This is a genomic window from Acidisoma sp. 7E03, from assembly GCF_054665075.1.
This window is the reverse complement of record NZ_BAAFHE010000003.1, coordinates 56,436-168,585: the sequence shown is the minus strand read 5'-3', so window position 1 is coordinate 168,585 and position 112,150 is coordinate 56,436. Positions and strand designations below refer to the sequence as shown.

Sequence of the window (112,150 nt, the reverse complement as noted above, 5' to 3'; positions counted from 1 at the left end):
AGGGCTTCCTGATGGTCTCGGCGACGCCGCTCACTCGCAGCTCCTACCACGCGGATGCCGACTTCGCGCAGCTCCGCGCGGCGCGCGAAGCGCAACTCGGCCAACTGGCAGCCACCGCCTGATGCCCCGCTACGCCGAACAGAAGCGGGTGCCCTATCAGCCCGGCCAGATGTTCGATCTGGTGGCGGATGTCGGCAAATATCCGCAGTTTCTGCCGTGGTGCGTCGGCGCGCGCATCCGCAGCCGGACGGAGACGGAGATGGTGGCGGATCTCACCATTGGCTTCGGACCCTTTCGCGAAAGCTTCACCAGCCGGGTGAAACTGCAGGCGCCGGACACGATCATCGTCCATTACGAGAACGGTCCGTTCAAATATCTCAACAATCGGTGGATCTTCAAACCCGATCCTCAAGGGTGCCTGATCGACTTTTTCGTCGATTTCGAGTTCCGCAGCCGGGTCCTGCAGATGGCCATCGGCACCGTCTTTGCGGAAGCGGTGCGCCGGATGGTCTATGCCTTCCTCAAGCGCGCGCGGGACGTCTATGGCGCGCCGGCGGCCCCCATGGCCGCCCAGCCCGCCGTTGCCAAGGGCTGAGGCCCGTCACTCCTTCGGGACGCCGCTTTCCCAGTCCGGCCAATGGGTCACGATCGCCTTCACCAGCGGGTTGCCAGTGCGGTAGAGGTTTTCCAGCGCGATCATGAAGCCGCCCTGCTCGCCATAGTCGAGCAGGTTCTGCGCGTCGGACTTGCCGGGGGCCGGCCGGTCGAAATCGGAGCCCGCGCGCAGGTCGGCCACCCGGCTGTCATCGGCCAGCCCCGCCGCTGTCGCCCGCGTCAGCACCTCATAGGTCGCATTGTCCTCCTGCTGCGTCGTGCAGTAGCGCCCCTGACCGTTGGTCAGGATCCTGGTCCAGGCCTCGGCCCGCTCACCAAGCAGCGTGCCGCTCCACCAGGTGTCGCCGGTCAGTGTATCGCAGGTGAGCACGCGGGGTGGCGCATTGGCGGGGGCGGGGTAGGCGGCGCGGGCCTTCGCGGCCTCCGGTGCGTCAACCAAGGTCACGTCCTTTGACAGGGCGTAGGCGCGCGCCTGGAGGGCAGGGTTGAGCGCGAAAATCTCCGTCTTGTAGTCGAGCGGCGGCTTCTGATCGGGACCCTTGGTGTTGATGCCGGTGTAGCCGGTGGGCCAGGATTTTGGCGCCTCCCGGTCATCCAACTCCCATTGCAGGCCCCAATCCACGAGGTAGTGCGCCCAGGCCGCCGAGCCGAGGGTGCCTTCATGCGGGTTGATGCCGGCGATGCCCGCGATCAGCCAATAGGTCTTCCGCAGGTCGAACTGGTGCGAATAGACGAGGGCGGAGATGGAGGCCGCGGCATTGGCTTCCCCCATCCCGGTGGTGACGAGACAAGTACCGTCGGCCGCGCAATGCACGGCCGGATAGTCGGGGCTCAGCCCGGGCACCGTAATCGCCTGTGTCAGCGGCAGATGTTTGAGCCAGACGCCCCCTTCCGGCCCGAACATCGAGACGATCATGACCTTGACGGGAACCGGGGCCGATGCGGGCGCGGCCTGTGCCGCGCTCATCGCCAGACTGCCAACGGCGATCCCTGCCAGCCATGTCCGCAACCGCATCCTCAACCCCCGAGCAATGAAAGAGCGGCCAGTCTGCCGGCTCTTGCAGTGTCGGGGCAAGGGTTGTCAGCTCAGCCGGGGATATACGCCTGATAGGCGGGGTCCCAGATCGTCGCATCCACCCGCGCCGTAATCTCGGCCTCGTCCAGCGCCGGGATCAGCCCATCCTTGACGGCCGCGAGCCCGACGCGGATGGCGATCTGGCGTGAGACCTGGCGGACCTCGGAGAGCGGCGGGAGAAGGCGGGGCACCGTGTCTCCAGCTTGGGCGGGGGCGGCATCGGCCAGGGCGCGGGACGAGGCCATCAGCATGCCATCCGAGACCCGCGGGATGCCGAGCGCCAGCACGCCGAGGCCGAGACCGGGGAAGATATAGACGTTGTTGGTCTGGGCGATGGGGAAGGTCTTGTCGCCAAAGGGCTGGGGCGGGAAGGGGCTGCCGGTGCCGATGATGGCGCGGCCCTCCGTCCAGGCCAGCAGGTCCCCCGGCTGGGCTTCGGCCCGCGACGTGGGGTTGGAGAGGGGGAAGATGATCGGCCGCTCGGCATGCTGGGCCATCGTGCGGATGATCTCTTCACTGAAGAGGCCGGGTTGCCCGGTCACCCCGATGAGGATGGTGGGTTTTACCGCGCGCACGGTCTCCAGGAAGGAGACCTGTGGGGGGTCGCTGTGTGGAATCTGGTCGAGTTCCGCTTGGGGGCGCGCCAGCTTCTTTTGGAAGGGATAGAGGCCCTGCATGCCGTCATGCATCAGGCCGAACCGATCGACGATGTAGACCTTAGCGCGTGCCGCGGCTGGATCGGCGCCTTCCTCGATCGCCGCTGCGATCAGCTGCTCCGCGATGCCGCAGCCGGCCGAGCCACCACCGAGCACGACGATCGTCTGCTCCGGCAACGGCTTGCCGGAGGTGCGCACGGCGGAGAGTGCGGTTCCGACGACGACCGCGGCCGTTCCCTGCACGTCGTCGTTGAACATGCAAAGCTGATCGCGGTAGCGCTCGAGGAAGAGTGTCGCGTGGTCAATCGCGAAATCCTCGAACTGCAGCAGGACGTGGGGCCATTTCCGCTTCACGGCCTGGACGAAGGCATCGACGAAGTCTTCGTACTCCTGGCCCGCGATGCGCTTGTTGCGCCAGCCGATATAGAGCGGATCGGCCAGCCGTTCTTCGTTGTTGGTGCCGACGTCGAGCGTGATGGGCAGCGTATATTCCGGCGCGATGCCGCCGCAGGCGGTATAGAGGGAGAGCTTGCCGATGGGGATGCCCATGCCGCCGGCACCCTGGTCGCCGAGGCCGAGGATACGACCGCCATCGGTCACCACGATGGCGCGCACGTCTTGATCGCCAACGGAGGCGAGCATCTCGTCCATACGGTCGCGCAGCGGATAGCTGATGAAGAGGCCCCGAGGGCGGCGATAGATTTCACTGAACTTCTGGCAGGCCTCGCCCACCACCGGCGTGTAGACCATCGGCAGCATTTCGACGACGTGGTCCACCATTAGGCGGTAGAAGAGTGTTTCGTTGCGGTCCTGCAGGGAGCGCAGATAGATGTGCCGCTCGATGTCCGTGTCTTTGTTCTTGTAAGCGGCATAGGTGCGCGCGACTTGGGTCTCCATCGTGGTGACCGCCGGCGGCAGCAGGCCGTGAAGACCGAAGGCGGATCGTTCGTCTTCCGTGAAGGCACTGCCCTTGTTCCAACGCGGCGTGTCGATCAGGTCGAAGCCGCGAAGGGAAATGGTACGATCCGCTGCAGTCATCGCTTTGCGCTCCCACCCGAGCGGGCATCAAAGGAAGGTTCGGTTCGGTCCGTCAACTGTAAAACGACGTTTAGGTCTCTCGCATCACCGAATGATCTGATAATGCATCGTCGCAGTGACGGTTACGCTATCGGATTTCGAATCAGGTCCGAGCGGAGGCAGGTCGGCGCCTCGGAATAGCCCGAGCCAACTTTGGTCGAGCAATGCATAGCCGGTCGGGGTAATCATCGTCAGACCGGAGACATGGCCGGCCTTGTCGACGGTGAAGCGGATGGTCACCGAGCCTTCCTGCCCCTGTTCGCCCGCCATTTCAGGGTAGCTTGCCCGGTCATTGACCCATTGCTGCAACTCCGAAAACCAATTCTTCCCCGGAGTTCCCTGGACGGTGAGATCGCTACCGGTGTCCACCTGCATCGAGCGCGGCAATTGCATGTTCATGCCCTGCGCCGAGCCGCCACTGCCGCCCCCGTTGAAGGACATGCCGTTCATCATCAGGCCCTGCGAGAAGACGCTGCTGCGGCCCTGGCCAGATCTGCGCGCCGGCGCCGCCTTTTGCGGCGGTGGCGGGGCGGGCGGGAGAGGTGGCGGCGGCTTCGGCAGCGGGATCGGCGTGAACTCCGGCAAGGGCGGCAGATTGAGATTCACCTCTGCCGGCGTGTTGTCGGTGAGGACGGAGGGGAGGGGCACGGGGGCCGGGAGCGGCGCGGGCGTTTTCGGCGCGGCGGGCGCGGGGGGTGGTGGCGGCGGCAGATTGACCTTCGGCAATGCCGGCGGCGGCTTTGGCGCTGCGGGCACAGGCTTGGGTGGTTGCGGTTTGGGTGGCGGTGCCATCGGCTTGGGCGGGGTCAGCGGATGCGGCGGCTCCGGCGTCTTGATCTCGGGGCGTGGCAGCGGTGCAGGTGGGGGCGCCGCCTGCACCGTATGCACGGTTGGCGGGCTCGGCTTTCCCCGCGGCGCGGACGCCTGGGTGTGATTGTCCTGGCCTGCACTCTTCGGGGACGTCGGCGTCTTCGCGCCGGGTTCGAAGACCACCTGCACCCCCGTGGGCTCGGGCGGCTCCTCCGGCGTCTTGTTCGGAAAGGTGACGATCAGCGCTGCAAGCACCGCGAGATGCAGGGCGGCGGAGACGCCACCCGCAACCGCCATCCGGTTGCGCGGCGCTTCCGCCCGCCGCCGCGGCACCATGGGCGTCCGGCCCGGGCGCGGCAGGTCCCCGACGGATGAGAGTTTCGGCGTCCGCCGTGGGGTCACCATGCTGGGAGTCGGGGGCCTTTGGAATTCCGGGGACTCCGCATAGCATGCCCCGCGCCGGGCGGTAACGGCCGGGATGACGCTTTCTGTGGCGTCTGACCCGCGCCGGCGGCGCGATTCCTGCTTGGGCTTCGTCGGGTTTTCCGGCAGATCGCCGGTATCGGATCGTGAAAGGAGGGTGAGGCATGTATGCGCAGTCCGTTGGGGGCACCCGCTATGTCTTCGCCGATCTGAAGACGCTGCTGGCCCGGGCGACGCCGCACCGTTCGGGGGACGTGCTGGCCGGGGTGGCCGCCGCCTCGATGGCTGAGCGCGTCGCCGCCCAATCCGCGCTCGCCGATCTGCCGCTCAAGACCTTTCTGACGGACGTCATCGTTCCCTATGAGACGGACGAGGTAACGCGCCTCATCATCGATGGGCATGACGCCGCGGCCTTCGCACCCGTCGCTCATCTGACGGTCGGCGGCTTGCGGGACTGGTTGCTGTCGGATGCCGCGGATACGAGCACGCTCGCGGCGCTCGCGCCCGGTCTGACGCCGGAGATGGCCGCGGCCGTCGCCAAGATCTGCCGCGCGCAGGATCTCATCCTCATCGCCGCCAAATGCCGCGTGACCACCCGTTTCCGGAACACCATCGGCCTGCCCGGGCGCCTCGCCTCCCGGCTGCAGCCCAACCACCCGACGGATGACCCGAAGGGCATCCTCGCAAGCATCGTTGATGGCCTGCTGCTCGGCAGCGGCGATGCCGTAATCGGCATCAACCCCGCCTCGGACAGCCCGCAGCGGGTGCACGATCTGCTGTCCATGCTGGACGATCTGCGCCAGCGGCTGGAGGTGCCGACACAGAGCTGTGTGCTGACGCATGTGACGACGGCGATCGATCTGATGGCCCGCGGCACGCCGGTCGATCTCGTCTTCCAGTCCATCGGTGGCACCGAGGCCACCAATACGAGCTTCGGCTTCAGCCTCGCCACCCTGCGCGAAGCGCATGAGGCGGCGCTCTCTCTCAAGCGCGGCACCGTCGGCACCGACGTGATGTATTTCGAGACGGGACAGGGCAGTGCCCTCTCGGCGGATGCCCATCATGGCTGCGATCAGCAGACTGTGGAGGCGCGGGCCTATGCCGTGGCGCGTGCCTTCTCTCCCCTGCTCGTCAACACGGTCGTGGGCTTCATCGGGCCAGAATACCTCTATGACGGCAAGCAGATCATCCGCGCCGGGCTCGAAGACCATTTCTGCGCCAAGCTGCTCAGCGTCCCGATGGGCTGCGACGTCTGCTACACCAACCATGCCGAGGCCGATCAGGACGACATGGACCTGCTGATGACCGGCCTCGCCACAGCCGGCCTCACCTTCATCATGGGCATCCCCGGTGCGGACGACGTGATGCTCGGCTATCAAAGCACCTCCTTTCATGACGTTCTGGCCCTGCGCCAGATGCTGAACCTGAAGCCCGCGCCGGAGTTCGAGGCCTGGCTGGAACGGGTCGGCCTGACCGACGATGCCGGCCGCATCCGCCCGCTCGACATGCCCGAGCGCTTCCAGCACCTGCTGGCTGCCGCCTGAGGTGCCATGATGGATCGCTTCGAATCCTTACGGCGCTTCACCGCCGCGCGCATCGGCCTCCGTCGCGCGGGGCCCGGCATTGCGACGCCCGATCATCTCGCCTTTCGCGCGGCCCATGCCCTGGCACGGGATGCGGTGCATACGCCGCTCGATCTCGACGCGCTGGAAGCGAAGCTCACGCCGCTCGGCCTGCCCGTGCTGCAGGTGGAAAGCCGTGCGCCTGACCAGCAGACCTATCTGACGCGGCCGGATCTCGGCCGCCGCCTCTCCGCCTCTTCCGTCGCGGCTCTGGGCGGGCAGCAGCAGGGGCCGGACATCGCAGTGCTGGTGGCGGGCGGCCTTTCCGCCTTCGCAACGGCGAGCCATGCGGCGGATCTTCTCGCGCTGCTGGTCTCGGCCTGGCAGCGCGCCGGTCGACGCTTGGGAACCATCGCCATCGCGCCGCGCGGCCGTGTGGCGCTTGGGGACGAGGTGGGCGCGCTGCTCGACGCGCGTCTGGTTCTGGTGCTGATCGGGGAGCGGCCGGGACTGACCTCGCCCGACAGCCTCGGCGCCTACGTCACCCTCGGGCCCCGGCTGGGGCGGACGGATGCGGACCGCAACTGCATCTCCAACATCCGGCCCGAGGGCATGGCGCTGCCGGAAGCGGCACGCCGAATCCTGTGGCTGACAGACCAGGCGCTCACCCGCGGCATCAGTGGCGTTTCGCTCAAGGATGACAGCGAAGGGGCGGTGCTCGCGGGAGAGGCCCGCCCGCTGGTCGAGGGCGCCTGACGCTCAGTTGCCGCGTGCGAGCGGGCAGAGGCGAAGGGAGTTTCCGTCGATGTTGGAGAGCACGGGCAGGCAGGCGCCGCTTCGGTGCAGGTGGTAGTAGGAGAGGGTGGCGTCGTCCATGCCCTGTGCCGGGGGGTATTCCAGCCCCCAAAGCGGTCCTCCTGCGTCGCGGATGGCTACTTCGACCTGGTGATTGAGCCCGCTGTCCTGGCCTGGCTGCACGAGATTGTTGTTGGCGCCGACGAAGCGCACGGAGGGCGGCTCGAAGGCGGCGACATAGGCCATGGGCGCGCCGTCGAGCAGGATGACGAGAGCGTTCGGAGGAAGTTGTGGCGCACCCACGGTGATGGCACGCGGACTATCGGCCGGGGCACGCCCCCAATCCGGATAGACCGTGGTGCCGCACAGAAAGCCGAGACAGGCGGTACCGAACCAGACGAGCCAGGGGCGCCGCCCGGCACTATCGATTGTCCGCCAGGCGGCGACGACGGCGGCGGCCGAAATCGCTTCGAGAGGCGCCAAATAGCGAATGATCGAGAACTGTTTCTCCCAGGCGATGTAGGAAACGACAAAGAAAACCGCGAAGACCTTTGACTGCGCCGGAATTCCTCCGCGCTTCGCAAGCCAAATAGTCGCAACCATCGCCAGCATGACATAGGCGGCCGCGAAGCGCGGGTCGCGCATGGGCAGTTCCGATACGCGCGGCGTTTGACTGACCGCCCAGAAGAAGGGGTAGAAGAGGGTCTGCAGTAGACCCTGCGGCTTGAAACGGTCGTCGCTCATCGCCAGCGGCAGATAGGCGGGGGCATGAAAAATCTGGTTCAGGAAGGGAAAGAGCGGGCTGTGGAACCTCGTCCATAGCAGGAGGCACCAAGGCCCTGCTATGAGGGCGGTGCCCGCGATCCCGGCGACCGCAAAGAGGGCCATGGCTTTGAGCTTTGCGACGCCTGAGCCCAGGGGAAGTACCAGAAGTGCCGCGCAGCCTCCCACGCAATAGGAGAGGCTGGTGAGCTTGAAGCCGGCACCGATGCCGAGAGCCAGTCCGGCGAGACCGATCAAGCGCAAGGGCCGGGACGCGCCAATGGCGCGAAGCAACAGCAGGAGCCCACCTAGAACGAAGAGCCCGGGGATAGCCTCGCTGCTGGTCGTCGCAAGGGTCGGGAGGCCCGCAGCCCCGGTGCAGCCGATGGTCGCGATCAGGGCAGCGAGCGGCAGTCGGCCGTGCAAAGTGAGCGGCAAAAGGCGAGCGGTGATCAGAAAGGCGAGGAAGGCGAGGCCCGCGGTCGGCAGGCTCATCACGGCGTTGAACAGGGCAGGGTGGCCATTCAGGACATGCCGCACGCCAAAGCTGAGAAGATCGAGTTGCGGGGCCAGAAAGGTCTGGATTTGCGCGGGCACGAGATCGTAGCCGAACTTGCCGTGGGTGAGCGCAAAGGGATTGTAGAGGTGATAGTTGCGCAGATCCCAATTTGCATCGGGTCCGAGCGTTGTTGCGTAAAGCGTGAAACCGAGCAGGAAGATGACGAAGACGAAGAAAGCGGCGCGGCGTGAAACGGAGGCGTCGGTCACGTCAGGCTGATCCTGTTCAGGAGTGGGGAGCGAGATCCGGCAACGCCCATCGTGCTTTGGCACGTTTACATGCAGAGGCTCATATCCCGGCGACCATAGGCGATCAACAACGGACGCTCGGCCGATTTCCGGCCTTTCGATCGGGGCGGTAACGGGCTATCGGAAAGCTCTGCGACCAACAGACATCGCAACGAGCATGCCATCTCACATCGCTGTCCTGATCCCCTGCTACAATGAAGAGACGACCATCGCCCGGGTGGTGGCCGATTTCCGGGCTGCCCTGCCGGAGGCGGAAATCTTCGTCTATGACAACAACTCGACGGACCGTACGGCGGAGATTGCGCGCGGGGCCGGCGCGACCGTCCGCCTCGAAACCCTGCAGGGCAAAGGCCATGTCGTTCGTCGCATGTTCGCCGACATCGAGGCGGACATCTATGTGTTGGTCGACGGGGACGATACCTATGATGCGGCAGTCGCGCCGATCATGATTCGGCAGCTTGTTGACAACATGCACGACATGGTCACGGGAACGCGCATCTCCGACATCAAGGAGGCGTATCGGTTCGGGCATCGGTTTGGCAATAGGCTGCTCACGGGGCTGGTAAGGGCGATTTTCGGAGACCGGATCAAAGACATGCTCTCCGGCTATCGGGTTTTCAGCCGGCGATTCGTCAAATCCTTTCCGGCATTGGCAGCTGGTTTCGAAACTGAAACGGAATTCACAGTGCATGCCTTGGAACTCGACATGCCGGTGAGCGAGGTCGAAACGCGCTACAAGGAGCGGCCGCCCGAATCCTTCTCCAAGCTCAGCACGGTCTCCGACGGTTTCCGCATTCTCGGCATGATCCTGCGCCTCGTGAAGGAGGAGAAGCCGCTCGCCTTTTTTGGGGCGGGCGCTCTCGTCCTCGCCCTGCTCGGCATCGGCCTCGCGGTGCCGGTCTTGGTCGACTATCTGCGCACGGGCCTCGTCCCCCGCCTGCCGACGGCCGTGCTCTCGGCCAGCCTGGTGCTGGCCGCGCTTCTCTCCCTCGTCTGTGGCCTCGTGCTCGATTCTGTCGCCCGTGCGCGCAAGGAAGCGAAACGGCTGGCCTATCTGTCGGTTCGCCCCCTGTCCCACTGAGGCAGAGCGCCGCTCAGGCGCCCGGCGCCAGAATCGCCCGCACGCGCGCGGCAAACGCCTCCGGCCCATAGTCGCGACCCACGCGCGCCAGGGCCGCGTCGCGCATGGCTGTCCAGGCGACCTGCTGCTGATGCAGCGCGACACAGGCCGCGGCGAACTCTTCCGCGGTGTCGGCGACCCCGATTTCGACATCCGCTTGCCACTGCAACTGCGTGCCCATCAGCCGCGTGCCCACCACGGGCAGTCCGGCGGCGCCTGCTTCGATCACCTTTAGCGGCACGCCGGCCGCGAAATGCACCGGCGCCACGAAGACCCGCGCCGCGTCGTAGAGCGGCTGCAGGTCGGCTACGGCGCCGAGCAGACGTACACCCGGCGCTTCGAGCGCCGCATGATCTGGGTGAAGGCGGCCCACCACCGTCAACGTCGCCTGAGGCAGAAGCTTCCGGATGCGCGGCCAGACGTCGCGGATGAACCAGGCAAGACCCACCCAGTTCGGTGCATCCCGCTCCATCAGCCGGCCGATGAAGAGGAAGCCGATCCGGCTCTCCCAGGGCGGCGGGGCGGCGGCGGGGGCAATGGCGTGGCTCAAGACGTGAACCGGTGCGCCACAGCGCGCAAAGCTCTGCGCCTCCGCTTCATTGACGCAGAGGACCGCGTCCACACCCCGCGCCAGGGCCAGTTCCTCGGTGATCAGCGCTTCCGCTTCCGCCTCGCTATAGGGCTTCCCATCGTGCCGCGCTCTGGCGATGGTGCGCGTGGCGGCAAGAGCCTCGGAATCATAGATCACCCGCGCGCCCGTGAAGAGGTCCGGGTGGTCGGCCAGGTAGCCGCGGATCAGCACCATGTTTTCCGGCCGGCTGACCAGGACCACGTCATAAAAGCCGTGGCGGGCTCTCATGAAACCGATCAGCTCCTGCGGCGTCTCGGGGCTGACGATCTCGATCTCACGCGGGAGTTCGTTATAGGCGGCTTCCCAGTCCACTTCACCCAAGGCGTGCAAGGCAAAGAGCGTCACCGCCCAGCCCTGGCGCACCGCGGCGCCGAGCAGTTCGCGGGCGCGGGGATAGCCTGCGCCCGCCGTGCCGAGGGGTACGGCATTGTCGATCATCAGCAACCGCGGGCGCGGAAAGGCGGCGGCCGAGCGGGCCTGGAGGACGTTCTCCTCCGCAGGCGGTAGATGCGCGCGCCGCAGTACCTCCGCATGGCGCGACAGAAAGAGCGACTGGTTCCGCTGCATCGCAGCGGTGCTGTCCCCTTTCTTGTCTTCGCTTCCGAATTCGAAATGGTCCACGACGGCCGCTGGCTCGTAGACGACGCGATACCCCGCTTCCTGAAGGCGCAGGCAGTAGTCGGTCTCCTCGTAATAGGCAGGGGCGAAGGCCTCATCCAGGCCGCCGAGCGTCTCCCAGAGCGTGCGCGGGGTCAGCAGGAAGGCGCCCGAGCAGTAGTCGACGTCGCGGCGGAACATGGCCTCGGAGGCATCGGGTGCCGCCTCTCGCGCATAGCCCAGCGCGGTCCCGTCCGACCAGACGATGCTGCCGGCTTCCTGCAATTGGCCTGATGGCAGCAGCAGCCGGGCGCCCACCGCACCGATATCGAGCGCACCGTCGAGGGTCGCGAGCGCCGTCGCCAGCGCATCCGGGCGCGGGAACGCATCACTGTTGAGCAGCAGGATGCTGCGCCCCCTGGCCTCGGCGGCGCCTCGGTTGCAGCCGAGGAGAAAGCCCAGATTTTCTGGCGAACGGAGGATGCGCGCACCCTCAACCCGCTCGAGCAGCGCCGCCGTCTGGTCCGTCGAGCGATTGTCGACGAGGATGATCTCCAGGCTCGGCCCTTGCGCTGCCTGCAGTGCCCGCAGGCAGCGCAGCGTGAAATGGGCCGCGTTCCACAGCACGATGACGACGGAAACGTCGGGATCTTCCACCACGGGGAAGTTGATGCGCGCGTCTGAGGCGAGGAAGGCGGACAGGTCCGCACGCGCATCCGCCGTGAAGCGCTGCTTCGGGCTGGGGGGAGAAAGCGCCGCTTGGACGGCCTCCCGCGCTGCCCGCCGCGCTTTCAGGCGCCGCGGCAACTGCAGGCTAAGCGTCCACCAGAGCAGTTTGGCACCCCCCATCAGGGCGCGGCGCAAGCCTGGCCGCGCGGCCAGGCACCGGCGCCAAGGATCGGTGCGGCGCCAGAAGGTCGAGGTGAGGATGGCGTCCAGCTGCTGCCTGAGCTGGTCGCGCTCCTGCCGGAGCCCGCGCACCAGCACGGCCTCGGCATCAAGCGCTAGGAGTCTGGAGTCGCGCTGGCGTAGGGTCGCTTGCAGCGTGACGACGTGCCCTGCAATCGCATCCCGCACGGCGGCAGTACGGGCCGCGTCACGTTCATGCTCCGCCACCGCCGCGGCGAGGCGCGCATGCTGGGCTTCGGCGTTCGCGATCTCCCTCTGCGCGGCCTCTGCCGCCTCTCGGATGGCGGAGAGGTCTGCTTCCTTCCGTGCGAGTTCCCCCTCGAGATGGCGTACATGGTTCCCGAGGTCATGCACCGATTGCTGCGCATAGCCGGTCTCCACACGCGCGGCTTCCGCTTCCAATTGCAGCGAAATGGCCCGGCCCAATCGGGCGTAACTATGCCGGATCGCCGCCGCGGTGTCCTCGTTGGCAAAAAGCAATGGTTTTAGTGCTTCGGGCACTTCGGAGCCGAGGGCCAGCACACCCAGGCCGTGACCATGGTCGAACTCGAAGGCAGGGTGGCGGTCCTTCAGCTCATGCCACAGCCGCCAGACGCCGAAGCCTCGCTCGCGTACATTCACGTCATGGAAGAGCACGACGCCGCGCTCCGACAGCTTGGGGCGCCAGTTCTCGAAATCTTCCAGCACATCCTCATAGCCGTGTCGCCCGTCGATATGCAGCAGGTCGATGCTGGCATCGGGGAAATAGGGCAGGGCCTCGGAGAAGAAACCACGCATGAGCGTGGAAAAGCCGCGGTATTTGGCCTCGTTGACACGCCGAACGCTGGCGAAGACCTCCTCGCCGTAGAAGCCGGCATGGTCGTCGCCTTCCCAGCTGTCCACCGCATAGCAGGCGGTGCCGAGGTCGAGCCGCTGCACCGCTTGGCAGACGCAAAAGTAGGAAAAGCCGTTATGCGTCCCGAGTTCGACGTAGCGCCGGGGCCGCAGCGCGTCGATCAGCCAGAAGGCGAAGGGGCCATGCTCCAACCAGGCGGATTGCACCACGTCATCGGGGGCCCAAAAAGAGGCGGGGCTAAGCCAAGTCTGGGCATGGTCGTCGGAGCGGAAGAGCATGGGGCGTCGGTCGGGCACTGTTGTGCCGGTACCTCTAGCGACCGAGGGCCTCTGATGGAAGCGCAGAGACGCCGTAGGAGATTACCGCGTCGAAGCTTCGGCGCGGCAATCCCAGAGGAAGCTAGTTGTTGGAATCAGGCAAAAGCTTGATAGAAACGTTTTGGATATAATCGAGCCGCACGCGGTCCCCGCGTTTCAACTTCGCTGCAAAATGGCGCAGCGCCGGGTCACGGATCTCCATCGTCTTCTGCTCGCCCGCGCCATTGGTGAAGGTCACGCTATGCGTCGCGCGGTCGACCGTGTCGATCGTGACCTCGACCGAGACGGCAACGAAGCCGGAAGCGTGTGGCATCTGCCCGGGCGCCGCGAGCCGGGCGCCGGCCACGCCGCGCGGCGCTGGCAGGGGTTTGTCCGCAGGTGTCAGAGCCACCGCCACCGCCTCGCGGAAGGTCAGCTCCAGCCGGTCACCGGATTTGATTTCTTTGAAATTCACCATCTCCGGGCCGGCGGTGATCGTCAGCAGCCCGCCACGCGGACCGCTCAGCAAGATCTGCCGCGTCGTGCGGTCGACCGACTCGACCACGGCCACGGCCCGAACGGTCACGCCGACGGCGGTGGGTTCGGGGGCTGCGGCATGGGCGATCGGGCTGGTCAGGCCAAGCACCAGGCTGCCGGCCGCGGCCAGAAGAGTGAGACGGAGGGACATGGCGACACTCGCTTCTGCTGTGTCGTTACACACTGCAGAAACGCAACGTTCTCCGGAAGAGCGCTTCTTGCTCAGGCGGCCTGCGCCACCGTCGCGGGTGCCGTGACATGACAGGCAGCGGCGTGACCGGGGGCCGTTTCGGCAAGCGGCGGCGTCTCCACCGCGCAGCGCGCGATGGCGAGCGGGCAGCGCGTTCGGAAGCGGCAGCCGTCTCCCGGGTTCACCACGCGGGGCGGCTCGCCCGTATCAGCGGCGGAGAGGGTGATGGGCGCACGGGGATCGGGCACGGCGGAGAGCAGCAGGCGCGTGTAGGGATGCATCGGCTGGTGCAGCACCGCCTCCGCCGGTCCGGTCTCCACCGCGCGGCCGGCATACATCACCAGGATGCGGTGGGCGACATAGCGAGCGCTTGCGATATCGTGCGTGATGTACAGAAAGGAGATGCCCTGCTCTGCGCAGAGGCGCGCCATGAGGTTGAGCACGCCGATGCGAATGGAGACGTCCAGCATCGAGACCGGCTCGTCGGCCAGCACCAGGCGGGGTCGATAGGACAGGGCCTGGGCGAAGCCGATGCGTTGCCGCTGCCCGCCGCTCATCTCATGGGGATATTTCGCCAGAACCTGTCGGGCGGGCGACAGGCCGACGATCTCCAACACCCGGACAGCTTCCGCCTCCCGTTCCGCCGCAGTGAGGTCCGGCCGGTGGAGGACGAGGCCGCGCTCCAGCAGGTAGCCGATGGTATGCACCGGGTTGAGCGAGGCGAAGGGGTCCTGCAGTACCATCGGCACGGCCCCGCGATAGGCGAGCAGATCGGCGCGGCTGCGGATGGTGCTCAGCGGCTTGCCGCGGAAGCGGATCTCGCCGCCCGTCGGCTCGTAAACCTTGGCGAGAAGGCGGGCGATGGTGCTCTTGCCGCTGCCGCTCTCGCCCACCACCGCAAGGATCTCGCGCGGATGCAGGGTGAGGTCGAGGTCGTCGACCGCGTGGAGCTTGGCCTGGCTGAACAGGCCGCCGATGCGGAAATGCCGGGTCAGACCTCGCGTTTCCAGCAGCGGGGCGTCATCCGTCGCGCTCATGCGGCGCTCCCTTCGAACAGCAGGCAGCGGGATCGGGTTTCTCCGCTCGGGTAGAGTGCCGGCTCGATCTCCGCGCAGCGCGGCATCACCTGGCTGCAGCGGGGGCGAAAGCGGCAGCCACTTGGCAGGGCCGTGAGGTCGGGGGGTGCGCCGGGAATGCCGACGAGCGGCACCTTGGGCCCGTAGACCGAGGGGAAACTGTCCAAAAGGCCGCGGGTATAGGGATGCTGCGGGGCGGCGAAGAGTGGGCGCGTCGGCCCGATCTCCACGATCTTGCCGGCATACATCACCGCCAGTCGGTCCGAGAAATGGCCGACGAGCGACATGTCATGCGTCACGAAGATGACCGCGAAGCCAAGCTTCTTCTGCAACTCCTTGATCTGCACCATCAGCGACCGCTGGGCGACGACGTCGAGCGCCGAGGTCGGCTCGTCCATGACGATGAGGTCGGGCGAGAGCAGCAAAGCCATCGCGATCATCACGCGCTGGCGCATGCCGCCCGAAAGCTGGTGCGGAAAGCTCTTGAGATGCACGGCGTCAATGCCGACGAGGGCAAGCACCTCGCGGCCACGGGCCTGGATGGCGGCGCGATCGCGCTTGCCATGCGCGCGCATCGCATCTTCGAATTGGGCAGCGACGGTTTTCACCGGGTTGAGCGCGTTCATGGCGCTCTGCATCACCACGGAATAATCCCGCCAGCGCAGCGCGCGCAGTGCCGTGCCACGCAGCTCCACCATGTCGCGGCCCTTGAAGCGTACGGCGCCGGAGATAAGGCGCGCCGGCGGGCTCAGCAGCTGCGCGATGGCAAACAGCATGGTGGACTTGCCGCAGCCGGACTCGCCGACGATGCCGAGGAACTCGCCCCGCCCGAGCGTAAAGCTCACATGGTCCACGGCGCGCGCGGCCAGGTCGCCGGTCTCGTAATCGACGACGAGATCCGAGGCCTCGAGGATGGTCTCGCTCATCGTGCCGCATCCCCTGCGGTGCGGCGGGGGCGACGGCGTTTGCGTGTAGGCTTGAGCACGGGGTTGCTGATCTCGTCGAAGGCATAGTTGAGCAGGGCGAAGGCGCCGCCGAGCATGGCGATGCCGAGACCAGGCACGATGGCCCAGAGCGGGCTTCCGGCCTGCAGCGCTTCGTTGTTCTGCGCCCAGTAGAGCATGGTGCCCCAGCTGTTCGTATTAACGTTGCCGAGGCCGACGAACTGCAGCCCGGCGGCGGTGAGGATGGCGTAGACGGAGGCGCCGAGAAAATTGGCGACCAGAAGGGAGACCATGTTGGGCAGGATCTCATGCGTGATGATTCGCCAATTGCGCTCGCCGCGCAGCTTCGCCGCCGTCAGGAACTCCCGATGCCGCAGCGACAGAACCTGCGCGCGCAACTGCCGCGCGCCGTAGGACCAGCCGGTGAGCACGAGGACGGCGATGACCATCAGGTTGCCTCCGCCCTTCGAATAGGCTGCGAGCACGATGACGAGCGGAAAGGCCGGGATGACGAGGAAGACGTCGGTCAGCATGGAGAGCAGCCCATCCGCCATGCCGCCCAGGAAACCGGCCGAGACGCCGATGATGGCGGAGAGCAGCGTCGACAGCAGGCCGGCGACGACTGCGATGACGAGGGATTGCCGCGCACCCCAGACGAACTGCGCGAAGATGTCCTGCCCGTAGGAGGTGGTACCGAGCCAGTTCTGCGCGGACGGTCCCTGGCCCGGCATGAAGACCTCGGCATTCGGGTCCCCCGGCGCGATGAGGTTCGGGATCGCCGCCATGACGATGCAGATCGCGAGCAGCACGGCGCCGACCATCGCCTTTCGGTTGCCGAGAATGGCGCGGCCGAGGCGACGCAGCGCGCCGAGGCCGGGCAGGGGGTGCTTCCGCACCGCGTCCGCCGACGCGTTCATGACCGCCCCCGCGTGCGCGGATCGAGCAGCAGCGTCACCCCGTCGACGACGAGGATCGCCAGCAGCACGGCCAGAGTGATGAAGAGAAAGAGCGTCTGCATGAGGGGGAAGTCCTCGTTCAGCACCGCTTGCAGCATCAGATAGCCGACGCCGGGATAGGAGAAGACGTATTCGACCAGGATGGCGCCGCTGACGACGAAGCCGAGCGACATGCCGAAGCCGGAGAGATTGGGGAGGATCGCGTTCCGCCCTGCATAGTCGAACATGATCCGCGCGGAGGAGAGGCCCTTGGCGCGGGCCATGCGCACGTAATCCTCGTTCAGCGTCATGATCATGTTGTTGCGCATGGTGAGGATCCAGCCGCCGATCGAGGTGAGCACGATGGTGGCGGCGGGCAGCACGGCGTGGCGGATGACATCCCAGATGAAAGCGGCAGACAGGGTGATGGGCGCGCCATTCGTATAGCCGAAGCCGAGGGGAAACCAGTTCAGGGTGATGGCGAAAATCAGAATCGCGAGCAGGCCGATCCAGAAATAGGGGAAGGCGGAGAGGATGATGAAGAGCGGCGGCAGGATGCTGTCGAAGAGACCACCGCGCTTCCAGGCACCGATCATGCCGATCACCGTGCCGAGGATGAAGGCGATGATGGTGGTGACGCCGACGAGACCAAGCGTCCAGGGCAGTGCCGTGAAGACGACATGCGAGACGCTCTGCGGAAAGAAGGTGAGTGAGCGCCCGAAATTGCCGGTGAAGCTGTTGCCCAGGTAGCTCACATACTGGCCGAGCAGGCTTTCACCCGAATTCACGCCGAAGGCGACCTCCATGGCATGAAGCGACTGGCCGGCGAGACGGCCATGGAAGCGCGCCATCATGGCCATGGCGGGATTGCCCGGCATCAGCCGCGGCAGGAAGAAATTCACCGTCATCGCCGCCCAGAGGGTGACGAGGAAGAAGCCCAGTCGTCGCAGGATATAGCGCATCTACGCGAATCTCATCTGGCCTGGCGGAATTGATGTCGGGTCAACGCGCTGGGCTACGGCAGGACAGGGAGGTGGGCGACCCCAGGCCGTCCACCTCCCAGCCCCTATCACTTCTTATGCAGGCGCAGGATCACCATTTCCCAATCGGGGAAAGAGTATCCGGCGAAAGGCTGGGCATAGGGGTCTTCCGGCGTCGGCCAGCCCACGAAATCCTTCGTCGAATACTGATCCCAATCGACCTGTTCGACGACGGGGATCAGCGGCACCTCATCCAGCAGCACCTTCTGCAGCTTTGAGATGATGACCTGCTGCTCCTTCGGATCGGTGGAGGCGGCATATTGGTCGAGCAGCGCATCCGTATCCTTGTTGGAGTAGCGCTCCCAGTTCGTCGTTGCGGCCTTGCCGATGGGGGCAGACCCCGCGCTGTAGAGCCACTGGCGGAACTCGTAATAAGGCGTCGGGCCGCCGGCTTCGTAGGCATAGGCCAGGTCGTAGTCACCATTGAACAGCTTCGCGAAATAGTCGTTGCCGGCCAGGTTGGAGATCGTCAGCTTGATGCCCACCGCCTTGTAGAGCTGGGACACCACCTGCAGCGACGCCACCCAGTCGGTATAGGCGCTCTGGTTGATGATGGTGAAGGCAAGCGGCTTGCCGTCCGGCGAGACAAAATAGCCATCGGAGCCACGCTTGTAGCCGGCCTGCTCGAGCGTCGCGATCGCCTTCTTCGGATCGTAGGTGTAGCCGGCGTCATCCAGCTGCTTCTGATCGAGCCAGGAGGAGAAGGTCGGCGTCACGATGCCGGCCTGGTTGGCGGGCGGCTCATAGCCGTATTCGCCGATCATGGAGACACGCTTCTTGTCCAGCGCATAGACCATGGCCTTGCGGACCGCGAGATCCTTCAGCAGCGGATTGGCCTGGTTGATGAACATCGCGACGTTGACGACCGGGGGGAACCAGACATGGTTGTCCGGGCTCTTCGACAGATACTGCGCCTTGATGTTCGGAATGAACTGGCCGCCCCACTGCGCCTGGCCGGTGGACAGCGCTTCGTTCGCCGGCGGGTTGGTGGTGAAGGCAGGGTATTCGATGCGCGAGAGCTTCGGCAGGCCCGGCTGCCAGTAATGGTCGTTGCGCACGTAGCTGATGTTCTGCGGCGTGCAATGGCCGATGGTGAAGGGGCCGGTGCCAACGGGCGCGGCATCCTGATAGGTCATCGGGTCCTTCACCTTGGACCAGACGTGTTCGGGCACGATGCCGACCTGATCGGCGATGTAGTAGAAATAGGGAACGGAGGGGGCCTTGAAGGTGAAGACGACCTTGTCGTCCCCCTGCTTGGCGACGCTCGTGAGCGCCGACCAGATCGCGTTGAGGTCGAGCCCCGGATACTTCTTCAGCATCTCGAAGGTGAAGACCACGTCATCCGCGGTGAAATCGGTGCCGTCGGTCCACTTCACGCCCTTGCGGACGGTGAAGGTCAGAACCGTGTTGTTGTTGCTCCAGGCATAGTTGGTGGCGAGCCAGGGCGTCACCTTGCCGTTCTGCATCGTGTTGACGAAAGCAAGCGTCTCGTAGACCGGCCCCACGGCCAGGAAGTTGGAGGAAGAGTTGTAGGGGCTGAAGCCGCAGGTCCAGAGGAACTGTGCGTCCGAAATGGTCAGCGTGCCGCCGTCATCCGCGGCCCGCGCCGCCTGGGGCAGGGCGCCCATGCCCGCAGCCAGGCCGATGCCGGCCACCAAGCCCATAAGCCAATGTCGCTTCGCCATTCTATCCTCCAGAGTGAAACACTGCAGCAAGAACAAGACGCGACGCACTCCTGCGCCGCGGGCCCGCACGTTGTTAAGTCATATAGACGCCACCCGTGACGTTCACGGCCTGACCGGTCATGAACCGGGCCGCATCGGACAACAGGAAAGCGACGACGCCCGCGACGTCCTCGGGCTCTTCGATGCGGCCGAGCGGCGTGAGCGAGACGTATTCGTCAAAAACTTGTTGCGGCGTCATGCCGCGTAGCTCGGCTTCCCAGACGATCTCGCGGGATTGCATGCCGGTGCGGACGAAGCCTGGGCAGACGGCGTTGACGCGAATGCCATGCTTCGCCATTTCGCGCGCCAGCGCCTGTGTCCATCCGACGACCGCGAACTTGCTGGCGGAGTAATGGGCGAGCAGCGGCGCGCCGACTTTCGCGGCAAGCGACGCGGTGTTGCAGATGGCGCCCTTGATGCCGGCATCCAGGAAATGCCGGCAGGCGGCCTGGTTGGTGAGGAAGACGCCGCGGCTATTGACGTTGAAGTTGAAGTCCCAGTCTGCATCCGTCAGATCGAGCGCCGGCTTCATGTTGGAAACGCCGGCATTGGCGACGACGCGGTCGATCCGCCCGAGAAGGGCGGCCGCTTCGGCGAAACCCGCATCGACGCTCTCCCGCCTCGTGACGTCCATCTGAACGGCCACGGCATTCATCGCGATCTCGCGCGCTGTCGCACGGGCCGCATCGAGATCGATGTCAGCGATCGCAATCCGCATGCCATTTGCAGTAAGCGCCGCCGCGATCGCCCGGCCGATGCCGGTGGCCCCGCCTGTCACGAGTGCTGTCTTGCCGGCAAGGTCGCTGCCGATGTGATTCATCGTTTCCACTCATCTCTCAGGCGCGTGATGTCACTGGACCTTAACAGCCCCGCACCGACAGTCAAACAAATTCGGACAAAAAATTTGATCGAAAGTGTTCGTTTGTGTTGTGCGGCGCGCGCCGGCTGGCTAGGATCACGCTTATGACAAGACGGACCAGCCTCGGCGCGGCCCTTCCGGCGCCTGCCGACACCTCCATTCCGGCCGCCCCTGCGGGCGCGCGCCGCGCGGCGCTTCATCGCCTCATCCTCGACCAGGGATTTGTCTCGGTGACTGACGTGGCGCGTGAGATCGGCATTTCCGAGATGACGGTGCGGCGCGATCTGGAAGCGATGGAGCGGGAAGGGCTGGTGGAGCGCTCGCATGGCGGTGCGGTGCCGGCTCCTATCGGCACCTTGGCCGCGGTCGAACCCACCTATGCGACTCGTCGTGAGCTCAACAGGGAGGCGAAGCAACGCATTGCCGTCTGTGCTGCGAGTCTCGTGACAGAGGAACAAGCAATCGGCCTGGATACCGGCTCGACCGTCTCCTATCTCGCGGCCGAACTCGCCGGGCGCGAGCCGCTGCGGATCGTGACCAACAGCTTGCAGACCGTGTTGGCCATGCCGCAGCCGATCTTGCCGGAGATTTTCCTGCTGGGCGGCAAACTGCGCCCGCGTGAAGGGTCGCTGTGCGGCGGGATCGCCCAGGCGCAACTCGCTGCCCATTGGCTCGATCGCTTCTTTCTCGGCGTTTGCGGCATCGACGAGGATGGGCTCTATGACTACTCACCCGAGGATAGCGAGGTGAAGTCGGTCTTCATCCAGCAGTCCAAGGCTGTCACCGCCCTCTGCGACAGCAGCAAGTTCAACCGCCGTTCCTTCGTCCGCATCTGCGGGTTCGAACGGCTCGACAGCATCGTCACCGATACGCCTCTGCCGCCCGCAATCGCCAAGATCGCGTCAGCCGCGGGCGTTCGTCTCATCGTCGCCGATCCGGCGTCTTCATCCTGAACGGGCCTTTCGCGCCCGCTCCATCACACCTTTCGAGGAGACATATCCATGTTCGATTTCTTTGACGGCAAGAAGAAGGTCGTCATCGGCATGGTTCACATCGGCGCCCTGCCGGGCACTCCGCTCTATGACGAGCGCGGCGGCATGGCCAAGCTGATCGAGGGCGCGGCCGCCGATCTCGAACATCTTCAGGCGGGCGGCGTCGATGCCGTCATGTTCGGCAACGAGAACGATCGTCCCTACTCCCTGAAGGCGCCCACATCCTCCGTCGCCGCGATGAGCGCCGTCATCGCCACGCTGAAGCACAAGATTCGCGTGCCCTTCGGCGTCAACTATCTCTGGGACCCGGCGGCGAGCGTGGCGCTCGCGGCCGCGACGGGTGCCAAATTCGTGCGCGAGATCTTCACCGGCGTCTATGCCTCCGACATGGGTCTCTGGGTTCCGGCCTGTGACGATGCGCTGAAGGCCCGCCGCAATCTCGACGTCCGCGACCTCAAGCTGCTCTTCAACATCAATGCGGAATTCGCCGCCTCCCTCGACACCCGGCCGCTGCCGCTGCGCGCCAAGAGTGCGGTCTTCTCGGCGCTCGCCGATGCCATTCTCGTCTCCGGTCCGATCACCGGCCAGGCCACGGACCAGTCCGAACTCGCGGCCGTTGCCGAAGCCATCAACGATGTCCCGGTCCTCGCCAATACCGGCGTCAACATCAACAACGTGACGGACGTGCTGAGCGTGGCCGATGGCTGTGTCGTCGGCACCCATTTCAAGGTGGATGGCCATACCTGGAACGCGGTCGACCCGGCCCGGGTGCGCGCCTTCATGGCGAAGGTCGAGACACTGCGCTGAGGAGCGGCGACCCATGCCCGCCGTCATCGGCATCGACATCGGCACCACCTCCACGATCGGCATCCTGATCGACCTGCCGGACCGGATCGTCGCGGTCGTCTCGCGGCCGGCCGATCTCGTCTCACTGCATCCGGGCTGGGCGGAGGAGGAACCCGAGCAGTGGTGGCGCAATACCTGCGCCATAACCCGCGAACTCCTGGCACGGGAGCCGGCGCTGGCCGCCTCTCTGGTCGCGGTCGGCGTCGCGGGCATGGTGCCGGCGGTCGTGCTGCTGGATCGTGAGGGGCAGGTGCTTCGCCGCAGCATCCAGCAGAGCGACGGACGCGCCACCGAAGAGGTGGCGGAGATGGAACGCGCGACGGACGGTGCCGCCTTCCTGCGCCGCACGGGCAACGGCATCACCCAGCAGATCGTGGCGACCAAGCTACGCTGGCTCGCGCGGCACGAGCCGGCGGTCTTCGGCCGCATCGCGACCGTCTTCGGCTCCTATGACTTCATCAACTGGAAGCTCACCGGCGAGAAGCGCCTTGAACATAACTGGGCGCTGGAAGCAGGCTTCGTCGATCTGGCGGATGGCGGCATCGCGGCCGATCTCGTGGCCCTCGCCGGCATCGCCCCCGGCGCTCTGCCGCCCATTGCCGAGAGCCAGACGGTGATCGGTCATGTCACCCCGGCCGCGGCAGCGGAGAGCGGGCTGCCGGTGGGCCTGCCGGTGGTCGCGGGGGCGGCGGATCACGTCGCATCGGCCTATGCCGCGGGTGTCGTTCAGGAAGGCGACGTGCTGCTGAAATTCGGTGGCGCGGGGGACATTCTGATCGCCGTCGAGACCGCGGTCCCCGATCGACGCATCTTCCTCGATCGTCACGTCATCCCTGGCCGCTTCATGCCGAATGGCTGCATGGCGGCGACGGGGGCGATGCTCAATTGGCTGGTCACCGGCTTCGCGTCCGGCCTCGTCGCCGGGCAGGCCAAGCCTCATGCCACACTCGATACCCTGGCGTCGGCGGTGCCCGCGGGCAGCGAGGGCGTCGTCGTTCTGCCCTATCTGCTCGGCGAGAAGAGCCCGATCCAGGATCCGGCGGCGCGGGGCACCATCACCGGTCTCAGCCTCAATCACGGGCCGGCCCATCTCTGGCGCGCAGCGCTGGAAGGTGTGGGCTATGCCTTCCGCCACCACATCGAAGTATTTCGTGAACTTGGCTATCCCGTCCGCAGGCTCCTGGTCTCCGACGGTGGATCGCAGAGCGACATCTGGATGCAGATCGTGGCCGATATCCTGCAGATGCCACTGCAACGTCTGGAAGGGCATCCCGGCTCCTGTCTGGGCGCGGCCTGGGTCGCGGCCATGGGCGCCGGGGCCAGCACCGACTGGGGCGGTGCCGCCGCCCTGCTGCGCCAGGGTGCGGTCGTCACGCCCAATCCGGCGCATGCGGCCGTCTATGAGGCTGGGTATCGCCGGTTCCGCGGCCTTTATGAGCGCCTTGCGCCCTGGTTCGCGGAGGCCGCGGAGGGTTGATCTCTCTTTGAACCGCGTGCCACCGTCACGCGGCAGAAACGGAGAGGGCGATGGCGCAACGGATTGAGGAGGCCGAGGTTCTGGTGCTCGGCGCCGGCATCGTCGGCGTCTCCATCGCCCTGCATCTGCAAATGCGCGGCCGCGCCACGCTGCTGCTCGACCGTCAGGGGCCGGGGGAGGGCACCTCCTTCGGCAATGCCGGGCTCATCCAGCGAGAGGCAGTGTTTCCGCATCTCTTTCCCCGTCATCCGGGGGACCTGCTGCGGTATGCCTTCAATCTCAAGACCGAAGCGCATTATCAGGCGCGGATGCTGCCGCAGCTCGCGCGGCCCTTCGCCCGCTACTGGTACCATTCCGAGCCGCGCCGCTACCTGGCCCTGTCCCGCCATTACGAGCGGCTCATCGCCCATTGCGTGAGCGATCATCAGGCGCTGGCGGAGGCTGCCGGCGCGATGGATCTCCTCCGCCCCGGCGGCTGGACCATGGTGCACCGGACGGCACGCAGCTTTGCCCACACGCTGAAGGAAGCGGAGCTCGCGAAGCGAGAATTCGGCGTGGACTATGCCGTTTGGGATGCGGCTGAACTCGCCCGGCAGGAGCCGCATCTGGCCCAAGGTCTCGCCGGCGGCCTGCATTGGACGCAGCCGGTGGCGGTGCTCGATCCCCATGCCCTGACCCTCGCCTATACGGCGCTGTTCGAGCGCCTGGGCGGGCGGGTGATGCGCGCCGACGCCCGGCACCTCGAGCGGCCGGGCGGCGCCTGGGAGGTGGCGGCGCCTGGGGTGGTGGTGCGCGCGCCTGCGGCGGTCGTGGCACTCGGCGCCTGGTCCCCAGAGGTGACGAAGCCGCTCGGCTACGATCCGCCGCTCTTCATCAAGCGCGGCTATCACATGCACTATCAGCCCGCCGGTAATGCGGGCTTGGCGCATCCGGTCTTCGATGTGTCGGCCGGCTACATGCTGGCGCCCATGCGCCGTGGCATCCGCCTCACCACCGGCGCGCAATTCGTCGACCGCGATGCACCGCCCAATCCCGTCCAGCTCGACCGGGTGGAGCCTCTGGCGCGCCATCTGCTGCCTGGCCTAGGCAACCGATTGGACGACGCACCCTGGTTCGGTGCGCGGCCCTGCACGCCCGACATGCTGCCCATCATCGGCCCGGCACCCAGGCAGCCGGGCCTCTGGTTCGGCTTCGGCCACGGGCATCAGGGCCTCACGCTCGGCCCCACCACGGGCCGCATGCTGGCCGCCATGATGGCGGGAGACGCGCCCTTCACAGACCCTGCGCCCTTCCGCCCTGAGCGATTTTGATCGCTCTCCCCTTTGGGTTGGCCCGTCTCCTGCAAGGCATGGCGGCATCGTCCAGCTTTTCCGGGAGAAAACAGATGGTCCATGCAGAGCTTGCCTATCTTGAACTCACCGAGGTCTCGAAACGTATCCAGTCCGGGGCAATCACCGCCCGCGCGGTGACGGAGGCGATGCTGGCGCGCATTGCCGCCCTCGATGGCGCTCTCGCGAGCTACGCGCTGGTGACGGCGGAGATCGCCCTGGCACAGGCGGATCAGGCGGATGCCGAGATTGCAGCAGGCCGCATCCGTGGCCCGCTGCATGGTGCGCCCATCGCAGTCAAGGATCTCTGCTGGATGAAGGGGGTGCCGACGGCCGCGGGCATGACGATCTATGCCAATTTCCGGCCGGATGAGGACGCGACCGTCGTTGCGCGCTTGCAGGAGGCCGGCGCCGTCATCCTCGGCAAGCTGCAGCTGACCGAAAGCGCCTATGCGGACCATCATCCGAAGATCGCACCGCCGAAAAATCCCTGGAACGCCGCCTACTGGCCCGGCGCCTCCTCCTCGGGCTCCGGCGTCGCAACCGCGGCCGGCCTCTGCTATGGCTCGCTTGGTTCCGATACCGGCGGCTCCATCCGCTTCCCCTCGGCCGCGCAAGGGCTGACTGGGCTCAAACCGACATGGGGCCGCGTCAGCCGCTACGGTGTCTTCGAGTTGGCGGCGACACTGGATCACGTCGGGCCGATGACGCGTAGCGCGAAGGACGCCGCCGCCATGCTGGCCGCGATCGCCGGGCCCGACCCGCACGACCCCACGGCGCTGCAGACGCCGGTGCCGGATTACATGGCCATGCTGGAGGGCGGCGTCACCGGGCTACGAATCGGCTACCCCGCCGCATGGGTGGAGGCTTCGGCCGACGGCGAGACGCGCGCCGTGCTGCGGTCGGCCATCGAGGTTCTCTCCGCACTCGGTGCGGAGGTCGTCGAGGTCGATTTCCCCGACGTGCGCCAGGCGATCCGCGACTGGTTCCCGCTGTGTGGCGTGGAGACGGCGGTGGCCCACGATCGCACTTATCCCGCGCTCAAATCCGAATATGGCCCTGCGCTCACCGGGCTCATCGAACTTGGCCGCAGCGTCTCGGGTATGGAGTATCAGCGCATCGTGCTGAACCGGGAGGATCTGCGCGGCCGGGTGAACGCGCTGATGACGGAGATCGATCTGCTTCTCGTGCCGCCGCAGGGTTTTGCGGCCCCGAGCCTCGCGACCATGGGCGCGCTCGGCACGGACGAGCGGCTGATGAACAGCCTGCTGGCCTTTACCTGCCCCTTCGACATGACGGGTCATCCCACCATCACCCTGCCGGGCGGTTTCACGCCGGAGGGGCTGCCCGTCGGCTTCCAATTCGTGGCCGCGCATGGGGCGGAGGGGTTGCTCTGCCAAGCTGGGCATGCCTTCCAACAGAAGACGGAGTGGCATAAGCGCCACCCCGACTTGGGTTGATGGAAGGGGGCGCTCCGCCGAAAGGCGTAGCGTCCCGCGCGAAGGCGTCGCTGGGTATCAGCCTTTCGGCGGTGTATGCAGCCGTTGATCTGATCCCCGCCGCAGTTCGGCCGAGGCGACAGTCGTATTAGCGTGGATTTAGCATCACTTGAAGATCCTCACGGGCTGGCGACGCCGGCCCGGGCATCTATTCAGGCGAGGCAAGTTTGCGCGACACACTCATTCTCGGCGCTGGGCCTTATGGTCTTTCCCTTGGTGCGCATCTGCACGCGCGGCGTGCGGATTTCCGCATCGCGGGCACGGTCATGGGCGCGTGGATCCACAACATGCCCGAGGGCATGTATCTGAAGTCTGAAGGCTTCGCGCTGGATCTTTTCGAACCTGGCGGGCGCTTGACCCTCGGGGATTATTGCCGGGAGCACGGCATTCCTTACGCCCATACCGGCGTCCCGATCAGCAAGGACACGTTCATCGCCTATGGGCGTGCCTTTCAGCAGGCCTTTGTCCCCCAGGTGGAAGAGCGGCGTGCCGCGTCCGTCGCGCGCACGCGCGAGGGATTTCTCACGGTGTTCGACGATGGAATGGAGATTGCCTCTCGCCGTGTCGTCGTCGCCGCCGGCATCGGCAGCTATCCGCGTCTGCCGCAACCGCTGCAGGCCCTGCCGGAGCATTTTTGCACCCATAGTTCCCGCCATGCGGATTTTGCAGCCTTCGCCGGCAAGTCGGTCGCGGTCGTGGGGGGAGGGTCATCGGCGATGGACAGCGCGGCCGCGCTGCGCCGACGCGGTGCCCGGGTCACGGTCGTCGCCCGACGCGAAGCGGTGCGCTTCCAGACGCCGCTCGGGCGGCGAACCGTCCTGGATCGCGTGAAGGCGCCCATGACCACGCTCGGACCGGGCTGGAAATCCGTGCTCTGCACCGAAGCGCCGCTCCTCTTCCATCGCATGCCGGATCGCTTTCGCACCGTCGTCGTCAGTCGCTACCTGGGCCCCGCGCCAGGTTGGGTTGTCAAAGACGAGGTGGAGGGGCTCGTCCCCATCGTCAGCGGCACCACGGTCTCCGCCGCACGGGTGGAGGATGGGCGCGTCCATCTCACGCTGCGTCACGGCGATGGCACGGCCACGCCGCTCGTGGTCGATCACGTCATTGCCGCTACCGGATTCAAGATCGACGTGGCCAAGACCTCGTTTATCGAACAGGGGCTCGCCCGTCAGATCGCGCAGGTCGACGGGGCGCCGCGGCTGAACAGCCATTTCGAAAGTTCGGTGCCAGGTCTCTATTTCGCGGGGCCGGTCGCCGCCAATGCCTTCGGCCCGATGCTGCGCTTCGCCTGCGGCGCCCGCTTCGCGGCTCGCCGTGTGTCGCGCCACATCTTGGCGTCCACGCGGGGGCTCCGCCACCGGGCAGGCGCTGCCTACGGCACCTCCATGCCCGTGGACGTCTGAATAGTGGCCCGGCGGAGACTGCCGGCCGTCGGCGCGAGGTCCGTGCAAGAGCCGCGCGTCCTCTTCGTCGCTCTCGTGGATTATCTCGGCATGGAACGCGTGCCCGCGGCGATGGGTGCACTCGGTGCTGCCTGCGCCATACTGGCACCGCCGCGCTTCGGCTGTCTGCACAGCCAAGCGGTGCAGCAATGGTATCCTTTGCCCGCGCATCGCGGCTTTTGGTTGGGTCTCGCCGTTCTGCGCAGCCGGCTCGAAGAGGCAGCGGATGGCTGGCAGCCCGGCCTCATCGTGCCGCTGGATGATATCGCCGCGCAGTATCTGCGCGTGCTGGTCTCGTCGCCTCGCATCTCGGCGGGGCTGCGCAGTCTGCTGCTGCAATCCTTCGGTGATCCGGCAGGCTATGCCGCGGTGTGCAGCCGGCTCGCGACCATGCAGGCGGCGCAGGCGGCCGGTGTCGCCGTGCCGCGCTTCGTCGCCGCCGCCGATCCCGCGCAGATTGTGGGCCACGCGGTGGGCTTCGGCTTTCCCGTAGTGTTGAAAGGGGAGAATTCCTGCGGCGGCATCGGCGTCACCATCGCCCGCAGCGCACGCGATCTGCGTGCGGCTCTGGCGCGCTACCATGGCGGCGCCCCCTGGGTGCGCACCCGCCGGCTCGCGGTGCGGCACTTCTGGCACGTCGCCGGTCTCTCTAAGACCGCCTCGGCGCCGCCGCTCCTGCAATCGCTCGTCGCCGGCCGTCCGGCTATGCGCACCGTCTCAGCCTGGCAGGGCCAGGTGCTGGAGGGCGTGAGCTTCCTCGCCGAGCAGGTGCATCCTGCGCCGACGGGGCCGAGCACGGTGGTGCGGCAGATCGAGAATGCCGAAATGGCCGAGGCGGCGCGCCGCTTCATCGCCGCGCAGAAATCCTCGGGCTTTCTCAGTTTCGACTTCATGCTGGACGAGACGACCGGGGCGGCCACGCTCATTGAGGTGAATGCGCGCCCCATCGGCACCACGCATCTCGGCCAGCGCTTCGGCCATGACGTCTGCGCGCCGCTTCTGGCCCGTATCGGCGGAGCGGAGCGGCAGGTGATTCCCGTGGCGCCAGAGGCGCCCCGCTCGGTCGCCCTCTTTCCGAAGGAACTGATCCGCGCGCCGGACCAGCCGGAGCGGCTGAGCCGCGGCGGACTGATCCATGACGTGCCCTATGATGACCCGGTGATGCTCGCGATGCATCTCGCGCACCTGCGTGCCGCCCATCCGGCGGCGGCCTTTGCCGCGATCGAACGCAGTCTCGGCGCCGCACGGACGGAAGCCAAGCTGCGGGAGACGATCGGGGGAGACGCAGCGGTCGCCGAGCGTCTTGCCGCGCCTGTCGTCTTGGGGTGACGCGCCGGCTCAGACCGGGCCTTCGCCCACCCACTCCCGCCACAGCAGGATCAGCGCCGCCATGATCGCGGGGCCGAGGAAGAGGCCGATGATCCCCCAGGTGCCGATGCCGCCGAGGATGCCGAGCAGTACCCAGAGGAAGGGCAGCTTCGTGCTGCCGCCGATGAGGGCAGGGCGGATGAAATGGTCGGCGACGAAGGTCACGATCAGGCCGATGCAGACCACGCCGATGGCCCAGCCGATGGCGCCTTGCGCCACGAGCAGAAGCCCGACCACGGCGAAGACGGCCGCGGCCGCGAAGGGGATCATCGCCGCGATGGCAGTGATCATGCCGAAGACGGTCGCTTCTGGGACACCCGCGATCGCGTAGACGATCCCGAGCACCGCACCCTCTGCGAGGCCCACCAGCACCAGACCGCTCACCGTGCCATGGATCGAGGCGATGATCTGCTGGCCGATGCGCTCGCCCGTCAGCCCGAAGGCGCGCGTTGCCGCCGTCTGCAACTGCCGGGTGAGACGGCTCCCATCGCGGAACAGGAAGAAGAGGGCGAGCAGGGTGAAGGCGAAGGAGGTGACGTTGTGGATAAGCGCCTCGCCCAGCGTGCGGCTGAGCCGGGCGACATGGCCGCCGGTCGTGCGCTGGACGAGCTTCTGCGCGCCGCCCGGGTTACCGAGATTCTCTTGCCACCAATGGTCCAGCGTCTCATGGGGGAAGGGCAGGGACTGCAGCACCTGCGGCTCCTGAATGCCGTTCAACCGGGCGTCCCGCAGCCAGTCGCTTGCTGCCTGCGCCTGATGGGCCGCCTGGATGGCCACGAGGCCGATTGGCAGGATGAAGACGAGGGCGATGGCGAGTGTGAACAAAAGGGGGAGGAGCAGGTTGTGCCGCCCGGTCCCGAACCGCCGCGTCACCCGCCCATAGAGCGGCCACAGGGCGATCGCGAAGATCACTGCCCAGGCGAGCGCGCTCAGAAACTCGCGCAAGGTGAAGAGGCCAAGGATCAGCAGGCCGAAGGCCAGCGCCCCCATGGCGATGTGCTGGGGGCGGGTGCCGTCGGCGCGGCCAGTGAGGTTGTTCATCATGCGCGATGATAGAGCCTAGCCTCGCAGCTTTGGGAAGGGCGCGGAGGTGGCAGAGGCCTTAGATGAAGCGCGGGAACCCGCCTCGTCTCCATGGTGCCGCTGACGAAGCTGTGAACTGATTTGGCGGCCTGACGGACTCCCGCACTCGACGGGCCACCACAAATAGGCTACCGCTGACCGATCGGTCAGTGGCTGGAATGCGAGGCGATCGAAGCGGATGGCGGCGCAAGTGCCGCCGCTTCACCGGTTCCGTGCAGCTCACCTGATGTCGTCGACGATCCGGGGGCTCTGCCCGCCGCCAGCATGGAGATCAGCCCAGTCGTGAGTGGCAGTTCAGAGACCACGCCTGCTCAGCAGGCGGGGCATACCTTCGTGACCAGTGGCGCCACCCAGATCATTTCGGGCGGCGACCCGGGCCATACCACCGTGCAGGCGGGCGGTACGCAAATCGTCTCCGGTGGCAGCCCGCAGGGTGGCGGGGAGCAGAAGGCAAAGAAGGACGAGCCGCAGAAGCAGGGCGAGGGCGACCAGGGCAAGAGCCGCAAGAAGAAGATCCTGCCGCGAGTCATCTTCATCCTAGTCCTGATTCTCGTGGCGATCGGCGCCTTCTTCTACTGGTGGATGCACCGCAACCTCATCGATACCGACGATGCCTATACCGACGGCCGTGCCGTGACGGTCGCCCCCCGCATCGCCGGTCAGGTGACGGCGCTCTACGTCAATGACAATCAGTTCGTGCGAAAGGGCCAGCCGATCATCCAGATCGACCCGCGGGACTATCAGGCGGCGGTCGACAAGGCCCAAGGCCAGCTCGTGCAAGACCAGGGGCAGCTCGACGCCGCGGAGATCGCGCTCGCCAAGGCGCGCGTCACCTATCCGGCGCAGCTTCTCGAAGCACAGGGCAATCTGGAAGTCGCGCAGGCCAACCTGCTCAACGCCCAGCAAAGCTATCGGCGCCAGCACGCGGTGCCGCGCGCGGCGACGACGCAGGAGCAGATCGACCAGGCGAATGCAGGCGTGGGCCAGGCCCAGGGTCAGCTCAAGCAGGCCCAGGGGCAGTTGCAGACCGCGGGTCTGGTTCAGGAAAACATCCATACGGCGGAGGCGCAGGTCGAGCAGCTGAAGGGCTTGGTGAAGACCGCCCAGGCGCAGCTCGACCAAGCGAAGCTCAATCTCTCCTACACCACGCTGCGCGCGGCGCAGGACGGGTGGGTGACGAACCGCAATGTCGAAGTCGGCTACTATCTGTCGGCCGGCCAGTCGATCATGAGCCTCGTCGTCCCCGAAGTCTGGATCACCGCCAACTTCAAGGAAACTCAGCTCGCCCGCATGCGGCCGGGCCAGGCGGTCGACATCTCGGTGGATGCCTATCCGGGCCTGCACCTGACCGGCCATGTCGGCAGCGTCCAGATGGGCTCCGGCAGCCGCTTCAGCGCCTTCCCGGCGGAGAACGCGACCGGCAACTTCGTCAAGATCGTGCAGCGCGTGCCGGTGAAGATCATCATCGACCATGGGCTCGACCCCAAGCTGCCGCTGCCGCTCGGCCTGTCCGTCGAACCGACCGTCGACGTCACCAAGATCGTTCAGGACGGGAATGCGCCGGGGGTCGAGAATGAGGCGCCGCCGCAGCCATGAGCGGCAGCGCCGAGGCTCATAACGAGGCTTCGGACGCCGCGTGGCGTCCGAAGGCCAATCCCTGGCTGATCGCGGTGGTGGTGACCATTGCCGCCTTCATGGAAATTCTCGACACGACGATCGTCAACGTGTCCCTGCCGCATATCGCAGGGTCGGTCTCGGCGAGCTATGACGACGCGACCTGGACGCTGACCTCGTACCTCGTGGCGAACGGCATCGTCCTCCCGGTCTCCGGCTTCATCGGCCGCGTGCTCGGCCGCAAGCGCTATTTCATGATCTGCATCGCGGGCTTCGTTGTCTGCTCCTTCCTGTGCGGCACCGCGACGTCTCTGTCCGAGATGGTCATCTTCCGGCTCCTGCAGGGTTTCTTCGGTGGCGGCCTGCAGCCCAATCAGCAGGCGATCATCCTCGACACCTTCGAACCCGCGAAGCGCGGCGCTGCTTTCGGTGTCGTCGCCATCGCCGTGATCTTCGCGCCCGCGATCGGCCCGACCCTCGGTGGCATCCTGACCGACAGCTATTCCTGGCGCTGGATTTTCTGGATCAACATTCCCGTGGGCCTCATCGCGCTCTTTGCGGTCGCGGCCCTCGTCGAAGATCCGCCCTGGATACGGCGGCAGAAGGCGCGGTTCGCAGATACCGATTGGATCGGCCTCGGCCTCATCGCGCTTGGCATCGGCTGCCTCCAGGTCTTCATGGACCGTGGCGAAGATGATGACTGGTTCGGATCGGGGTTCATCACGCTGATGGCGACCTTGGCGGCCGTCGGCATCTCCGGCGCCATCGTCTGGCTGCTGACCACGGAAAAGCCGGTGGTCAATCTGCGCGTCTTCCTCGACCGGAATTTTGCCGTGGGTTCGCTGATGATCTCGGGCGTCGGGGCCGTGCTCTATTCCGGGGCGGTTCTCGTGCCGCAGCTCGCTCAGCAGCAATTGGGCTATACTGCAACCTTGGCCGGCCTCGTGCTGTCCCCGGGTGCCATTGCCATCGTCGTGATGATTCCCTTCATCACCAAGTTCCTCATGCCGAACGTGCAGACGCGGCTGATCATCGCCTTCGGCTTCCTCCTCATCGGCTGTTCCTATTTCTATTCCAGCCTGATCGTAGTCCCGACGGTGAGCTTCGATCACCTCGTCTTCGCCCGGATCTACCAGGTCCTCGGTCTCGGCTTCCTCTTCGTGCCGATCAGCACCATCTCCTACACGACGCTGCCGCGCGCGTTGAACAACGACGCGAGCGCGCTCTTCGTCATGCTGCGCAACATCGCGGGCTCGATCGGCATCTCCCTGGCGACGGCGGGGGTCACCGAGCGGACGCAGACGCACATGGCCTATCTGCAGCGCTACCTCACCCCGCTGTGGCAGCCGTATCAGACGCTGGAGGAACAGGTGCAGGGCGCGATGAGAAGCCTCGGCTACGTCGGCGCCCAGCTTCAGGCCATGCTGCCAGCGCAGATCGACCAGCTATTCACGGCTCAGGCGGCCATGCTCGCCTACCGGGACATGTTCGTCTACTGCGGCGTCGCGGCCTTCTGTGTCGTGCCGCTCGCCTTCCTCTTCTCGCCGAGCAAGGGCGGCGGTGGGGGCGGTGGCGGCCATTGAGGCTCAGCCCTCCGCCGCCGCTTGACCGGGGGCGGCGGAGGAGACACACCAGATTCCTGTAACGACCTGGACGACACGGCGATGAGCGACGATCACACCACCCCGGCCCTTCGCGCTGAAGCGCTGGCGCGCCAGCTGCGCGCCCAGGGACATGAGGACGAAGCCGCGCGGATCGAGGCGGCGATTGCCGGCCGCCACGACGAGAGCGAGCCGGAGGATCTGGGCCATGGCGTGCTGCATGCGATTCGTGATGCCTGCCAGACGATTCTGACGGCGATCGAGGCGATCGACCCGGTGTCCATCACCGCGATCAACGACTTGCGGCTCGAGGTCGACAAGCACCTACTGCCGCATGGTGAAGGCCGCTCGGCCGAGTAATCGGCTAAGCGCTCAACAACTCGGCGCATCCGGCCGGCAGTTGGCCGGCCGAGGCGGCGGCAGACTGTCCGGCTCCTTCAGCATCTCGGTGATCGCCTCCCGCATCGGCATGCTGGAGACGGTGAAGAGGCCGGAGAAGGGCGTATAGAGGTCGATGATGACGAAGAGCGCCGAGCTCAGCGCCATGGCGCTCAGGGTGAGGGCCATAAGGTTCACCCGGTTCAGCGGCGCGCTCAGCCCAAAACACAGATAGATCACCACCGTCCAGAACAGCAAAACCGAGAAGAACGGACTCGAAAGCGTGCCTTGGGACGCCTCGATGATCCGCCACCGCTCGTTGATGGCGACGTCCATCAGTCGCCTCACGGCCGCCAGCCGCTGGACGCCACCTGGCCCCTGAGGCGCGAGCCCTTGCAAGGCGGTGTTGGTTCTCTCCAGCATCTGGCCGAGGACTGGCGCGGCGGTGCTGAGGCCCGGCGTGTGCGATGGCGGGATGATCGCATAGTAGTTGCCGGGCGGCGGTGCCTGATCCCGCCAGACGCTGGCCGTCGCGGTCGCCACGTAGCGCACCAGGCTTTGGCGGATCGGAGCGGTCTCCGGCCCGATCTCCGCCAGCCCATAGTCGAGCTGGACCAGCGTTGCCGAGAAGCTGCGGATGTCGTTCTGCAGATCGTCGAAATCGGCTTTGGCCGAGGTGATGAGCAGGCCGAGGACGATGGCGGCGAAGGTCGCGAGCAGCATGACCGTCGTCTGCAGCAGCTCGATGGTTTCGCGATTGGTATGGTGCTCGGGCCAGCGCTTGCGGATGGCGCCGCCGCAGAAGACCGCCGCCAGCATGAGAGCGAGGGCGAGGAGCGACAGCCAGGGCGATTGCAGCGACACGGTGAACAGGTCCCTCCTCAGAACGGCGCGGGACCCGTCAGGCTCAGCGGGCGGTGGCGCTCGCCTCGCTGCGGGTGGCGCCCACCCGCGCCGCCAGGGCCGCAGCCATGAACTCGTCCAGCTCGCCATCCAGTACCGCCGCCGGATTGCCCTTTTCTACGTTCGTTCTGAGGTCCTTGACCAGCTGATAGGGCGCGAGCACGTAGGAGCGGATCTGGTGCCCCCAGCCGATGTCGGTCTTCGAAGCCGCCGCCTCGTTCGCCGCCTCTTCCTGCTTCTTCAGTTCCAGCTCGTAGAGCCGGGCCTTAAGCATGGCCATCGCGGTCGCGCGGTTGCGATGCTGGCTGCGGTCCGTCTGGCAGGCGACGATGATGCCTGTCGGCACGTGGGTGATGCGGATCGCGCTTTCCGTCTTGTTGACGTGCTGGCCGCCCGCACCCGATGCCCGGAAGGTGTCGACCTTCAGGTCCGCCGGGTTGATCTCCACTTCGATGGTGTCGTCCACCTCGGGATAGACGTAGACGCTGGCGAAGCTGGTCTGGCGGCGCGCGGCCGAATCAAAGGGGCTGATGCGCACCAGGCGATGCACGCCCGCCTCGGTCTTCAGCCAGCCATAAGCCGAGGGACCGTTCACCTTGATGGTGGCGGACTTGATCCCGGCTTGCTCGCCCTCCGACGTTTCCATGATCTCGGTCTTGTAGCCGTGCTTCTCGGCCCAGCGCATGTACATGCGCTGCAGCATCTCCGCCCAGTCCTGGGCTTCGGTGCCGCCCGCGCCGGCGTTGATTTCCATATAGGCGTTGTTGCCGTCGGCTTCGCCCGACAGAAGGCTCTCGATCTCGCGCAGCTTCGCTTCTTCGGCAAGCCGGTTGAGGACGGCGACCGCCTCCTGCACCATGGCCTGGTCGCCCTCGCTCTCCGCCATCTCGACGAGGTCGAGCGTATCGGTGAGTTCGGTTTCGATGCGGCGCACGGCTTCGACACTCGTCGCCAGCCTGGTGCGTTCGCGCATCAGGGATTGGGCGAGGGTTGCGTCGTTCCAGAGGGCCGGGTCTTCAGCGCGCTGATTCAGTTCATCGAGGCGGACTGTGGCGACATCCCAGTCAAAGATGCCTCCTCAGCAGCGTGACGGACTGCTTGATCTGCTCGGAAAGGGCTTCGGTCTCGGCGGACATGGGCGGGCTAATACAGCCCACCCACGGAGTTGTCGATACCGCCGGAGGAACCCGTGCCGCCCGCGCCCGGCGTGGCTGGGGTGGAGGCATTGCCGTCGCCCCCCATCACCGCGCCCGGCACTGTGCCCGCCGCGGCGGGGGAGGGCTGATCGACGTTGCCGCCGGAGGCTTCGCCCGTCTTGAAGGCTTCCATCACGCCGCCCGTCTGACGCATCTCGATGCCGGTCGGCTGCGGGAAGGGGATCTTGGGTTCGTCCTGCAGGGCGACGGTCATCAGCCGGTTCCAGATCGGCCCGGCGACGGTCGCGCCCTGTTCGCCTTCGCCGAGGGACTTCGGATTGTCGAAGCCGACCCAGGCGGAGGTGACGCGCGTCGGGGTGAAGCCGGTGAACCAGGCATCCTGGAAGTCCTCCGTCGTGCCGGTCTTGCCGGCCGGCGTCCAGGCCTGCAGCCCGCGATCGGCGACGCGGCCGGTGCCGTTGGTCATCACCCCCTGCATCATGGTCACGAGCTGGAAGGTGCTCTGCGGGTCGGCCAGCTGCTTCCCGGCGTAGACGAGGGAGGGCGGCTTGGTCGGGTCGTCGGCCGTGCAGTTCGTGCAGGTGACGGAGGGGGCCCGGTAGATCACGTGGCCCTGCGGGTCTTCCACCCGGTCGATGAAGGTCGGCGTCACTTGCCGGCCCATCTGGCTGAAGCCGGCATAGGCCGTGGCCAAGCGTAGCATCGTCGTCTCGATTGCGCCGAGCACCGCCGGATAGATCAGCGGCATCTTGTCGACGACGCCGAAATCCTGGGCGGTCTGCGCGACGGCCGGCAGGCCCACGCGGGCCGCGAGGTGGAGCGTCGCGAGGTTGATCGATTCTTCGAGTGCCTGATGCAGCGGGATGGGGCCGAGGAAATTGGCCTCGTAGTTGCCCGGCCGGTACTGCGTGCCGTCGGGCATGTTGATGACGAAGGGTGCGTCCAGAACGGTCGCGTCCGGCGCGATGTTCTGCTCCATCGCCGTCAGATAGACGATCGGCTTGAAGCCCGAGCCCGGCTGCCGCTCGGCTTGCGTCACGCGGTTGAACTGGCTGAGGCCGTAGCTCCAGCCGCCCGCCATGGCGAGCACGCGGCCCGTCACCGGATCCATCGTCATCACCGCACCCTGGACCTGCGGCACCTGGCACAGCGTCACGCTGCGGGCGTCACCCGCCTTGCCGGCATCCCCCGGCTCGACCATGACGACGTCGCCCGGAACCACGACATCCGCCATGCTGCGCGGCGCAGGGCCGAGATGGGCGCCGTAATCGCCCGCCTTGCGCGCCCAGCGCAGGGTCGAGAGGCTGAGCGTGCCGCTCTCCTCCGGGCCCGACTGGCCGCGGATGCCAGGGGCGAGCCAGGCGACGTTGGCGGTTTTCGCGGTGGTGCTGAGCACGACGGCGAGCCGCCATTGCGGCAGGATTCCTTTGGGAACGTCAACTTTCTGGAGCTGGTCCTGCCACTTGCCGGCAGCGAGGTCGAGATGCGCCACCGGCCCCCGCCAGCCGTCATGGGCGCGGTCGTAATCCACGAGACCCTGGCGGAGGGAGGCATCGGCCACCGCCTGCAGCTTCGGGTCGAGGCTGGTATAGACGACGAGGCCACCATCGGTCGCGCGCTTGTCGCCGAAGAGCTGTACCAACTGCTGACGCACGGCATCGGCAAAATATTGCGATCCGGCAACCGTCGCCGGCCGGCCGCTCATCTTGGTGAGGAGTGGCTCGGCCTTCGCCGCCTGGGCCTGGTCGCGCGTGATCGCCCCGTCATCGGCCATGCGGTCGATCACCCAGTTGCGGCGGGCGAGGGCGGCGTCTGGATGGCGGTAGGGATCGTAGTTCGACGGCGCCTTGGGGAGCGAGGCGAGCATCGCGTCTTCGGCGATGCTAAGCTTATCCAGCGGCCGCGCGAAATAGGTGGCTGCGGCGGTCGTGACGCCATAGGCGCCTTCGCCGAGATAGATTTCGTTGAGATAGATCTCGAGCACCCGCTGCTTGCTCATGGCGTGGTCGATGCGGACGGCCAGCACCGCCTCCTGCACCTTGCGGGCGAAATTGATGTGGTTCTGCAGCAGGATGTTCTTTGCCACCTGCTGCGTGATGGTGGAGGCGCCGATCGGCCGGCGGCCGGAGCCGATCAGGGTGATGTCAGTGATGCCCGCGCGGATGATGGCGAGGGGATCGATGCCCGGCTCGTGCCAGAAGTTCTGGTCTTCGGCGGAGATGAAGGCCTGGGCCAGCATCGGGGGGATGTCTTCGAAGGGCGTATAGATGCGCCGTTCCGTCGCCAGCTCGGAGACGAGCTGCATGTCGTTCGCATAGACGCGGCTCATCACCGGCGGCTGGTAGTGGCGCAGACCGTCGATGCTCGGCAGGTCGGCCGTGTAGTAGCGGAAGGCGACGTAGCCGCCGATCCCGCCGCCCACCACGAGCAGGGCGCCGAGGGCGAAGAGGCTGGTGACGGCGCTGGCCGCGATGAAGCCGGCGCCACTGCGACGCCGGGCGCGCGGCCGGTCTTTCTTCGGCTTCGGAGACCGCCCGCCGCCCTTCGGTGCATCCGGCGGCTGACCGTTGCCGCCGCTGCCATTGCCGCTACCGCCGCCGCCACGTCCGCCGCCCCGCGAGGGGCGTGCCATGGGGTCGCCGGCTCTCAGGGGGCCGGGCATCGAAGATCGTTCCTTGTCGTTGCTGGCGCCCTATGGCTGCCATCCGGGGCGGAAATAGGGCCGAAGGGAGGGTTACGCTAGGGTCTCTTACGCTAGCCCGCCATACGAGCTGACTTTTGTGCAACATACCAGGCGTCCACCGCATTCTTCATGGCGAGGGTGATGCGCTGGCGATGGGCCGCCTGGCGGAGGGCCGACTCGTCCTTGTAGTTGGACATGAAGCCCATCTCGACCAGGACGCTCGGGATTTCCGCGGATTTGAGGACGACGAAGGCGGCGTGCCGGGCCGGGCGGGTCAGCATGTCGGTCTGGTCGGCGAGATGATCGACCATGTCCTGCTGCAGGCGAGCCGAACCGATGCGCGTCTCGCGCCCGACGAGGCTCGCGAGAATGCGCGCAACGGCGGGTGTGACGCCTTTGAAGTGCGGCCCGGCAAAGCGGTCCGAACTGTTTTCCCGCTGCGCCAGGACGGCGGTCTGCTGGTCGGACGCGTTGCTCGACAGGGTATAGACGCTCGCACCGCGCACCGTATGGTCGGGAATCGAATCGGCATGCATCGAGACGAACAGATGCGCGCCGCGGTCCTGCGCGATCGAAACCCGATCCTCGAGCGGAATGAAGATGTCCCGCGCCCGGGTCATGGCCACGCGATAGCGGCCGGTCGCCTCCAGCCGCGCCTTCAATTCATGCGCAGCGGTGAGCGAGATATGCTTCTCGTAGGTACCGGCGACGCCGATGGCGCCCGGGTCCTTCCCGCCATGGCCGGGGTCCAGCATGATCAGCGGTACCTCGTCCGGGCGCGGCTTTGCCAGAAGCTCCTGCTGATGCAGCTTGTGCTTGGAGGCGGCCCAGGCGATGGCCGGACGAAGCCAGGCGGGAATGAGGACCGTCGCGCTCACGCCGAGGCTGAGAAGCAGCCGGCGCTCGTTCATGCGGTCTCCGAGATCCTCCGTCTCCTCAGTCATGGGGGAAAGCTCCGATCGTCGGACGCAGGATCAGTGCTGCGATTCTTCATCTCACCTCTTCGAATATCAGTGCTTCCGCTTGAATTGAAATAAATAATCCGTCACGCGTCTTGGCGGGGGCAGCCCCGCTGCCGGTCCCGGTGCGTGCCCTTGCATGTGCGGGGGCTTTAGGCCATTTTGCCCATCGAGATTTGAAATGGGCAGGGCCAGCAGCGTTTGGCCCCCTTTTCGAGGCTCCACCGTATCCGTGCCGACTGGTCGGACCCCGGCCTGTCCCACAGAACGCCGGCGGCATGGCCGCCAGGGCGGAGCAGGGGCGGATGGCGGAGGCTAGTGTTTCCGCGAGTCCTCGGCCTTGGCCGGGACCGCATGTCAATCGAGTTAGGGACCGTTCGACCTTCATGACCGCATTTCTCCCCACAGCGACGTCTTCGCTGGCGAGAGCCCGGTCATCCCTCATGTCGATTTCGGACCCGTATCATTCCTCACCTTTGAAAAGCCGCCCCACGGCGGCCGCGCCCCGTGCGGGGGTGCGCCGGAGTCCAGTTACTCATGACCAAGCGCATGCTTATCGACGCGACACATCCGGAGGAAACCCGTGTCGTCGTCCTTGACGGAAATCGCCTAGAAGACTTTGACGTCGAGACTTCGACCAAGAAGCAGATCAAAGGGAATATCTATCTCGCCAAGGTGATTCGGGTCGAGCCGAGCCTCCAGGCCGCCTTCGTCGAATATGGCGGCAACCGCCACGGCTTCCTCGCCTTCAGCGAAATCCATCCCGACTATTATCAGATCCCGGTCGCCGACCGGCAGAAGCTGCTCGAAGCCGAAGCGGCCGCCGCGCGGGCCGAGGCTGAGGCCGAAGCTGCTGAGGAAGCGGCGGAGGAGGCCGCAGCCGCTCAGGCTGCGCCGAATGCCGTGGCTCCTTCCTCCGAAAGCGAGTCTGCGGAACCGGCGGACGCCGCCGAGGGAGCCGAGTCGTCCGGCGGCGCGCGTGCCCAGCCCGCCGCCATGGTTCGCGAGATCGTGATCGGCGAGGTGCCGCCGGACGAGATTGCGCCGGGCGAAGAGGGGGCCGGCGCCACCACCGAGATCGTCGCCGCCTCCGCGGACGAGGAAGAAGGTAGCGAGGAGGGCGAGCCGGACAGCGAAGCCGAGCCCGAGCGGCCGGAGACCTTCGGCGGACAGGACAGCACGGAGGAGAACGGCGACCGCCGCCCTGCGCCGCGCTTCGTGCGCAATTACAAGATTCAGGAAGTCATCCATCGCCGCCAGATCCTGCTGGTGCAGGTGGTGAAGGAGGAGCGCGGCACGAAGGGCGCGGCGCTGACCACCTACCTGTCCCTGGCCGGCCGCTACTGCGTGCTGATGCCCAACTCGCCGCGTGGCGGCGGCGTCTCCCGCAAGATCACCTCGGTCGCGGACCGCAAGCGCCTGCGCGAGGTCATCAAGGAAGTGGACATGCCGCAGGGCATGGGCCTCATCGTCCGCACCGCGGGTGCGAACCGCCCCAAGCCGGAAATCCGCCGCGACTGTGAATATCTGTTGCGCTTGTGGGACGATATCCGCGACCTCACGCTGAAGTCGATCGCCCCCGCGCTCGTCTACGAAGAGGCCAACCTCATCAAGCGCGCCATCCGCGACGGATACACCCGCGACATCGAGGAAGTGCTGGTGGATGGCGAGGCGGCCTGGAAGGCCGCGCGGGACTTCATGCGCATGCTGACGCCTCAGCACGCCGCCAAGGTGCAGCTCTGGCGGAACAGCGATACCTCGCTCTTCGCCAAGCATCAGGTGGAGATGCAGCTCGATGCGATGGTGAGCCCCACCGTCCAGCTCAAATCCGGCGGCTATCTGGTGATCAACCAGACCGAGGCGCTGGTCGCGATCGACGTCAACTCGGGCCGCGCCACGCGCGAGCGCAACATCGAGGAGACGGCGCTCCGCACCAATTTGGAGGCGGCCGAGGAAGCGGCGCGCCAGCTGCGTTTGCGCGATCTCGCCGGCCTCATCGTGATCGACTTCATCGACATGGAGAGCCGCAAGCACAACGCGATGGTCGAGCGCCGGATGAAGGAGGCGCTGAAGAACGACCGCGCCCGTATCCAGGTGGGCTCCATCAGCCATTTCGGCCTGCTGGAGATGAGCCGCCAGCGGCTGCGCCCCTCGCTGACCGAAACGGCCTTCATCACCTGCCCGCACTGCCTTGGCACCGGCACGGTGCGCAGTGTCGAGAGTGCCGCGATCCACGTGCTGCGCGCGATCGAGGACGAGGCGGCGCGCCGCCGCTCGGCCGAGGTGAACGTGCACGTCGCTGGGGCGGTGGCCATGTACATCCTGAACTATAAGCGGGATCGTCTGATGGCGATCGAGCGCACGCACGGGATGCAGGTCGTGCTGCTCGCCGACGAGAAGCTCATCCCGCCGCAGATCCGGATCGAAAAGGTCCGTCCCTATGTCGCGTCCGAGGCGCCGGTCACGAACGGGCCGATCGCCATGGATTATGCGACGCGCGACGATGCGGACGAGGGGGCGGCCTCGGCGCGGGCAACGGCCCTGGTGGCCGATGCACCCGCCGCCGAGGGTGCGGCCGGCGAGGTCGAAGCTGCCAAGGGTGAAGAAGGCGGGGAGCGCCGTCGCCGTCGTCGCCGTCGCCGTCGTGGTCGTCGTGAGGACAATGGCGAGAACGGCGCCCAGTTCGCCACGAGCGAAGAGGGCGACGAGGAGGGAGACGGCGAGGAGGATACGATCTTCGCGAGCCCCGAGCCCAGCCCTGCACCGGGTGAGCCGGCCGTGCCGCCGATTCCGCAGCCCTTCCCTGAGCCGCGGCCGGACGAGCCGGGCCGTGGTCCGGAACTGCCGCCGCCGGGTAGCCCCGAGCCGGAACTGCCGGGAACGCCGGGCGAGCCTGGGCCCGAAATCGAACCTCCGGCCGAGCCCACACCCGAAATGCCGCCGCTTTCGGCGGAGGAGAGCGAGCGCCGCCGCAGCCGTCGCAGCCGCCGCGGTGGGCGGAACGGTCGCGGTCGCGGCGATGCCGGTCAGGGCGACGCCCCTCCCGCCATGAGCTATCGGGGGCCGACGCCGGCCGATCCCTTCTCCGACCAGCTCGATGCACTCTTCGCGGGGCTCGAGCCGGAGCTGGAACCGGCGACGACTCCGGTCGAGGTGCCGAAGCCGGTTTCCGCGCCCGCCGAGGCGGCGGCGCTGGAGGTGCCGGTCGAGGTCATGACCGGCACGCCGGTCGCGGACGAAAGCCTCTCTCCGGCGGCGGAATCACCGGCGGTGGCGGTGGTGGCCGAGCCTGAGGCCGTGGCACCGGCCAAGAAGCCCCGCACCAGCCGCGCGCGGAAGCCGAAAGCCGGGGAAGAGGTGGCTGCCGTGGCCGCGGCTCTGGCGGAGCCCGCGCCCGAGGCACCGGTCGCAGCGGACACCGATGAGGCGCCGGCCAAGCCCGCGCGCCGCCGTGCGCCGAGCCGTCGCAGCAAAGCAGCGATCGCCGAAGCGGCGGCAGAACCGGTCTCCGAGGACGCGTCCGAGACTCCTGAGCCCGTAATCTCCGAACCGGCGACGGCCGAGCCCGCGATGGCGGAGGCGGGGCCGGTGATCAAGCCGATCGTCATCGGCGTCGACACGCCGGCCGGCGCCAAGCGCCGCGGCTGGTGGAAGCGCTGATCCCTCGGCGTATCGCTTCTTGAGCCGGGAAACGGGTGGACGGGAAACCTGTCCGCCCGTTTTCTATTTCGGGGGATGAGGGCGCGTCCGCGCCAGCGCTGATGGGCCGGCTCCATGACGGCCGCCATAAACAAAAGAGCAGAACCCCGTAGAGGCTCTGCTCATAATTTGATCAAACCGATAAAAATGACGTCGATTTAGGCAATCATCTGTCTAGATCGACGATATTTGTCCAAATCTCCGGCCAATTTTTATGGACCAGTCGGACAATAGCTTTCATTATCCAGTCCAGACGAGGTTGATCCTCGTTCTGCCGTGTGACTGGCGTTTCCTCCCTAAACTTGGCCCGCAGCGCTTTGCGCGCGGGCCTTTTCTTTATCTATGCAAAGCGCGTCTGTCACGCATAAATATTGAAAAATGAAAAATAAGGGTTTTGTTCAGGGATTTCTGAACGAGCAAAATCCTCTGCCAGTCACGAAGGCGCAAGTTTGGCCGAATTCCAGAATTCGCGAGCCACCTTGGCGGATCTCACGGCCGTGCGCGGCTGTTTCGCGCTCTGGGTTTTTTTCTTCCACACCAACCTGCATCTTCACCTCGCGGATCTCGAAGGGCCGGTAGGGCGCGGCTATCTCGGCGTCGATGGTTTCTTCATTCTCTCCGGTCTCGTTCTCGCGCATCGCCATCCACAGCTGTCGCTGAGTCCGCGTGCGCTCGGCCGTTTCTGGTGGCGCCGCTTCGTGCGGCTCTATCCGACGGTGCTCGCCATGCTCGCGCTGCTCGGAAGCGCCTATCTCCTCGCCCGTGCCGCGGGCGTGCATCCGCATCAGGCGATGCGGGCGGCCGGGCGCGAATATCTGCTGCAGCTTCTCCTTTTGAACGGCCTGGGCTTCAGCCGCGGCTGGACCTGGAACTATCCTTCCTGGTCGATCAGCACGGAATGGGTCGGCTATCTGCTCTTTCCGCTTCTCGTCGCCGTGGTGGCGAGGCTCGGCCCACGCAGCGTCGGGGCTGGCGTCGCCGCCATGGCGGCTTTGCTTCTCGCCGTCGCCTGGGCGTCTCCCGTTGGGCTCAATCTCAGCTACCAGGGCGCCTTGCCGCGGTTTCTGCCGGAGTTCGCGAGCGGCATCCTGCTCGCGCGCCTGCTCGCCTGCGCCCGGATGCCGCCCGCTTCCGTCTCCGTTGCGGCCGCCCTGTTGCTGATCGCGGCTGGCATCTGGCTGCGCCGCCATGCTTTGGCGGGAGATGCTCTGGTCGCCTTCGGCCTGTGGTTCCTTCTGGCGGCGTTGGCCAGTGCGCCAAGGCCCTGGCTCGCCCGCTGTCCGGGCCTGCTCCCCTTGGGCGCACTCTCCTATCCCTTCTACATGGCCTATGCGTCCGTCGAAATTCTCGCGGCGCGGCTTTGGCTGCGGTTCGGCGACCCAGCGCAGAGGCCGCTGCTCTGGCTCGGCCTGCTCTTTCTCGGCACTCTCGCTCTTGCCTGGGTCACCGCGCGCTTGATAGAGCGCCCTGCGCTGCGCCATCTGGCGGGGCGGCGCCCGGACGGCTAGGGTCGCGCTCCGCCGAAGCCCTGAAAGAATGCGAGCCTCATGCGTCTATCCCACAGCCTGATCCCGACCCTGAAGGAAGTGCCTGCCGAGGCGCAGATCGCCTCGCACCGGCTCATGCTGCGGGCAGGCCTCGTGCGCCAGACGGCGGCGGGCATCTATGCCTGGCTACCGGCCGGCCTGCGCGTGCTGAACAACATCGCCAACATCGTCCGTGAAGAGCAGAACGCCGCCGGCGCGCAGGAAGTGCTGATGCCGACGATCCAGCCCGCCAGCCTGTGGCAGGAGAGCGGCCGCTACGAGGATTACGGCAAGGAGATGCTGCGCATCAAAGATCGCCATGACCGCGATCTCCTCTTCGGGCCGACCAACGAAGAGATGATCACCGATCTCTATCGGCAGTCGGTGAAGAGCTACAAGGAATTGCCGCAGATCGCCTACCACATCCAGTGGAAGTTCCGCGACGAGGTGCGCCCGCGTTTCGGCGTCATGCGCGGCCGCGAATTCCTGATGAAGGACGGGTACAGCTTCGATCTCGATTATGCGAGCGCGGTGAACAGCTATCGCCGCATGATGCTGTCCTACATGCGCACCTTCCAGCGCCTGGGCGTCAAGGCGATTCCCATGGTCGCGGATACCGGACCGATCGGCGGCGATCTCAGCCACGAATTCATCATCCTGGCGCCGACCGGCGAAAGCCAAGTCTTCTACGACGGTGACTTCGAGACCATCGACTGGGCGAACAGCGATTTCGACTATGACAAGCCCGCGGATCTGGAGCGATTCTACGGCCTGCTGACCTCGACCTATGCGGCGACCGACGAGAAGCACGATCTGGATGCCTGGGGCCAGGTGCCGGAAGCCCGCCGTCGCGAAGGCCGCGGCATCGAAGTCGGACACATCTTCTATTTCGGCACCAAGTATTCGGCGGCGATGAACTTCGCCGTCGCCGGGCCCGATGGTCAGAAGGTCCATCCCGAGATGGGGTCCTATGGCATCGGCGTCAGCCGCATGGTGGGTGCCATCATCGAGGCGAGCCACGACGAGGCCGGCATCAAATGGCCCGATAGCGTCGCGCCCTTCAAGGCGGCCATCCTCAACCTCAAGCAGGGCGACGCCGCGACCGATGCGATCTGCGAGGATCTCTATGCCAAGTTCCATGGTGCCGCCCTGTATGACGATCGGGCGGAGCGTGCCGGCGTGAAGTTTGCCGATGCCGATCTCATGGGCCATCCCTGGCAGATCATCGTCGGGCCGCGCGGTGCGGCCGCTGGCCAGGTCGAACTGAAACGCCGGATGACCGGGGAGCGCGAGGAGTTGAGCCTGGAAGCGGCACTGGCGAAGATCGCGGCGACCGCGTCCTGATGTTCAGCAGTTTCGAGCGGCGCGTCGCGGGGCGCTACCTGCGCGCCCGCAAGGGCGAGCGTTTCGTCTCCGTCATCGCCATCTTCTCCCTGATCGGCATCGCCTTGGGCGTGGCCACGCTGATCATCGTGATGAGCGTGATGAACGGCTTCCGGCAGGATCTGCTGTCCCGTATCCTCGGCCTCAACGGCGACCTCGGCGTCTATGGCGCCGGCGGCACCCAGATCACGCAATACGAGGACATGGCGCAGACCATCCGCGGTCTGCCGGACGTGGTCTCGGCGGCGCCCGTCTTTCAGAACGAGGTGCTGTTGACCGGGGCGCAAGGCGGCGCCACCGGCGGCGTGGTACGCGGCATTTCGCGGAGCGATCTCGAAGCGCAGAAGGCGGTCTCCGACCACGTCCTGATCGGCTCGATCGCGGCGATGCAGGGCGACAATGCGGTGATCGTCGGCTCCGGCCTTGCCCGGCAGCTGGGCCTGTCGGTCGGTTCCGACATCACCTTCGTCAGCCCACAGGGCCAGGCGACGGCGATCGGTACCATTCCCCGCATCCGCGCCTACAAGGTGGTCGGCATCTTCAACGTCGGCATGCAGGAATACGATTCCACCTTCGTCTTCATGCCGATCGACGCGGCCCAGGAGTTCTTCGGCGCGGCCGACCGGGCGACGCAGATCGAAGTTTCCGTACGCCACCACGACGATGTCGCGCGGGTGAACCGCGTCATCCGTCAGGCTCTGGCGGGCAAGCCGATCCAGGTGATCGACTGGAAGCAGTCGAACGACAGCTTCTTCGCCGCCGTCACGGTGGAACGGAACGTCATGTTCCTCATTCTCACCCTGATCATCATCGTCGCCGCCTTCAACGTCATCTCCTCCATGATCATGATGGTGAAGGACAAGACGCGGGACATCGCCGTGCTGCGCACGCTCGGCGCCACGCGCGGCGCCATCATGCGCATCTTCCTGATGGCCGGCGCCTCCATCGGTGTCACGGGCACGGCCATCGGCTTCGTGCTCGGCGTCGTCTTTTGCGCCAATATCGAGAGCATCCGGCAGTTCCTGCAGCATGTGACGGGCACGACGCTCTTCGATCCCACCGTCTATTTCCTCGAACAGCTACCGGCGGTGCTGGACTGGAGCGAGGTCACGACGGTCATCGTCATGTCGCTCGCCCTGTCGTTGCTCGCGACGCTCTATCCTTCCTGGCGTGCCGCCCGGACCGACCCCGTGGAGGCGCTGCGCCATGAGTGAACCGCTGGTCATGGAGGCGGTGCGCCGCACCTACCGCACGGATGCGGGCAGCCTGGACGTGCTGACCGCCGTCGATCTTACCTTGCGTGCGGGAGAGACGGTGGCGCTGGTGGCGCCCTCGGGCTCCGGCAAATCGACGCTGCTGCATCTCGCCGGCCTCTTGGACCGGCCGGATGGCGGCCGCGTGCTGATGGACGGGCGCGACGCCGGCTCGCTCTCCGATCCTGCGCGCACCGCCATCCGTCGGGACCGGGTGGGCTTCGTCTATCAGTTCCATCACCTGCTGGCGGAGTTCACCGCCCTCGAAAACGTGGTGATGCCGCAGATCATCGCCGGCCGATCGCCCCGCGTCGCGGCAGAGCGGGCGCAGCAACTGCTGTCCTCCTTCGGCCTCGGCCATCGGCTCGCGCATCTGCCCGGCAAGCTTTCGGGCGGCGAGCAGCAGCGCGTTGCCATCGCCCGCGCGCTTGCCAACCGTCCGGCCGTTCTGCTGGCGGACGAGCCGACCGGCAACCTCGATACCGCGACCTCGGACATCGTCTTTACCGAGCTGCTGGCCGCGGTCCGCGGTCAGGGGCTGGCGGCGCTGATCGCGACCCATAATCCGGAGCTGGCGGCCCGCATGGACCGTCGCGTCACCCTGCAGGGTGGCCGGGTCGTGCCGCTGCCCTGACAGGGCGCCTCAGGCCCAGACGTCCACCGCGTTGGCGGCGACGCCGGCGGCGGTGCCCACCGCCGCCGTATGCGAGGTCGTCGTCTGCATCACGGAGCCGACGTGGTTGGTGATGACGGTGGTGACCACGCCATTGGCATGGGTCGTCACCGTCTGGGTGAAGCCGGGGGGCGAAATCTGCGTGACCGTTTGCGCCACGATCATGTGTTCCGCGGGGTCGGCGCCGGGGCCGACCGGTGACGGCGGCTGAGGGCCGGGCGCGGGTTGTCCGGCCGGAGTCGCGGCGGTCGCGGGTGGCGGAGACGCCGCCTGCGTGGTGGGGGGTATAGGCACGCCAGTCGTGCTTACGCTCATCATTCCCTCCCAAAAGATGGAAGTCGAATCGGCATAGGGCGGAAGGCTGCTCTCTGGATCGTCACCCCTGCATTCGTGGACGGGGGCTAAAGTTTTCCTCACCGCTGCATTTCGAGGCGGCCCGGGATATAGTCCGCCTCATGCTGGAACAGAGCTTCGTTCATCTCCACACTCACTCCGCCTATTCACTCAGTGAGGGGGCGATCAAGGTCGACAAGCTGACGGCGCTTGCGGCGGCAGACGGCATGCCCGCGGTGGCTCTGACCGACAGTTCCAACATGTTCGGCGCGCTGGAATTCAGCCAGTATGCGACGGGGAAGGGGGTGCAGCCGATCCTTGGCTGCCAGCTCGGTCTCGCCCGGGCGGACCAGCCGCGATTGGCCCCCGATCCCATCGTGGTGCTGGCCCAGGATGCGGTGGGCTTCGCCAATCTGCAGCGCCTCAGCTCCGCGTCCTATCTGGAGACCGAGCCCGGTCTCCGCCCGCAGGTGAGCCTGCAGCGACTGGCCGAACTCTCTGAAGGGCTCATCCTGTTGACCGGCGGCACCTTCGGGCCGATCAGTCGTCTGCTCGCCGAAGGGCAGCGGACGGAGGCCGCCCATCTTCTGGCGCGTTTCGCCGAGGCCTTTCCCGATCGCGTGGTCGTCGAACTCCATCGCCACGGCCTCGCCATCGAACGCGCGATCGAGCCCGGCCTGCTGCGTCTCGCGGATGAGGCAGGACTGCCCATCGTCGCGGCCAATGATTGCTATTTCGCAACTGCCTCGATGCATGAGGCGCATGACGCGCTGCTCTGCATTGCCGAAGGGCGCGTGTTGTCGGAAGCCGATCGCCGGCGGGTGACTCCGGAACACTGGTTCAAGCCCGCCGCCGCCATGCGTGCGCTCTTCGCCGATCTTCCGGAGGCTTGCGACAATACTCTCGCGATCGCCCGCCGTTGCGCCGTCATGGCCGAGACGCGCAAGCCGCTTCTGCCGGTCTGCCCGAAGGTGAAGGACGGCATGACGGAGGAGGAGACGGTGCGGAAGATGGCCCATGAGGGTCTCGCCCGCCATCTCGACCGCATGCAGCCGGATGAGGCAACGCGGAAGGTCTATGTCGACCGGCTGGAATTCGAGCTCGACGTCATCGCCCGCATGGGCTTCCCGGGCTACTTCATGATCGTGGCCGACTTCATCCAATGGGCGAAGGCGCGGGACATTCCGGTGGGGCCGGGGCGTGGCTCGGGCGCAGGCTCGCTCGTCGCCTATGCGCTCTCCATCACGGCGCTCGATCCCCTCCGCTTCAGCCTGCTCTTCGAGCGTTTCCTCAACCCCGAGCGCGTCTCGATGCCGGACTTCGACATCGACTTCTGTCAGGACCGGCGCGACGAAGTCATCTCCTACGTGCGGCAGGAATACGGTGCCGATCGCGTCGCGCAGATCATCACCTATGGAAAGCTGCAGGCGCGCGCCGCCGTGCGCGACGTGGGGCGCGTCCTCGGCCTGCCCTTTGGGCAGGTCAACCGTGTCGCGGAGCTGATCCCGAACAACCCCGCCAAGCCCGTGACCCTGAAGGAGGCGATCGAGGGCGAGCCGAAGTTGCAGCAGATGCGGGACGAGGATGAGGCGGTGCGCCGTCTGCTCGAAATCGCGCTGCAGCTCGAAGGCCTCTACCGCCACGCCTCGACCCATGCGGCGGGCGTGGTGATCGGTGACCGGCCGCTCACCGAACTGGTGCCGCTTTACAAGGACCCGCGCTCCGATTTCCTCGTCACGCAATATTCGATGAAGCATGTCGAGCTGGCGGGGCTGGTGAAGTTCGACTTCCTCGGCCTCACCACGCTCACCATCATCCGCCGGGCTGTCACCTTTCTCGAACGGCTCGGCATTGCCGTCGACATCGATACCCTGCCGCTCGATGACGCGCCGACCTACGAGATGCTGCAGAAGGGCGATGCCGGCGGCGTGTTTCAGTTTGAAAGCCAGGGCATGCGCGACGTCTTGCGCCAGATGCGCCCGGACCGGTTCGAGGATCTCATCGCCGCCGTCGCGCTCTATCGTCCGGGGCCCATGGCGAACATCCCTGCCTATTGCCAGCGCAAGCATGGCGAGGCCTGGGAGCCGCCGCATCCCGACATCATGGACATCCTCTCCGAGACCTATGGCATCATGGTCTATCAGGAGCAGGTGATGCAGATCGCGCAGAAGCTCGCAGGCTACAGCCTGGGCGGCGCGGACATGCTGCGGCGCGCGATGGGCAAGAAGATCCGCGCCGAGATGGAGAAGCAGCGGCAGATCTTCACGGAAGGTGCGACGGGTCGCGGCATCCCGGCGGACAAGGCCGGCGAGATCTTCGATCTCATGGCGAAGTTCGCCGACTACGGCTTCAACAAGTCGCACGCCGCCGCCTATGCCCTGGTCGCCTATCAGACGGCCTGGATGAAGGCCAACCATCCGGTGCCTTTCATCGCCGCCTGCATGAGCCTTGCCATCAGCAATACCGACAAACTCGCGGCCTTCCGCCAGGAAGCGAACCGGATGGGCATCGCGATCCTGCCCCCGGACATCAACAAGTCGGATGCCGATTTCAAGGTGGAGCGGCAGGCCGACGGCAAGCTCGCCATCCGCTACGCGCTCGCCGCCATCAAGCGCGTGGGTCAAGCGGCGATGGAATCGATCGTCGCGGCGCGGGGCGACCGCGCCTTCGAGAGCCTCGCGGATTTTGCCGAGCGCGTGGATCCCAAGCAGCTCAACAAGATGCAGATCGAGAATCTCATCCGCGCCGGCGCCTTCGACCAACTCGACAGCAACCGGGCGCGCCTTTTCGCGGGTGCCGAGATGCTGCTGAAGCGCGCGCAGGCGACGGCGGAGGATCGCGGCAGCGGGCAGATCGGGCTCTTCGGGGGCGCTGGCGCCAAGCCGGAGCCCCTGCGCTTTCCGGACCTGCTCGACTGGCCGATGCTCGACCGCCTGGGTTTGGAGGCGGAGGCGATCGGTTTCCATCTCACCAGCCATCCCCTGGATAGTTTCGGATCGACGCTCAAGCGCCTTGGCGTCACCGTCAGCACCCGGCTGCAGACGGTGGCCGAAAACGGCGTCGGCCGGGTGAAGGTCGCCGGTATCGTTGTCGGATCACCGAAGGTGCGGCCGACCAAGACCGGCGGGCGCATGGCCTGGCTCCGCCTCTCGGATGGCGGCGGCAGTTTCGAAGTCACCCTGTTCTCGGAAGTTCTGTCCCGGTCTCAGGATCATCTGAGGGAAGGCATGGCTCTGCTCGTCACCGTCGATCTGCGTCTCGACGGTGAGCAACTGCGCATCACCGGTCAGGACGTGACGCCGCTGGAGAAGGCCGCGGCAGGCGCGGGCGTCGGGCTTCGCGTCTGGCTCTCCGAGACCCGCGCGGTGGAGCATATTCGCGCGCTGTTGACGCAGGAGGGGCCGGGACGGGGCGAGGTGATCCTCTGCCCCCGGCTGGATGCGGCGCGTGAGGCGGAAATCAGCCTGCCCGGCCGCTTCAACGTCTCGCCGCGCCTCGCCGCCGCCCTCAAGGTGATGCCCGGCGTCTCGGCGGTCGAGGAGATCTGAACCGCGGGTGACGCGCCGCGGTCACTTCGGCCGGTCGGCGCCGTAGCGCAGGCCGTCCATCAGCAGCGCGATCATGCGCTCCGCCTGTTCCGGCGTGGTCGTATAGCCCGACAGACATAGGCCCGAAACGGCACCGAGCAGTTCCGACGGGTCGACGTCCCGCCGGATCGCGCCGGTTTCCATTGCGCGATCGAAGAGACCGAGGAAGGCTGGCCGCAGCCGCGTCTCGAAATGCGCGGGCAGCGCGGCATAGGCGGCGTCACCCGAATGCAGCGCCTGTGCCAAGCCGCGCTTCGTGCCGACGAAGGCGGCATAGCGATGCAGCCAGAAGGCCAATGCCTCGAAGGGGGGATGGGCGGCAGCGAGGGGCGCCGCGGCATCCGCACAGGCATCCATCTCCCGGCGAAAGACGGCAGCGATCAGATCGGCGCGATGGGGAAAGCGGCGATAGACGGTGCCGAGGCCGACGCCGGCTTGCTCGGCGATCTCCCGCACGGGCGCATCCACGCCCGACCGCGCGAAGACGATTTTGGCGGCCTCCAGCAAAGCATCCTGGCTGCGCTGGGCGTCGGCGCGCAGGCGGGGCTTGGCCGGCGCATGAGGCGAGTCGGATGTCATCGGTTCAGGCACGCGCCTCCCACTTGAAAGACGGAACATCGTTCCGTATTAAGGCGGAGCGTTGTTCCGTTTCCTTGACGCTAAGCGAGCGGCACCGCGCTGACAACATTGTCCGCAGAGGAGCCGTCATGCCGCAAACGTCCATTACCCTCGTCACCGGTGCCAATCAGGGCATCGGTCTACAGATCGCGAAGGATCTTGCCGCGGCCGGCCATACCGTGCTGCTCGGCGCCCGCGATGCCGCAAAGGGGGAGGCGGCCGCAGCCACGATCGGCGGCGACGTCCACGCCATTCCGCTCGACGTGACGGACCCGGCCTCCATCGCGGCCGCGGCCGAGACGATCCGCCGGGAGTTTGGTCGTCTCGATGTACTGGTCAACAACGCCGCGATCTCGCACACAGGTCGCATTGCGGCGGAGACCGTCGAAGAAATGGTGCAGGCCTCGCGGCCGAGCATCGTGTCGCTCGACGAAGTGCGCGCGGTGTGGGAGACGAACGTCTTCGGCGTGCTCGCCGTCACCCAGGCGATGCTGCCGCTGCTGCGCGCCGGGACCGCGCCTCACATCGTCAATGTCTCCAGCACCGTCGGCTCGCTCACCAAGATGTCCGATCCGGCCTCGCCGTACCGTGCCGTCTTCGGCCCGGTCTACCCAGCCTCCAAGACCGCGCTGAACGCGATGACCGTGGCGCTCGCGATCGAGTTGGAGGCCGAAGGCATCAAGGTCAACGCCGTCTGCCCCGGCTATACCAAGACCAATCTCAACAACTATTCGGGCACCAAGACTGTGGAGGATGGCGCGCGCCAGCCGGTGCGCCTCGCTCTCATGGGCGCGGATGCGCCGACCGGCACCTTTTCCAGCTCGGACGGGGCGGAGCCGTGGTGAGGATCAGCGCCATCAATGGTGCCAGGCAGCACCCGTGTAGAAGAAGCGCCCGAGGCCGACGGTAAAGATGAGGCAGCCATAGAGGCTGTGCTCCAGACAGGTGAGGGGCAGCGAGCGGTGGCGCGCATAGTCGCGCGCGAACAGAAAGCCGCCCGCGGCCGTCATGGCGATGGCGATCCAGTTGAGAAAGATCACGTGGGCGAAGCCGAAGGCGGCGGCGCTCGCGAGGATCAGGGCGCGGTCGCTGCCAAACAGCGTGCGGTAGCGGTGGAACATGAGAGACCGGTACAGCATCTCCTGCGGCCAGACTGAGAGCAGCGGATAGAGCACCATGATCAGCGCCCAGAAGAGCGGGCGCTGGCGCGGCAGGCTGAGGAACCAGTCCGGCCACAGGGCCCCCGTCGCAACGGTGATGAGCGGGGCGAGCACCGCGAAGCGGATTGCGATGCCGCGCAACTCGCGGCGGAGGGCGGGGCGTGGTAGCGGCGGCCGACTGCGTGTTCCTGCCCAGGCGAGCAGCGCGCCGATCCAGAGGATGAGGAAGAGGATGCCGCCGCGGCGCAGGCCGAGGATGGCAAGCGGGCCCCCAACATAGAGGGCTGCCCATTCGATGCTCAGGCGCAGACGCAAAAGCCCGGGGCGATGACCCCGGGCTTCGGTGCCGTCCCTCGTCTCCGACGTCATCCTCTCAGAGGATGCGCATGCGGCCGAGAATGTAGCCGATGGCGAGGATCGCGAGGCCGGCCATCAGCGGCTGCTGGCGGATACGGTCGGCGGCGTCGTCCATGTAGTCCTCCGCCGTGCCGCGCGCGTCGCGATAGCGGCGGCGCGCATCGTCCCGGGCCTCGTCGGCGAAACTGCCGACCGCGTCCTGAATGCGTCCGGCGGCATCCCGCGCGGCGTCCGACAGGTTGTGGCGCTTCATGGTCGTGATCCTCAAAGCTGTTGTGAGGGTCAGATAGGTTTGGCGTCAGCAGTTGCAAGCGGGCGGCGTCAGCCGCGCCGCAGGCTATTGCGGATGGTCTCGCAGCCACGCACGAAGATGTAGAGACCGCCGGACAGGCCGAGCCCCTTCACCAGCAGGCTGTCGTTATGGGCGCGAATCGAGAACCAGAAGGTGAGTAGGGCGACCGTGATTTCGCCCAATCCGTAGGCCGGCCCGAAGCGCTGCTTGGCGAAATAGGCGAGCAGTGCGATTGCTGCCATCGGCAGGATGAACCATGACTGATTGGTGAGTTCCGCGAGCGCAAGCCGGTGGTTGGTGAGCAGGACGGCGAGCACCGCGGTGGTCAGGCCGCAGGCGAGAGCGCCGAGGGCGAGGAGGAGAGCGGCGCGTCGGCGGCCCGGGGCCAGGCGTCGCCGCAGCAGCCCGAGCGCGATCCAGCCGATAAGGGCGAGCGCCAGGCCCGCCCATTCCAGAGGCGTGACGGGAGGAGCGGCGGCGCCCGGGTCCATCTAGCTTTGCCGTCCGGTGACGCTCTGCAGCGCGGCCAGCGCCCGGGCGCGGCCCTCGGCGAGGTCGACGATGGGCGCGGGATAAGTCGCGCCAAGCCGCACGCCGGCTTCCCGCAACACCTCGTCCGGCGCCTCCCAGGGGTTGTGGATGTATTTGTCAGGCAGCTTCGCCAGTTCGGGGACCCAGCGCCGGACGTAGTGGCCTTCCGGATCGAACTTCCATCCCTGCAGCACCGGGTTGAAGACGCGGAAGAAGGGCGCGGCATCCGCACCGCAGCCCGCCACCCATTGCCAGTTCACCATGTTGTTGGCGCGGTCCGCCTCGACCAGCGTATCCCAGAACCAGGCCTCGCCCGCTTGCCAATCGATCAGCAGATGCTTGACCAGGAGGGACGCCGTGATCATGCGCACGCGGTTGTGCATCCAGCCGATGGCCCAGAGTTCGCGCATGCCGGCATCGACGATGGGGATGCCGGTCTTCCCCTTCTGCCAGGCATGGAGGGCTTTCGCGTCCTTCCGCCAGGGAAACGCTGCAAATTCCGGGCGCAGCGGCTTCTCTAGAATCTCCGGATGATGCCAGAGGAGATGGGCCGCGAATTCCCGCCAGACGAGTTCGCGCCGGAAGGCGGCGATGCCTTGGGCACCGTCGGCATCGTCCAGCGCCGCCCAGACCTGCCAGGGTGAAATTTCGCCCCAATGGAGATGCGGGGACAGCATGGAGGTGCCATCGGTGCCCGGGATGTCGCGCGCCCGCCCATAGGCGCCGACCGCCTCGCTGACGAAACGGCGAAGCCGTGCGGCCGCGCCGGCTTCGCCCGGCGTCCATTCCTCGCGGATAGCGGCATCCCACGGGATGGTTGGCAGAAGACCCCAGTCGTCCAGGCGGTCGGACCGTGGCAACTGGGCGGTGGCGAGTGTCTTCGGTGCCGCTCCCGGCGGGCGGACGTGCACGTCACGGGCGAAGCTCTTGGAGAAGGGCGTGAAGACGCCATAGGGGGTGCCGCCGCCGGTCAGCACCTTGTGCGGGTCGTGCAGCAGCGTGGTACGATGACGCACGAAGCGGCAATCGCTGTCCGTCAGCGCCTCCGCCAGCGCCCGGTCGGCCGCGCGGGCTGCAGGCTCTGGCATGACACCGGCATGGATCGTCTGCGCGCCCGTCTCGCGTGCAAGCGCCGCCAGGGTCTCCGCTGAGGGACCCCGGCGGAGGACGAGGCCGCTGCCCGCCTTCTCCAGGGAGGTCGCGAGGCTCTGCAGGCTATGGTGAAGCCACCAGCGGCTGGCGCCACCCATCGGGCGGCCATCCGTTTCATCGTCGAGAACATAGATGGGGATGACCGGCGCGCCGCTCTCGGCCGCTGCGGCGACCGCCGCCTGATCCGTCAGGCGGAGGTCACGTCGGAACCAGAGAAGAACCGGGCTGCCAGCCGGGTGGGAATCGCGCGCGCGGGTCATGCTGTCTCCGAAATTGCCGCATAACGCGCTTACGAGCCAGGGAGGGGCGTGGATCAGGCGGCAGTTTTGGCGACCGGCATGGGGCCGAAGATGTGCAGCGCCGCATGTTGCAGCAGGATCACCGTCTTGGCATCGCGGATGCGCCCGTCGCCGATGGCGGCCAGGGCGCTCTCCAGCGGCATTTCGAGCAGGCCGATATCCTCCCCTTCATCCGCGCAGCCACCGCCCGGCCCCACACGGTCCTGGGGGTCATAGGGGGCCGCGAAAAAATAAAGCCGCTCGGTGACCGAGCCCGGACTCATGAAAAGATCGAAGAGCGGGGTGATGGCGCCGACGCGAAAGCCCGTCTCCTCCTCGACCTCCGCCCTTATCCGCTCGCCGGGCGTTGCATGCTCCAGCAGCCCGGCCGGCGTCTCGATCATCAGATCGTCGTACCCATTCACCATTGCGGGGTAGCGGAACTGGCAGGTGAGCAGCACGGTGCGGCGCGCCGGGTCATACAGCAGGATGGTGGCGCCGTTGCCGCGGTCATAGGTCTCACGCCATTGTTCCTGCCATTGCCCGTCCTGGCGGAGGAAGCTCAGGCGGGTCTTGCGCAGGATGGCCCAGTCCTGGGCCAGAGTGACGACTTCGTGGATTTTGACGCGGTTTTGGAGAGTCATGACGAACCTGTCGGTTTGGACGGAAGGACCGCGGGATCAATCGTGCAATTTCGTGCAGAGTCAAGAAAATTCGGGTAAGATGGGGCCATGCTCACCTCAGAACGCAAGGCATTCATTCTCGACCGGTTGCGCCGGGATGGCCGCGTTGTCGCGAAAAACATGGCGCGGGAGCTGGATCTTTCCGAAGACACCCTGCGGCGGGACCTGCGCGAACTCGCGGCCGAAGGCCTGTTACAGCGCGTGCATGGCGGCGCCTTGCCCGCGTCTCCCGCGACCGTCACCCTCGCGGATCGTTGGGCCGTCGCGCCGCATTCGAAAGAGGCGGTGGCGCGGACCGCAAGCCGCCTGGTGCAACCGGGACAGGTGATCATTCTGGACGGCGGCACCACCGCCGTGCAGATGGCGCAGCTCCTGCCAGCGGATCTCGCCATCACCGTCGTCACCCACAGCCCCCCGGTCGCCATGGCGCTCGCCGGGCATGACCGCATCGAGGTCGAAATCATCGGCGGACGGCTGTTCAAGCATTCCATGGTCGCGATGGGGGCGGGCGCGGCGGAGCAGATCGCGGCACTGCACGCCGATCTCTATTTCATGGGCGTGACCGGCATCCATCCGGAGATGGGCCTTACCACTGGCAATGCGGAGGAGGCGGTGATCAAGCGGATGCTGAGCCGCCAGGCGGCGGAGACGGTGGTGCTCGCCTCTCACGAGAAGCTGGGCGCCGCCTCGCCCTTCCGCGTGCTTCCGCTCAAGGCGGTCGACATGCTGGTCGTCGAACCCGATACGCCAGAGGAGGTGCTGGCCCCCTATCGGGCGCAGGGGGTCGCCATCATTCCCGAGGCCGGCGAGGCCTGAGCCCCGCTAGAGCAGCGTCATCTGCTCCGCGGCGGGCGCTGTGGCAGCGCGCTCCGGCACCCGGAACAGGCTGCAATCGAGCGGCGCCATGCGTTCGGCGAAGCGATGCTGGCGCGCCGCCCGGGCGAAGCGCTGGGCCAGAAGATCGGCATAGACGCCGGTGCCGACGAAACGCTGGCCGAAGGTCGCGTCGTTCAGAGCCCCGCCGCGCACCTCGCGGATCAGCTTGAGCACGCGCTCCGCCCGGTCCGGCATGTGCTCGCGCAGCCAGGCCTCGAAAATCTCGCGCAGTTCCAGCGGCAGACGCAGCATGACATAGCCGGCGCGGACCGCACCTTCCGCTGCCGCCGCGGCGAGGATCGCCTCCAACTCGGTGTCGTTCACTCCAGGGATCATCGGCGCCGCCAGCACGCCCGCGGGCACGCCCGCGGCGCGCAGGGCGCCGAGCGCCTGCAGGCGCTTGGCCGGGGTCGCCGCCCGCGGCTCCATCGCCCTGGCGAGGGCCGGGTCGAGCGTGGTGACGGAGAGGAAGACATGGACGAGGCCCTGTTCGGCGAATTGCTGCAGGAGGTCGAGGTCGCCCAGCACATTCGCCGATTTGGTGACGATGCTCACGGGGTGGCGGAAGCGCAGCAGCACCTCGAGCACTTGCCGCGTCAGCCGCAGACGGCGCTCCACCGGCTGATAGGGGTCGGTATTGGCCCCGAGGGTGATGGGCTTGGCGCGGTACGAGGGGCGGCGCAGCTCCTTCTCCAGCAGCGTCGCGACCTCGGGCTTGAAGAGCAGCTTGGTTTCGAAGTCGAGCCCCGGGGAATAGCCGAGATAGGCGTGGCTCGGACGGGCGAAGCAATAGACGCAGCCGTGCTCGCAGCCGCGATAGGGATTGATGGACCGGTCAAATCCGATGTCCGGGCTCGCGTTGCGGGCGATTGCCGTACGGCTGTGGTCGCGGATCAGCGTCGTCTCGAGCGCCGGCAGCTCCGCAAATTCGGTGTCGAGCGTGCCCCAGCCGTCGTCGGCGAGCACCGTCTCCGTCGCTTCGAAACGGACGGAGGGGTTCACCGTCGCGCCGCGGCCGGAGCGGGCGGCGGAAGGCATGCCCGCCTCCGGTCCCGGCCCGTTGCGCCTCCTGGCGGGGCGGGAGGCGAGGGGCAGCGGCTTCGGCGGCATGCGGGTGGTGGTGGTGGCAAGAGGAGGTTGCGGCATGGGAAGCTCCCTTGGGGCGTGCCGCAGCATCGCAACGACCCTCAGGGAAGGTCAAGAACAAAATAAGAACATGCGTGTTGGGCTGGCATGCTTCGTCGTTTTGGAAGGGCCGGTGTGGCGGTTGCGTTCAATCACCCGCCGCGATGCTCTCACGAAGGTGTCACGGCTCCGTGAGTCGTCTTGGAACTGTCATGAAAGGGGCGTTGTTCGCGGAGGCTTCCTTCTGTATCGGCCTCGGCACTGGGAACGCCGCCTGTCCGCAGGATGGCAGCTTTCTTGCGTGTCGCAGCCGTGTTCCCGTTGAGTGTTGCCCTTTCACGACCCCGAATCAGGAGGCTTCCCATGCCGGACGACACGATGCTTCTCGGCCGACGCCATTACGCCAAGCTGGGGCTGGCCGGCCTCGCTGGCGCGGCCCTCGCCTCCATCCCAGGCCTGCGCCCCGCCCGCGCGGCCGAGAGCATGGACGCGCTGATCGCCGCGGCCAAGAAAGAGGGCAAGCTCAACACCATCGCGCTGCCGCGGGACTGGGCGAACTACGGCGCCATCATGGACCAGTTCACGGCGAAATACGGCATCGCCATCGACAATGCGAACCCGGACGGCTCTTCCGCGCAGGAACTGCAGGCGGTCCGCAGCCTCAAGGGCCAGGATCGTGCGCCCGATGCCGTGGACGTCGGCCCGTCCTTCGCCGCCATCGGCGTGAAGCAGAACCTCTTCACCCCCTATAAGGTCGCGACCTGGGACAGCATCCCGGACGGCATGAAGGATCCGGACGGCCTCTGGGTCGCCGACTATTTCGGCGTCATCTCCATCGCCACCAACACCAATGTGGTGAAAACCGCGCCGCGCAGCTGGGCCGATCTGAAGAAGCCCGAATACAAGGGCATGATCGCGCTGAACGGCAGCCCGCTGGGCGCCGCCGCCGCCTTCTCCGCCGTCTTCGCGGCGTCCATCGCCAATGGCGGCTCCTTCGACGACATCGCCCCGGGCGTGCACTACTTCGCGGAGCTCGCGAAGCTCGGCAATCTCAACCCGGCCGCCGCCACCGGCCCCGCGCTGCTCGTCAGCGGCCAGGCGCCGATCGTGATGAACTGGGACTATCTGGCGCTCGGCTATCGCGATGCCGCCATCGGCAAGGCCAAGATCGAGGTCGTGGTGCCGGAAGGCAGCACCCCCTATGGCAGCTACTACTGCCAGGCCATCCCGAAGGACGCCGCCCATCCGGAAGCCGCCAAGCTGTGGCAGGAATGGCTCTATTCGGACGCCGGCCAGCTGCTGTTCCTGGAAGGCTATGCCCATCCGGCGCGCTACGCGGATCTCGCCAAGCGCAACCTGATCCCGTCCGATCTCGCGGCCAAGCTGCCGCCGGCCGCGTCCTATGACGGCATCAAGTTCGCGAGCCAGGAGCAGGTGGCCAAGGCGCAGAAGGAGCTTGCGTCGCTCTGGCCGAAGCTGGTCAAGATCTGATCCGCAGACGACCGACGAAGACAGCAAGGGCAGTCCGTTGAGCGATCCGAGCGCCACCTTGTCCTCGCATCCTGCGGCCGGCGGAGGGGCGAAGGCCTCCCCGCCGATCGTCTCGGCGGGCAGCGGCGGCCTCGGGGCGCTCATCGGCCGCTGCGTGCCCTGGCTCTTCGTCGGCCTCTTTCTGCTCTTCGTCGCGGCCTTCCTGGTCGCGCCGACCCTCGTGCTGGTCGTCAAGAGCATGATGGGGGACAGCGGCTTCACGCTCTCCTACCTGATCGGTCTTTGGGACTATCAGTACCGGATCGCCTTCCAGAATTCGATCATCCTCGGCGCCGCCTCGGCCCTCACCGGGCTGATCGGTGGCTTCTTCCTGGCCTATGCCAGCCTGCAGCCCGGGGCGCCGGCCTGGCTGCGCTCGATCATCACCAGCTTCTCGGCCGTCGCCGCCAATTTCGCCGGCGTGCCGCTCGCCTTCGCCTTCATCAGCACGCTCGGCAGCCTCGGCTTCGTCACCGTCATGCTCAAGCACATGGGCATCAACATCTATGCCATGGGCTTCTCGCTCTATTCGCTGACCGGCATGACGATCACCTTCGCCTATTTCCAGATCCCGCTGATGCTCATCATCATCACTCCGGCGATCCAGGGCCTGCGGCACCAGTGGCGCGAGGCCTCCGATGGGCTGGGCGCCACGAGTTGGCAGTATTGGCGCCTCGTCGGTCTGCCTATCCTCACGCCCTCGCTGCTCGGCGGCTTCCTGCTGCTCTTCGGCAGCGCCTTCTCCGCCTATGCGACACCCTATGCCCTGACGGACGGCAACATCGCCCTGGTCACCATCACCATCAGCAACGTGCTCTCCGGCAATGTGATGTCCGATCCCCAGGTGGGCGCCGCCCTCTCCACCGGCATGATCGTCGTCATGGCCGTCGTGCTCGTCATCTACAGCCTCGTCACGCGCTATGCCGCGCGCTGGCGCCGCTGATCGGGGAGGCAGGGCCATGAGCGCCGTCACCAGCACGACCGAGATGCCGGTGCGCCGCCGCCGCCCCTATGGGCCGCGCCGCACCCTCAGCCCCTTCAATTGGACGATCATCGCGCTCGGCGGACTGTTCTTCTTCGTACCGCTGATCGTCACCGCCGTCTTCAGCCTGTGGGAGGGCGGGGACCGCTACGGCTTCTCGGCCTATGGCGCGATGCTCTCCGCGCCCGGCTTTTGGAAGAGCCTGTTCCTGTCCCTGCGCCTCGCCGTCGAGACCATCCTGCTCAGCTTCGTGCTGCTGGTGCCGGCGATGATCTTCGTCCATCTCAAGGCGCCGAAGCTGAAGCCGCTCTTCGAGTTCATCTCGAACCTGCCTTTCGTCATCCCGGCCATCGCCCTGATCGATGGGTTGACGACGCTCTACACCGGCCCCTCCTGGCTTATCGGCACGCCGAACTACCTCGTCATCCCCTATTTCTTCCTGGCGCTTCCCTACGGATACCGCTCCATCGAGGTTGGGATCTCTACGCTCGATGTGCGGACACTGACGGAGGCGGGCCAGTCGCTCGGCGCCGGCTGGGGCGAGATCATCTTCATGATCCTCCTGCCGAACCTGCGCCCCGCCCTGGTCGGCGCGGTGCTGCTGACGCTCACCATCGTCATCGGCGAATTCACCTTCGCGAGCGTGCTGCTGTTCCACACCTTCGCGGTCTTCATCAACGACACCGGCCAGAACGCGATCACCGAAGCGGCTGCGCTGTCGGTCTTCAGTTTCCTGCTCACCTGGCTCTTCATGCTCGGCGTGTTGCTCACCAGCCGTCGCGGCGCGGCCACTGTCGGAGGGGCCCATTGATGGACACCATGCCCAACCCCACGCTGTCGGGCGTCACGCTCACCGGCATCCGCAAAACCTACGGCACGCGCACCGTGCTGGAACACATCAACATGGATCTGGCGCAGGGCGAGTTGCTCTGTCTCCTCGGCCCCTCGGGCTGCGGCAAGACGACGCTGCTGCGCATCCTGGCCGGGTTCGAGACGCCGGATTCCGGGCAGGTGCTGCTCGGCGGCCAGGACGTGACCCATCTGCCGCCGAACAAGCGCCGCATGGGCATGGTCTTCCAGGCCTATAGCCTGTTCCCGAACATGACGGCGCTGCAGAACGTCCGCTTCGGGCCGCGGGTGCGCGGCCTCGGCGACACCAAGTCCCAGCTCGCGGAAGCCGAGCGGCTGCTCGCGATGGTGGGCCTCGCCGCTCACCTCCACAAATTCCCGCACCAGATGTCGGGCGGCCAGCAGCAGCGCGTGGCGCTGGCCCGCGCGCTCGCCGTCAAGCCGGACATCCTGCTGCTCGATGAGCCGCTTTCCGCGCTCGATGCCAAGGTGCGCACCCAGCTGCGCTCGGAAATCCGCCGCATCCAGCAGGAGACCGGGATCACCACCGTCTTCGTCACCCATGATCAGGAGGAGGCGCTGTCCATCTCCGACCGTGTGGCGGTGATGAGCGAAGGCCATGTGCTGCAGATGGCGCCGCCCGCCGAAATCTATCGTGCGCCGGCCGATGGTTTTGTTGCGCGTTTCATCGGTGCGGGCGGTGTGCTGGCCGGGCGGGCGGATGGCGCCGGCGTGCGCGTGGGCGCGACCTTTCTCACAGCTCAGGCGGCGGCCGGTCTCGCCCCCGGCGCCGAGGTCGAGCTGTTTCTGCGCCCCGAGCACGTCGCCATCACGCCACGCAGCGCACCCGCGCCGGCGGGCGCCGTACCCGTCACCATCGACGAACTCACCTTCTTCGGCTCACTGACGCGGGTGAAGCTGGCACTGGCGGACGGCGCCGAGGGCGAGCTTTGGGCCGACGTGCCGAGCGATACCGCCGGCGGCCTCACCCTCGCCATGCCGGCCTGGGCGTCATGGGCGCCGGAATCGCCGCGCGTTCTCGCGCGCTAAGTCCGCATAGCGCGCGATGATGGGGTGCAACGTGCGGCGCGGCACCTCCGTCGCCGGCTCGAGGCGCACCAGAATCGGATGGTGGTCCGAGCCCGCGCGATCCAGCACACGGGTTTCGAGACAGGTGAGGCCACGGATCAGGCAGCGGTCCAGCCGCAAGGGCAGCACGTCGCTCATCCGGTGCGTCGGCTGGCGCGGCCCTGCATCCTGAAAGCCCGGCAGCAGCACGGGGCCCACGAGGTTGTAATCTCCCAACACCGCGGCATGGGCAGGCAAGTGCTGCGCGACATGGCGCAGCTGGCGGCGGTTGAGCAGCTGCGAATGCGAGAGATGGACGTTCGCGGCCGAAAAAGGGCCGAGGTCGATGATCTGGCAGATTCGTCTGACCACGGCGCCGGCGGGCAGTGCCACGACGCTTGGTGGCCGGGGCGGGGGGCTGGGCGTCCAGATGGCAAGGCCATGGCGACGTCCCGGCAGCGGGCTGCGATGGCACAGGCCGCCGACCAGCTGGGGCAGGTCCTCGAAGACCGCCGTCACCTCCTGCATCAGCAAGGCATCCGGCCTCTCCCGCTCGATGAGCTTGGCGACTTCGGAGAGGGCCGCCCCTTCCCGGTGCAGCAGATTCCAGCTGATGAGTTTCATATCAATACCATAGTGCCTTCTTCCTGACCGTCGAGTGAGGCGACGGCCGATTTCCAGTGTCGCGCGATGCCGGGGCGACATGCGCCAGGCTGCATGGTTCCTGCGGGCGGATTGCCTGTAGATTAAGAATGCTGGGCCTTTGCCCCAGTAGAGACGGAGGACCGCCTTGACCCGCGCGACGAACAGCAACCTCGCCGTGGTGCCGCGCACCAAGGAAGGTCATCCGACCGATCCTCTGTGGCAGCGCCTGCGCCGCGAGGCGGAGGAGGCCTATGCCAAGGCCCCTGCCTTGGCGACGCTCTTCTTCGAATCGATCATCAACCAGCCATCCTTCGAGGCGGCGGTCTGCCACCGCGTCTCGTCGCGGCTGAAGAACGACGTCGTCTCCCTGCCACTCATCGTGCAGGCCTTCCATCGCGCGCTCTCCGCCGATCCCGGTATCGGCTGCGCCTTCAAGGCGGATATCGAGGCGGTCTTCGAGCGCGACCCCGCCTGCGAACGCCTCATCGAACCCTTCCTCTATTTCAAGGGCTTCCACGCCATCCAGGCGCAGCGTGTCACCCACTGGCTGTGGCACAACGGCGAGCGGGATTTCGCGCTCTATCTGCAAAGCCGGTCGTCCGAAGTCTTCCAGACCGACATCCACCCGGCCGCGACTTTCGGGCAGGGCATCCTGCTCGACCATGCGACCGGCCTCGTCGTCGGCGAGACGGCGGTGGTGGAGGACAACGTCTCCCTCCTCCAGGATGTGACGCTGGGCGGCACGGGCAAGGACGCAGGAGACCGACACCCGAAGATCCGCCGCGGCGTGATGATCGGCGCGGGTGCCAAGATCCTTGGCAACATCGAAGTCGGGGAGAATGCGCGGGTTGCCGCCGGCTCCGTCGTGCTGCGGCCGGTGCCGCCGAATGCCGTCGTCGCCGGGGTGCCGGCCAAGCTGGTGCGCATGCTAGGCAAAGCGCCTTCGCTGGGCGGGATGGACGAGGTTTTGGCAAGCCTCGCCTATGATTCCTTTGACTGGACGATCTGAGAGAAGGGCTTCCGTTTGCCCACTCCCAAAAAGAGAAAATAAATCCCCTATTTTGGGAAAATCCCTGTCCGTAGTAGGATATGGGACAGTTCCGTGGAGAGAAATTTCATGAAAATCGCCAATGACGTCACCGCGCTGATGGGCAATACGCCGCTCGTCGCCATTCGCAAGCTGGCGCCCGAGGCGCCCGGCCGCATCGTCGCCAAGCTCGAATATTTCAACCCCGGCCACAGCGTGAAGGACCGCATCGGCGTCGCCATGATCGATGCGGCCGAAAAGGCGGGGCTGCTCGGGCCGGACTCCGTGGTCGTCGAACCCACCTCCGGCAATACCGGCATCGCGCTCGCCATGGTCTGCGCCGCCCGTGGTTATCGCTGCATCCTCACCATGCCGGAAACCATGAGCAAGGAGCGCCGCATGCTGCTGCGCGCTTATGGGGCGGAACTGGTGCTGACCCCGGGGCCGGAAGGCATGGGCGGCGCCATCGCGCGCGCCGAGCAGATCGCGGCCTCGGGCCCGAACTACTTCATGCCGCAGCAGTTCAAGAATCCGGCCAATCCCGAGATCCACCGCGTCACCACCGCGGAAGAGATTTGGCGCGATACCGACGGCACGGTGGATTATCTCGTCTCCGGCATCGGCACCGGCGGCACCATCACCGGCACGGCGGAAGTGCTGAAGGCGCGCAAGCCGACCTTCAAGGCGATTGCGGTGGAGCCCGATGCTTCGCCCGTGCTCTCCGGCGGCAAGAAGGGCCCGCATCCCATCCAAGGCATTGGCGCCGGCTTCGTGCCGGACGTCCTCAACACCCATGTCTATGACGAGGTGGTGCGCGTCGCCAACCAGGATGCTTTCGACACGGCGCGTCGCGTCGCGCGGGAAGAAGGCCTTCTCGTCGGCATCTCCTCCGGTGCCGCCCTTTGGGCTGCGGCGCAGGTCGCGCAGCGCCCCGAGGCCGCTGGCAAGCTGATCGTCGTCATCATTCCCTCCTACGGCGAGCGCTACCTCAGCACGCCGCTCTACGCCGATCTGGTTGACTGATCCTGCGGACGGCGCCGGTTCTTCGCGAGCCGGCGCCGCCATCGGCCCAGCGCTTTGACCTGCTGCAAAGGCTGTCTACGCTGAAGGCTTTACGAATCCCTGCCGCCGGGTTTTCCATGCTCGGAGACAAGAAACGAGGCAGGGGGCCATGTCCGCATTCAATCCCTTCGAATTCAGGACCGTACCGGCCATTCTGGTCGAGTGGTCGGGCGCGCGACGGCTCGGCGCCATCCTGGCGGAGCGCTTTCCCGCCCGGCGGCTGATGCTGGTCACCGACCAGGGCGTGCGCCGCGCGGGGCTTCTCGATCCCGTGCTCGCCAGCCTGGAGGATAAGGGCTTCACCGTCACGATCTTTGACGGGGTCGTCGCAGACCCGCCGGAGCCGGTGGTGCACGCCTGCGCCGCTGCCGCCCGGGCGGCAGACGCCGAGATCGTCGTCGGACTCGGCGGCGGCTCCTCCATCGACATCGCCAAGCTCTGTGCCATCCTCGCCCGGTCGGATCAGCCGCTCGCCGCGATGTATGGCATCGGCAAGGTGACGGGTGGGCGCCTGCCGCTCGTCCTCATCCCGACGACGGCCGGAACCGGTTCCGAGGTCACCAACATCTCCATCATTACCACGGGCGAGACGACAAAGATGGGCGTGGTGTCGCCACAACTCTATGGCGACCTCGCCCTACTGGATGCCGAACTCACGGTCGGGCTTCCGGTGCTGCACACCGCGGCGACGGGGATCGATGCCATGGTCCATGCGATCGAGGCCTATACCAGCAAGTTCAAGAAGAACCCGCTATCGGATGCGCTGGCGCGCGAGGCGCTGCGCCTGCTCGGCGGCCATCTGGTCGCCGCCTGTCAGGACGGCACGAACCGCACCGCGCGGGAGGCAATGCTGCTGGGGGCGACACTCGCGGGGCAGGCCTTCGCCAATGCGCCGGTCGCGGCCGTCCATGCGCTGGCCTATCCGCTGGGCGGCCATTACCACGTGCCGCACGGCCTCTCGAACGCGCTGATGCTCGGTCCCGTGCTGCGCTTCAACATGGCCGCGGCCGCCCCGCTCTATGCCGAACTCTCGGACGTGCTGCTGGGCGTTCGGCCCGGCCAGGACGACGGCGCCCGCTCCGCCGATTTCGTGGCCGAGATGGAGCGGCTGATGAACGAGAGCGGCGCGCCGCGCCGGCTGCGGGACGTGGGCGTCACCGACAACTCGCTCGCCATGCTCGCCTCCGACGCGATGAAGCAGACGCGGTTGCTCGTCAACAATCCGGTGGAGGTCACGGAAGCGGATGCGCTGGCTCTCTACCGCGAGGCCTTCTGACCGGATTGCGATCCACAATGAAAAGGGAAACGTGATGACTGACGTGCGGCTCTACATGTTCCAGTCCGGCATCCTCAAATGCAAAGTTCACAACATCAAGATGAACGAGGGGAACGGCGCGGATTACGAGATTCCGGTGCCGTGGTTCCTCATCACCCACCCCAAGGGCCACATCGTCATCGACGGCGGCAACGCCGTTGAATGTGCAACAGATCCGGTCGGCTGGTGGGGCGAAGGCATCACCAAGGTCTACTGGCCTATGATGGAGAAGAGCCAGGGCTGCGTCGAGACGCTGGCGGCCATGGGCATCAAGGCCGAGGATGTGCGCTACGTCGTGCAGTCCCACCTGCATCTCGACCATACGGGGGCTATCGGCCGCTTCCCGAACGCCACGCACATCGTGCAGCGCGCCGAATACGAATATGCCTATACGCCGGATTGGTTCGCAGCCGCCGGCTATATCCGGAAGGACTTTGACCGTCCCGGCCTGAAATGGGAATTCCTCAACGGGCACGATGACGATTATTTCGACCTCTACGGCGACGGCGTGCTGAAGACGGTCTTCACCCCGGGCCATGCGCCGGGCCATCAGTCCTTCCTCATCACCTTGCCGAAATCGGGTAAGATCCTGCTGACGATCGACGCCGCCTATACGCTGGATCACTGGAACGAGAAGTCGCTGCCCGGCTTCCTGGCCTCTACCGTGGATACGGTCCGCTCGGTCCGCAAGCTGCGTGCGCTCGCCGAACGGGTCGATGCCAAGGTGGTGACGGGACATGACCCGGATGCCTGGCCGAGCTTCATCCATGCCCCCGGCTTCTATGACTGACGGCTGATTGTCTTGCGGCGCCCACGCGGGCTAGGCTTCGTTGCCCTGAGCCCGTGAGGACGCCGCCCATGCCCGAGCCCGCCGCCGTTGCGACCGTTGCCGCGGAGCCCTACGCCTTTCCATTCGTCCCCAGGACCACGGCGCTCGTCATCATCGACATGCAGCGGGACTTTCTGGAACCGGGCGGTTTCGGTGCGGCCCTCGGCAATGACGTGTCACTGCTGCGGGCGGCGATCGGGCCCACGGCCGCCGTGCTGGCCGCGGCCCGGCGGGCCGGCATGGTCGTAGTCCATACCCGGGAAGGCCACCGGCCCGATCTCTCCGATCTCGCGCCCGCCAAGCACCGGCGCGGCAATTTCCCGACCAAGATCGGCGATTCCGGGCCCATGGGCCGCATCCTGGTGCGTGGGGAGCCCGGACACGCGATCATTCCGGAGCTGGCGCCGGTCGCTGGTGAGCCGGTGATCGACAAGCCGGGCAAGGGTGCCTTCTTCGCGACCGATCTCGAGGCGATCCTGCGCAGTCGGGGGATCGACCGGCTGATCGTTTGCGGCGTCACCACCGAGGTCTGCGTCCACACCACCGTGCGCGAGGCGAACGACCGCGGCTTCGATTGCCTGGTCCTGTCGGACTGCACCGGCTCCTATTTTCCGGACTTCCATGCCGCGGCGCTGGCCATGATCCGGGCGCAAGGCGGCATCTTCGGCTGGGTGGCGCCGTCCGCCGCCGTGCTGGCGGCCTTGGGCGAGGCCGGCTGAGCCTCAGTCGATCATGTCCCGAATCGCTTCGATGAGACGGCTGGGCTTGTAGGGCTTCACCAGGGTCAGCACGCGGCCGCCCGGCAGGCCCGCCCGGTCCAGCGCATCGGGCCGCCCCGTCGTGTAGATGATGGGAACGTCCGGATAGCGATCGCGCACTGTCCGCGCCAGAGCGATGCCGTCCGTCTTGCCCGGCATGTGGATATCCGTGACCAGGACGGTGAAGGCCGGGTCGTCGGTGAGCAAGGCTAGCGCCTCATCGCCCGTCTCAACGGAGGTGACGTTGAAACCTGCCTCGATCAGTTCTTCCGCCATGATCGTGCGGATGAGCCATTCATCCTCAACGAGAAGGATACACATTATTTCCCGGCCGTTACCAATTCCTGTAGAGGGTCTAGCTGTTAGACCGGATGTCATCACGGCGAGGGGCCCTTGTGGCGGCTGCCAGACATCAATGCAAGTCTTCCCCGGGACCTTCCAGGCAAATTTCCGCGAGCCTCACGGCTTTGCGACGCACCGGAACTTGATGGGTGAACACGCGGACGTGGGATCACCGCGCTTGTCCGTCGCGACCCCAAATCCAACCTCCGCAGCGGCCATGACCGCTATGCAGATACGGAGGTTTCCATGTTCCTACATCGTAAAGAAACCATTATGCCGGTGAACGTCGGCACGCCCGACGCCCGCTTCGGCCAATATCTGCTGGAGCAATTCGGCGGGGCGACAGGCGAGCTGACGGCAGCGCTCCAGTATTGGGTTCAATCCTTCCACGTCACCGACCCCGCCATTCGCGACATGCTGCAAGACATCGCGATGGAAGAGTTCAGTCATCTCGAAATGGTCGGCAAGCTCATCGTCCAGCATACGGCGAAGGTCGACCAGACGCCCGTTTTCGATGCGCCGCTGTTCCAGATGCGGGGAGTGGGACCGCACCTGGTCGACAGCCAGGGCAGCGCCTGGACGGCGAGCTATGTCCAGGAGGGTGGCAACGTCGTGCGGGACCTGCGAGCCGATATCTCGGCTGAGGCCGGGGCGCGCCAGACCTACGAGGCGCTGATCAAGCGCTGCGACGACGAGGGGACGAAGAAGGTTCTGACGCATCTGCTCACGCGCGAGGTGACGCACGCGCAGATGTTCATGAAGGCGCTGGACAGCATGGGCAAGCTGGACGACCCGATGTTCGGCAACATCACGCCGGACGACACCGTCAACGTCGTCTTCAACCTGTCCCACGGGGACGATCACCGCGGTCCCTGGAACGAAGGCAAGATCTACAACGGCGAGTCTTTCGAATACATCGAGGACCCGCAGCCGCGCGGCAAGCTGCCGCCGTCCCCGGTCAATCCGGACGACGAGAAGATCAAGCGGGGCCGCTGAGCGGACTCGCACAGACTCGCACAGACGGAGAGGCGGCCCGCCGGGCCACCTCTCTTGCGATGGATCAGGCGGGCTCTTTGGCCGCCCGTCTGATCACCTCGCCAATGCTGCCCTCGGCCGGATAGAGCGGGATGAGGAAGCTCTGCAGCAGGTGATAGATGTCCGGCTTGCCTGTGAAGAAACGCGGCCGGGGGGACAGGCTGTCATCCAGCTCCGGATACCAGCCGCCGTGGATCGGATCGGCCAGGAACTGCGCCATCCAGTCCCAGACTCGGCGATACCACGTCTCGTAAAAAGCAGGATCGCTGCTGCGGGCGCCCAGAAAGGCGGCGGCAGCCACCGCTTCGCAACACGGCCACCACAGCCGGTCCCGGATCAGCGGCGCATTGGCATAGTCGAGTGTATAGTAGAAGCCGCCTGCCTGGCCGTCCCATCCGTCGGTTACCGCTTGGCGGAAGAGGCCGTCCGCCGCTTCCGGCATCCATGCTGCTTTTCCGCCGGTCAGCACGTGCAACTGGCCGATGAGGCGGGACCATTCCAGCGCGTGGCCGGGGGTCGTTCCCTGGGGGCGGAACATGTCCGATCCACGATAGGCGAGATCCGGCTGCCATTCGGAATCGAAGTGTTCGATCACGTGCCAGCCATGGGCGCGGGCAATCCGGTTGATCACGAGGTCGGCGATCCGCTCCGCCTTGGCAAGATAGCCGGCGTCGCCCGTCGCCTCGTATGCCGCCATCAGCGATTCGGTCAGGTGCATGTTGGCGTTCTGGCCACGGTAGCCGCTGAGCGGGTTCCACTCTGCGGTGAATTCCTCGGCAACCGCGCCGTGGCGCTCCTCCCAGAACCGCGTGTTCAGGATCTCGGTCACGTCGGCAAGAATGGGCTCCGCTTCGGGGAAGCCGGCCATCCGGGCACTCGCGGCTGCGAGAAGGACATGCGCATGGCCGTAGGCCTGCTTGGAGGTGTCGGCGCCCGGACCAAACTGCCACGTGTAGCCGCCGTGCACGGCATCCCGATGATGTTCCCAGAGTGCCGCCAAGCCATGGCGCACCAGCGGTGCGGCGCCAGGCCAGCCCAGCATGTGGGCGAGGGCGAAGCAGTGGGTCACGCGGGTGGTCGTCACGAGCTCGCGCACCGCCGTCTCACGCCGCGGCTGTCCCGCGATGTCGAGATCGAAGAACCCGCCGGCGGGGTCGATGGAGGTGTGCTGGAACTGCGCGAGCAGCGCCTCCGCGCGGGCCATCAGCCAGCTTCGGTGCGCGGGGCGGGCGGTCCAGGCCAGTCCCTGGCCGGTTGCGCTCTCTGTGCCTGAGCCGAGGGTTGGCGGCATCTCTTCCTCCTGAAGCCTTGTGCTGACTCCAGTCGCAGAGAGCGGGGCAGGGCGCAAGACTGCGGCATCGGCGCCATCCGCCGCGCTTGTCGTCGCCCCCAGCTTGTGGCCATGTCGCCGCGCCCTTCACCCCACGAGGCTGGCTATGCAGCGATTCTCCCTGTTCCTCACCAGCCGGGCGCCGCTCCTGCTCGGCATTCTGGTGGGCGTGTTGAGCGCCCTCCTCCTCCCCCGCCAGGCGGTGAACGCGGTGGCAGGGGGCAAGGCGCATCTGGTGGTGAGCTGGGACGTCGGCACGCTCACGCTTCTGCTGCTGTGGGGGCTGATCATGATCCGCACGCCGCCGATGGACATGCCCGCGCGTGCGAAGGCGCAGGAGGATGGCGAGTGGACGGTCTTCGCCTTCACCCTCGGCGCGATCTTCGCCAGTCTCTTCGTGATCATTCTCGAATTTCAGAACATCAGCAGCCTCAAGGGCTCGGTGCGGGGCTGGCATCTCGCTCTCGTCGTCGTCACCCTGCTGCTCTCCTGGTTGACGATGCAGCTGATTTTCTCCCTGCGCTATGCACACGAGTTCTACGCCTCGTCGGACGGTAGCCGCCGATATGATGGCGGGCTCGACTTCCCACACGAGCCCGAACCCGACTATTTCGACTTCGTCTATTTCGCCATGGTTCTCGGCATGACCTTCCAGGTCTCGGACGTCGACATCACCTCGCGCAAGATCCGCAGGCTGGCGACCCTGCACGGCTTCGTCGGGTTCCTCTTCAACACCGTCATTCTTGCGCTTACCGTCAACATCGCGGCGAGCCTATTGTAGCGTTTCGGACGTCGCCATCCGCAGAGCGCGGCCGCACAGCTGCCGTTTCGCCTTCACCTTCGCCGCGCGCTAGGATAGAACCTCACCGGACCGTGAAGTGGTCGAAGGGCGCATTCCGGCTGAGGCGGGGCTCAGGCCACCGGTCGCGCTTCCGTTCGAGGGCAGGGCTGCGGCCACCCTCGGGCGACACCAGCCATGCGGGAGATGTCCCGGGCGCGCGACCGACCCGGGGCTAGAGTGGCCTCTCCGACAGGCCGAGTTGAACAAGACAAGGCGGCATGACCCTCGACCCCCCGACGCTGCTGCTGCTTAATATCCTGATCATCGGCCTCGTGACCGTCGCCTATGGCGTCGTCTGGCTGGAAAACCGGAAGGAGCCGGCGCTGCTGTGGATGCTGGGCTCCGCCGTCAGCGCGGGGTTCGGCATGGTCCTGCGCTTCATGATCCCGGACACTGGGGCCATCGTCCTCTCCAACGGTCTCATCGAGGGCTGCGGCCTGTGCATCTGGATGGCCTGCCGGAGCTTGCGCGGCCGGCGGACGCTGCCCCTTCTGCTGCTGTTGCCGATGGCCGGTTGGGCGCTCGGCAGTCTTCTTCCGGGTTTCTCCGAGGCCCTGTCGGCACGGATCGTCGTCGCCAACATGGTGATGGGGGTTCTCTTCACGCTCGCCAGCCGCGAAATCTGGCAGCTACCGGCAGTGAGCCCGCTGCTGCGCCTGTCGATCTTCGGGTTGCTTGCCGCGCAGGCTGGCGTGAGCTTCGCCTGGGCACTCTACAATCTCCTGCGCCCGGCGCCGAGCGGGGCGCTTCTCCTCACCATGCGCGGCATCGTCCTCTTCGATCTGGCGACCATCATCTTCACGCTTTTGCTGGCAATCGGTCTCATCGTCATGATCCGCGAAAGGGCCATGGCAGAATACCGGCGTGAGGCGGTGCTCGACGCGGTCACCGGGATCGGCAATCGCCGCGCCTTCGACGAGACGGTCACCAAGGTGCTGGACCGTGCGCGCCGCCGGAGTGTTCCGGTCAGCCTCGTCATGGTCGACGTCGACAACTTCAAAGCCTTCAACGATCGCTACGGCCACGTGGAGGGGGATCGGTGCCTGCGTCTGATCGCTCAGGCACTCGCCGCGGCCTTGCCGTCCCGCGGCGAAGCGTTCCGCTATGGGGGAGAGGAGTTCGTGGTCCTTCTGCCGGGGATGAGTCTGACGGACGCCTTGGCCGTGACCGAGGGGCTGCGTCTTGCCGTCCGCCGGCTGGCCATTGCCCATGCCGCGCGTGAGGGCGGGATCGTCACGGTCAGCCAAGGCGTCGCTGCCCGGGTGCCGGAACGGGACGCGACGGAGGCTGCGCGGAAATTGCTGATTGCTGCCGACGCGGCGCTCTACCGCGCCAAGCGCGAGGGGCGCGACCGCGTGGTGGCGGAGGGCGCGGCCGCGCCCGATCCCGCGCTCGGGCGTATCGCCTCCTGATCGCGAGTCCCGGAAAACCGCCAGTTCCTGTGGCGGAGTCTGGGCATGGTGTTACTCAATGTATCTTTTGACCTCCGAGGCCTTGATGGCGCGAGGAAGGGAATACAAGTCACTCCGTGACTGAACATACGGCCGAAGAATCGCCGGATCGTCAGGCTAGATTGGAGTGACGCGATGTCTGGTTTCAAAAATTACGTGCGCTATGCGCTGGTTGCACTGGGTCTTGCTAGCGTAAGTGCCGGCATGGCCTCTCAGGCACATGCTGATTATTATTGGCATCATCATCATTACCATCACCGCGAATGGGTGAAGAACCATCATTACCCGCACGGCTACTATCGTTACTACTAAGCGGGTCGGTTGACCAAAAGCCAGGGGCGCCCCTCAGGGGTGCCCCTTTTTTGTTGTCTGTGGCCTTCGGCCCGGTGTCGAGATGATCAAATAAGATCACGGTCATGATTGACAGTGATCGTATTGCCGCGGCATCCTGATCGTATCGATCACCCGCGAGGCTTTCTGTGCAGTTTGACCGCTTGGCCGCCATCCGCCGCCAACTCTACCAAGCTGGTTCTCAGACCATTCAGGAACTGGCGGCGGCGACTGGCGCCTCGGAGCCCACGATCCGGCGCGATCTCAAGCTGCTGGAAGAAGATGGCGTCATCGAGCGCGTCCATGGCGGGGCCCGCATCCTCGAAGTCTCGGGGTCGGAAGTCGCCTTCAGCCTGCGGGAGTGGCGCAACATCGAGGCGAAGCGCGCCATCGCCGAGGCGGCGTATGAGCTGCTGCGGCCGGGGCAGACCGTGCTTTTCGACGCAGGCACCACCATGGCGCAGTTCGCCCGGCGTCTGCGGCTCCAGCCCATGCCGCTCACCGTCATCACCAACGGCCTCACCGTCGCGCAGGAATTGGCTGCAGCCGATCAGGTGCGGGTCATCCTCGTCGGCGGCAATCTCCACGCCGAGAACATGTCCATGGTCGGCCCGCAGGCCGAAGCGATGCTGCAGGGAATCTGGTGCGATCAGGTCTTCCTGGGCGCCGGTGCGATTGCCGACGACGCGGCGATCTACAGCCGGGATGACCGTGAGGCGAGCCTCAACGCGCTGATGCTGCGCCGAGCGGCGCATCGGGTGCTGATCGCGGATGCGAGCAAGCTTGGTCTCTCCACCACCTTCCGCGTCGCTCCGCTCGCCGATCTCGATCTGATCGTCACGGACGTCACCGCGCCCCCCGCCTGGCGCGAACGCCTAGAACGCCTGCCTCAGACCAAGACGACATTCGTCGAGCCGGGCGAGTCCCGGGAATGAGCGACCTCGTGATGGGTCTCGACGGTGGCGGCACGAAGACGGAACTCGCGGTCGCCGACCGGGAGGGGCGCGTGCTGCTGCACCGGATCGGTGCAGGGATCGGCCCCATCGAAACGCCGGGCTGGCCCGGGGTGCTGGCGCACCTGGTGCAGGAGCTGGGGCCGCTCGCCGGTCGTTTACGCGAAGCGGCCTTCGGCATGCCGAGCTACGGCGAAATTCCAGAAGTGTCTGAGGCGCAGCGGGCTGCGGCCGCCGCCTGCGGCATCGCGGCGCATAGCGTCATCAACGACGTGCACTTGGCCTATGAAGGCGCCTTTCTCGGCAAGCCCGGGGTGCTGCTGCTGGTGGGCACCGGCTCCATGGTCTGGGCCTGCAATGCCGCCGGCCGCCATATCCGCGTCGGCGGCTGGGGCCATGGCTATGGCGACGAAGGCAGCGCCTTCTGGATCGGCCAGCAGGCGGTGACCATGCTGTCGCACTGCCTGGACGGCCGGGCGCAGGACATGGATTTTGCTGCGGCGATGGCGGATCACCTCGGCCTTGCCGCGGAAGGTCGGGCCGAGGCGCTGGGCGTCTGGTACTATGCGCACCCCGACCCGCGCGTGAAGGTGGCGGCCGTGGCCCGCATGGTGGATCGCCTGGCGGAGCAGGGCAATGCCACCGCCAAAGCAATTCTCATTCAGGCCGCCGTGCATCTGGCGATGCACGTGCGCGCGGCCTGGAACCGTCTGCCGAGCCTGCCGCTCGGTGTCTGGAGCGCGGCCGGCAGCGTGATGCAGAGCCGCACACTCTCGACCCATCTGTCCCGCCTGCTCGAAACGGCTCCCGTTTCGCCGGCGCTGCCCCCGGTGGGCGGCGCTGTGTGGAGAGCCGCGACGGCCGCCGGGTGGGCGGTGGATGCCGCCTGGATCGACCGACTGCGAGATCAACTCTCTCCCCCCTGAACCCGAAGGTTGGACCGATGAAACTCCGTGCCGCGCTGCTCGCCTTCTCTGTCCTCTGTTCATTCGCCGCCCCCGCCGCCCATGCTGCGGCGGACAAGCCCTATGCCGGGCAGACCATCACCGTGCTGCTGCCGCCCTGGGGCACCCTGCCCAAGACGATGACGGACGCCTTCACGGCGAAGACCGGCATCACCGTTGACATGCAGACGCAAGGGTGGGACCAGATCCACGCCAAGATCCTGACCGCGATGATCGCGAACAATCCCCCCGCCGACGTCACCGAGGTTGACTGGTCCTGGGTCGGCCAGTTCAGCGCGGCGCAGTGGTACGAGCCGCTGCAGGGCAAGGTGCCGGCGGCGACGGTGCAGGACGTGGCGCCGTCGAAGATCTTCACGGCCGGCGGCACCCTCATCGCCATGCCGTACAACAATGATTTCCGCGTGCTGATCGTCAACAAGGCGATGTTCGATAAGGCCGGTATCACGACGATGCCGACGACGATGGACGCGCTGTGGAAGGATGCCGAAGCGCTCAAGGCCTCCGGCGTCAAATACCCGATCGCGCTGCCACTTTCGGCCAATGAAGGCACCTCCACCGCCTGGTATCTGCTGACGAAAGCTTTTGGCGGCGACCTTTTCGATGCGGCGATGAAGCCCGAAGTCACCAGCCCGGATTCGGCCGGCTACAAGGCGCTCGACTGGATCCTTCGTGCCGTCAAGGCCGGGCTGATCGACCCGGCCTCCACTGGCCTTACGGACGTGCAGGTGCAGGCTTTCCTTTCGGCCGGCCAGGCAGCGATCGACCTTGCGGGTTGGGCCGGCAACCTCACCGTCTATAATGACCCGTCGAAGTCGAAGGTGGCGGGCCATGTCGTGGCGGCGCTGATGCCGAGCGCGACTGGCCATAGCCGCAGCTTCGGATTGCCGGAGGCGCTCGGCATTCCAGCCAATGCCAAGCACAAGGAGGCGGCGCTCGCCTTCATCGAGTGGTGGATGCAGCCCGCCGTGCAGATCGAAGCCTATAACGCCTTGGGTGATCTGCCGACCAGCACGGCGGCGCTTTCCGATCTCAGCAAGAGTGGCAAGCTGCCGAGCGGCGAGGTGCTGCTGAAGCAGATCCCGACGGTGGAACCGCTCTTCGCCCAAGGGACGCCGGAATGGTATCCGCAGTTCAGCGCCGGCGTCTCCGCCGCCATCAACCAGGCGGCCAAGGGCCAGCTGACGGTTGACCAGGCGATTGCGCAGATCGCCGCCCAGGCAAAGAAAGCGCAGTCGCAATAACGCGCGTGACGCACGAGCCGAAGGAGCAGCCGTGACGGCATCGTCTCTCTCACGTCGCCGCGCCCACATCGGCGGCGGTGATGCCGGTCTCGGCCTGCTGCTGGCGCTGCCCATCGTCATTCTGATGGGCAGCCTGGTCTTCTGGCCGCTGCTCCTGACCTTGTGGGACAGTCTTCACCGTGTCGACCCGATGCGCTTCGGCACGCCTTTCGTCGGGCTGAAGAACTATCTCGCGCTGTTTTCCGATACGGACGTGCAGGGCGCCGCCTTCAATACCGTCGTCTACGTCCTGGTGGCGGTGGTGGTGGAGACGCTGGGCGGGGTCGCGGCCGCCCTGTTGCTCAACGCCATGGGGCCGGCGCGCAAATGGCTGCTTGCCGCCGTCATCCTGCCTTGGGCGCTGCCGCCCGTCGTCAACTCCATCATCTGGCTCTGGATCTACAATCCGAGTTATGGCGTGCTCAACGGCTTGCTCGGCGCGGCGGGGCTGATCAGTCACAACCACGTCTGGTTCAATGACCGGTGGACGGCGCTGATCTTCATCGCCCTCGTGCATATCTGGCGCATGTTGCCGATCACGGCGGTGATCGTGCTCGCCGGTCTGCAATCCGTGCCGCAGGAACTCTACGAGGCGGCGCGCATGGATGGGGCTGGCGCTTTGCACCGCCTCGGTCGCATCACCCTGCCGCTGATCGCACCCAGCCTCGCCATCGCCATGACGCAGTCCACCGTGCTCGCCTTCAATCTCTTCGACGAGGCCTGGATTCTCAACGGCAGCAGCGGTGACACGCGTACCCTGCTCATCCAGGTCTACATGTCCGCATTCCAGGACTTGCACTTTTCCTATGGCATGGCGCTGTCGGTGCTGGTGATGTTCGCTTCGCTTGCGGTCTCGCTCGTCTATGTCCTGCGCATTCCGGGGGAGACGGTCGCGGAATGACGCAGAAACCCTTGCAACGCTGGGGCCTGCGCCTCGGCGCCCTGGTGCTGCTCTTCTGGAGTCTCGCCCCGATCCTCTGGGCGCTGCGCTCCAGCCTGTCGCGACCGGTGGATCTCACCGCCGCTCACTTCCGCCTCCTGCCGCCGGTGTTGACCTGGCAGCACTATGCGAACCTGCTGGGCACGGCCAGCGCCTTCCAAGGCCAGGCGACGCAATCCGTCTGGCCGCAGTTCAGCCGCGCCCTGCTCAACAGCCTCGTCACCTCGGCGGCCGCAACGGTCGTCACAGTCCTAGCCGCGGCCTTCGGCGGCTATGCCTTCGCGCGGCTGCGCTTCCCTGGTCGGGATGCGATCTTCGGCCTCACCGTCGCGACCCTCGCAATTCCGGCCTATACCGTCCTCATTCCGCTCTACCGCATCATGGTCAGCCTGCATTGGGTGGATACCTATCTCGGCGTCACCCTCGTCTATGTCTCTGCCTTCCTGCCGCTCGCCCTCTGGCTGATGCGGAGTGTCTATCGCGGCTTGCCGCTGTCGCTGGAAGAAGCGGCTTGGATCGACGGGGCAGGGCGGCTGCATACGCTCCTGCGCATCGTGCTGCCGATGGCCGGCCCCGGGCTGATTGCGGCCGCCATCCTCACCTTCCTGACCGCCTGGGGCCAGTTCCTCGTGCCCCTGGTTTTCTCGCCGACGCTCGCGACCAAGCCGCTGACGGTGCTCATCCCGGAATTCGTGAGCAAGAACTACGTCGACTATGGGCTGATGAATGCGGCGGGCGTCCTCGCCATCCTGCCGCCCTTGCTCCTTGTCGTTTTCCTCAATCGCTACCTGATCAGCGGTCTCACCGCCGGGTCGGGCAAATAAGCCACATTCTTTCAGTCACAGGGAAAGCCATGAACGCAACCGAACGCGGTATTTTCGAGCAGTTCGCCTTCTGGGCCGGCGCGCCCGCGCCGGCGCCGCTCGCCGATGCCACCGTCGTCCACGTCTTCGTGGGCTGCGGCACCTCCTTCTACATCGCGCAGGTCCTCGCGGCCGCGGCCAATGCGAACGGCCAGTTGGCCATCGCAGTAACGGGTGGGGAATGGTGGCACCGCCCGCAGTATTATCTGCCGACGGGCCGTGCGGCCCATGTCGTCGTGCTGTCGCGCAGCGGCGAATCGACCGAGACGGTGCGCGCCGCCGAAGCGAGCAGAAAGGCCGGTCATAAGGTGACGGCGCTGACCTGCGCGGAAGGCAGCGCCATCACCCGCTTTGCCGACACCGTGCTCTACGCGCCGACGCATCCCGAGGAAGGGATCGTGATGACGGCTTCGGCCAGCCTCATGCTGTTGATGGGTCTCCGTCTCGCCGGCGTCACCATCGGCGCGGCGGAGGCGGCCGCCGCCGAGGCTCTGCTCAAAGCGGTGGACGCCGCGTCTCAGGGCCTTCTCGAAGGACGCAGCCACTTCGTCTATCTCGGCACCGGGCCGCTGCAGGGCATCGCCCAGGAGGGCGCGCTCAAGCTGCAGGAGATGAGCACGAGCTACACCCAGGCCTATCCGACGGCCGATTACCGCCACGGGCCGATCACGCTTGCCGATGAGCGGACGGTGGGCGTGCTGCTCTATACGCCCGAGGGCCATGAGGATGACGCGGTGCTCGCGGCCGATCTGCAGGGGCGGGGCGCGCGCGTGCTCGGTCTCGGCGGCCCCGGCACCGTCTCCTTCGATGTCGGGGGCAATCCGGCGGCCCGCGCCCTCGTCTGCCTGCCGGCGCTGCAGGTGCTGGGCGAGCGCCAGGCGCAGCTCAAGGGCCTCGACACCCTGACCCCGCGTGGCCTCTCCAAGGTCGTGCTGCTCGGCTGATCGCGTGACGACGGCGCGGACCTCAGTCCGCGCTGTCCACGGGCAGTTCGAGGCCGAGCTTGAGCGGCTCCAGCACGACGTTCGTCGTCATCCGCCGGATCTGCGGATTGTTCTCCATGATCCGGGCCGCGACCCGGTCGAAGGCCTCCACGTCTTCGGCAACGATGACCAGCATGAGGTCGACCTGACCGGTCACGTAATAGGCCTGCTGTATTTCTGACTGCGCGCTGACCCAGCGGCGGAAATGCGCGAGGGCCGTGTAGTTTTCTCGCTCGATCTCCAGCCCGACGATGAAGGTCATCAAGCGGCCGACGGCGCGCCGGTCGAGTACCGCGACCTCTGCCGCAATCACCCGCTCGGCGCGCAGCCGCTTGATGCGGCGTTGCACGGCGGAGGGCGACAATCCGACCTTTTCGGCGATGAGTTCGGCCTTTTGCTGGCAGTCCTGCTGGATGATGGCCAGGATCTTGCGGTCGAAGAGGTCGAGAGGGTCGGCCATCACGGCTCCACTGAACAGGGTTGGTCGGGGCAACATCGGGGATTGCCGTGCCCGATTGGCAGTTTCTGTCGGAATACCGATGCTTGATCGCACCATCGATGATTTTTTGCATACTGGAGGCATTGGGCGCCGTTTTGCGGCGTAGAACCCTGCAAAACGCGCACCCGTCGCAGCCCGCTGCCGCTAGCTTCACCGACCGTTCGCGAGGATGTGACGAGATGATTATTTTAGACGGTGGCATGAGCCGGGAGTTGCAGCGCATCGGCGCACCGTTCCGCCAGCCGGAATGGTCGGCCCTGGCGCTGATCGAGACGCCGGCGCTGGTCGAGCAGGTGCACCGGGAATTCGCGGCTGCCGGCGCGGGCGTGATCACCACCAACAGCTATGCGCTCGTGCCCTTCCATATCGGGGAGGAGCGCTTCCGCGTCGAAGGCCCGGGCCTCGCCCGCCGCGCGGGGGAAGCCGCGCGCCATGCCGCCGATGCCGTCAACGCGGCGGAGCCGGGCCGTGCGGTGCGCGTCGCGGGTTCCCTGCCGCCGATCTTCGGCTCCTACCGCCCTGATCTCTTCGACCCGACCCGGGTGCAGGACTATCTCTCCGTCCTCGTCACCGGGCTGAGGCCGGCGGTCGATCTCTGGCTCGGGGAAACCCTCTCCTCCATTGCCGAGGCGCGCGCGGTTCTCGAAGCAGTGGCGGGTGACGGCCGCCCGGTCTGGATTTCCTTCACGCTGGAGGATGGGCCCGGCGCGCTGGATCGCGCTCCCGCTCTGCGCTCAGGCGAACCGGTGGCGGACGCGGCCGCCTTCGCAGCGGAGGCCGGGATTGCCGGCCTACTCTTCAATTGCAGCGCCCCCGAAGTGATGGAACCCGCCGTGCGGGGGGCCGCTGCCATCTTCGCTGCGCGCGGGGTGCAGACGCCCATCGGCGTCTACGCCAATGCCTTCGAGGCGCATGACGACGAGAAGGCGAACGAGACCTTGGCCGAGATCCGCCGGGACCTCGACGGCGCGAATTACGGCGACTGGGCCGAGCGCTGGGTCGCTGCCGGCGCTTCCATCGTCGGCGGCTGTTGCGGCATCGGCGTCCAGCACATCCATACGCTGTCCCAGCGGCTGGTGAGCGAAGCGGTCGCTGCTCCGCCGCCCGCCGTCTGACCACCGCCTGTCCCTCGCCCTCCATCAGGACACACTCAGCATGAAACGCTTCCTGCGCCTCTGCCTCGCGGCAGCCCCGCTCTTCGCCGCGGTCGGCCTTGCCGGCCACGCGGCCCCGGCCCGTGCCGATACCATCACCGTCGGCCTCGACGATGAATCCTACCCGCCCTTCTTCTCGAAGAACGCCGCCGGCAAATGGGTGGGCTGGGAACTCGATCTGCTCGCCGCGGTCTGCGACAAGATGGGCGCCACCTGCAAGACCAAGGAAATCGCCTGGGACGGCCTCATTCCGGCGCTGCAGCAGAAGCAGATCGACATGATCTGGGCCTCGATGACGATCAATGGCGAGCGCCGCAAGGTCATCGACTTCAGCCATTTCTACTACAACACGCAGACGGTGATGATCGGCGACAAGGAGGACAAGACGCCAGTCGATTGCGGCAAGCTCGACAGCTTCAAGGGCCACGTCATCGGGGTCGAGGCCGGCACCAATTTCGCGACTTACCTGAAGGACGCGCCCGCCGGGGTGCAGGTGAAGAGCTACACGACGATGGACAACGTGCTGTCCGATCTCGCCGCAGGCCGGATCGACTATGCGCTCGAAGGCCGCAGCACCTTCGCGGTTTTCCTGTCCAAGAATACCGATTTCGGCGTGAAGACGGTCTGCCCCGACAATGACGTGCTGGGCTATGGCACGGGCGCCGGCGTGCGGAAGGACGACACGGCGCTGCGCGACCGCGTCTCGGCCGCCATCATGGCGGTGGTGAAGGATGGCACCTGGGACAAGATCACCGCGCGCTACCCGACGCTCCAGGGCGTGTTGATCAAACCCTGAGGGCAGGCGAAAAGCAGGGTGTCAGGCGTGAAGGGAGGGTAGCGCGATGGGTCCCTATGTTGATTCCGTAACCTCGGACGAGGTTTTGCCGGAGCGTGTCGCCGTCGTCGTCATCGGCGGCGGCATCATCGGCACCGCCGCTGCCTTCACGCTCGCCAGCCGCGGCGTCTCGGTCGCGCTCTGCGAGAAGGGGCACGTCGCGGGCGAGCAATCCAGCCGGAACTGGGGCTGGGTCCGCCAGGCGGGCCGGGACCCGCGCGAAATGCCGCTCATCGTCGAAAGCCTGCGCCTGTGGCGCGATCTCGATCGCAAGGTCGAGGCCGAGACCGGCTTTCGCGAATGCGGCGTCCTCTATGTCTCGGAAAGCGAGGAGGACGAGCGCCATTACGAAGCCTGGGTCGAGATGGCTCGGCCCTTCCAGATCGGCGCCCGCATGGTGCGCGGCGCGGAATTGGCCGCGCTCATGCCGGGATCGACGCAGAGCTATCGCAGTGGCCTGCATGTGCCGACCGATGGCTGCGCCGAGCCGCAGAAGGCCGCACCCGCCATTGCCCGCGCCGCCCAGGCGCGGGGCGCCAAGCTGCTCGCGCATTGCGCGGTGCGTGGCTTGGAGACCACGGGTGGCCGCGTCAGCGCCGTCATCACCGAACGCGGGCGTATCGCCTGTGAGGCCGTCATCCTCGCCGGCGGCGCCTGGTCCAGCCTCTTCTGCGCGAGCCTCGGCATCCGCCTGCCGCAGCTCAAGGTGCTGTCCTCCGTGCTGCGCACCGCGCCCGTAGCTGATGGTCCCGATCCTTGCACCTGGATGGGCGACATCGGCTACCGCAAGCGGCGCGACGGTGGCTACACCATTGCCCATGGTTCCAGCCACATCACCCCCGTGGTGCCGGATTCCTTCCGCTACTTCCGCGAATTCTGGCCCAGCCTGAAGCAGGAGGGTGCCGGCATCCGACTGCGCTTCAACGACCTCTCCCGGCGGGAGTTCAGGACGCCGCGGAAATGGGCGCTGGACCGGGAAAGCCCCTTCGAGCGCGTGCGCGTGCTGGACCCTGCGCCGAACAAGGCGCTCAACGGAATCGCGCTGGAGGCGATGCGCAAGCTCTATCCTGCCTTCCGGGACGTGCCCGTGGTGCAGGAATGGGCTGGCTATATCGACGTCACGCCCGACATCGTCCCCTATATCGGTGCGGCGGACGCGCTGCCTGGCCTCACGATCGCAACCGGCTTTTCCGGCCACGGTTTCGGCATCGGCCCCGCCGCCGGCCGGCTGGCGGCCGAGCTCGCGCTGGGGGACACGCCCTCCGTCGATGCCACGGCCTTCCGCGTCAACCGTTTCGCGGAAGGCAGCCCCGTCGTGCTCGGCGCGGAGTTGTAATGGCAACAGCCCTGCCCGCGGTCGCGCTCGAACAGGTCAACCTCCGCTTTGGCGACAATCATGTTCTGCGGAACCTGTCACTCACCGTGGCCCAAGGGGAACGTCTGGTCATCACCGGGCCCTCGGGCTCGGGCAAGTCGACGCTCATCCGCTGTATCAACGGACTGGAGACCGCGCAGTCCGGCCGGATCCTGGTGGAAGGCCAGGCGCTGACGCGGGATGCCACCTCGCTCGGCCGCATCCGCCGTGACGTCGGCATGGTCTTCCAATCCTTCAACCTCTTTCCGCATATGACGGTGCTCGAGAACTGCATTCTGGCGCCGATGTCGGTGCGCGGGCTGAAGCGGGCGGAGGCGGAAGCGCGGGCGATGGAACTGCTCGCCCGGGTGCGCATTCCGGACCAGGCGCCCAAATACCCGGCGCAGCTCTCCGGGGGGCAGCAGCAGCGCGTCGCCATCGCCCGTGCCCTCTGCATGCAGCCGCGCATCATGCTCTTCGACGAGCCGACCTCGGCGCTCGATCCCGAAATGATCAAGGAAGTTCTGGATACCATGGTCGAACTCGCCGAGAGCGGCATGACCATGCTCTGCGTCACGCATGAGATGGGCTTCGCGCGCCAGGTCGCCGACCGGGTGATCTTCATGGATGGCGGCGAGATCGTCGAAAGTGGCAGGCCCGCCGCCGTCTTCGATGCGCCGCAAAGCGAGCGCCTGCGCCGCTTCCTGGCGCAGATCCTGCGCCATCACTGAAATGGGCGGGCTTGGCGCGATGATGGGCGGCTATGGCGCGCAATTCGCGGCCGGCATCCTGTTGACGCTGGAAATCTCCGTCGCTTCTTATGCCATCGGCCTGCTCTTCGGCGTGCTCGGCGCCGCGCTGAAACTGTCGCGCCGCCAGCCGCTTCGGCTGCTCGGCGGGCTCTACACCACCATCGTCCGCGCCCTGCCGGAACTGCTGCTGCTGCTCATCGCCTTCTACGTCCTGGCCGGGGCCGTGTCCGGCCTCGCCGCCTCCATCGGCCTGGTGCGCGCCGATTTCTCCTTCAACCCCTTCCTCGTCGCGGTCGTCTCCCTAGGCTTCATCCAGGGCGCCTATGTGACGGAGATTCTGCGTGCAGGCGTGCTCGCCTTACCGCGGGGGCAGAGCGACGCGGCCCTTGCCCTCGGCCTCTCCGCCTGGACCCGCTGGCGCCGGGTGCTGGGGCCACAGGTGGCGCGCCATGCGCTGCCGGCGCTGGGCAACGTCTGGCTGAATGCCACCAAGGATTCCTCGCTGATCAGCGTCGTCGGCGCCTTCGCCGACGTGCTCAAGGTGAGCAGCCTCGCGGCCGCGGCTACCAAGGAATATCTCTTCTTCTATGGCCTGGCGGCGCTCTGCTTCCTCGTCATCAGCCTCGTCTCCATGGCGGTGCTCGACGCGTTGCACATCCGCAGCCGGCGGGGGCTGCATACGGCATGACCTTCTCCCTGGCCTTCCTGCTTTCCCAGGTGATGCCGCAACTCATCGCGGCGATCCCGGTGACCTTGGAGCTCACGGCCATTGCCGCGGTCGGCAGCGCGCTGCTCGGCGTGCCGCTGGCGCTGGCATTGGGCGGGCGCGGGCCCGCTCGCTGGGGGGCGCAGGGCTATAGCCTGCTTCTGCGGGGCACGCCGCTGCTCGTGCAGATCTACATGATCTATTACGGTCTCGGTTCGCTCATTCCGCTGCATTGGATGCGCCATAGCTGGGCCTCGCCCATCCTGCGGGATGCCTTCTGGTACGGGGCCCTGGCCCTCATCTTCAACGAGGCGGCCTATGTCGCCGTCATCCTGCGCAGTGGGCTGGATGGCGTGCCGATGGGGGAGCGTGAAGCGGCGGCAGCTCTCGGCCTGTCGCCTTGGACGACCTTCCGCCGCATCCTGCTGCCGCGTGCCCTCATGCTCACCTTGCCGACCTTCGGCAGCGAGCTCATCCTGCTGCTGAAATCAACCGTGCTCGTCTCCACCATCACCATCTTTGACGTGCTGGGTACGGCGAACGTCATTCGGTTCCAGACGCTGCGCGTGCTGGAGCCGTTGCTCGGGGCCGCGATCGTCTACGTTCTGCTCGTGGGGGCGATCAGCCTCTGCACCTTGGCGGTTGAGCGCAAGTTCACGCAGATGCGTTGATCACACCTCCGGCAACCTCGTTGCACCCATGAGGGTGCACGCCCATTTCCTGCCAATATGGGTTGGCTGGGAAAGAAGATGCCGGATACGGAAAGTCTCGCTGGGCGCCGCATCCTCGTCGTCGAGGACGAGTATTTCGTGGCGATGGACGCGAGCCAGGCGCTGCGCGAGGTGGGAGCGGAGGTGGTCGGGCCCTGCCGGACGGAACAGGCGGCCATCCGCGAACTCGAGCAGGGTGCTCCCGATGGTGCACTGGTCGATGTGCATCTTGGGCCAACGCCGTCCTTCGCGCTGGCCGAGGCCCTGAAGAACCGGGGCATTCCCTTCGTCTTCATCACCGGTTTCGACCCTGACCGTATTCCCGGCCGCTTTGCGGGCGTCGATCGGCTGTCCAAGCCGATCTCGCCGCGCAAGGTGATCGAAGCGCTGGCCCGCGTCGTCGCGAGCCGCGGCTTCGCCGATTAGGGTTGACCGAGCCTAGCCCAGATCGTGATGGGTGACCCGGCCATCCATCATGGTCAGGCGGAAGGGTGCCTCGGTGAGTTCAGCGGCCGAAGCCGTCAGTGGGTTGACGGTGAAGGCCGTGAGATCGGCGCGCATGCCGGGCGCGAGCGACCCCGAGACTCCTTCTTCATGCACGGCATGCGCCGCGATGCTCGTCAGGCCCGCAAGCGCTTCCATGGCGGTGAGTGCCTGGGAGGGCTGAATCGCCTCCGATTCCGCCTGTTCGGCTAGCCTTCGGAAACGCGCGCAGACGAGGATTTCCCGGGGGTCGAAGGGTGCGATCGGCCAGTCCGACCCCATGACGACCGGTGACCCGGCGTCCGTGATGTCCCTGCAGCGCCAGGCGCGGTTGGCCCGCTCGGGCCCGAGACGGGCTGACCAATTGTCGGAGTGGTCGGCCTGCGTGTAGCGAACGGCGTGCGAGGGCTGCATAGAGGGGATGATACCATCGGCGGCGAAGCGGCCGATGTCCTCGTCCGGTAGGGTCTCGATATGTTCAATGCGGTGGCGGCCGGCGCGCCGCACCTCCTCCGGCACGGTCTTCAGCGTATCGAGCACGAAGCGCACGGCACGGTCGCCGATCGCATGTGTCACGGTCTGCACACCGCGTGTCGCGAAGAAGCGGATGGCGTGCTGATAGAAGTCGAGATCGGGCCAAAGCGCCGAGAGGCCTTCGCCCAGCGTATCCGGCGCGTGCAGCCAGCCGGTGCCGCCGTCGATGGTGCCGTCGATGAAGAATTTCGCGGCGCAGACCCGCCAGTGGTCGCCATGCTCGCCTTGCAGTGCGAGCACCCGGTCGAGATCGGCCTGGGTATCGCCGGGGTTGAGCCAGGGCGCGACATGCAGACGGAGCGGCAGCGGCGCTTCTGCTTCCAGGGCCCGGAACAGTTCGAGGCTGTGGTTGTTCGCATCCATCACATGAATGCCGGTGAGGCCGGCAGTCGCCATCCGGTTCAGCGTGGCGCGCAATGACGCGGCGCGGTGGGCAAAGCTCGGCGCGGGAATGAGATCGCGCACCAGCGCCATGGCCTCGGGCTCCAGCAGCACGCCGGTCGGGCGCCCCTCCGCATCGCAGACGATCACCGAGGCGCCGGTGAACTGGCGCGGCCCGGTGATGCCGGCGAGGGCGAGCCCAGACCGGCTGACGGCCAGGCCATGATAGTCGAAGATGGTCAGGCTTGCCGGACGCCCGCCCACCGCCTCTTCGATGGCATCGGCGACATGGGGAATACCGGCATAGGCGATGGGATCCAGGCTGTGCCCGCGCACCCACTGCCCCTCGGGCGTGCGCGCCGCCTCCGCGCGCAGGCGGGCGAGCATCTCTTCGGCCGTGCGCACGCCGGCGAAGTCGGCCCCCACCTGCCAGTCGTTCCCCGAAACGGGATGGGCATGGCCGTCGACCAGGCCGGGGGTGAGGAAGGCGCCCTTCAGGTCCAGCACCTCCATCTCAGCAGGGCGGCCGCGCAGCAGATCGGCGGTGCGGCCGAGGGCGACGATCCGCCCGCCTTCCACGGCCAGCGCATCGGCGCCGCCATAGCCTTCCGGCTCGGTCGGGTCGATCAGCGTCGCATTGATCAGCAGATGGCTGCGGCTCATGCCATGAGTCCTTCGGCCTTGAGGTCGGCCCGCGTGCGCAGGATGGCCTCGCGCAGGGTCGAGACGGTTTCGGCGATGTGCTCCTCGGTAAAGATCAGCGGCGGGGAGAGCACGATGAGATGGCCGATGGAGCGCGCGATGAGGCCGAGTTCATGGGCATGATCGTGGATGCGATGGCCGACATCCGCCTGGGGCGCGAAGATTTCCTTCGTCTTCTGATCGGCGACCACTTCCACGCACATCATGAAATGGCTGCCGCGCACGTCGCCCACGATGTCGATGTCGAGCAGGCTGCGTAGCGCCGCCTCGAATTTGGGGCCCGTCTGCCGCACCCGGGCGCAGATGTCCTCGGCCTCCATGGCGCGCAGCGTGGCGAGGCCCGCGGCACAGACCACGGGATGGCCGGAATAGGTGAAGCCATTGGTGAACCAGGCTTCCTCGGGCGCTGCGTTCAGTACCGCCTGGATGCGGTCGGAATAGAGGATGGCGCCCAGCGGCTGATAGCCCGAGGTGATGCCCTTGGCGGAGATGATGATGTCCGGTTCGATGCCGAATTCGGCCGTCGACGCGTAGAAATGGCCGAGCCGCCCGAAGCCCGTCACCACCTCGTCCGAGACGTAGAGAATGTCGTGCTTGCGACAGACCGCCTGGACGCGCTGATGATAGCCCTTCGGCGGCACGATCACGCCGCCTGCGCCCATCAGCGGTTCGGCGAAGAAGGCGGCAATGGTGTCGGCGCCCAAGGCTGCGATGCGCGCCTCCATCTCGTCGATGAGCAGGTCGAGAAAGGCCGCCTCGTCCATGCCTTCGGGCCTGCGATAGCTGTTGGGGGACCGCAGCGTCTGCACCATCTCGGTCTCGAAATTGAGCAGCGGGCTGCGCGCCGAATGCCGGCCGGACATGGAGTGCGTGAGGTAGGTGCTGCCGTGATAGCTCTCCATTTGCACCAGGATGCGGCGCTTCTCCTTCTTGCCGCGCAGCGCGTGGTAGAAATGGATGAGGCGCACGGCCGAGTCATTGGCAGTGGAGCCGCCGCAGGTGAAGAAGACGTGGTTGAGGTCGCCAGGCGCCACGCGGGCAATCTCTTTCGCGAGTTCGGCGGCGGGCAGGGAGCCGACATCGACGAAGGGGGTGAAGTAGGGCATGCGGCGCGCCTGCTCGGCCATGGCGTCCACGATGTCGTCGCGCCCATAGCCGAGGTTGACGCACCAGAGACCGGCCATGCCGTCCAGATAGGCGCGGCCCGCCGTGTCGTACACATGCACCCCGCGCGCACCGCTAACGATAAAGGAGCCGCGCTCCTTGAAGCTCGCGAAGTTCGTCCAAGGGTGCAGCAGATGCTGGCGGTCCGCTTCCCATGCCGCCTTCGCTGCCGCTTCCGAAATCGCGAATTCCGGGTTGCGGGAGTTGGAGAGACGGTCGATGGGCGGGGAGATCGTCATCTGTGCTCACTCGAAAATGGGAGCCTCGTCCGGCGACGAAGCGTTTCGAGGCAAATGTGATCTCTTTTTCCGAGGCCGCCAAGCCTTCTCGTCAGAGGCGGTTCAGCGGGATCTTCAGGTAGCGGTGGCCGTCATCCTCCGGCGGCGGCATTTCGCCCGCCCGCATGTTCACTTGCACCGAGGGTAGGATGAGCTTGGGCATGGAAAGCGTCCGGTCCCGCGCCTCGCGCAGCGCCACGAACGCCGCCTCGCTCACACCGTCATGCACGTGGACGTTGGCGTGGCGTTGTTCGGCGACCGTGCTTTCCCAGGCATAGGCGTCGCGGCCAGGGGCCTTGTAGTCGTGACAGAGGAAGAGCCGCGTCTCCTCCGGCAGGGCAAGGACGCGGCGGGCCGACCGGTAGAGGGTAGCCGCATCGCCACCTGGAAAATCGGCACGGGCGGTGCCGAAATCGGGCATGAACAGCGTGTCGCCCACGAAGGCGGCATCGCCCACCACATAGGTCATGCAGGCCGGCGTATGGCCCGGTGTGTGAAGGGCGATCGCCTCCAGCCCACCGATGGTGAAGCGGGTGCCGTCTTCGAAGAGATGGTCGAACTGGCTGCCGTCCCGCTGGAACTCCGTGCCGGCATTGAACACCTTGCCGAAAATCTCCTGAACCTCGCGAATATGGGCACCGATGCCGAGCCGGCCACCGAGATGATCCTTGAGGTAGGGGGCGGCCGAGAGATGGTCGGCATGGACATGGGTTTCGAGCACCCATTCCACCCTCAGCCCCTCGCGCCGCACAAAAGCGATGATCGCGTCGGCGCTGGCGGTTGCGGTGCGGCCGGCAGAGGCATCGAAGTCCAGCACGGAATCGAGGATGGCGCAGGCGGGTGAGGCGGGGTCGCGCAGCACATAGCTCGCGGTGTTCGTGGGTTCATCGAAGAAGGTGGTGACGACGGGGCGGGGCAGCGCCCCGGCGCGCGCCCGGGCGACGAGGGCTTGGGCTTCCTCCAGCGCCGCTTGCGCGGCGGACGCCTGGTCGTGGGACATCGAAGCCTCCTGCCGCCTGGCGGCAAATCGTTATATGAAATATAATATTGACTTTCATAAAATATATATTGAAAAAGAGCAAGCCAAGCGATCGGTGGAGGGCAGCGTGGGGCAAACGACGCAGGAGGAGGCGGGAGCGAGCCCGGTCGTGCCGCTTCTTCACGAACCGGCGCCTGATTTTCGCGCGCGCACTACCGCGGGCGAGCGCTCGCTCAGCGATTATCGCGGGCGCTGGCTGATCTTCTTCGCGCATCCAGCGGATTTCACCCCGGTCTGCACCAGCGAATTCATTGCCTTCGCGGAGGAGTATGCGCGCTTTCAGGAGATCGGCTGCGATCTCCTCGGCCTCTCCGTAGACAGCCTCTTCGCCCACATCGCCTGGCTCGACAGTATCGAGCGCAGTTTCGGCGTCCGCGTGCCCTTTCCGATCGTCGAAGACCCCTCGATGGCCATTGCCCGGGCCTATGGCATGCTGCATCCGGCCGCCGGTAGCAGCGCCACGGTCCGCGCCACCTTCGTCATCGACCCCGCGGGCATCATCCGCGCCATCACCTGGTATCCGATGTCCGTCGGCCGCAGCGTCGAGGAATTGCTGCGCTTGGTGCTCGCTCTGCAGACGAGCGATGCGCACGCCGTCTTCACCCCCGAAGGCTGGGAGCCGGGGGACCCCGTCTTGCGGCCCCCCGCGCTTGAATTGCCGGAAGCCTCCGCCCGCATCGGCGGTGGCGCCTGGTATTACCGCCTGGAGCAGGCCGGTGACTGAGGTAAGCCTCGCCGCACGTGCGACGGAAGTCGCCGAGTTGCTGAAACTGCTCGGTCATCCTCAGCGGCTGATGATCGCCTGTCTGCTCGCGGAAGGCCCCTTCGGCGTGAGCGAGATCGAGGCGCGCCTCGGTCTGCGTCAGCCCAGCCTGTCACAGCAGCTCGGCGTGCTGCGGGAGGCCGGCGTCATCGAAGGCCGGCGCGAGGCCAAGGCGGTGATCTATCATCTGGCCGAGCCGCGGATCGCCGCCCTCTTGCAAGCGCTGTGGCAGATCTTTTGTGCCGATACTGCGCGGCAAGACATGGCGTCGCCTGCGCGGCCCGCAGGGAGCGCCATGCCCTTCGCGGATGCGGGCGCCGCCGCCTTCGCGCGCCTGCGGCCGGTGGACGCGCGGGGGGAGGGCCCATGAACGGCGTGCTCTACCTGCAATCCCTTTGCGGCGGGTTGTTGATTGGTGCCGCGGCCGCTCTCTTTCTTCTGCTTGCGGGGCGCATCGCCGGGATCAGCGGCATCCTGGGTGGCCTGCTCGGGACGCCCGGTGCCGAAACCCGCACCAATCTCGCTTTCCTCCTTGGGCTGTTGCTGGGGCCGGTACTCTTTCTCGCCTTCGCCGGGCATTGGCCGCGCGTCACCATCACCGGAGGCCCCGCCACGCTGGTCGTGGCGGGGCTGCTCGTCGGCTTCGGCACGCGGCTCGGTTCCGGCTGCACCAGCGGCCATGGCGTCTGTGGCCTCGCGCGCCTCTCGCCCCGCTCCATCGCGGCGGTCGCCACCTTCATGGCGGCGGCCTTCGTCACCGTCTTCGTCACCCATCATCTGCTGCCGGGCGGTGCGCCATGAAGCCGTTCGCAGGCCTTCTCGCGGGTCTCGTCTTCGGGCTCGGCCTCGCCGTCTCGGGGATGATGGACCCGGCGCGCGTGATCGGCTTTCTCGACGTCGCCGGCGCCTGGGACCCGAGCCTCGCCTTCGTCCTCGCGGGGGCCGTGGCCGTCTCGACGCTGGGCGTCGTTCTCGCGCGGCGCCGCGCGGCCCCGCTCTGGGCTGCACGCTTCGCCTGGCCGACGGTCCGCCGCGTCAATGTGAAACTGCTGATGGGCGCGGCACTTTTCGGCGTCGGCTGGGGCCTTGCCGGCTTCTGCCCGGGGCCTGCCATCGCCTCTCTGCCGCTCGGCCTCTGGCGCGGCGCGCTCTTCGTCGCCGCCATGCTCGCCGGCATGGCGCTCTTTCGGGTCACGGTTGAAGCACGCCGCAATCCATGACGGCGTCAGGGGAGGAAGGCATGGCCTTCAAGAAACTCGACGACGACTACGCGATTTCTGCCCAGATCACCGAAGCCGAGGTAGCGGCTGCGGCACTCGAGGGGTATCGCATGGTGATCTGCAACCGTCCGGACGGTGAGGAGCCGGGGCAGGTCCCGGCGGCGGAGATTGCGGCGGCAGCGGCGCGCCACGGCATGGCCTTCCGCCACATTCCCGTGACGCCCGGAGGTATCACCCCCGATGCCGCACGGCGCATGGCCGAGGCGCTGGCTGAAGCCGAGGGCGCGGTGCTCGCCTATTGCCGCACGGGCAACCGCTCGGCGATGATTTGGCAAGCGGCGCAATCCGCGCGCCCGGCGCCCGCGCCGAAAACCGTGGCACCGAAGACTTACGACGTCGTCATCGTCGGTGGCGGCAGTGCCGGCATCGCGACGGCCGCGAGCCTGCTGAAGCGCCGCCGCTCCTTGAGCATCGCCGTCGTCGACCCCGCGTCGGATCATTTCTATCAGCCCGGCTGGACGCTGGTGGGTGCGGGCGTCTTCCGCCCCGAGGTGACGCGCCGGCCCATGGCGCAGGTCATGCCATCGGCCGTGACCTGGGTGCAGAAAGCGGCCACCGGCTTCTCGCCCGAGACGAACGAGGTGGTGCTGGAAGGCGGGGGGAGCCTGCGCTATCGCGTGCTCGTCGCGGCCCCCGGCCTCAAGCTCGATTGGGAGGCGATCCCCGGCCTTGCGCAGGCTCTGGGCCGCAATGCCGTCACCTCGAACTACCGCTTCGATCTGGCACCCTATACGCAGGAGATCCTGCGGAACTGGCGCGGCGGGCGTGCCATCTTTACCCAGCCGCCCATGCCCATCAAATGCGCGGGCGCGCCCCAGAAGGCGTTGTATCTTGCCTGCGACCAGTGGCGCCGATCCGGCTTGCTCGGTCAAAGCCAGGTCTCCTTCGAAAATGCCGGGGCCGTGCTCTTCGGCGTGCCGGCCTATGTCCCGGCCCTGATGTCCTATATCGCGCGCTACGGGGTCGATCTCACCTTCCAGTCGCGGCTGGTGGCGGTGAACGGCGCGGCCCGCGTCGCGACCTTCGAGCGCAAGGCCGCCGATGGCAGCGTGACGCAAGTCGAGAAGGAATTCGACATGCTGCACGCCGTGCCGCCGCAGACGGCGCCGGATTTCGTGCGGTCGAGCCCGCTCGCTGGCGCCAGCGGTTACGTCGATGTTGACCAGGAGACGCTGCGCCACACCCGCTATGCGAACGTCTTCGGCCTGGGGGATGGCTGCTCCACCTCCAACGCGAAGACCGCCGCGGCGGCCCGCGCCCAGGCACCCGTCGTCGCACTCAATGTGCTCGCGACCCTCGATGGTCGGCCGCTCGCCGCCGGATATGACGGCTACGGCTCCTGCCCCCTGACGGTCGAGCGCGGACGCATCGTGCTGGCCGAATTCGGCTATGGCGGCAAGGTGCAGCCGACTTTCCCGAAGTTCATTCTCGATGGCACGAAACCGTCGCGCCTCGCCTGGTTCCTCAAGGACCGTATCCTGCCCTGGGTCTATTGGCAGGGCATGCTGAAGGGACGGGAATGGCTGGTGGGGCCGCATCCGCTAGCCGGTCGCGGTTGAGGCGAGGGGGCGGGCCATGGATCTGCTTCACGGCGCATTGGCGATTGTCTGCGGCGGGCTGGTGGGTTTTACGCTCGGCCTCATCGGCGGCGGCGGCTCCATCATGGCGACGCCGCTGCTGCTTTACGTCGTCGGCCTGTCCCCGCATGTCGCGATCGGCACCGGCGCCCTCGCCGTCTCCGCCAATGCCTTTGGCAATTTCGGCGGCTATGCCCGCCAGGGCATTGTGCGCTGGCAATGTGCCATCCTGTTTTCGATCGTGGGTGTCCTCGGCGCCGCGGCCGGTTCGTTCCTCGGCAAGCAGGTGGATGGGAAGCAGCTGATCTTCCTCTTTGCCATCCTCATGATCGTCGTCGGCCTGCTGATGCTCCGCCGTCGCGAGCGGCCTTCGCCGAGCATGGGAGAGCAGACCGGCGGCCAGCTCTGCCGCTTGTGGCAGCCGGCGGCCCGCCATCAATGGCCGCTTCTCGGCACCGCGCTCGCCGTCGGCCTGCTCTCGGGCTTCTTCGGCATTGGTGGTGGATTTCTCATCGTCCCCGGCCTGCTGTTTGCCACCGGCATGCCGATGATCTGCGCCATCGGCTCCTCTCTTCTCGCGGTGGGGGCCTTTGGTCTGACGACGGCGATCAGCTATGGCGCCTCCGGCCTCGTGGACTGGACTGTCGCGCTGGAATACATCGCGGGCGGTGTGGTCGGCGGCATGATCGGCATGGCCCTGACCAAGACCCTGGCCGGCCGTAAATCCGCGCTCAACCGCATCTTCGCCGGATTCGTCTTCGTCGTCGCCGCCTACATGCTGTACCGCAACGCCGCCGCCCTGCACATCTGAGGCGGCTCAGGCCTCGGCCGGAGTGTCTTCGAGCGACAGACGCCAGGTTTCGCCCATCAGCGGCGTGCCGAATTTTTCGTGCAAGGCCGAGTCCGTCATGATGAAGCCGGCGCGCGCATAGATGCGGCGGGCCGATTCCAGTATGGTCTGGGTCCAGAGCGTGATCTCGCGATAGCCGGCGGCTCGCGCGAAATCGACGCAGGCGGTGACAAGCGCCCGGCCGATCCCCATGCCCTGCGCAAAGGGTTCGACATAGAGCAGGCGGAGGCGGGCCACATCGTCCCCCTCGTCCGTCAGCATGACGGAGCCGGCCATCTGGCTCTCGACCTCCGCGATCCAGCACTGCTCGCGCCCGGGCTTGAAGCCGCGCAGGAAATCCGTCGTTACCTCACCGGCTACGATCTCGATCTGCTCGTTCCAGCCGTAGGTCTCCCGGTAGAGCCGGGCCTGACGGGCGGCGATCATCCCCATGTCGCCCGCGCGGAAGCTGCGCAGCGTGAAGCCCTGCTTCTCCGTGGTGGGATCGAGGAGGTTCTGGGCGATGCAGAGAGAGGCGACCAGCTGGTCGCGCTCGGGTGGGCTGAGGCGCTGCAGAATGGCGTCCACCACCCTATTCTGCCGCGTGTCGAGTTCGGTGTAAGCGGCGTGGCCCGCCGCCGTCAGGGTGATCGGCCGCCGCCGCGCATCCTGTTCGCCGCGCTCGCGGGCGATCCAGCCGCGGGTCTCGAAGCGGCGCAGCACGCGGCTCACGAAGCCCGCATCCATCTTCAAGGTCAGTTGTAGATCGGAGGCGAGCGGACGGGTGCGCTGCGCGATTTCGTAGAGCAGGCGGGCTTCCGCGGCCGTCATTTCCATGCCGGCAAAGTGCGGGTCCAGTGCACCCACGAATTGCGTGAAGAAACGGCTGAAGCGGCGGAACTGGCTGATGGCGAGGGACATGCGCCAGGATGGTATCAAATAGTTGTCATCGTCAAGTAATTTCATGGGGCATAGAACCCGTCGAGGACGCAGAAGGGCACGACGGCGAGGCTGCAAAGCGCCGCGCAGGCGATCAGCAGGAAACCGCCATGTCGCAGCAGCGCTGCGTGCCGTGTCACGAACCCGCCGGGGCAGAAGAGGATGAGGGCGGGCAGCAGCGGCAGGGCATAGCGCCCGCAGGGGCCCACCACCCAAGCGCCGCCCACGGGCGTCCAGGTCAGGTATTGCGACATATAAATTGCGATCACGCTCCCCGCGAGGGCGAAAATCAGGAAGACGGCGTCGCGCGTGCGAAATCGTGCGGGCGGCGGCGCTTCGTGCAGGCGGTCGGTGGTCGCGGCGGCGACGAGCGTCGTGACCCAGAGCGCGTAGAGCCAAAGCGGCAGGCGCAGCGACAGGAAGCCGAGCACACCGATGGTCTGCATCGCCAGGGCGGGCGCGATGTGCAGGATGGAGTGCAGCGTGAGGGTGAGGATGCGGCTCGGTGCCGCGAAGAGGACGGTGAGCTGCGCCCGCGCATCCGGTGCGGTGAAGAGCGGATGCCCCGGCCCGGGCCACAGCGGGCCGGCCACGTAGGGCGGCAGCGGTGGCCAGGGCACGCTGATATGGCCCATGGCGTAGCCGGTCCACAGCAGCGCCGGCAAGGCCGCGAGGCCCGCGACCCCCGCCCGCAGGGCACAGGCGCGGCGGGCTTCCAGCGGCAGCACCGTGAGGGCGAGCAGCCCGGCATATGGCAGTTTCACCAGGGCGATGAGGCCGAGCAGCAGGGTCGCCACCAGCCAGGCCTGTGGCAGCGGCGGTGCGCCCGCCCCGCGCCACGGCGCTGCGCCGTCAGCCCGGGTGAGCAGCGCCATGGCCAGCACCGCTGTTGCGATCAGCAGCCCATCCTGATTGAGCGAGGCGGCAAGCGAAACTTCCATGGGCAGGGCAAGCGCGCAGAGCAGCAGCCCATGTCCGTTACGCGCGGTGCGCAAGGCGGCGAAGCCCAGCAGGGCGTAGACGAAGAGGTTGACCAGCCTACCACCCAGCATCGCGGCGGCGGGGCCGCCGTGCGCTTGCTCGACGATGCGCATGGCGAGGGCGGACGGCAGGTAGAAGACCGGCATGTAGAGGGCGAGCGGCGTGATTTCGACGAAACGTCGCATCCCCGCCCATTCGGCGTGGCGCGCCGCGGCCAAGCGTTGCGGCGTCACCCACTGGCCGGGCCCGGTGACCGCCATGGCGCCGAGCAGGCCGGGGTCGGCGGTGACGCCGGCGGCCGTCCGCAGGCTGCCATCCGCCAGCGGAACGATGTCGCGATAGCCCAGGATCTCGCCATGCGCCAGGCTCTCGGCGCGCAGGGTATGCGCTGCCTCGTCAGCCACCCCGCCTGCGGGCGTCGTGATGGCGAGGATGAGGCCGAGCGGCAGCACCAGACAGAGGAAGATGAGCAGGGAGAGCCGCCGCGCCGCTTTCAGAGCCCCCGCGTCGCGTGCCGCGGGGGAGCGCAGGCGCATCGGCGGCGCGACACTTGGTCTCCGCTCGGCCTGCCACTTCTCCAGAAGCTGTGGCGTGCTCATGCGGAAAGCTCCCGTGGCGTCGCGCGATGAGGCAGGGAAGCCGGGTCTCGTGGCACGAGGCGGCCATCCGCCGCCTCGAACAATGGCGCGCGCCACAGACCGAGGCAGGAGAGGCGGAAGGCGAGGGCGGTGCGCAGCACGCCGCATCCGTAGAGCAGGCTGCGGCGGAAATTGATGCTGGAGGCTTCGGGGAAGTAGCGCGTGGGGCAGGAGATTTCGCCAATGCGAAAGCCATGGCGCACCGCGAGCGTCAGCATCTCGTTATCGAAGACGAAATCATCCGAACAGAGCAGCAGCGGCAGTGTTTCCAGCACCGTGCGGCTCCAGGCGCGGTAGCCCGTATGATATTCGGACAGCCTTTGCCCCAGCAGAAGATTCTGGAAAGCGGTCAAGCCGCGATTGGCCCAGTATTTGTAGGCGGGCATCCCGCCGGCGCGCGCCTGGCCGCCCAGCATGCGCGAGCCCAGCGCGCCGTCGTAATGCCCGGAGGCGATCATTGACGCCATCGCGACCAGAAGGCGCGGAGAATACTGGTAGTCCGGGTGCAGCATGACGACGATGTCTGCCCCACGGGCCAGGGCTGCGGCGTAGCAGGTTTTCTGATTGGCGCCGTAGCCGCGGTTGCGCTCATGACGGATGGTGTGGAGCGCGAGATCGCGGGCGAGGGAGACGGTGCCGTCGAGACTGGCATCGTCGGTGAGGATGACGTCGTCCACGATGCCGCGGGGGATCTCCGCGATCGTCCGGGCCAGCGTGCGTTCCGCATTGTAGGCGGGCAGCACCACGGCGACGCGTTTGCCAAGAAGCATGGAACCTTCCATCGGTCAGAAGCGGCGCAGGCGCCTTGCGCGGCTCGCCGATCTATAATGTGGGAAAAATTCCCACGCAAGCCTCGTGGGACGCTTTCCCACGAGTGGCCTGCGTGTTACGCTTCGTGACCGAGATGAACCCGCACGCCCTCCCGCCCGAAGCGATCTTGAACGCCGCAGCCCATCTGCTGCGGCCGCTCGTGCGCCTGATGCTGCGCGCGGGCATCACCTTTCCCATTCTCGCCGACCGGTTGCGGGTGCTCTTCGTGGAGACCGCGGCGGAGAGCCTGCCCGACGAGCGCGCCCGCACGGACAGCCGCCTCAGCCTCGCCACCGGGATTCATCGCAAGGAGATCCGTCGGCTGCGCGAGGCAGCGGCCGGCGCCCCGGTACCGGCGCTCGCCGAGCCGCCGGCGGTGACGCTGAGCAGCGCCATCCTCGCGCGCTGGCTGGGCGACCTCGGTGAACTAGGGGGAGAGGGCGAGGCGCCGACACTGCCGCGCGTGGCGGCGGACGGTCCGTCCTTCGAATCCCTCGTCCGCTCCGTCACCAAGGACGTGCGGCCGCGGGCGGTGCTGGAAGATTGGCTGGCGCAGGGGATCGTTAGTCTGGAGACGGAGGATCGCGTGCGCCTCAATGCCGAAGCCTTCGTGCCGCGGCCGGGCGCGGAAGCCCAGCTCTTCTATTTCGGGCGCAACCTGCATGATCATCTGGCGGCTGCGGCGGCCAATGTGGTGGCGGCGGAGGCGGCGCCCTTTGCCGACCTCAGCCTGCATTACGACCGGCTGAGCCGGCCGGCGGCCGAGGCGCTGGAGGCCGCGGTGCGGGCGGGGGCCGCACGCCTGCTGCGGGACCTCAACCGGCGCGCCGCGGCCATCGCCACCGAGGACGATGCGCAAGGCGGGAAGGGCCAGACGCGCCGCGTGAACTTCGGCATCTATCTCTTTGTCGAGGACGAGACGCCGAAGGAGCCGGAGACATGAGGCGGATGCCGCGCCTGCGCCGCATCGCGCCCGTCGCGCGGCTGCTGCTGGCCGTGCCGCTGGCGGGCTGCCTTGCCGCGCCGGTGGACCGGCCAGCATCGGGCGTTGCCGGTGTCGTCACCTTGCCGGCCGCCTGGCTCCGCCATGGCGGCCCCGCCGGCACCTGCCAGGCAGCCCCCGACGGGCGGCCGCTGGAACTCGCCGAACGCGGGATCGGCGGCACCGGCCCCCTGCAGCCGAAAGCCCCGCCCGCACAGCCCGGCACGCCCGAGCCGACGGGTGTCGCCGCGATCATCACGGGCTTCGGCAGCGTGTGCCTCGCGGGTCTCGAAGTGGGTCTCGCGCCCGATCTCGCCGTGTCGGACGACGGTGCACCCGCCGCCGAAACGGCGCTCCGTGCGGGTCAGCGAGCGGCGCTCACGGTACGCTGGCAGGATGGGCGGCCCGTGACCCAGGCGATTGCGGTGCGCCATGAAGTGGTGGGGCCGATCGACAGCCTCGGCCCGAATGGGCGGCTGGTGGTCGCGGGACAGGCGGTGCAGCTGGTGGCCGGCGGTTGGGGCGAGGCGCCGCACCGGGTTGGCGCCTGGATCGCGGTGAGCGGGTTGCACGCACCGGATGGGCTGATCCTCGCGAGCCGCGTGGATGCGGCGCCGGCGGGGACGGTGCTGTTGCGCGGGCGGCTCAGTGGTGGCCCCGGCCACTGGCGCATGGGACAGCTCGCGCTCGACCTGCCAGGACCTGCGGATGCCCTGGCCGGCCCTCTCATTTTGCGTGGTCAACTCTATGGTGGCGTCCTACAGGTCACGACCTGGCAGCAGGACAGGCTAGAAGCCGATCCGGCCGGCTATTTCGGACCCTCGGTGCATCGCTATGCGATCCAGGCTCTGGTGACCGGGCAGGGTCATGGTCTGGCCGCCTACGACTTCAAGCTGCCGCTGCCGCGCAACCTTCCCCTGCCGCGCAGCGTCGTGCCGGCCATCGTGGGCTTCGAGCGCGTCGGGGATGCCGTGTCTACACCGTCCATGACGGATCAAGACGCCGGTGGCATGACTGCGGCGGGCGATCAACATGGACCAGGGGAAGGAGCGGGCCCGCCAGCCCGCGGTGGGATGGGCGGCCCGCGCGGCGGCCCCTGACAAGATAGTTGATCGAACATCACGTTGGTGTGATGGCGCAAGACACATAGCCCGCGGCGCGCAACCTCGTGACTGGAAAATGGCTCTTTGATAGCAACATGCCGTGCGTCCGAAGCCTTGGATGGCATCCACATCGCACGCGCGGAGACGGCCATGTCCCAGAATGTCAGCGAATTCATCTGGAAACGCCTCAACGAATGGGGATTGAAGCGGGTCTACGGCTACCCCGGGGATGGCGTCGGCGGTCTCGACATCGCGCTGGAGCGCGCGCAGGACCTCATGGAATACGTCCAGGTGCGCCACGAGGAGATGGCGGCGTTCATGGCCTCGGCCCATGCAAAGTTCACCGGCGGCGTCGGTCTTTGCTATGCAACGTCCGGCCCGGGCGCCATCCACCTCCTCAACGGCCTTTATGACGCGAAGATGGATCACGTGCCCGTGGTCGCCATCGTGGGCCAGCAGGCCCGCACCGCGATCGGCGCCAGCTATCAACAGGAAGTCGATCTCCAGAACCTTTTCAAGGATGTCGCCGCTGACTACACCGTGACCTGTACGGTGCCGGCGCAAATCCGCCACGCCATCGATCGGGCGGTGCGCATCGCCCATGCACGCCGCGTCGTCACCTGCGTCATCATTCCAAACGATCTACAGATGATGCCCTATCAAGATCCGCCGATGGCGCATGGCGCGACACATACCGGCGTCGGCTTCGCCGGGCCGGCAAAGCTGCCTGATGACGCATCACTGCGCCAGGCGGCCGAGGTTCTCAATGCCGGCAAGAAGGTCGCGATACTGGTGGGTGCAGGCGCCTTGCAGGCAGCCGATGAAGTGATCGCGGTGGCCGACAAGCTACAGGCCGGCTGCGCCAAGGCGCTGCTCGGCAAGGCGGCCCTACCCGACGAACTGCCCTGGGTGACCGGCTCGATCGGCTTGCTCGGCACCAAGCCTTCCTGGGACATGATGAAGCAGTGCGATACCTTCTTCGTCATCGGCTCCTCCTTCCCCTATAGTGAATTTCTGCCCAAGCCTGGAACGGCCCGCGGCGTGCAGATCGATCTCGACCCGGGCGCCATCAGCCTGCGCTATCCCATGGAATTCGGCATGGTGGGTGACAGCGCGACGACGCTGCGCGCCCTTCTGCCCCTGCTCGAGCAGAAGACGGACACAAGCTGGCGTCGAAAGATCGAAGGTGAGGTGCAGGACTGGTGGAAGCTGCTCGAGAAGCGCGCCATGGTCTCGGCCGAACCGCTCAATCCTCAGCGCGTCTTCTGGGAGCTTTCGCCGCGGCTACCCGAGCGCGCGATTCTGACGGCCGACAGCGGCTCGGTCGCCAATTGGTACGCCCGTGATCTGAAGATCCGGCGCGGCATGATGGCCTCGCTGTCAGGCGGGCTCGCATCTCTCGGCGCGGGAACACCTTACGCTGTTGCCGCGAAGATGGCCTATCCGGATCGAACAGTCATCGCCTGCATGGGCGATGGTGCGATGCAGATGAACGGCATCAACGTGATGATCACCATCTCCAAATATTGGAAGCAGTGGTCGAACCCCCGGCTCATCGTGCTCGTGCTGAACAACCGGGATCTCAACCAGGTCACCTGGGAAGAGCGGGTTCAGGCAGGATCGGGGAAAACGGAGAGCACGCAAAGCATTCCGGATTTTCCCTATCACAAATACGCCGAGCTGGTCGGGCTCAAGGGTATCTTCGTCGACAATCCAGATCGCGTCGGCGCGGCCTGGGACGAGGCGCTGTCTGCGGACTGCCCCGTCATCCTCGAAGCCTATACTGATCCGAACGTGCCGCCGCTTCCGCCGCACATCACGATGAAGGATGCGCGCAACTTCATGACCTCTCTGTTCAGCGAACCGGAGCGGGAAAGCGTCATCGTCAACAGCGCGAAAGAACTGATCGCGGGGGTGATGCCGGGTCACCGGAGCTGATCCGATGGCGAAGGAATGCATGATCACGGGGCTGACGGCCCGTGCCTTCACGGTGCCGACGGACCAGCCCGAGGCAGACGGCACCTTTTCCTGGACCTCGACGACCATCATCGTGGTGGAAGTCTCCGCCGCCGGTCACACCGGGCTCGGCTATACCTACGCCGAGTCCGCGGCCGCCACCCTCATCAACGGCAAGCTCGGCCCCCTCGTTACCCATGCGGATGCAATGGATGTCCGCAGCATCTGGATCAAGCTGCGGGGGGCGGTCCGCAACATCGGCCGCTCCGGGATCGCCGCCTGCGCTATTGCCGCAATCGACACCGCGCTTTGGGATCTCAAGGCACGCATACTCGGCCTGCCGCTCGCGAGCCTTCTCGGCCGCGCGCGGGACCGGGTCGAAATCTACGGCAGCGGCGGCTTCACCTCCTATGACGACGCCACCCTGCGCGACCAGCTGGCCGGCTGGGTCGAGCAGGACGGCTGTCGTGCGGTCAAGATGAAGATCGGTTCGGATCCGGCGCGCGATCCGGCCCGGGTCGCGGTTGCGCGGCGCGCCATCGGGGACGGGACGAAGCTGCTCGTCGATGCAAACGGCGCCTTCACGCCGCGGGATGCTTTGCATTACACGCACCTCTTCGCCGACTGCGCCGACATCCGCTGGATGGAAGAACCCGTCTCTTCGGATGATCTGGCCGGGCTCGGCGCCGTGCGCGCCGCGGCCCCGCCACAGGTCGAGATCGCGGCGGGCGAATACGTCTACAACGAAGACGACGCGCGGGCGATGCTCGCGGCGCATGCGACGGACGTGCAGCAGGCGGACATCACCCGCTGCGAGGGCATCACCGGCTTTCTCGACATTGCGGCGATGACTGCCGCTCATCATCGCGACCTGTCGGGGCATTGTGCGCCGGCACTGCACCTGCACGCCGCCTGCGCCGTGGAACGGTTTCGCCACCTCGAATGGTTCCATGACCACGTGCGGATCGAACACATGCTGTTTGACGGCGCGCCCGTGCCGAAAGACGGCTTCATCGCGCCTGACATGACCCGGCCCGGACACGGGCTGGCGCTGAAGCGCTCGGTCGCCGAACGCTACGCCGCCTGAGGAGACGTCCATGAGTGTTGAAAGACCAACCGGCGAGGTTGCGGTCGCGCTCGCGCTGCTCGGCGGCGCCACCGTTCTCGGCGGCCTTGCCCTCGCCATGGGGAAGGCACCGGCTGACCCGGAGGCGAATGTTTCCCGCCGCGCGCTTGCCCTCGTCAAACCTGCCGCCATGCCCCCCGTCGACCGCAAGACCGTCGTGCGCTCGGCCCAGCGGCTCAACCGGGCGGCGGGTACCCTCGCGCTCTCCGTCCTCGCCGACAGCGCCATCGAGCATTATCGCGGCTCCTTTCATAACAAAGCCATGGTCACGCCGCTCATCACATCGGCGCTGTCGATCGCGGTGAGCGTGCATGGTCATCAGGACAAGGGGCGTGGCGCGCATATCCTGCGCGATGTGGTCTATGCGGCGGCCGGCCTCACCGGCCTCGTGGGGACGGGCTTTCACCTCTACAACGTCGCGAAGAAGCCCGGCGGCATCACCTGGCAAAATCTCTTCTATCAGGCGCCGATCGGCGCGCCCGCCGCGCTGACGCTGTCCGGCCTTCTCGGCTTCCTGTCTGAGCGCCTGCGCAACAACGCAACCGATGATGATCCTACGATCCTGGGCCTGCCCGCGGGCCGGGTGCTGGGCGCGATGACCAGTCTCGGTCTTCTTGGCACGGTGGGCGAGGCCGGTCTTCTGCATTTCCGCGGCGCCTATCACAACCCCTTCATGTATCTGCCCGTTACGGCGCCGCCCGCGGCGGCCGCGATGCTCGCGGCGAGCGCCGCCGGGAAGGCGGGTCGGAAGCGGCCGCTGACGCGCTGGTGGCTGCGCTTCACGGCGCTGCTCGGCTTTCTCGGCTGTGGCTTCCATGCGGTGGGCGTCGGCCGCAACATGGGTGGATGGCGCAACTGGCGTCAGACCGTCCTCAACGGTCCGCCCCTCCCGGCGCCGCCCAGCTTCGCCGGGCTCGCACTCGCGGGTCTCGCAGCCCTCGGCCTGATGGAGGATACGCACGATGCCTGAACGCGATCTCTTTCCCGGCTATGACGTCATGGCGAAGCGCCTGTCGCCGTCCTGGAACGACAAGACGCGCGAGGTGATCAATCACCGGCTTGCCGTGCCGCGGGAGCCGCGCTTCCTCGCGCCGGAGCTTTTCGCCATTCTAGAGGCGACGGTGGACCGTCTGGTGCCGCAGCCGAAGCACCGGCCGCCCGTGCCGATTGCGGCCTATATCGACCAAAAGCTCTTCGAGAAGAAGATCGACGGCTACCGTCTGGCGCAGATGCCGGAACAGGGGGAATGCTATCGCCGCGGCCTCGCGGGCTTGGAGGAGACGGCGCAGGCGCGCCATGGCCGCGCCTTCGTGGCGCTGGACGCAGGCGAGCAGGATCAGATCCTCACCGCCTGCCAGCGCGGCGCGCTCTGCGGCGGCGCCTGGGGCGACATGTCCTCCGCCGCGTTCTTCGCCCACCGTCTTCTGGTCGATGCCACGACCTTCTACTACGCGCACCCCGCAGCCTGGTCCGAGATCGGCTTCGGCGGGCCCGCGAGCCCGCGAGGCTACGTGCGCATGGGCGCCAACCGGCGTGACCCCTGGGAGGCGGCTGAAGCCGATCCCGGGCGCGAGGAATGGGCGCGGTGGGAGAATGCCCATGTCGGTTGATGCGCTGTCCGAACCTCGGGCGACGCAGGGCCGCGCCCCGAATGTGTTCAAGCCAGGCGCCTGGGTGCCCATGCGCCAATACGCCGAGACGGAGGAGGTCGATTTCGTCGTGGTCGGGACGGGCGCGGGGGGAGGACCGCTCATCGCCCGCCTAGCCGAACAGGGCTTCACCGTCGTGGGCTTCGATGCCGGCCCCTATTTCCGCCCGCTCGAGGAGTTCGCCTCCGACGAAGTGACGCAGGATCAGCTCTATTGGACAGATCAGCGGATCGTGGACGGCGCCAATCCGCTGCGCATGGGCGGCAACAACAGCGGCAAGGCGGTGGGCGGCAGCACCGTCCATTTCGCCATGGTCTCGCTGCGCTTTCGCCCTGAGTGGTTCAAGGCGCGAACCAAGCTCGGCTACGGCGTGGATTGGCCGCTCGACTGGCAGGAGATGTGGCCCTACTACGATGCGGCAGAGCGGGCACTCGCGATTTCGGGCCCCGTCCGCTACCCCTGGGGGCCGAAGCGCCCTCGCTATCCGTATCGCGCGCATGAGCTGAACGCGGCGGCGGAAGTTCTGGCCCGCGGCGCAGAGGCGCAGGGCTATGCCTGGTCACCCACGCCACTCGCCACCGTCTCCGCCCCGCGGGGGGATTCGCCGCCCTGTGTCTATCGTGGCTTCTGTCGTTTCGGCTGCTCCACCAATGCGAAGCAGAGCCAGCTTGTCACCTTCATTCCCCGCGGCATCAAGGCAGGGGCGGAAATTCGCGATCTGGCCATGGTGGGGAAGATCGAGATGGGACCGGACGGCCGCGCGCGCGGCGTGCATTATCATCGCCAGGGGCAATGGCATTTCCAGCGGGCGAAGAACGTCGTGGTTGCAGGCTATGCGATCGAGACGCCGCGTCTGCTGCTCAATTCGGCGACGGACTGCTTTCCCGAGGGGTTGGCCAATTCCTCCGGTCTCGTCGGCCGCAATCTCATGACCCAGTCGAACCAGGCGGTTTTCGGCACGGTGCCGGAGCAGGTGCGCTGGTACAAGGGGCCACCGTCTCTCGCAATCACCGAGCACTGGAACTATGAGGATCGGAAGGACTTTTTCGGCGGCTACGCCTGGATGTCCCAAGGGCCGCTGCCGATCGAATGGGCCTCCGTCCTCACCGGCTCCCTCGGCCTATGGGGCCAGCCGCTGCGCGACGCCATGCAGCGCTACAACCATGCCGTCGGGGTCAAGATGGTGGGCGAGATGCTGCCGGACGAGCGTAACCGGGTGACGCTTGCGGAAGAGACCGATCAATATGGCCTCCGCATCCCGCGCATCACCTATAGCTGGGGGGAGAACGACCGTGCTCTGATCCAACACGCCCTGGGCCAGATGGAGCAGAGCATGCAGCTTGCCGGGGTGCAGCAGACCTTCCGTCAGGAGAATGACACAAACCATCTTGCGGGCACCGCCCGGATGGGTGCCAGCCGCGAGACGAGCGTGGTCGACGCCGATTGCCGAAGCTGGGATGTCCCAAATCTCTGGATTTGCGATGGCTCCGTCTTCCCGACGGTGGGCGGCGTCAACCCGTCCCTCACCATCACGGCGCTGTCGCTGCGGACCGCCGACCGCATCCAGGCCTTGGCGCGCCGGGGTGAGTTGTAGAAGAGAGAGACCCCCGGCTGACCGGGCATCTCTCGATCTCCTTCAGGCGAACATCGCTTCCGCGATGTAATGGCCTTCCTGCGGCGCCGGCGGCACGAAGAAGATGCCGGAACCGATGTGGGAGATGTATTCGTTCAACGCATCCGCTGCTCCCAGCTTCGTCTGCAGCTGGATGAAATGCGCCGGGTCCTTCTGGTAGGAGATGAAGAGCAGCCCGGCGTCGAGCTGGCCGTACTGGTTCAGCCCGTCCGTGTAGTTGTAGGAGCGCCGCAGGATCCGAACGCCCTGGTTGCCTTCGTGCGACGCGAGCCGGATATGCGCGGTCAATGGAATGGCGTAGGTGCCATCCGCGGTCTTCTTGTCGAAATCCGGCGCATCGAATTCCTGCGTTCCGCTGAGCGGGGCGCCGGAGAGCTTGTGCCGTCCGAAGACGTTGTTCTGGTCGCTGATCCGGTCCGTATCCCAGTTCTCGATCCGCATCTGGATCTTGCGCGCCACCTGATAGCTGCCGCCGCGCTGCCAGGCCGGGCCGTCTTTCACCCAGACGAATTCGTCGAACTCGGCGTCGGTGCGCAGATTGCGCGTGCCGTCCTTGAAGCCCAGCAGGTTGCGTGGCGTAGACTGGCCACGGCCTGCGGAGGCCCGGCCGAAGCCCATCACCGTCCAGCGCGTGGAGGCAGCGCCGGTGCTCTTGGCGAGGCGTGCGAGATCCCGCACCGCATGATAGGCCACCTGCGGATCGTCGGCACAGGCCTGCAGCGACAAATCCCCGCCCGTTAGTGCAGGGTCGAGGGAGTCGCTCGGCAGCTCGGGAAGATCGCGCAACAGCGCCGGCCGTTGATGGGCCAAGCCGAAGCTGTCCGAGAAGATGCGCGGGCCAAGGCCCACGGTGACGGTCAGCGAAGCGGGGCCGAGGTTCATTGCTTCGCCCGTGTCGATGCCAACGGCATTGGGCTCGCGCGGCTCCACCTGGCCGATGGTGCCGCCCTTCATCATCTGCGCGATGGCGGAGGACCAGAGCGCGAGCAGCACCTGCAGGTCCTGCGGCTTCTTCGTCGTCAGATCGAAGGTCATGTACATGACGTAGCGCTGCGGCGGGGTGCTGATCCCCGCCTGCGGGCCGCTGCCGTAGAAGGGATGCGTCATCGACAGGTCGATGACGTCCTCGCTCATCGGCTCGGTGCCGGCAGCGGCGGGGAGGGCGCCCCCCACCGCGCCGACGGCACCCAGCGCCGCGCCGAACAGCATGCCGCGGCGCGAGAAGGGGCAGCCGCCACCCTGGTTCTTGCGGTCGACCATGCTCAGTTGCTCGCGGCCCCTGCGGTTGCGACCTTGGCCGCGATCTTGGACAGCGGCTCCTGCAGCTGCTGGATGGCGCGGCTCAGCTTCGCACCGTCCGCCTGCTTGATGTCGGTCGTGTAGACAAGGTAGCCGCCCGGCACCTTCGCGTCGCGATAGGTATCGAGGATGGCGTTCACCTTGGCGAATTCAGCCTGTACCCGCGCGGTCAGGTCCGGGTCGATCTTCTTCATGCCGGGTTCGAGATAGGCGAAGGCCTGCTGGGCGCCTTCCACATTGCCCGCGAAATCCACCAGGTCGTAATGGCTGAAGGCTTCTTCCTCGCCGCTGATCTTGGTGGACTGCACCTCTTCCAGCAGATCGGCCGCGCCGTTGGCGAGGTCTTCCGGCTTGTAGCTGAGGCCGCGCACCAGCTTCGCGAGCAGTTCGACGTTCTTCTGCAGCTCAGCCGCCGTCGCCTTGGTCTGGTCGGTGATCTTGCCGTCCTGGAACAGATCGCGCTCCAGCAGGTGGAAGCCGTGCCAGCCCACCTTCGGGTCGAGGTTGGAGGCGCGCATGTCGATCAGATAGTCGAGGTTGCCGGCATTGTCCGTCGCCTTGAAGCCGGGAAGGATGAAGCCGTCGACGTCGGATTCGATGCGCTCGTAGAAGGGCCGCGCTACGGGATATTCGGCGCGCGCCTTCTCCAGATTGCCCGCGTCGATGTCGGCCTTCAGCGTGCCGACCGCCGTCACCATCGCGTCGGCAATGCCGTTCACATACTCCGCATACTCCTGGGCGCCCTGCTGCAGCAGCTGGGCGGCGGTGCCAGTGGCCTGCGCCGCCGCCTGGCCGGTGACGGTGAAGGTGGTGAGCTCCTTCGAGGCGCCAGGGCAGTACAGCTGGTAGCGGCCACCGCCGAGGGTGAGGGTGAGGGAGACGGCGGGCAGGCCCGGTGCGAGATTCTCCTTCTCTCCGAGGATGCGGTTGTCGTTCTGAATCTCCACCTCGGTGATGCCGGTCGCGGTCTTGTTCGTCACCGTGAAGGTGATGGGTCCGGCCTTGGCGCTGTCATGGTCCAGCGTGCAGGTGCCGCCATTGTCGCCGGTCAGGGTGATGGCGACCTGGGAGGCGCCGTCCTTCACCGGGGCCACGGATTGCGCGCGAGCGACCGGGGAGAGCGCGGTGGTGGCGGCCAGTGCCAAGCCGAGGCCGAGGGCGGCGAGGGCAGGGCGGGCCAGGTTATTCAGCGGCATACGGCGATTCCTTCGTGGAGCTGCGTCGGTCAGACAGGCGGGGGGCGTGGGCGGGCCGGATGGCCGCCAGGAAAAGGGTGAGAAGGCCGGCGAGAGCGAGGAGAACGGGCAGTTGGACGGCCCAGAAGCGGCGTTCGCCGCGCGCCCGCGGCAGGGCCTGGAGGGCGGCGGCGGCCTCGGCGGCATAGGCGGGAGAGACGGCCCAGCTCGCCTTCGCCGCGGCATCGCCGCGCAGGCTCACGATGCGGGGGCTCGCGAGGCCGCTGCCGGATAGCGCGAGAATGGTGGTGGTGCTTTGCCGCGCATCCTGCAGAACGCCGTCGGCCACCCAGACATGGGTCGAGGTCTGCTGCGTCCAGCGCGCCTGGTAGGGGCCAGGATGCTGCGCAGCGTTCAGCCCCATGGGAATGCGGCCGGCCAATTGCACCACCGCATCGAGGGTGAGGGTGGCGGGCGCCTCGGCGGGTGTCGTCGTCGCATCGAGATGCCAGGCGCGGCCGGCCACGCCGTCATGGGTTTCGGTCACTGCGCGGGCGGCAGGCAGGGGCAGGCTCTGCTTGCGGCCATCGGCCTGCGTCACGAGCAGCGTGCCGGCGCGGCCTTGCTCGGCGGCGGCGAACTGCGCCGTGCCACCCTGGGCGAGGGGGGCGGCTTGCGGCAGGGCCGGCTGCGGCACCGGATAGAGCCCGGCGAGAAGGGCTGCGGCCAGGATCAGCCCGGCGCCGATGGCAAGGCGCAGGCGGCGGGCACCCCGGGCTGAGGGGCGGTGCTTCTGCGGCCAATAGACGTAGAGCGAGACCGGGATGAGATAGGCGAACCAGCCCAGCAGTTCGACCAGACGCGGGTCGGTGGGCATGCCCAGCACGCCGGTGATCAGGGCCGATTGCACGGTGCCCGGTGCCACCAGCCAGGAGAGGTTGACCGTCATCTGCTGGCCGGCATTGAGCCATCCGGCCTCATGCGCCGTGCGCAGCGCGGAGATCACGAGTCCCGCGGCCACCAGGATGAGGAAGGCACCGGTGACGCGGAAGAAGCGGGAGAGGTTGATCTTCACCCCGCCGAGATAGATGCCCCAACCGATGAGGATGGCGAGCAGGATGCCGAGCACCGCGCCGCTGGCAGCGAGGGCGGCGGATTGCGCGGCAGAGAAGGTGGCGAGCAGGAAGACCGCGGTCTCGAACCCCTCTTTCAGCACGGCGAGGAAGGCCATGGCGGCCAGGGCGAAGGCCCCGCGATGGCTCAGCGCCTCCGCGGCTTGCGCTTCCAGCTCGCGCTTCATGTTGCGGGCGTGGGTGTTCATCCAGGCGATCATGCCGGTGACGAAGAAGATGGCGATGCCGCCGATGACGGTTTCCATCCCCTCCTGCGCCGCCTGGGGCAGGGCCTGCTCGACGAGGTCGAGCCCGATGCCGACGGCGAGGGACAGCACCATGGCGAGGCCGACACCCCACCACATGGCGGCCAGGCTGCGCCCGTTGTTGCGCAGGAAGGCGGCGATGATGCCGACGATGAGGGCGGCTTCGAGGCCCTCCCGCAACCCGATGACGAAGGTAGCCAGCATGTCGTGTCACGGCGGCAAGGCCGCCTCTCCAGAGGGGATGCCGGTTGCTTATCCGGGCTGAGTTGCAATTGCAAGTTAGTCGCGATTGCGATCCTGCGACATCGCGCGCTCGCCGCAGCATGGCCCCCCTGTGGGAGGAGCGGAGCTAGTCACTTGCATAATGAAAGTATCAGGCGTAGGCCAGGGGAGGCTTTCAAGATGAAAGTAACGTCATGCGCCACAAGAGCCTCGCCGCCGCCTCCTGCCCGATCGCCCGCAGCCTGGAGCATGTCGGCGAGTGGTGGAGCATCCTGATCCTGCGCGACGCCCTTCAGGGCCTCACGCGGTTCGATCAGTTCGAAAAGAGCCTGGGCATCGCGCCGAACATGCTCACCCGCCGGCTCACCGGCCTGGTGGAAAGCGGCCTGCTGGAGCGACGGCGCTACCAGGAGCGGCCGGCGCGCTACGAATACGTGCCGACCGAGGCGGGGCGGGATTTCCAGCCCGTGCTCTGGGCGCTGCTCGCCTGGGGCAACCGCCACCTTGCCCCCGAAGGCGCGAGCGTGGTGGTGACGGAGGCCGCGACCGGCCGCACCGTGGAGCCCGTGCTGGTGGACCGGGCAACGGGCAGCGCTCTCGCGGGACCCGTCTATCGCTCGGCACCCGGGCCTGCCGCCGGTGAGCAGATCCGCCGACGCTACGCGGCGGTGAGGGGAGAAGTGGCATGAGCGGCACCCCCGCCGTTC

102 protein-coding genes (2 of these 102 only partly in view) are annotated in these 112,150 nt (G+C 66.8%); 64 read left to right on the top strand and 38 right to left on the bottom strand.

The features are described 5' to 3' along the window. Together lipA and ACYQ6W_RS06210 are read left to right on the top strand one after the other, a co-directional pair. Nucleotides 1-122, top strand: the 3' end of a protein-coding gene (gene lipA / locus ACYQ6W_RS06215) for a lipoyl synthase (protein WP_459674229.1). 841 nt of this gene lie to the left of the window's left edge; 122 of the gene's 963 nt are visible here — the last part of the coding sequence; its start codon lies beyond the left edge, outside the window; the stop codon is at nt 120-122. Then, nucleotides 122-595, top strand: a complete 474-nt coding sequence (locus tag ACYQ6W_RS06210) for a type II toxin-antitoxin system RatA family toxin (protein WP_459674228.1) — start codon at nt 122-124, stop codon at nt 593-595. The genes lipA and ACYQ6W_RS06210 overlap by 1 nt, the downstream gene beginning before the upstream one ends. A gap of 6 nt (nt 596-601) precedes the next feature. Here ACYQ6W_RS06210 and ACYQ6W_RS06205 read toward each other — a convergent pair whose 3' ends face one another. From ACYQ6W_RS06205 to ACYQ6W_RS06195, 3 genes are all read right to left on the bottom strand, one after another. Then, on the bottom strand, nt 602-1,630 hold the full coding sequence (locus ACYQ6W_RS06205; protein WP_459674227.1) for a purine-nucleoside phosphorylase: 1,029 nt from the start codon (nt 1,628-1,630) through the stop codon (nt 602-604). Nucleotides 1,631-1,701: 71 nt separating this feature from the next. Then, nucleotides 1,702-3,384: an NAD-dependent malic enzyme gene (locus ACYQ6W_RS06200; protein WP_459674226.1), complete on the bottom strand. Its 1,683-nt coding sequence runs from the start codon at nt 3,382-3,384 to the stop codon at nt 1,702-1,704. An 84-nt stretch (nt 3,385-3,468) separates the two neighbouring features. Further along, on the bottom strand, nt 3,469-4,638 hold the full coding sequence (locus ACYQ6W_RS06195) for an energy transducer TonB (RefSeq protein ID WP_459674225.1): 1,170 nt from the start codon (nt 4,636-4,638) through the stop codon (nt 3,469-3,471). A 182-nt stretch (nt 4,639-4,820) separates the two neighbouring features. Between ACYQ6W_RS06195 and ACYQ6W_RS06190 the strand changes: the two genes are divergently transcribed. After that, nucleotides 4,821-6,200, top strand: coding sequence for an ethanolamine ammonia-lyase subunit EutB (locus ACYQ6W_RS06190; protein WP_459674223.1), 1,380 nt, complete (start codon nt 4,821-4,823; stop codon nt 6,198-6,200). A gap of 6 nt (nt 6,201-6,206) precedes the next feature. After that, on the top strand, nt 6,207-6,974 hold the full coding sequence (eutC, locus tag ACYQ6W_RS06185) for an ethanolamine ammonia-lyase subunit EutC (protein WP_459674222.1): 768 nt from the start codon (nt 6,207-6,209) through the stop codon (nt 6,972-6,974). Between the two features lie 3 nt (nt 6,975-6,977). On the opposite strand, the gene ACYQ6W_RS06180 is transcribed toward eutC, so the two are convergent. After that, nucleotides 6,978-8,543, bottom strand: a complete 1,566-nt coding sequence (locus ACYQ6W_RS06180) for a hypothetical protein (protein ID WP_459674221.1) — start codon at nt 8,541-8,543, stop codon at nt 6,978-6,980. 196 nt (nt 8,544-8,739) lie between these two features. On the opposite strand from ACYQ6W_RS06180, the gene ACYQ6W_RS06175 reads away from it, so the two are divergent. After that, nucleotides 8,740-9,663, top strand: coding sequence for a glycosyltransferase family 2 protein (locus tag ACYQ6W_RS06175; RefSeq protein WP_459674220.1), 924 nt, complete (start codon nt 8,740-8,742; stop codon nt 9,661-9,663). A 13-nt stretch (nt 9,664-9,676) separates the two neighbouring features. Here ACYQ6W_RS06175 and ACYQ6W_RS06170 read toward each other — a convergent pair whose 3' ends face one another. The 8 genes from ACYQ6W_RS06170 to ACYQ6W_RS06135 form a co-directional block, all read right to left on the bottom strand. After that, on the bottom strand, nt 9,677-12,952 hold the full coding sequence (locus ACYQ6W_RS06170) for a class I SAM-dependent methyltransferase (protein WP_459674219.1): 3,276 nt from the start codon (nt 12,950-12,952) through the stop codon (nt 9,677-9,679). 121 nt (nt 12,953-13,073) lie between these two features. Beyond that, complete coding sequence (locus tag ACYQ6W_RS06165; RefSeq protein ID WP_459674218.1) at nt 13,074-13,616, bottom strand: hypothetical protein; 543 nt, start codon at nt 13,614-13,616, stop codon at nt 13,074-13,076. Nucleotides 13,617-13,729: 113 nt separating this feature from the next. Beyond that, a complete protein-coding gene (locus tag ACYQ6W_RS06160; protein WP_459674217.1) occupies nt 13,730-14,734 on the bottom strand; it encodes an ABC transporter ATP-binding protein in 1,005 nt (334 codons plus the stop codon). Next, complete coding sequence (locus ACYQ6W_RS06155) at nt 14,731-15,699, bottom strand: ABC transporter ATP-binding protein (protein WP_459674216.1); 969 nt, start codon at nt 15,697-15,699, stop codon at nt 14,731-14,733. Before ACYQ6W_RS06155 ends, ACYQ6W_RS06160 begins: the two co-directional genes overlap by 4 nt. Further along, the gene (locus ACYQ6W_RS06150; protein WP_459674215.1) at nt 15,696-16,634 is read right to left on the bottom strand and encodes an ABC transporter permease; all 939 of its coding nucleotides are present in this window, start codon (nt 16,632-16,634) and stop codon (nt 15,696-15,698) included. Before ACYQ6W_RS06150 ends, ACYQ6W_RS06155 begins: the two co-directional genes overlap by 4 nt. Then, nucleotides 16,631-17,614 (bottom strand): ABC transporter permease, encoded by a 984-nt coding sequence (locus ACYQ6W_RS06145; RefSeq protein ID WP_459674214.1) that lies wholly within the window; start codon nt 17,612-17,614, stop codon nt 16,631-16,633. The genes ACYQ6W_RS06150 and ACYQ6W_RS06145 overlap by 4 nt, the downstream gene beginning before the upstream one ends. A gap of 107 nt (nt 17,615-17,721) precedes the next feature. Continuing rightward, complete coding sequence (locus ACYQ6W_RS06140) at nt 17,722-19,377, bottom strand: ABC transporter substrate-binding protein (RefSeq protein WP_459674213.1); 1,656 nt, start codon at nt 19,375-19,377, stop codon at nt 17,722-17,724. 73 nt (nt 19,378-19,450) lie between these two features. After that, nucleotides 19,451-20,236, bottom strand: coding sequence for an SDR family NAD(P)-dependent oxidoreductase (locus tag ACYQ6W_RS06135; RefSeq protein WP_459674210.1), 786 nt, complete (start codon nt 20,234-20,236; stop codon nt 19,451-19,453). A 143-nt stretch (nt 20,237-20,379) separates the two neighbouring features. Between ACYQ6W_RS06135 and ACYQ6W_RS06130 the strand changes: the two genes are divergently transcribed. From ACYQ6W_RS06130 to ACYQ6W_RS06100, 7 genes are all read left to right on the top strand, one after another. Beyond that, nucleotides 20,380-21,228: a DeoR/GlpR family DNA-binding transcription regulator gene (locus tag ACYQ6W_RS06130; protein ID WP_459674208.1), complete on the top strand. Its 849-nt coding sequence runs from the start codon at nt 20,380-20,382 to the stop codon at nt 21,226-21,228. 48 nt (nt 21,229-21,276) lie between these two features. Beyond that, on the top strand, nt 21,277-22,074 hold the full coding sequence (locus ACYQ6W_RS06125) for a BtpA/SgcQ family protein (protein ID WP_459674207.1): 798 nt from the start codon (nt 21,277-21,279) through the stop codon (nt 22,072-22,074). Nucleotides 22,075-22,087: 13 nt separating this feature from the next. Beyond that, nucleotides 22,088-23,590 carry an FGGY-family carbohydrate kinase gene (locus tag ACYQ6W_RS06120; RefSeq protein ID WP_459674206.1) on the top strand — a complete coding sequence of 501 codons (1,503 nt, stop codon included), beginning with the start codon at nt 22,088-22,090 and terminating at the stop codon, nt 23,588-23,590. A 50-nt stretch (nt 23,591-23,640) separates the two neighbouring features. After that, nucleotides 23,641-24,900, top strand: coding sequence for an NAD(P)/FAD-dependent oxidoreductase (locus ACYQ6W_RS06115; protein WP_459674205.1), 1,260 nt, complete (start codon nt 23,641-23,643; stop codon nt 24,898-24,900). Between the two features lie 74 nt (nt 24,901-24,974). Further along, nucleotides 24,975-26,378, top strand: a complete 1,404-nt coding sequence (locus tag ACYQ6W_RS06110) for an amidase (protein ID WP_459674203.1) — start codon at nt 24,975-24,977, stop codon at nt 26,376-26,378. A gap of 206 nt (nt 26,379-26,584) precedes the next feature. Further along, nucleotides 26,585-27,823 carry an NAD(P)-binding domain-containing protein gene (locus ACYQ6W_RS06105; protein ID WP_459674202.1) on the top strand — a complete coding sequence of 413 codons (1,239 nt, stop codon included), beginning with the start codon at nt 26,585-26,587 and terminating at the stop codon, nt 27,821-27,823. Between the two features lie 42 nt (nt 27,824-27,865). After that, nucleotides 27,866-29,191 (top strand): hypothetical protein, encoded by a 1,326-nt coding sequence (locus ACYQ6W_RS06100; protein ID WP_459674201.1) that lies wholly within the window; start codon nt 27,866-27,868, stop codon nt 29,189-29,191. Between the two features lie 9 nt (nt 29,192-29,200). On the opposite strand, the gene ACYQ6W_RS06095 is transcribed toward ACYQ6W_RS06100, so the two are convergent. Further along, nucleotides 29,201-30,274 carry an AI-2E family transporter gene (locus tag ACYQ6W_RS06095; protein ID WP_459674200.1) on the bottom strand — a complete coding sequence of 358 codons (1,074 nt, stop codon included), beginning with the start codon at nt 30,272-30,274 and terminating at the stop codon, nt 29,201-29,203. A gap of 321 nt (nt 30,275-30,595) precedes the next feature. Here ACYQ6W_RS06095 and ACYQ6W_RS06090 point away from each other — a divergent pair, with 321 nt between their 5' ends. The 3 genes from ACYQ6W_RS06090 to ACYQ6W_RS06080 all read left to right on the top strand — a co-directional run bounded on the left by ACYQ6W_RS06090 (nt 30,596) and on the right by ACYQ6W_RS06080 (nt 33,888). After that, a complete protein-coding gene (locus ACYQ6W_RS06090; protein WP_459674199.1) occupies nt 30,596-31,909 on the top strand; it encodes an efflux RND transporter periplasmic adaptor subunit in 1,314 nt (437 codons plus the stop codon). Next, nucleotides 31,906-33,510: a DHA2 family efflux MFS transporter permease subunit gene (locus ACYQ6W_RS06085; protein WP_459674198.1), complete on the top strand. Its 1,605-nt coding sequence runs from the start codon at nt 31,906-31,908 to the stop codon at nt 33,508-33,510. Before ACYQ6W_RS06090 ends, ACYQ6W_RS06085 begins: the two co-directional genes overlap by 4 nt. Before the next feature lie 81 nt (nt 33,511-33,591). Continuing rightward, nucleotides 33,592-33,888: a hypothetical protein gene (locus tag ACYQ6W_RS06080; RefSeq protein WP_459674197.1), complete on the top strand. Its 297-nt coding sequence runs from the start codon at nt 33,592-33,594 to the stop codon at nt 33,886-33,888. A 12-nt stretch (nt 33,889-33,900) separates the two neighbouring features. On the opposite strand, the gene ACYQ6W_RS06075 is transcribed toward ACYQ6W_RS06080, so the two are convergent. From ACYQ6W_RS06075 to ACYQ6W_RS06060, 4 genes are all read right to left on the bottom strand, one after another. Continuing rightward, nucleotides 33,901-34,770 (bottom strand): bestrophin-like domain, encoded by an 870-nt coding sequence (locus ACYQ6W_RS06075; protein WP_459674196.1) that lies wholly within the window; start codon nt 34,768-34,770, stop codon nt 33,901-33,903. A gap of 43 nt (nt 34,771-34,813) precedes the next feature. Continuing rightward, nucleotides 34,814-35,945 (bottom strand): peptide chain release factor 2 gene (gene prfB, locus ACYQ6W_RS06070; RefSeq protein ID WP_459674195.1). Its coding sequence is split into 2 segments (ribosomal slippage): nt 34,814-35,875 and nt 35,877-35,945, totalling 1,131 coding nucleotides; the frame shifts between segments, so codons are not numbered across the junction. Between the two features lie 7 nt (nt 35,946-35,952). Beyond that, the gene (locus ACYQ6W_RS06065; protein ID WP_459674194.1) at nt 35,953-38,628 is read right to left on the bottom strand and encodes a penicillin-binding protein 1A; all 2,676 of its coding nucleotides are present in this window, start codon (nt 38,626-38,628) and stop codon (nt 35,953-35,955) included. Between the two features lie 92 nt (nt 38,629-38,720). After that, nucleotides 38,721-39,593, bottom strand: a complete 873-nt coding sequence (locus tag ACYQ6W_RS06060) for an N-acetylmuramoyl-L-alanine amidase family protein (protein WP_459674193.1) — start codon at nt 39,591-39,593, stop codon at nt 38,721-38,723. Between the two features lie 552 nt (nt 39,594-40,145). On the opposite strand from ACYQ6W_RS06060, the gene ACYQ6W_RS06055 reads away from it, so the two are divergent. The 5 genes from ACYQ6W_RS06055 to ACYQ6W_RS06035 all read left to right on the top strand — a co-directional run bounded on the left by ACYQ6W_RS06055 (nt 40,146) and on the right by ACYQ6W_RS06035 (nt 48,103). Then, nucleotides 40,146-43,268: an Rne/Rng family ribonuclease gene (locus ACYQ6W_RS06055; RefSeq protein ID WP_459674192.1), complete on the top strand. Its 3,123-nt coding sequence runs from the start codon at nt 40,146-40,148 to the stop codon at nt 43,266-43,268. Nucleotides 43,269-43,786: 518 nt separating this feature from the next. Then, complete coding sequence (locus tag ACYQ6W_RS06050; protein WP_459674191.1) at nt 43,787-44,815, top strand: acyltransferase family protein; 1,029 nt, start codon at nt 43,787-43,789, stop codon at nt 44,813-44,815. 39 nt (nt 44,816-44,854) lie between these two features. Then, nucleotides 44,855-46,177, top strand: a complete 1,323-nt coding sequence (gene proS, locus ACYQ6W_RS06045; RefSeq protein ID WP_459674190.1) for a proline--tRNA ligase — start codon at nt 44,855-44,857, stop codon at nt 46,175-46,177. Next, entirely contained in the window at nt 46,177-47,430 is a 1,254-nt protein-coding gene (locus ACYQ6W_RS06040; protein ID WP_459674188.1) for a lipoprotein-releasing ABC transporter permease subunit, read from the top strand. Before proS ends, ACYQ6W_RS06040 begins: the two co-directional genes overlap by 1 nt. After that, complete coding sequence (locus ACYQ6W_RS06035) at nt 47,423-48,103, top strand: ABC transporter ATP-binding protein (RefSeq protein ID WP_459674187.1); 681 nt, start codon at nt 47,423-47,425, stop codon at nt 48,101-48,103. The genes ACYQ6W_RS06040 and ACYQ6W_RS06035 overlap by 8 nt, the downstream gene beginning before the upstream one ends. A 9-nt stretch (nt 48,104-48,112) precedes the next feature. Here the strand turns inward: ACYQ6W_RS06035 and ACYQ6W_RS06030 are convergent, their stop codons facing one another. Continuing rightward, complete coding sequence (locus ACYQ6W_RS06030; protein WP_459674186.1) at nt 48,113-48,457, bottom strand: hypothetical protein; 345 nt, start codon at nt 48,455-48,457, stop codon at nt 48,113-48,115. Between the two features lie 140 nt (nt 48,458-48,597). Between ACYQ6W_RS06030 and dnaE the strand changes: the two genes are divergently transcribed. Beyond that, complete coding sequence (dnaE, locus tag ACYQ6W_RS06025; protein WP_459674185.1) at nt 48,598-52,023, top strand: DNA polymerase III subunit alpha; 3,426 nt, start codon at nt 48,598-48,600, stop codon at nt 52,021-52,023. 21 nt (nt 52,024-52,044) lie between these two features. Here the strand turns inward: dnaE and ACYQ6W_RS06020 are convergent, their stop codons facing one another. Next, nucleotides 52,045-52,641, bottom strand: a complete 597-nt coding sequence (locus ACYQ6W_RS06020; RefSeq protein ID WP_459674184.1) for a TetR/AcrR family transcriptional regulator — start codon at nt 52,639-52,641, stop codon at nt 52,045-52,047. 128 nt (nt 52,642-52,769) lie between these two features. Here ACYQ6W_RS06020 and ACYQ6W_RS06015 point away from each other — a divergent pair, with 128 nt between their 5' ends. Further along, nucleotides 52,770-53,525: an SDR family NAD(P)-dependent oxidoreductase gene (locus tag ACYQ6W_RS06015; RefSeq protein ID WP_459674183.1), complete on the top strand. Its 756-nt coding sequence runs from the start codon at nt 52,770-52,772 to the stop codon at nt 53,523-53,525. A gap of 12 nt (nt 53,526-53,537) precedes the next feature. On the opposite strand, the gene ACYQ6W_RS06010 is transcribed toward ACYQ6W_RS06015, so the two are convergent. The 5 genes from ACYQ6W_RS06010 to ACYQ6W_RS05990 form a co-directional block, all read right to left on the bottom strand. Continuing rightward, nucleotides 53,538-54,209: a CPBP family intramembrane glutamic endopeptidase gene (locus ACYQ6W_RS06010; protein WP_459674182.1), complete on the bottom strand. Its 672-nt coding sequence runs from the start codon at nt 54,207-54,209 to the stop codon at nt 53,538-53,540. 4 nt (nt 54,210-54,213) lie between these two features. Continuing rightward, nucleotides 54,214-54,450, bottom strand: coding sequence for a CsbD family protein (locus tag ACYQ6W_RS06005; RefSeq protein ID WP_459674181.1), 237 nt, complete (start codon nt 54,448-54,450; stop codon nt 54,214-54,216). Between the two features lie 68 nt (nt 54,451-54,518). Further along, entirely contained in the window at nt 54,519-54,980 is a 462-nt protein-coding gene (locus ACYQ6W_RS06000) for a hypothetical protein (protein WP_459674180.1), read from the bottom strand. Next, nucleotides 54,981-56,432, bottom strand: a complete 1,452-nt coding sequence (locus ACYQ6W_RS05995; protein ID WP_459674179.1) for a cryptochrome/photolyase family protein — start codon at nt 56,430-56,432, stop codon at nt 54,981-54,983. 53 nt (nt 56,433-56,485) lie between these two features. Further along, a complete protein-coding gene (locus ACYQ6W_RS05990) occupies nt 56,486-57,094 on the bottom strand; it encodes an NUDIX domain-containing protein (protein ID WP_459674178.1) in 609 nt (202 codons plus the stop codon). An 87-nt stretch (nt 57,095-57,181) separates the two neighbouring features. Between ACYQ6W_RS05990 and ACYQ6W_RS05985 the strand changes: the two genes are divergently transcribed. Then, nucleotides 57,182-57,949, top strand: coding sequence for a DeoR/GlpR family DNA-binding transcription regulator (locus tag ACYQ6W_RS05985; protein ID WP_459674177.1), 768 nt, complete (start codon nt 57,182-57,184; stop codon nt 57,947-57,949). A 6-nt stretch (nt 57,950-57,955) separates the two neighbouring features. Here ACYQ6W_RS05985 and ACYQ6W_RS05980 read toward each other — a convergent pair whose 3' ends face one another. Then, nucleotides 57,956-59,047: a PA0069 family radical SAM protein gene (locus ACYQ6W_RS05980; RefSeq protein ID WP_459674458.1), complete on the bottom strand. Its 1,092-nt coding sequence runs from the start codon at nt 59,045-59,047 to the stop codon at nt 57,956-57,958. A 450-nt stretch (nt 59,048-59,497) separates the two neighbouring features. Here ACYQ6W_RS05980 and ACYQ6W_RS05975 point away from each other — a divergent pair, with 450 nt between their 5' ends. Genes ACYQ6W_RS05975 through ACYQ6W_RS05960 form a run of 4 tightly spaced genes read left to right on the top strand, consistent with a single transcriptional unit; the run spans nt 59,498 to nt 63,545 of the window. Next, on the top strand, nt 59,498-60,625 hold the full coding sequence (locus ACYQ6W_RS05975; protein WP_459674176.1) for an ABC transporter substrate-binding protein: 1,128 nt from the start codon (nt 59,498-59,500) through the stop codon (nt 60,623-60,625). Between the two features lie 37 nt (nt 60,626-60,662). Beyond that, nucleotides 60,663-61,607: an ABC transporter permease gene (locus tag ACYQ6W_RS05970; RefSeq protein WP_459674174.1), complete on the top strand. Its 945-nt coding sequence runs from the start codon at nt 60,663-60,665 to the stop codon at nt 61,605-61,607. 16 nt (nt 61,608-61,623) lie between these two features. Then, nucleotides 61,624-62,457, top strand: a complete 834-nt coding sequence (locus ACYQ6W_RS05965; RefSeq protein ID WP_459674173.1) for an ABC transporter permease — start codon at nt 61,624-61,626, stop codon at nt 62,455-62,457. Further along, complete coding sequence (locus ACYQ6W_RS05960) at nt 62,457-63,545, top strand: ABC transporter ATP-binding protein (protein WP_459674172.1); 1,089 nt, start codon at nt 62,457-62,459, stop codon at nt 63,543-63,545. The genes ACYQ6W_RS05965 and ACYQ6W_RS05960 overlap by 1 nt, the downstream gene beginning before the upstream one ends. On the opposite strand, the gene ACYQ6W_RS05955 is transcribed toward ACYQ6W_RS05960, so the two are convergent. Further along, nucleotides 63,507-64,187 carry an endonuclease/exonuclease/phosphatase family protein gene (locus tag ACYQ6W_RS05955; protein ID WP_459674170.1) on the bottom strand — a complete coding sequence of 227 codons (681 nt, stop codon included), beginning with the start codon at nt 64,185-64,187 and terminating at the stop codon, nt 63,507-63,509. The genes ACYQ6W_RS05960 and ACYQ6W_RS05955 overlap by 39 nt on opposite strands. A 166-nt stretch (nt 64,188-64,353) precedes the next feature. Here ACYQ6W_RS05955 and cysE point away from each other — a divergent pair, with 166 nt between their 5' ends. The 5 genes from cysE (at nt 64,354) to ACYQ6W_RS05930 (ending at nt 69,160) form a co-directional block, all read left to right on the top strand. Beyond that, nucleotides 64,354-65,217: a serine O-acetyltransferase gene (gene cysE / locus ACYQ6W_RS05950; RefSeq protein ID WP_459674168.1), complete on the top strand. Its 864-nt coding sequence runs from the start codon at nt 64,354-64,356 to the stop codon at nt 65,215-65,217. A 108-nt stretch (nt 65,218-65,325) separates the two neighbouring features. Continuing rightward, a complete protein-coding gene (gene cysK, locus ACYQ6W_RS05945; RefSeq protein ID WP_459674166.1) occupies nt 65,326-66,258 on the top strand; it encodes a cysteine synthase A in 933 nt (310 codons plus the stop codon). A gap of 148 nt (nt 66,259-66,406) precedes the next feature. Continuing rightward, nucleotides 66,407-67,573: an iron-containing alcohol dehydrogenase gene (locus ACYQ6W_RS05940; protein ID WP_459674165.1), complete on the top strand. Its 1,167-nt coding sequence runs from the start codon at nt 66,407-66,409 to the stop codon at nt 67,571-67,573. A gap of 34 nt (nt 67,574-67,607) precedes the next feature. Beyond that, on the top strand, nt 67,608-68,402 hold the full coding sequence (gene attM / locus ACYQ6W_RS05935; protein WP_459674164.1) for an AttM family quorum-quenching N-acyl homoserine lactonase: 795 nt from the start codon (nt 67,608-67,610) through the stop codon (nt 68,400-68,402). Nucleotides 68,403-68,470: 68 nt separating this feature from the next. Next, nucleotides 68,471-69,160, top strand: coding sequence for a cysteine hydrolase family protein (locus tag ACYQ6W_RS05930; RefSeq protein ID WP_459674163.1), 690 nt, complete (start codon nt 68,471-68,473; stop codon nt 69,158-69,160). 3 nt (nt 69,161-69,163) lie between these two features. On the opposite strand, the gene ACYQ6W_RS05925 is transcribed toward ACYQ6W_RS05930, so the two are convergent. Then, on the bottom strand, nt 69,164-69,520 hold the full coding sequence (locus tag ACYQ6W_RS05925; RefSeq protein WP_459674162.1) for a response regulator: 357 nt from the start codon (nt 69,518-69,520) through the stop codon (nt 69,164-69,166). 267 nt (nt 69,521-69,787) lie between these two features. Here ACYQ6W_RS05925 and ACYQ6W_RS05920 point away from each other — a divergent pair, with 267 nt between their 5' ends. Continuing rightward, on the top strand, nt 69,788-70,537 hold the full coding sequence (locus ACYQ6W_RS05920) for a manganese catalase family protein (RefSeq protein WP_459674161.1): 750 nt from the start codon (nt 69,788-69,790) through the stop codon (nt 70,535-70,537). 64 nt (nt 70,538-70,601) lie between these two features. Here ACYQ6W_RS05920 and ACYQ6W_RS05915 read toward each other — a convergent pair whose 3' ends face one another. Continuing rightward, nucleotides 70,602-71,867: an AGE family epimerase/isomerase gene (locus ACYQ6W_RS05915; protein ID WP_459674160.1), complete on the bottom strand. Its 1,266-nt coding sequence runs from the start codon at nt 71,865-71,867 to the stop codon at nt 70,602-70,604. A gap of 145 nt (nt 71,868-72,012) precedes the next feature. Between ACYQ6W_RS05915 and ACYQ6W_RS05910 the strand changes: the two genes are divergently transcribed. The 9 genes from ACYQ6W_RS05910 (at nt 72,013) to ACYQ6W_RS05870 (ending at nt 80,473) form a co-directional block, all read left to right on the top strand. Further along, nucleotides 72,013-72,687: a DUF1345 domain-containing protein gene (locus tag ACYQ6W_RS05910; RefSeq protein WP_459674159.1), complete on the top strand. Its 675-nt coding sequence runs from the start codon at nt 72,013-72,015 to the stop codon at nt 72,685-72,687. 278 nt (nt 72,688-72,965) lie between these two features. Continuing rightward, nucleotides 72,966-74,159 carry a GGDEF domain-containing protein gene (locus ACYQ6W_RS05905; protein WP_459674158.1) on the top strand — a complete coding sequence of 398 codons (1,194 nt, stop codon included), beginning with the start codon at nt 72,966-72,968 and terminating at the stop codon, nt 74,157-74,159. Between the two features lie 174 nt (nt 74,160-74,333). Next, complete coding sequence (locus tag ACYQ6W_RS05900; RefSeq protein ID WP_459674157.1) at nt 74,334-74,510, top strand: hypothetical protein; 177 nt, start codon at nt 74,334-74,336, stop codon at nt 74,508-74,510. A 167-nt stretch (nt 74,511-74,677) separates the two neighbouring features. Then, nucleotides 74,678-75,463, top strand: coding sequence for a DeoR/GlpR family DNA-binding transcription regulator (locus ACYQ6W_RS05895; protein ID WP_459674156.1), 786 nt, complete (start codon nt 74,678-74,680; stop codon nt 75,461-75,463). Continuing rightward, nucleotides 75,460-76,407, top strand: coding sequence for an N-acetylglucosamine kinase (locus ACYQ6W_RS05890; RefSeq protein ID WP_459674155.1), 948 nt, complete (start codon nt 75,460-75,462; stop codon nt 76,405-76,407). The genes ACYQ6W_RS05895 and ACYQ6W_RS05890 overlap by 4 nt, the downstream gene beginning before the upstream one ends. Before the next feature lie 17 nt (nt 76,408-76,424). Beyond that, nucleotides 76,425-77,687: an ABC transporter substrate-binding protein gene (locus ACYQ6W_RS05885; protein WP_459674154.1), complete on the top strand. Its 1,263-nt coding sequence runs from the start codon at nt 76,425-76,427 to the stop codon at nt 77,685-77,687. 31 nt (nt 77,688-77,718) lie between these two features. Further along, nucleotides 77,719-78,627 carry a carbohydrate ABC transporter permease gene (locus ACYQ6W_RS05880; protein ID WP_459674153.1) on the top strand — a complete coding sequence of 303 codons (909 nt, stop codon included), beginning with the start codon at nt 77,719-77,721 and terminating at the stop codon, nt 78,625-78,627. Then, nucleotides 78,624-79,490, top strand: coding sequence for a carbohydrate ABC transporter permease (locus ACYQ6W_RS05875; RefSeq protein ID WP_459674152.1), 867 nt, complete (start codon nt 78,624-78,626; stop codon nt 79,488-79,490). The genes ACYQ6W_RS05880 and ACYQ6W_RS05875 overlap by 4 nt, the downstream gene beginning before the upstream one ends. Before the next feature lie 29 nt (nt 79,491-79,519). Then, nucleotides 79,520-80,473 (top strand): SIS domain-containing protein, encoded by a 954-nt coding sequence (locus ACYQ6W_RS05870; protein ID WP_459674150.1) that lies wholly within the window; start codon nt 79,520-79,522, stop codon nt 80,471-80,473. Nucleotides 80,474-80,495: 22 nt separating this feature from the next. On the opposite strand, the gene ACYQ6W_RS05865 is transcribed toward ACYQ6W_RS05870, so the two are convergent. Continuing rightward, nucleotides 80,496-80,972, bottom strand: a complete 477-nt coding sequence (locus ACYQ6W_RS05865) for an Lrp/AsnC family transcriptional regulator (RefSeq protein ID WP_459674149.1) — start codon at nt 80,970-80,972, stop codon at nt 80,496-80,498. Between the two features lie 218 nt (nt 80,973-81,190). Between ACYQ6W_RS05865 and ACYQ6W_RS05860 the strand changes: the two genes are divergently transcribed. The 7 genes from ACYQ6W_RS05860 to ACYQ6W_RS05830 all read left to right on the top strand — a co-directional run bounded on the left by ACYQ6W_RS05860 (nt 81,191) and on the right by ACYQ6W_RS05830 (nt 86,948). Then, nucleotides 81,191-82,126: a homocysteine S-methyltransferase family protein gene (locus tag ACYQ6W_RS05860; protein WP_459674148.1), complete on the top strand. Its 936-nt coding sequence runs from the start codon at nt 81,191-81,193 to the stop codon at nt 82,124-82,126. 40 nt (nt 82,127-82,166) lie between these two features. Continuing rightward, nucleotides 82,167-82,961, top strand: coding sequence for a transporter substrate-binding domain-containing protein (locus tag ACYQ6W_RS05855; protein ID WP_459674147.1), 795 nt, complete (start codon nt 82,167-82,169; stop codon nt 82,959-82,961). 46 nt (nt 82,962-83,007) lie between these two features. Then, nucleotides 83,008-84,336 carry an NAD(P)/FAD-dependent oxidoreductase gene (locus tag ACYQ6W_RS05850; protein ID WP_459674145.1) on the top strand — a complete coding sequence of 443 codons (1,329 nt, stop codon included), beginning with the start codon at nt 83,008-83,010 and terminating at the stop codon, nt 84,334-84,336. Continuing rightward, nucleotides 84,336-85,085: an amino acid ABC transporter ATP-binding protein gene (locus ACYQ6W_RS05845; protein ID WP_459674144.1), complete on the top strand. Its 750-nt coding sequence runs from the start codon at nt 84,336-84,338 to the stop codon at nt 85,083-85,085. Before ACYQ6W_RS05850 ends, ACYQ6W_RS05845 begins: the two co-directional genes overlap by 1 nt. 1 nt (nt 85,086) lies before the next feature. Further along, complete coding sequence (locus tag ACYQ6W_RS05840) at nt 85,087-85,794, top strand: ABC transporter permease (protein ID WP_459674143.1); 708 nt, start codon at nt 85,087-85,089, stop codon at nt 85,792-85,794. After that, nucleotides 85,791-86,483, top strand: coding sequence for an ABC transporter permease subunit (locus tag ACYQ6W_RS05835; RefSeq protein WP_459674142.1), 693 nt, complete (start codon nt 85,791-85,793; stop codon nt 86,481-86,483). The genes ACYQ6W_RS05840 and ACYQ6W_RS05835 overlap by 4 nt, the downstream gene beginning before the upstream one ends. 78 nt (nt 86,484-86,561) lie before the next feature. Then, on the top strand, nt 86,562-86,948 hold the full coding sequence (locus ACYQ6W_RS05830; protein WP_459674141.1) for a response regulator: 387 nt from the start codon (nt 86,562-86,564) through the stop codon (nt 86,946-86,948). Nucleotides 86,949-86,960: 12 nt separating this feature from the next. Here ACYQ6W_RS05830 and ACYQ6W_RS05825 read toward each other — a convergent pair whose 3' ends face one another. The 3 genes from ACYQ6W_RS05825 to ACYQ6W_RS05815 form a co-directional block, all read right to left on the bottom strand. Next, nucleotides 86,961-88,583, bottom strand: a complete 1,623-nt coding sequence (locus ACYQ6W_RS05825) for an amidohydrolase (protein ID WP_459674140.1) — start codon at nt 88,581-88,583, stop codon at nt 86,961-86,963. Then, complete coding sequence (locus tag ACYQ6W_RS05820; protein ID WP_459674139.1) at nt 88,580-90,025, bottom strand: aminotransferase; 1,446 nt, start codon at nt 90,023-90,025, stop codon at nt 88,580-88,582. The genes ACYQ6W_RS05825 and ACYQ6W_RS05820 overlap by 4 nt, the downstream gene beginning before the upstream one ends. A 91-nt stretch (nt 90,026-90,116) precedes the next feature. Further along, a complete protein-coding gene (locus ACYQ6W_RS05815) occupies nt 90,117-91,064 on the bottom strand; it encodes an MBL fold metallo-hydrolase (protein WP_459674138.1) in 948 nt (315 codons plus the stop codon). Nucleotides 91,065-91,170: 106 nt separating this feature from the next. Between ACYQ6W_RS05815 and ACYQ6W_RS05810 the strand changes: the two genes are divergently transcribed. The 6 genes from ACYQ6W_RS05810 to ACYQ6W_RS05785 are packed head-to-tail and all read left to right on the top strand — an operon-like array spanning nt 91,171 to nt 95,534. Further along, nucleotides 91,171-91,827: a peroxiredoxin gene (locus tag ACYQ6W_RS05810; RefSeq protein ID WP_459674136.1), complete on the top strand. Its 657-nt coding sequence runs from the start codon at nt 91,171-91,173 to the stop codon at nt 91,825-91,827. Beyond that, nucleotides 91,820-92,236, top strand: coding sequence for an ArsR/SmtB family transcription factor (locus tag ACYQ6W_RS05805; RefSeq protein ID WP_459674135.1), 417 nt, complete (start codon nt 91,820-91,822; stop codon nt 92,234-92,236). The genes ACYQ6W_RS05810 and ACYQ6W_RS05805 overlap by 8 nt, the downstream gene beginning before the upstream one ends. Then, entirely contained in the window at nt 92,233-92,667 is a 435-nt protein-coding gene (locus ACYQ6W_RS05800) for a YeeE/YedE family protein (RefSeq protein WP_459674134.1), read from the top strand. The genes ACYQ6W_RS05805 and ACYQ6W_RS05800 overlap by 4 nt, the downstream gene beginning before the upstream one ends. After that, entirely contained in the window at nt 92,664-93,086 is a 423-nt protein-coding gene (locus tag ACYQ6W_RS05795; protein WP_459674133.1) for a DUF6691 family protein, read from the top strand. Before ACYQ6W_RS05800 ends, ACYQ6W_RS05795 begins: the two co-directional genes overlap by 4 nt. Nucleotides 93,087-93,106: 20 nt before the next feature. Beyond that, a complete protein-coding gene (locus ACYQ6W_RS05790; RefSeq protein ID WP_459674132.1) occupies nt 93,107-94,705 on the top strand; it encodes a bifunctional protein tyrosine phosphatase family protein/NAD(P)/FAD-dependent oxidoreductase in 1,599 nt (532 codons plus the stop codon). A 16-nt stretch (nt 94,706-94,721) separates the two neighbouring features. Beyond that, the gene (locus ACYQ6W_RS05785; protein ID WP_459674131.1) at nt 94,722-95,534 is read left to right on the top strand and encodes a sulfite exporter TauE/SafE family protein; all 813 of its coding nucleotides are present in this window, start codon (nt 94,722-94,724) and stop codon (nt 95,532-95,534) included. A 6-nt stretch (nt 95,535-95,540) separates the two neighbouring features. On the opposite strand, the gene ACYQ6W_RS05780 is transcribed toward ACYQ6W_RS05785, so the two are convergent. The 3 genes from ACYQ6W_RS05780 to ACYQ6W_RS05770 are packed head-to-tail and all read right to left on the bottom strand — an operon-like array spanning nt 95,541 to nt 98,880. Next, nucleotides 95,541-96,473, bottom strand: a complete 933-nt coding sequence (locus tag ACYQ6W_RS05780; RefSeq protein ID WP_459674130.1) for a bifunctional helix-turn-helix transcriptional regulator/GNAT family N-acetyltransferase — start codon at nt 96,471-96,473, stop codon at nt 95,541-95,543. 41 nt (nt 96,474-96,514) lie between these two features. After that, the gene (locus ACYQ6W_RS05775) at nt 96,515-98,071 is read right to left on the bottom strand and encodes a DUF2142 domain-containing protein (RefSeq protein ID WP_459674129.1); all 1,557 of its coding nucleotides are present in this window, start codon (nt 98,069-98,071) and stop codon (nt 96,515-96,517) included. Then, nucleotides 98,068-98,880, bottom strand: a complete 813-nt coding sequence (locus ACYQ6W_RS05770; protein WP_459674128.1) for a glycosyltransferase family 2 protein — start codon at nt 98,878-98,880, stop codon at nt 98,068-98,070. The genes ACYQ6W_RS05775 and ACYQ6W_RS05770 overlap by 4 nt, the downstream gene beginning before the upstream one ends. A gap of 113 nt (nt 98,881-98,993) precedes the next feature. On the opposite strand from ACYQ6W_RS05770, the gene ACYQ6W_RS05765 reads away from it, so the two are divergent. The 7 genes from ACYQ6W_RS05765 (at nt 98,994) to ACYQ6W_RS05735 (ending at nt 107,330) form a co-directional block, all read left to right on the top strand. Beyond that, a complete protein-coding gene (locus ACYQ6W_RS05765) occupies nt 98,994-99,863 on the top strand; it encodes a DUF6502 family protein (protein ID WP_459674127.1) in 870 nt (289 codons plus the stop codon). Further along, nucleotides 99,860-101,002: a hypothetical protein gene (locus ACYQ6W_RS05760; RefSeq protein ID WP_459674126.1), complete on the top strand. Its 1,143-nt coding sequence runs from the start codon at nt 99,860-99,862 to the stop codon at nt 101,000-101,002. Before ACYQ6W_RS05765 ends, ACYQ6W_RS05760 begins: the two co-directional genes overlap by 4 nt. A 153-nt stretch (nt 101,003-101,155) precedes the next feature. Next, on the top strand, nt 101,156-102,943 hold the full coding sequence (locus ACYQ6W_RS05755; protein WP_459674125.1) for a thiamine pyrophosphate-requiring protein: 1,788 nt from the start codon (nt 101,156-101,158) through the stop codon (nt 102,941-102,943). A gap of 4 nt (nt 102,944-102,947) precedes the next feature. Further along, a complete protein-coding gene (locus ACYQ6W_RS05750; protein WP_459674124.1) occupies nt 102,948-104,048 on the top strand; it encodes an enolase C-terminal domain-like protein in 1,101 nt (366 codons plus the stop codon). Nucleotides 104,049-104,058: 10 nt separating this feature from the next. Next, on the top strand, nt 104,059-105,057 hold the full coding sequence (locus tag ACYQ6W_RS05745; RefSeq protein WP_459674123.1) for a hypothetical protein: 999 nt from the start codon (nt 104,059-104,061) through the stop codon (nt 105,055-105,057). After that, on the top strand, nt 105,050-105,697 hold the full coding sequence (locus ACYQ6W_RS05740; RefSeq protein WP_459674122.1) for a gluconate 2-dehydrogenase subunit 3 family protein: 648 nt from the start codon (nt 105,050-105,052) through the stop codon (nt 105,695-105,697). Before ACYQ6W_RS05745 ends, ACYQ6W_RS05740 begins: the two co-directional genes overlap by 8 nt. Next, complete coding sequence (locus tag ACYQ6W_RS05735) at nt 105,687-107,330, top strand: GMC family oxidoreductase (protein WP_459674121.1); 1,644 nt, start codon at nt 105,687-105,689, stop codon at nt 107,328-107,330. The genes ACYQ6W_RS05740 and ACYQ6W_RS05735 overlap by 11 nt, the downstream gene beginning before the upstream one ends. 42 nt (nt 107,331-107,372) lie before the next feature. Here ACYQ6W_RS05735 and efeB read toward each other — a convergent pair whose 3' ends face one another. The 3 genes from efeB to efeU are packed head-to-tail and all read right to left on the bottom strand — an operon-like array spanning nt 107,373 to nt 111,425. After that, nucleotides 107,373-108,629, bottom strand: a complete 1,257-nt coding sequence (gene efeB / locus ACYQ6W_RS05730) for an iron uptake transporter deferrochelatase/peroxidase subunit (protein ID WP_459674120.1) — start codon at nt 108,627-108,629, stop codon at nt 107,373-107,375. A gap of 2 nt (nt 108,630-108,631) precedes the next feature. After that, a complete protein-coding gene (efeO, locus tag ACYQ6W_RS05725; RefSeq protein WP_459674119.1) occupies nt 108,632-109,864 on the bottom strand; it encodes an iron uptake system protein EfeO in 1,233 nt (410 codons plus the stop codon). Beyond that, complete coding sequence (gene efeU / locus ACYQ6W_RS05720; RefSeq protein ID WP_459674117.1) at nt 109,851-111,425, bottom strand: iron uptake transporter permease EfeU; 1,575 nt, start codon at nt 111,423-111,425, stop codon at nt 109,851-109,853. The genes efeO and efeU overlap by 14 nt, the downstream gene beginning before the upstream one ends. Nucleotides 111,426-111,637: 212 nt before the next feature. Here efeU and ACYQ6W_RS05715 point away from each other — a divergent pair, with 212 nt between their 5' ends. Next, entirely contained in the window at nt 111,638-112,132 is a 495-nt protein-coding gene (locus ACYQ6W_RS05715; protein WP_459674116.1) for a winged helix-turn-helix transcriptional regulator, read from the top strand. Beyond that, nucleotides 112,129-112,150: the start of an HlyD family secretion protein gene (locus ACYQ6W_RS05710; RefSeq protein ID WP_459674115.1), read on the top strand. 1,097 nt of this gene lie beyond the right edge of the window; only the first 22 of its 1,119 coding nucleotides appear in the window; the start codon lies at nt 112,129-112,131; its stop codon lies off the right edge, out of view. The genes ACYQ6W_RS05715 and ACYQ6W_RS05710 overlap by 4 nt, the downstream gene beginning before the upstream one ends.

What these genes read in the sequence shown, in the direction of transcription:
- ACYQ6W_RS06010 (WP_459674182.1), bottom strand. Translation starts at nt 54,209, where the DNA reads ATGACGTCGGAGACGAGGGACGGCACCGAAGCCCGGGGTCATCGCCCC.
- ACYQ6W_RS06210 (WP_459674228.1), top strand. Translation starts at nt 122, where the DNA reads ATGCCCCGCTACGCCGAACAGAAGCGGGTGCCCTATCAGCCCGGCCAG.
- ACYQ6W_RS06040 (WP_459674188.1), top strand. Translation starts at nt 46,177, where the DNA reads ATGTTCAGCAGTTTCGAGCGGCGCGTCGCGGGGCGCTACCTGCGCGCC.
- ACYQ6W_RS05875 (WP_459674152.1), top strand. Translation starts at nt 78,624, where the DNA reads ATGACGCAGAAACCCTTGCAACGCTGGGGCCTGCGCCTCGGCGCCCTG.
- ACYQ6W_RS06060 (WP_459674193.1), bottom strand. Translation starts at nt 39,593, where the DNA reads ATGACTGAGGAGACGGAGGATCTCGGAGACCGCATGAACGAGCGCCGG.
- ACYQ6W_RS05770 (WP_459674128.1), bottom strand. Translation starts at nt 98,880, where the DNA reads ATGCTTCTTGGCAAACGCGTCGCCGTGGTGCTGCCCGCCTACAATGCG.
- ACYQ6W_RS05755 (WP_459674125.1), top strand. Translation starts at nt 101,156, where the DNA reads ATGTCCCAGAATGTCAGCGAATTCATCTGGAAACGCCTCAACGAATGG.
- ACYQ6W_RS06125 (WP_459674207.1), top strand. Translation starts at nt 21,277, where the DNA reads ATGTTCGATTTCTTTGACGGCAAGAAGAAGGTCGTCATCGGCATGGTT.
- ACYQ6W_RS06115 (WP_459674205.1), top strand. Translation starts at nt 23,641, where the DNA reads ATGGCGCAACGGATTGAGGAGGCCGAGGTTCTGGTGCTCGGCGCCGGC.
- ACYQ6W_RS05850 (WP_459674145.1), top strand. Translation starts at nt 83,008, where the DNA reads ATGGGTCCCTATGTTGATTCCGTAACCTCGGACGAGGTTTTGCCGGAG.
- ACYQ6W_RS06035 (WP_459674187.1), top strand. Translation starts at nt 47,423, where the DNA reads ATGAGTGAACCGCTGGTCATGGAGGCGGTGCGCCGCACCTACCGCACG.
- ACYQ6W_RS05905 (WP_459674158.1), top strand. Translation starts at nt 72,966, where the DNA reads ATGACCCTCGACCCCCCGACGCTGCTGCTGCTTAATATCCTGATCATC.
- ACYQ6W_RS05920 (WP_459674161.1), top strand. Translation starts at nt 69,788, where the DNA reads ATGTTCCTACATCGTAAAGAAACCATTATGCCGGTGAACGTCGGCACG.
- ACYQ6W_RS06080 (WP_459674197.1), top strand. Translation starts at nt 33,592, where the DNA reads ATGAGCGACGATCACACCACCCCGGCCCTTCGCGCTGAAGCGCTGGCG.
- ACYQ6W_RS06155 (WP_459674216.1), bottom strand. Translation starts at nt 15,699, where the DNA reads ATGAGCGAGACCATCCTCGAGGCCTCGGATCTCGTCGTCGATTACGAG.
- ACYQ6W_RS06020 (WP_459674184.1), bottom strand. Translation starts at nt 52,641, where the DNA reads ATGACATCCGACTCGCCTCATGCGCCGGCCAAGCCCCGCCTGCGCGCC.
- ACYQ6W_RS05830 (WP_459674141.1), top strand. Translation starts at nt 86,562, where the DNA reads ATGCCGGATACGGAAAGTCTCGCTGGGCGCCGCATCCTCGTCGTCGAG.
- ACYQ6W_RS05885 (WP_459674154.1), top strand. Translation starts at nt 76,425, where the DNA reads ATGAAACTCCGTGCCGCGCTGCTCGCCTTCTCTGTCCTCTGTTCATTC.
- ACYQ6W_RS06110 (WP_459674203.1), top strand. Translation starts at nt 24,975, where the DNA reads ATGGTCCATGCAGAGCTTGCCTATCTTGAACTCACCGAGGTCTCGAAA.
- ACYQ6W_RS05785 (WP_459674131.1), top strand. Translation starts at nt 94,722, where the DNA reads ATGGATCTGCTTCACGGCGCATTGGCGATTGTCTGCGGCGGGCTGGTG.
- ACYQ6W_RS06160 (WP_459674217.1), bottom strand. Translation starts at nt 14,734, where the DNA reads ATGAGCGCGACGGATGACGCCCCGCTGCTGGAAACGCGAGGTCTGACC.
- ACYQ6W_RS06120 (WP_459674206.1), top strand. Translation starts at nt 22,088, where the DNA reads ATGCCCGCCGTCATCGGCATCGACATCGGCACCACCTCCACGATCGGC.
- ACYQ6W_RS06195 (WP_459674225.1), bottom strand. Translation starts at nt 4,638, where the DNA reads ATGGTGACCCCACGGCGGACGCCGAAACTCTCATCCGTCGGGGACCTG.
- ACYQ6W_RS05750 (WP_459674124.1), top strand. Translation starts at nt 102,948, where the DNA reads ATGGCGAAGGAATGCATGATCACGGGGCTGACGGCCCGTGCCTTCACG.
- proS (WP_459674190.1), top strand. Translation starts at nt 44,855, where the DNA reads ATGCGTCTATCCCACAGCCTGATCCCGACCCTGAAGGAAGTGCCTGCC.
- ACYQ6W_RS06085 (WP_459674198.1), top strand. Translation starts at nt 31,906, where the DNA reads ATGAGCGGCAGCGCCGAGGCTCATAACGAGGCTTCGGACGCCGCGTGG.
- efeO (WP_459674119.1), bottom strand. Translation starts at nt 109,864, where the DNA reads ATGCCGCTGAATAACCTGGCCCGCCCTGCCCTCGCCGCCCTCGGCCTC.
- ACYQ6W_RS06065 (WP_459674194.1), bottom strand. Translation starts at nt 38,628, where the DNA reads ATGCCCGGCCCCCTGAGAGCCGGCGACCCCATGGCACGCCCCTCGCGG.
- ACYQ6W_RS06145 (WP_459674214.1), bottom strand. Translation starts at nt 17,614, where the DNA reads ATGCGCTATATCCTGCGACGACTGGGCTTCTTCCTCGTCACCCTCTGG.
- ACYQ6W_RS06190 (WP_459674223.1), top strand. Translation starts at nt 4,821, where the DNA reads ATGTATGCGCAGTCCGTTGGGGGCACCCGCTATGTCTTCGCCGATCTG.
- ACYQ6W_RS05915 (WP_459674160.1), bottom strand. Translation starts at nt 71,867, where the DNA reads ATGCCGCCAACCCTCGGCTCAGGCACAGAGAGCGCAACCGGCCAGGGA.
- efeU (WP_459674117.1), bottom strand. Translation starts at nt 111,425, where the DNA reads ATGCTGGCTACCTTCGTCATCGGGTTGCGGGAGGGCCTCGAAGCCGCC.
- ACYQ6W_RS05800 (WP_459674134.1), top strand. Translation starts at nt 92,233, where the DNA reads ATGAACGGCGTGCTCTACCTGCAATCCCTTTGCGGCGGGTTGTTGATT.
- ACYQ6W_RS05780 (WP_459674130.1), bottom strand. Translation starts at nt 96,473, where the DNA reads ATGTCCCTCGCCATCAGCCAGTTCCGCCGCTTCAGCCGTTTCTTCACG.
- ACYQ6W_RS05965 (WP_459674173.1), top strand. Translation starts at nt 61,624, where the DNA reads ATGAGCGCCGTCACCAGCACGACCGAGATGCCGGTGCGCCGCCGCCGC.
- ACYQ6W_RS05860 (WP_459674148.1), top strand. Translation starts at nt 81,191, where the DNA reads ATGATTATTTTAGACGGTGGCATGAGCCGGGAGTTGCAGCGCATCGGC.
- ACYQ6W_RS05820 (WP_459674139.1), bottom strand. Translation starts at nt 90,025, where the DNA reads ATGACGATCTCCCCGCCCATCGACCGTCTCTCCAACTCCCGCAACCCG.
- ACYQ6W_RS06150 (WP_459674215.1), bottom strand. Translation starts at nt 16,634, where the DNA reads ATGAACGCGTCGGCGGACGCGGTGCGGAAGCACCCCCTGCCCGGCCTC.
- ACYQ6W_RS06095 (WP_459674200.1), bottom strand. Translation starts at nt 30,274, where the DNA reads ATGATGAACAACCTCACTGGCCGCGCCGACGGCACCCGCCCCCAGCAC.
- ACYQ6W_RS06130 (WP_459674208.1), top strand. Translation starts at nt 20,380, where the DNA reads ATGACAAGACGGACCAGCCTCGGCGCGGCCCTTCCGGCGCCTGCCGAC.
- ACYQ6W_RS05845 (WP_459674144.1), top strand. Translation starts at nt 84,336, where the DNA reads ATGGCAACAGCCCTGCCCGCGGTCGCGCTCGAACAGGTCAACCTCCGC.
- ACYQ6W_RS06005 (WP_459674181.1), bottom strand. Translation starts at nt 54,450, where the DNA reads ATGAAGCGCCACAACCTGTCGGACGCCGCGCGGGATGCCGCCGGACGC.
- ACYQ6W_RS06135 (WP_459674210.1), bottom strand. Translation starts at nt 20,236, where the DNA reads ATGAATCACATCGGCAGCGACCTTGCCGGCAAGACAGCACTCGTGACA.
- dnaE (WP_459674185.1), top strand. Translation starts at nt 48,598, where the DNA reads ATGCTGGAACAGAGCTTCGTTCATCTCCACACTCACTCCGCCTATTCA.
- ACYQ6W_RS05745 (WP_459674123.1), top strand. Translation starts at nt 104,059, where the DNA reads ATGAGTGTTGAAAGACCAACCGGCGAGGTTGCGGTCGCGCTCGCGCTG.
- ACYQ6W_RS06200 (WP_459674226.1), bottom strand. Translation starts at nt 3,384, where the DNA reads ATGACTGCAGCGGATCGTACCATTTCCCTTCGCGGCTTCGACCTGATC.
- ACYQ6W_RS05990 (WP_459674178.1), bottom strand. Translation starts at nt 57,094, where the DNA reads ATGACTCTCCAAAACCGCGTCAAAATCCACGAAGTCGTCACTCTGGCC.
- ACYQ6W_RS05925 (WP_459674162.1), bottom strand. Translation starts at nt 69,520, where the DNA reads ATGTGTATCCTTCTCGTTGAGGATGAATGGCTCATCCGCACGATCATG.
- ACYQ6W_RS05865 (WP_459674149.1), bottom strand. Translation starts at nt 80,972, where the DNA reads ATGGCCGACCCTCTCGACCTCTTCGACCGCAAGATCCTGGCCATCATC.
- eutC (WP_459674222.1), top strand. Translation starts at nt 6,207, where the DNA reads ATGATGGATCGCTTCGAATCCTTACGGCGCTTCACCGCCGCGCGCATC.
- ACYQ6W_RS05715 (WP_459674116.1), top strand. Translation starts at nt 111,638, where the DNA reads ATGCGCCACAAGAGCCTCGCCGCCGCCTCCTGCCCGATCGCCCGCAGC.
- ACYQ6W_RS05855 (WP_459674147.1), top strand. Translation starts at nt 82,167, where the DNA reads ATGAAACGCTTCCTGCGCCTCTGCCTCGCGGCAGCCCCGCTCTTCGCC.
- ACYQ6W_RS05790 (WP_459674132.1), top strand. Translation starts at nt 93,107, where the DNA reads ATGGCCTTCAAGAAACTCGACGACGACTACGCGATTTCTGCCCAGATC.
- ACYQ6W_RS05775 (WP_459674129.1), bottom strand. Translation starts at nt 98,071, where the DNA reads ATGAGCACGCCACAGCTTCTGGAGAAGTGGCAGGCCGAGCGGAGACCA.
- ACYQ6W_RS05985 (WP_459674177.1), top strand. Translation starts at nt 57,182, where the DNA reads ATGCTCACCTCAGAACGCAAGGCATTCATTCTCGACCGGTTGCGCCGG.
- ACYQ6W_RS05955 (WP_459674170.1), bottom strand. Translation starts at nt 64,187, where the DNA reads ATGAAACTCATCAGCTGGAATCTGCTGCACCGGGAAGGGGCGGCCCTC.
- ACYQ6W_RS06030 (WP_459674186.1), bottom strand. Translation starts at nt 48,457, where the DNA reads ATGAGCGTAAGCACGACTGGCGTGCCTATACCCCCCACCACGCAGGCG.
- ACYQ6W_RS06055 (WP_459674192.1), top strand. Translation starts at nt 40,146, where the DNA reads ATGACCAAGCGCATGCTTATCGACGCGACACATCCGGAGGAAACCCGT.
- ACYQ6W_RS05900 (WP_459674157.1), top strand. Translation starts at nt 74,334, where the DNA reads ATGTCTGGTTTCAAAAATTACGTGCGCTATGCGCTGGTTGCACTGGGT.
- ACYQ6W_RS06000 (WP_459674180.1), bottom strand. Translation starts at nt 54,980, where the DNA reads ATGGACCCGGGCGCCGCCGCTCCTCCCGTCACGCCTCTGGAATGGGCG.
- ACYQ6W_RS05825 (WP_459674140.1), bottom strand. Translation starts at nt 88,583, where the DNA reads ATGAGCCGCAGCCATCTGCTGATCAATGCGACGCTGATCGACCCGACC.
- ACYQ6W_RS05735 (WP_459674121.1), top strand. Translation starts at nt 105,687, where the DNA reads ATGTCGGTTGATGCGCTGTCCGAACCTCGGGCGACGCAGGGCCGCGCC.
- ACYQ6W_RS05960 (WP_459674172.1), top strand. Translation starts at nt 62,457, where the DNA reads ATGGACACCATGCCCAACCCCACGCTGTCGGGCGTCACGCTCACCGGC.
- ACYQ6W_RS05975 (WP_459674176.1), top strand. Translation starts at nt 59,498, where the DNA reads ATGCCGGACGACACGATGCTTCTCGGCCGACGCCATTACGCCAAGCTG.
- ACYQ6W_RS06170 (WP_459674219.1), bottom strand. Translation starts at nt 12,952, where the DNA reads ATGCTCTTCCGCTCCGACGACCATGCCCAGACTTGGCTTAGCCCCGCC.
- ACYQ6W_RS05940 (WP_459674165.1), top strand. Translation starts at nt 66,407, where the DNA reads ATGTCCGCATTCAATCCCTTCGAATTCAGGACCGTACCGGCCATTCTG.
- cysK (WP_459674166.1), top strand. Translation starts at nt 65,326, where the DNA reads ATGAAAATCGCCAATGACGTCACCGCGCTGATGGGCAATACGCCGCTC.
- ACYQ6W_RS06175 (WP_459674220.1), top strand. Translation starts at nt 8,740, where the DNA reads ATGCCATCTCACATCGCTGTCCTGATCCCCTGCTACAATGAAGAGACG.
- ACYQ6W_RS06205 (WP_459674227.1), bottom strand. Translation starts at nt 1,630, where the DNA reads ATGCGGTTGCGGACATGGCTGGCAGGGATCGCCGTTGGCAGTCTGGCG.
- ACYQ6W_RS05760 (WP_459674126.1), top strand. Translation starts at nt 99,860, where the DNA reads ATGAGGCGGATGCCGCGCCTGCGCCGCATCGCGCCCGTCGCGCGGCTG.
- ACYQ6W_RS05835 (WP_459674142.1), top strand. Translation starts at nt 85,791, where the DNA reads ATGACCTTCTCCCTGGCCTTCCTGCTTTCCCAGGTGATGCCGCAACTC.
- ACYQ6W_RS05910 (WP_459674159.1), top strand. Translation starts at nt 72,013, where the DNA reads ATGCAGCGATTCTCCCTGTTCCTCACCAGCCGGGCGCCGCTCCTGCTC.
- ACYQ6W_RS05795 (WP_459674133.1), top strand. Translation starts at nt 92,664, where the DNA reads ATGAAGCCGTTCGCAGGCCTTCTCGCGGGTCTCGTCTTCGGGCTCGGC.
- ACYQ6W_RS05740 (WP_459674122.1), top strand. Translation starts at nt 105,050, where the DNA reads ATGCCTGAACGCGATCTCTTTCCCGGCTATGACGTCATGGCGAAGCGC.
- ACYQ6W_RS05995 (WP_459674179.1), bottom strand. Translation starts at nt 56,432, where the DNA reads ATGACCCGCGCGCGCGATTCCCACCCGGCTGGCAGCCCGGTTCTTCTC.
- ACYQ6W_RS06140 (WP_459674213.1), bottom strand. Translation starts at nt 19,377, where the DNA reads ATGGCGAAGCGACATTGGCTTATGGGCTTGGTGGCCGGCATCGGCCTG.
- ACYQ6W_RS05870 (WP_459674150.1), top strand. Translation starts at nt 79,520, where the DNA reads ATGAACGCAACCGAACGCGGTATTTTCGAGCAGTTCGCCTTCTGGGCC.
- efeB (WP_459674120.1), bottom strand. Translation starts at nt 108,629, where the DNA reads ATGGTCGACCGCAAGAACCAGGGTGGCGGCTGCCCCTTCTCGCGCCGC.
- ACYQ6W_RS06015 (WP_459674183.1), top strand. Translation starts at nt 52,770, where the DNA reads ATGCCGCAAACGTCCATTACCCTCGTCACCGGTGCCAATCAGGGCATC.
- ACYQ6W_RS05930 (WP_459674163.1), top strand. Translation starts at nt 68,471, where the DNA reads ATGCCCGAGCCCGCCGCCGTTGCGACCGTTGCCGCGGAGCCCTACGCC.
- ACYQ6W_RS05890 (WP_459674155.1), top strand. Translation starts at nt 75,460, where the DNA reads ATGAGCGACCTCGTGATGGGTCTCGACGGTGGCGGCACGAAGACGGAA.
- ACYQ6W_RS05815 (WP_459674138.1), bottom strand. Translation starts at nt 91,064, where the DNA reads ATGTCCCACGACCAGGCGTCCGCCGCGCAAGCGGCGCTGGAGGAAGCC.
- ACYQ6W_RS05980 (WP_459674458.1), bottom strand. Translation starts at nt 59,047, where the DNA reads ATGCCTTCCGCCGCCCGCTCCGGCCGCGGCGCGACGGTGAACCCCTCC.
- attM (WP_459674164.1), top strand. Translation starts at nt 67,608, where the DNA reads ATGACTGACGTGCGGCTCTACATGTTCCAGTCCGGCATCCTCAAATGC.
- ACYQ6W_RS05840 (WP_459674143.1), top strand. Translation starts at nt 85,087, where the DNA reads ATGGGCGGGCTTGGCGCGATGATGGGCGGCTATGGCGCGCAATTCGCG.